At 57.3% G+C, this 115343-nt stretch carries 95 protein-coding genes (1 of these 95 running past the window's edge); 50 read left to right on the top strand and 45 right to left on the bottom strand.

The features are described from left to right. A protein-coding gene (kynB, locus tag JM93_RS09835) for an arylformamidase (RefSeq protein ID WP_280114417.1) crosses the window boundary here: on the bottom strand, positions 1-592 show its 5' portion. The gene continues 32 nt to the left of window position 1, outside the view; only the first 592 of its 624 coding nucleotides appear in the window; the start codon lies at positions 590-592; its stop codon lies beyond the left edge, outside the window. Between the two features lie 299 nt (positions 593-891). Here kynB and JM93_RS09830 point away from each other — a divergent pair, with 299 nt between their 5' ends. The 4 genes from JM93_RS09830 (at position 892) to JM93_RS09815 (ending at position 8025) form a co-directional block, all read left to right on the top strand. Further along, positions 892-3009, top strand: coding sequence for a putative bifunctional diguanylate cyclase/phosphodiesterase (locus tag JM93_RS09830; protein ID WP_145342823.1), 2118 nt, complete (start codon positions 892-894; stop codon positions 3007-3009). Positions 3010-3166: 157 nt separating this feature from the next. Next, positions 3167-4558: an L-serine ammonia-lyase gene (locus JM93_RS09825; RefSeq protein ID WP_145342821.1), complete on the top strand. Its 1392-nt coding sequence runs from the start codon at positions 3167-3169 to the stop codon at positions 4556-4558. Between the two features lie 141 nt (positions 4559-4699). Next, the gene (gene aspT / locus JM93_RS09820; RefSeq protein WP_145342819.1) at positions 4700-6418 is read left to right on the top strand and encodes an aspartate-alanine antiporter; all 1719 of its coding nucleotides are present in this window, start codon (positions 4700-4702) and stop codon (positions 6416-6418) included. A 14-nt stretch (positions 6419-6432) separates the two neighbouring features. Further along, positions 6433-8025, top strand: a complete 1593-nt coding sequence (locus JM93_RS09815) for a bifunctional aspartate transaminase/aspartate 4-decarboxylase (protein ID WP_145342817.1) — start codon at positions 6433-6435, stop codon at positions 8023-8025. 14 nt (positions 8026-8039) lie between these two features. On the opposite strand, the gene JM93_RS09810 is transcribed toward JM93_RS09815, so the two are convergent. The 5 genes from JM93_RS09810 to JM93_RS09790 form a co-directional block, all read right to left on the bottom strand. Continuing rightward, complete coding sequence (locus tag JM93_RS09810; RefSeq protein ID WP_145342815.1) at positions 8040-8657, bottom strand: GntR family transcriptional regulator; 618 nt, start codon at positions 8655-8657, stop codon at positions 8040-8042. Positions 8658-8828: 171 nt separating this feature from the next. Continuing rightward, positions 8829-10190 carry an FAD-dependent oxidoreductase gene (locus JM93_RS09805; protein ID WP_145342813.1) on the bottom strand — a complete coding sequence of 454 codons (1362 nt, stop codon included), beginning with the start codon at positions 10188-10190 and terminating at the stop codon, positions 8829-8831. 30 nt (positions 10191-10220) lie between these two features. Next, positions 10221-11318 (bottom strand): anhydro-N-acetylmuramic acid kinase, encoded by a 1098-nt coding sequence (locus JM93_RS09800; RefSeq protein WP_145342811.1) that lies wholly within the window; start codon positions 11316-11318, stop codon positions 10221-10223. Next, entirely contained in the window at positions 11315-12667 is a 1353-nt protein-coding gene (locus JM93_RS09795) for an aspartate aminotransferase family protein (protein ID WP_145342809.1), read from the bottom strand. The genes JM93_RS09800 and JM93_RS09795 overlap by 4 nt, the downstream gene beginning before the upstream one ends. A 183-nt stretch (positions 12668-12850) precedes the next feature. Then, complete coding sequence (locus JM93_RS09790) at positions 12851-13567, bottom strand: alpha/beta fold hydrolase (protein ID WP_145342807.1); 717 nt, start codon at positions 13565-13567, stop codon at positions 12851-12853. 145 nt (positions 13568-13712) lie between these two features. On the opposite strand from JM93_RS09790, the gene JM93_RS09785 reads away from it, so the two are divergent. Further along, positions 13713-14243 carry a cupin domain-containing protein gene (locus tag JM93_RS09785; protein WP_145342805.1) on the top strand — a complete coding sequence of 177 codons (531 nt, stop codon included), beginning with the start codon at positions 13713-13715 and terminating at the stop codon, positions 14241-14243. Between the two features lie 3 nt (positions 14244-14246). Here JM93_RS09785 and JM93_RS09780 read toward each other — a convergent pair whose 3' ends face one another. From JM93_RS09780 to JM93_RS09745, 8 genes are all read right to left on the bottom strand, one after another. Next, positions 14247-14747 carry a GNAT family N-acetyltransferase gene (locus tag JM93_RS09780; protein WP_145342803.1) on the bottom strand — a complete coding sequence of 167 codons (501 nt, stop codon included), beginning with the start codon at positions 14745-14747 and terminating at the stop codon, positions 14247-14249. 23 nt (positions 14748-14770) lie between these two features. Then, positions 14771-16372, bottom strand: a complete 1602-nt coding sequence (locus JM93_RS09775) for a peptide chain release factor 3 (RefSeq protein WP_145342801.1) — start codon at positions 16370-16372, stop codon at positions 14771-14773. A gap of 179 nt (positions 16373-16551) precedes the next feature. After that, positions 16552-17715, bottom strand: coding sequence for a DUF4214 domain-containing protein (locus tag JM93_RS22260; RefSeq protein ID WP_145342799.1), 1164 nt, complete (start codon positions 17713-17715; stop codon positions 16552-16554). A gap of 231 nt (positions 17716-17946) precedes the next feature. After that, positions 17947-19491: a di-heme oxidoredictase family protein gene (locus JM93_RS09765; protein WP_145342797.1), complete on the bottom strand. Its 1545-nt coding sequence runs from the start codon at positions 19489-19491 to the stop codon at positions 17947-17949. Between the two features lie 241 nt (positions 19492-19732). Then, entirely contained in the window at positions 19733-20878 is a 1146-nt protein-coding gene (locus JM93_RS09760) for an ABC transporter permease (protein WP_145342795.1), read from the bottom strand. After that, positions 20875-21816, bottom strand: a complete 942-nt coding sequence (locus JM93_RS09755; RefSeq protein ID WP_208995075.1) for an ABC transporter ATP-binding protein — start codon at positions 21814-21816, stop codon at positions 20875-20877. The genes JM93_RS09760 and JM93_RS09755 overlap by 4 nt, the downstream gene beginning before the upstream one ends. After that, on the bottom strand, positions 21813-22775 hold the full coding sequence (locus JM93_RS09750) for an HlyD family secretion protein (RefSeq protein WP_208995074.1): 963 nt from the start codon (positions 22773-22775) through the stop codon (positions 21813-21815). The genes JM93_RS09755 and JM93_RS09750 overlap by 4 nt, the downstream gene beginning before the upstream one ends. A gap of 177 nt (positions 22776-22952) precedes the next feature. Beyond that, positions 22953-23660 (bottom strand): ParA family protein, encoded by a 708-nt coding sequence (locus JM93_RS09745; protein WP_145342793.1) that lies wholly within the window; start codon positions 23658-23660, stop codon positions 22953-22955. Between the two features lie 410 nt (positions 23661-24070). Between JM93_RS09745 and JM93_RS09740 the strand changes: the two genes are divergently transcribed. Beyond that, positions 24071-24970, top strand: coding sequence for an alpha/beta hydrolase (locus JM93_RS09740; RefSeq protein WP_145342791.1), 900 nt, complete (start codon positions 24071-24073; stop codon positions 24968-24970). After that, positions 24963-25613 (top strand): glutaredoxin 2, encoded by a 651-nt coding sequence (gene grxB, locus JM93_RS09735; protein ID WP_145342789.1) that lies wholly within the window; start codon positions 24963-24965, stop codon positions 25611-25613. The genes JM93_RS09740 and grxB overlap by 8 nt, the downstream gene beginning before the upstream one ends. On the opposite strand, the gene JM93_RS09730 is transcribed toward grxB, so the two are convergent. Beyond that, positions 25591-26499 (bottom strand): LysR family transcriptional regulator, encoded by a 909-nt coding sequence (locus tag JM93_RS09730; protein WP_145342787.1) that lies wholly within the window; start codon positions 26497-26499, stop codon positions 25591-25593. The two genes, grxB and JM93_RS09730, sit on opposite strands and share 23 nt — an antisense overlap. A gap of 215 nt (positions 26500-26714) precedes the next feature. Here JM93_RS09730 and JM93_RS09725 point away from each other — a divergent pair, with 215 nt between their 5' ends. The 12 genes from JM93_RS09725 (at position 26715) to JM93_RS09670 (ending at position 38868) form a co-directional block, all read left to right on the top strand. Then, on the top strand, positions 26715-27485 hold the full coding sequence (locus JM93_RS09725) for a class I SAM-dependent methyltransferase (protein ID WP_145342785.1): 771 nt from the start codon (positions 26715-26717) through the stop codon (positions 27483-27485). Next, the gene (locus JM93_RS09720; protein WP_208995073.1) at positions 27485-28183 is read left to right on the top strand and encodes a class I SAM-dependent methyltransferase; all 699 of its coding nucleotides are present in this window, start codon (positions 27485-27487) and stop codon (positions 28181-28183) included. Before JM93_RS09725 ends, JM93_RS09720 begins: the two co-directional genes overlap by 1 nt. A 103-nt stretch (positions 28184-28286) precedes the next feature. Continuing rightward, positions 28287-29060 carry an alpha/beta hydrolase family protein gene (locus JM93_RS09715; RefSeq protein ID WP_145342783.1) on the top strand — a complete coding sequence of 258 codons (774 nt, stop codon included), beginning with the start codon at positions 28287-28289 and terminating at the stop codon, positions 29058-29060. A 171-nt stretch (positions 29061-29231) separates the two neighbouring features. After that, positions 29232-29996 carry an enoyl-ACP reductase FabI gene (fabI, locus tag JM93_RS09710; RefSeq protein ID WP_145342781.1) on the top strand — a complete coding sequence of 255 codons (765 nt, stop codon included), beginning with the start codon at positions 29232-29234 and terminating at the stop codon, positions 29994-29996. Positions 29997-30007: 11 nt separating this feature from the next. Beyond that, positions 30008-32587: a DUF3141 domain-containing protein gene (locus JM93_RS09705; protein ID WP_145342779.1), complete on the top strand. Its 2580-nt coding sequence runs from the start codon at positions 30008-30010 to the stop codon at positions 32585-32587. Between the two features lie 156 nt (positions 32588-32743). Beyond that, positions 32744-34078: a DUF2157 domain-containing protein gene (locus JM93_RS09700; protein ID WP_145343272.1), complete on the top strand. Its 1335-nt coding sequence runs from the start codon at positions 32744-32746 to the stop codon at positions 34076-34078. After that, a complete protein-coding gene (locus tag JM93_RS09695) occupies positions 34075-34626 on the top strand; it encodes a GDYXXLXY domain-containing protein (RefSeq protein WP_145342777.1) in 552 nt (183 codons plus the stop codon). Before JM93_RS09700 ends, JM93_RS09695 begins: the two co-directional genes overlap by 4 nt. Before the next feature lie 73 nt (positions 34627-34699). Beyond that, positions 34700-35740, top strand: a complete 1041-nt coding sequence (locus JM93_RS09690) for a class I SAM-dependent methyltransferase (protein ID WP_145342774.1) — start codon at positions 34700-34702, stop codon at positions 35738-35740. Positions 35741-35742: 2 nt separating this feature from the next. Next, positions 35743-36456: a pseudouridine synthase gene (locus JM93_RS09685; RefSeq protein ID WP_145342771.1), complete on the top strand. Its 714-nt coding sequence runs from the start codon at positions 35743-35745 to the stop codon at positions 36454-36456. Between the two features lie 132 nt (positions 36457-36588). Further along, positions 36589-37377 (top strand): DUF4394 domain-containing protein, encoded by a 789-nt coding sequence (locus JM93_RS09680; RefSeq protein ID WP_145342769.1) that lies wholly within the window; start codon positions 36589-36591, stop codon positions 37375-37377. Positions 37378-37579: 202 nt separating this feature from the next. Beyond that, on the top strand, positions 37580-38137 hold the full coding sequence (locus JM93_RS09675; RefSeq protein WP_244300799.1) for a sigma-70 family RNA polymerase sigma factor: 558 nt from the start codon (positions 37580-37582) through the stop codon (positions 38135-38137). Then, a complete protein-coding gene (locus JM93_RS09670; RefSeq protein ID WP_145342767.1) occupies positions 38134-38868 on the top strand; it encodes an anti-sigma factor in 735 nt (244 codons plus the stop codon). Before JM93_RS09675 ends, JM93_RS09670 begins: the two co-directional genes overlap by 4 nt. Before the next feature lie 52 nt (positions 38869-38920). On the opposite strand, the gene minE is transcribed toward JM93_RS09670, so the two are convergent. From minE to minC, 3 genes are all read right to left on the bottom strand, one after another. Beyond that, the gene (minE, locus tag JM93_RS09665) at positions 38921-39181 is read right to left on the bottom strand and encodes a cell division topological specificity factor MinE (RefSeq protein WP_145342766.1); all 261 of its coding nucleotides are present in this window, start codon (positions 39179-39181) and stop codon (positions 38921-38923) included. Then, positions 39178-39999 (bottom strand): septum site-determining protein MinD, encoded by an 822-nt coding sequence (minD, locus tag JM93_RS09660; RefSeq protein ID WP_145342764.1) that lies wholly within the window; start codon positions 39997-39999, stop codon positions 39178-39180. The genes minE and minD overlap by 4 nt, the downstream gene beginning before the upstream one ends. A 65-nt stretch (positions 40000-40064) precedes the next feature. Further along, entirely contained in the window at positions 40065-40874 is an 810-nt protein-coding gene (gene minC, locus JM93_RS09655) for a septum site-determining protein MinC (protein ID WP_145342762.1), read from the bottom strand. A 296-nt stretch (positions 40875-41170) separates the two neighbouring features. Between minC and JM93_RS09650 the strand changes: the two genes are divergently transcribed. From JM93_RS09650 to JM93_RS09635, 4 genes are all read left to right on the top strand, one after another. Next, complete coding sequence (locus JM93_RS09650; RefSeq protein ID WP_145342760.1) at positions 41171-41500, top strand: hypothetical protein; 330 nt, start codon at positions 41171-41173, stop codon at positions 41498-41500. 87 nt (positions 41501-41587) lie between these two features. Then, a complete protein-coding gene (locus tag JM93_RS09645; protein ID WP_208995072.1) occupies positions 41588-43957 on the top strand; it encodes a fatty acid cis/trans isomerase in 2370 nt (789 codons plus the stop codon). A 132-nt stretch (positions 43958-44089) separates the two neighbouring features. Next, a complete protein-coding gene (gene gmd, locus JM93_RS09640) occupies positions 44090-45067 on the top strand; it encodes a GDP-mannose 4,6-dehydratase (protein WP_145342758.1) in 978 nt (325 codons plus the stop codon). 495 nt (positions 45068-45562) lie between these two features. Then, positions 45563-46174, top strand: coding sequence for a hypothetical protein (locus JM93_RS09635; RefSeq protein WP_145342756.1), 612 nt, complete (start codon positions 45563-45565; stop codon positions 46172-46174). 85 nt (positions 46175-46259) lie between these two features. On the opposite strand, the gene JM93_RS09630 is transcribed toward JM93_RS09635, so the two are convergent. The 4 genes from JM93_RS09630 to JM93_RS09615 form a co-directional block, all read right to left on the bottom strand. Beyond that, complete coding sequence (locus JM93_RS09630; protein WP_170230620.1) at positions 46260-47567, bottom strand: HlyD family type I secretion periplasmic adaptor subunit; 1308 nt, start codon at positions 47565-47567, stop codon at positions 46260-46262. 13 nt (positions 47568-47580) lie between these two features. Continuing rightward, positions 47581-49335: a type I secretion system permease/ATPase gene (locus JM93_RS09625; protein ID WP_145342752.1), complete on the bottom strand. Its 1755-nt coding sequence runs from the start codon at positions 49333-49335 to the stop codon at positions 47581-47583. 245 nt (positions 49336-49580) lie between these two features. Beyond that, the gene (locus JM93_RS09620; RefSeq protein WP_145342750.1) at positions 49581-51014 is read right to left on the bottom strand and encodes a hypothetical protein; all 1434 of its coding nucleotides are present in this window, start codon (positions 51012-51014) and stop codon (positions 49581-49583) included. Positions 51015-51043: 29 nt separating this feature from the next. Next, positions 51044-51352, bottom strand: coding sequence for a helix-turn-helix domain-containing protein (locus JM93_RS09615; protein ID WP_145342748.1), 309 nt, complete (start codon positions 51350-51352; stop codon positions 51044-51046). Between the two features lie 300 nt (positions 51353-51652). On the opposite strand from JM93_RS09615, the gene JM93_RS09610 reads away from it, so the two are divergent. Further along, positions 51653-52654, top strand: coding sequence for a GDP-mannose 4,6-dehydratase (locus JM93_RS09610; protein ID WP_145342746.1), 1002 nt, complete (start codon positions 51653-51655; stop codon positions 52652-52654). Between the two features lie 13 nt (positions 52655-52667). Next, complete coding sequence (locus tag JM93_RS09605) at positions 52668-53954, top strand: glycosyltransferase family 4 protein (protein WP_145342744.1); 1287 nt, start codon at positions 52668-52670, stop codon at positions 53952-53954. Between the two features lie 49 nt (positions 53955-54003). Here the strand turns inward: JM93_RS09605 and JM93_RS09600 are convergent, their stop codons facing one another. From JM93_RS09600 to JM93_RS21715, 4 genes are all read right to left on the bottom strand, one after another. Beyond that, on the bottom strand, positions 54004-54537 hold the full coding sequence (locus JM93_RS09600) for a hypothetical protein (RefSeq protein ID WP_145342742.1): 534 nt from the start codon (positions 54535-54537) through the stop codon (positions 54004-54006). A 4-nt stretch (positions 54538-54541) separates the two neighbouring features. After that, on the bottom strand, positions 54542-55345 hold the full coding sequence (locus JM93_RS09595; RefSeq protein ID WP_145342740.1) for a SapC family protein: 804 nt from the start codon (positions 55343-55345) through the stop codon (positions 54542-54544). Between the two features lie 91 nt (positions 55346-55436). Then, the gene (locus JM93_RS09590; RefSeq protein ID WP_145342738.1) at positions 55437-57107 is read right to left on the bottom strand and encodes a glycosyltransferase family 4 protein; all 1671 of its coding nucleotides are present in this window, start codon (positions 57105-57107) and stop codon (positions 55437-55439) included. A gap of 316 nt (positions 57108-57423) precedes the next feature. Continuing rightward, positions 57424-60588: a beta strand repeat-containing protein gene (locus tag JM93_RS21715; RefSeq protein ID WP_155197613.1), complete on the bottom strand. Its 3165-nt coding sequence runs from the start codon at positions 60586-60588 to the stop codon at positions 57424-57426. A 664-nt stretch (positions 60589-61252) separates the two neighbouring features. On the opposite strand from JM93_RS21715, the gene JM93_RS09580 reads away from it, so the two are divergent. After that, entirely contained in the window at positions 61253-63475 is a 2223-nt protein-coding gene (locus JM93_RS09580; protein WP_145342736.1) for a glycosyltransferase family 4 protein, read from the top strand. A 72-nt stretch (positions 63476-63547) separates the two neighbouring features. Here JM93_RS09580 and JM93_RS09575 read toward each other — a convergent pair whose 3' ends face one another. From JM93_RS09575 to JM93_RS09550, 6 genes are all read right to left on the bottom strand, one after another. After that, positions 63548-63775 carry a DUF6447 family protein gene (locus JM93_RS09575; RefSeq protein WP_145342734.1) on the bottom strand — a complete coding sequence of 76 codons (228 nt, stop codon included), beginning with the start codon at positions 63773-63775 and terminating at the stop codon, positions 63548-63550. A gap of 47 nt (positions 63776-63822) precedes the next feature. Further along, positions 63823-64857: a glycosyltransferase family 4 protein gene (locus JM93_RS09570; RefSeq protein ID WP_170230618.1), complete on the bottom strand. Its 1035-nt coding sequence runs from the start codon at positions 64855-64857 to the stop codon at positions 63823-63825. A 328-nt stretch (positions 64858-65185) separates the two neighbouring features. Next, entirely contained in the window at positions 65186-65833 is a 648-nt protein-coding gene (locus tag JM93_RS09565; RefSeq protein ID WP_145342730.1) for an ABC transporter ATP-binding protein, read from the bottom strand. Then, positions 65830-66657, bottom strand: coding sequence for an ABC transporter permease (locus JM93_RS09560; RefSeq protein WP_145342728.1), 828 nt, complete (start codon positions 66655-66657; stop codon positions 65830-65832). The genes JM93_RS09565 and JM93_RS09560 overlap by 4 nt, the downstream gene beginning before the upstream one ends. Continuing rightward, positions 66654-67907 (bottom strand): KpsE/RkpR family capsule polysaccharide export protein, encoded by a 1254-nt coding sequence (locus JM93_RS09555; RefSeq protein ID WP_145342726.1) that lies wholly within the window; start codon positions 67905-67907, stop codon positions 66654-66656. Before JM93_RS09555 ends, JM93_RS09560 begins: the two co-directional genes overlap by 4 nt. A gap of 266 nt (positions 67908-68173) precedes the next feature. Further along, positions 68174-69103: a hydrogen peroxide-inducible genes activator gene (locus JM93_RS09550; RefSeq protein ID WP_145342724.1), complete on the bottom strand. Its 930-nt coding sequence runs from the start codon at positions 69101-69103 to the stop codon at positions 68174-68176. A 115-nt stretch (positions 69104-69218) separates the two neighbouring features. On the opposite strand from JM93_RS09550, the gene katG reads away from it, so the two are divergent. After that, complete coding sequence (katG, locus tag JM93_RS09545) at positions 69219-71393, top strand: catalase/peroxidase HPI (RefSeq protein WP_145342722.1); 2175 nt, start codon at positions 69219-69221, stop codon at positions 71391-71393. Positions 71394-71456: 63 nt separating this feature from the next. On the opposite strand, the gene JM93_RS09540 is transcribed toward katG, so the two are convergent. Both JM93_RS09540 and JM93_RS09535 read right to left on the bottom strand, forming a co-directional pair. After that, positions 71457-72377, bottom strand: a complete 921-nt coding sequence (locus JM93_RS09540) for a response regulator transcription factor (protein WP_145342720.1) — start codon at positions 72375-72377, stop codon at positions 71457-71459. Beyond that, on the bottom strand, positions 72370-75777 hold the full coding sequence (locus tag JM93_RS09535; protein WP_145342718.1) for an ATP-binding protein: 3408 nt from the start codon (positions 75775-75777) through the stop codon (positions 72370-72372). Before JM93_RS09535 ends, JM93_RS09540 begins: the two co-directional genes overlap by 8 nt. 286 nt (positions 75778-76063) lie before the next feature. On the opposite strand from JM93_RS09535, the gene urtA reads away from it, so the two are divergent. The 10 genes from urtA (at position 76064) to JM93_RS09485 (ending at position 88059) form a co-directional block, all read left to right on the top strand. Next, entirely contained in the window at positions 76064-77350 is a 1287-nt protein-coding gene (gene urtA, locus JM93_RS09530) for an urea ABC transporter substrate-binding protein (RefSeq protein WP_145342716.1), read from the top strand. Positions 77351-77554: 204 nt separating this feature from the next. Beyond that, positions 77555-79174 carry an urea ABC transporter permease subunit UrtB gene (gene urtB, locus JM93_RS09525; protein WP_145342714.1) on the top strand — a complete coding sequence of 540 codons (1620 nt, stop codon included), beginning with the start codon at positions 77555-77557 and terminating at the stop codon, positions 79172-79174. Beyond that, on the top strand, positions 79171-80337 hold the full coding sequence (urtC, locus tag JM93_RS09520) for an urea ABC transporter permease subunit UrtC (protein ID WP_145342712.1): 1167 nt from the start codon (positions 79171-79173) through the stop codon (positions 80335-80337). The genes urtB and urtC overlap by 4 nt, the downstream gene beginning before the upstream one ends. Positions 80338-80340: 3 nt before the next feature. After that, positions 80341-81087 carry an urea ABC transporter ATP-binding protein UrtD gene (gene urtD, locus JM93_RS09515; RefSeq protein ID WP_145342710.1) on the top strand — a complete coding sequence of 249 codons (747 nt, stop codon included), beginning with the start codon at positions 80341-80343 and terminating at the stop codon, positions 81085-81087. A gap of 3 nt (positions 81088-81090) precedes the next feature. Beyond that, positions 81091-81786, top strand: a complete 696-nt coding sequence (gene urtE, locus JM93_RS09510) for an urea ABC transporter ATP-binding subunit UrtE (protein WP_145342708.1) — start codon at positions 81091-81093, stop codon at positions 81784-81786. Positions 81787-82078: 292 nt separating this feature from the next. Next, complete coding sequence (locus JM93_RS09505) at positions 82079-83626, top strand: trimethylamine methyltransferase family protein (protein ID WP_145342706.1); 1548 nt, start codon at positions 82079-82081, stop codon at positions 83624-83626. A 65-nt stretch (positions 83627-83691) separates the two neighbouring features. Then, complete coding sequence (locus JM93_RS09500) at positions 83692-84795, top strand: mandelate racemase/muconate lactonizing enzyme family protein (protein WP_145342704.1); 1104 nt, start codon at positions 83692-83694, stop codon at positions 84793-84795. Between the two features lie 25 nt (positions 84796-84820). Continuing rightward, a complete protein-coding gene (locus JM93_RS09495; protein WP_145342702.1) occupies positions 84821-85552 on the top strand; it encodes an SDR family NAD(P)-dependent oxidoreductase in 732 nt (243 codons plus the stop codon). Then, the gene (locus tag JM93_RS09490; RefSeq protein ID WP_145342700.1) at positions 85549-86283 is read left to right on the top strand and encodes an SDR family NAD(P)-dependent oxidoreductase; all 735 of its coding nucleotides are present in this window, start codon (positions 85549-85551) and stop codon (positions 86281-86283) included. Before JM93_RS09495 ends, JM93_RS09490 begins: the two co-directional genes overlap by 4 nt. A 207-nt stretch (positions 86284-86490) precedes the next feature. Continuing rightward, on the top strand, positions 86491-88059 hold the full coding sequence (locus tag JM93_RS09485) for an ABC transporter substrate-binding protein (protein ID WP_145342696.1): 1569 nt from the start codon (positions 86491-86493) through the stop codon (positions 88057-88059). A 22-nt stretch (positions 88060-88081) separates the two neighbouring features. Here the strand turns inward: JM93_RS09485 and JM93_RS09480 are convergent, their stop codons facing one another. Continuing rightward, entirely contained in the window at positions 88082-88951 is an 870-nt protein-coding gene (locus JM93_RS09480) for a LysR family transcriptional regulator (RefSeq protein ID WP_145342694.1), read from the bottom strand. 100 nt (positions 88952-89051) lie between these two features. On the opposite strand from JM93_RS09480, the gene JM93_RS09475 reads away from it, so the two are divergent. Beyond that, positions 89052-90077, top strand: a complete 1026-nt coding sequence (locus JM93_RS09475; protein WP_145342692.1) for a permease — start codon at positions 89052-89054, stop codon at positions 90075-90077. A gap of 15 nt (positions 90078-90092) precedes the next feature. Here the strand turns inward: JM93_RS09475 and JM93_RS09470 are convergent, their stop codons facing one another. Genes JM93_RS09470 through JM93_RS09455 form a run of 4 tightly spaced genes read right to left on the bottom strand, consistent with a single transcriptional unit; the run spans position 90093 to position 94569 of the window. Continuing rightward, complete coding sequence (locus tag JM93_RS09470) at positions 90093-91433, bottom strand: NAD(P)/FAD-dependent oxidoreductase (RefSeq protein ID WP_145342690.1); 1341 nt, start codon at positions 91431-91433, stop codon at positions 90093-90095. Next, positions 91433-92932: an aldehyde dehydrogenase gene (locus tag JM93_RS09465; protein WP_145342688.1), complete on the bottom strand. Its 1500-nt coding sequence runs from the start codon at positions 92930-92932 to the stop codon at positions 91433-91435. The genes JM93_RS09470 and JM93_RS09465 overlap by 1 nt, the downstream gene beginning before the upstream one ends. After that, positions 92929-93852, bottom strand: a complete 924-nt coding sequence (locus JM93_RS09460; protein ID WP_425280818.1) for a dihydrodipicolinate synthase family protein — start codon at positions 93850-93852, stop codon at positions 92929-92931. Before JM93_RS09460 ends, JM93_RS09465 begins: the two co-directional genes overlap by 4 nt. Before the next feature lie 6 nt (positions 93853-93858). Further along, a complete protein-coding gene (locus JM93_RS09455) occupies positions 93859-94569 on the bottom strand; it encodes a GntR family transcriptional regulator (RefSeq protein ID WP_145342686.1) in 711 nt (236 codons plus the stop codon). A gap of 126 nt (positions 94570-94695) precedes the next feature. On the opposite strand from JM93_RS09455, the gene JM93_RS09450 reads away from it, so the two are divergent. Further along, positions 94696-95640 (top strand): GlxA family transcriptional regulator, encoded by a 945-nt coding sequence (locus JM93_RS09450; RefSeq protein WP_145342684.1) that lies wholly within the window; start codon positions 94696-94698, stop codon positions 95638-95640. A 99-nt stretch (positions 95641-95739) separates the two neighbouring features. On the opposite strand, the gene JM93_RS09445 is transcribed toward JM93_RS09450, so the two are convergent. Further along, positions 95740-96405 carry a ferredoxin reductase domain-containing protein gene (locus tag JM93_RS09445; protein ID WP_145342682.1) on the bottom strand — a complete coding sequence of 222 codons (666 nt, stop codon included), beginning with the start codon at positions 96403-96405 and terminating at the stop codon, positions 95740-95742. A gap of 268 nt (positions 96406-96673) precedes the next feature. Here JM93_RS09445 and JM93_RS09440 point away from each other — a divergent pair. After that, positions 96674-98025, top strand: a protein-coding gene (locus tag JM93_RS09440) for an IS3 family transposase (RefSeq protein ID WP_145342680.1) whose coding sequence is annotated in 2 segments (ribosomal slippage) — positions 96674-97010 and positions 97010-98025 — 1353 coding nt in all. Because the reading frame shifts where the segments join, the coding sequence is not laid out codon by codon here. A 142-nt stretch (positions 98026-98167) separates the two neighbouring features. On the opposite strand, the gene JM93_RS09435 is transcribed toward JM93_RS09440, so the two are convergent. The 5 genes from JM93_RS09435 to JM93_RS09415 form a co-directional block, all read right to left on the bottom strand. Continuing rightward, a complete protein-coding gene (locus JM93_RS09435; protein ID WP_145342678.1) occupies positions 98168-99679 on the bottom strand; it encodes a sugar ABC transporter ATP-binding protein in 1512 nt (503 codons plus the stop codon). Further along, entirely contained in the window at positions 99676-100677 is a 1002-nt protein-coding gene (locus JM93_RS09430; RefSeq protein ID WP_145342676.1) for an ABC transporter permease, read from the bottom strand. The genes JM93_RS09435 and JM93_RS09430 overlap by 4 nt, the downstream gene beginning before the upstream one ends. A gap of 11 nt (positions 100678-100688) precedes the next feature. Continuing rightward, a complete protein-coding gene (locus tag JM93_RS09425; RefSeq protein ID WP_145342674.1) occupies positions 100689-101663 on the bottom strand; it encodes an ABC transporter permease in 975 nt (324 codons plus the stop codon). Between the two features lie 85 nt (positions 101664-101748). Beyond that, on the bottom strand, positions 101749-102546 hold the full coding sequence (locus JM93_RS09420; RefSeq protein WP_145342672.1) for an SDR family NAD(P)-dependent oxidoreductase: 798 nt from the start codon (positions 102544-102546) through the stop codon (positions 101749-101751). 86 nt (positions 102547-102632) lie between these two features. Continuing rightward, complete coding sequence (locus JM93_RS09415) at positions 102633-103595, bottom strand: sugar ABC transporter substrate-binding protein (RefSeq protein ID WP_145342670.1); 963 nt, start codon at positions 103593-103595, stop codon at positions 102633-102635. 217 nt (positions 103596-103812) lie between these two features. Here JM93_RS09415 and JM93_RS09410 point away from each other — a divergent pair, with 217 nt between their 5' ends. The 10 genes from JM93_RS09410 to JM93_RS09365 form a co-directional block, all read left to right on the top strand. Continuing rightward, a complete protein-coding gene (locus JM93_RS09410) occupies positions 103813-105642 on the top strand; it encodes an extracellular solute-binding protein (RefSeq protein ID WP_208995070.1) in 1830 nt (609 codons plus the stop codon). A 12-nt stretch (positions 105643-105654) separates the two neighbouring features. Further along, complete coding sequence (locus tag JM93_RS09405; RefSeq protein ID WP_145342668.1) at positions 105655-106464, top strand: SDR family NAD(P)-dependent oxidoreductase; 810 nt, start codon at positions 105655-105657, stop codon at positions 106462-106464. A 66-nt stretch (positions 106465-106530) separates the two neighbouring features. Then, complete coding sequence (locus JM93_RS09400; RefSeq protein ID WP_145342666.1) at positions 106531-107829, top strand: M24 family metallopeptidase; 1299 nt, start codon at positions 106531-106533, stop codon at positions 107827-107829. Between the two features lie 65 nt (positions 107830-107894). Then, entirely contained in the window at positions 107895-108914 is a 1020-nt protein-coding gene (locus JM93_RS09395) for a thiamine pyrophosphate-dependent dehydrogenase E1 component subunit alpha (RefSeq protein WP_244300798.1), read from the top strand. Then, positions 108911-109909, top strand: coding sequence for an alpha-ketoacid dehydrogenase subunit beta (locus JM93_RS09390; protein ID WP_145342664.1), 999 nt, complete (start codon positions 108911-108913; stop codon positions 109907-109909). Before JM93_RS09395 ends, JM93_RS09390 begins: the two co-directional genes overlap by 4 nt. After that, positions 109899-111272 (top strand): biotin/lipoyl-containing protein, encoded by a 1374-nt coding sequence (locus JM93_RS09385; protein ID WP_145342662.1) that lies wholly within the window; start codon positions 109899-109901, stop codon positions 111270-111272. The genes JM93_RS09390 and JM93_RS09385 overlap by 11 nt, the downstream gene beginning before the upstream one ends. Positions 111273-111291: 19 nt before the next feature. Next, the gene (locus JM93_RS09380) at positions 111292-112737 is read left to right on the top strand and encodes an NAD-dependent succinate-semialdehyde dehydrogenase (protein WP_145342660.1); all 1446 of its coding nucleotides are present in this window, start codon (positions 111292-111294) and stop codon (positions 112735-112737) included. Between the two features lie 10 nt (positions 112738-112747). Next, entirely contained in the window at positions 112748-113644 is an 897-nt protein-coding gene (locus JM93_RS09375; RefSeq protein ID WP_208995068.1) for a 2-oxo acid dehydrogenase subunit E2, read from the top strand. Between the two features lie 18 nt (positions 113645-113662). After that, on the top strand, positions 113663-114427 hold the full coding sequence (locus JM93_RS09370; RefSeq protein WP_145342656.1) for an SDR family oxidoreductase: 765 nt from the start codon (positions 113663-113665) through the stop codon (positions 114425-114427). 681 nt (positions 114428-115108) lie between these two features. Further along, the coding region (locus JM93_RS09365) for a winged helix-turn-helix transcriptional regulator (protein WP_145342654.1) at positions 115109-115343 on the top strand (235 nt) is incomplete at its 3' end.

Below are 115343 nucleotides of genomic sequence, written 5' to 3'. Positions count from 1 at the left end.
CTGCGTCGAGCCCTTCTAACTTCATCGGCAGAGCAATCAACTCATAATCGTCAGATTTGACCTCACTTAACGACAGATTCTCCAGAATCCGCAGATCACGCGCCCGCGCAACCATATGGCTGGGGAGATCTTTCGACGTTTCCGGGTCAACTGATGGGACATCGACCCCTAAAAGTTTCACACCGCGATCTGCAAGAAGCGTCAAAGTTTCGGGGTGCAAGGCGCGAAATCCCTCGGGCCAAACCATCGGGTCAAGACCATCCACAAGCCGCAGAAGAACCCGAGCCGGTACGTCTGTCAAAAACGTCTCTATATCGTCCGGCAGGCACAACGGTCCGGAACCCCGCGCGTCAATTACCCGGGCGGGACCGATGAAGTCCTCAAGTGGCAACTCGTCGATCGCCGCGCCAGTCTCATCGTAGTGCAGCGGGGCGTCAGCATGTGCGCCGCAGTGGCAGGACATGGAAAACTCCGCCACATTTACGGGGCACTCCGGACTGATTTTAAATGTGTTTGCAACTTTGTATTGCGCATCACCAGGGAAGACAGCCATTCCCTGACGCACCGCCGGAGTTATATCGATAATTTGCACGGATGTACCTATCTGGTAGTTTTGCAAGAATATAGTCTACTAATTTTTAACCGGATGAAATATCGCGCTTTTCTTCGGAAAAACCGCTATTTCGCCGACCACTCCAGTTCAGTTTCAATCAAGTATAGTAAGGTATTTTTAAGCCCACCACGTTACTTAAATGCAGACAAAGCTGACACAGCTTGGGAGGTATGCCGGGCACTAGAGCCGCGGCTATATCCGATGGAAATCAGCAGCGATTTCCAAGTTGTATGTGCTTTTGACATTATGCAGCCGATATCGCTTGGGATACGATCAACTTGACCTCTGCTTTACCCTCTCCCGGCGTCGCAAGTGCCGTATCCGCACCAGCTCTCCAAACGCACGACTTGGGGTCGGTGCTGGTCGATATGGCGATCCTTCAGAGCGGTCTGGACGAGGCGGAAACGGCTTTTTGGATTTATGACGTTGATCGAAAACGCCAGGTATGGGCTAACAAGAGCGCGCTCAGACTATGGGACGCAGAGACTTTGGCTGAGCTGCAACAGCGTGACTTCAGCGTAGACATGTCTAGTGCCGTCGAGCAGCGGCTCAATCAATATAAAACCGATTTCGAGCGCGGGAATACCCGTTTTTCCGAAATCTGGACCCTCTACCCAAAGGGACTGCCTCGCACGTTGCGCGTTGTTTATAGCGGCGTCCGGCTCAAGGACGGCCGAATGGCCATCCTTTGCGAAGGCGCAGTTGATCATGATATTCAACCGGAAAACCTGCGCAGCGCTGAAGCTCTCCTGCACACGCAGGTCATGATTTCGATGTTCGATCATGACGGGATACCCCTGTACCGCAATCCAGCGGCCCGTGCCGCCTGCACTGACCTGTCCACAACGCTGTTCGGTCAGTTTGAGGATCAGGAAGACGCCCGCTGCCTCTTGTCGCTGCTGAAAACAGCGCATGACGCTCGGCTTGTTGCGCGCATGGTAACCTCTTTAGGTATCCGCTGGCATGAGGTAACAGTCCGTGAATGTCTCGATGCGGCAACTGGTGTGCCCGCCTATCTTGTCAGCGAAATCGACGTTACCGAGCTACACGAGACAAAAGAGCGGGCGGAATACCTGGCGACCCACGACACCCTGACTAGTCTTCCCAACCGCGCATACTTGCACACACACCTGCCGGCCATGATCAGTGAGGCGGAGCGGCAGGGATATAAGGCACATGTGTTTCTCGTGGATCTGGACGGGTTCAAACACATCAACGACACTATGGGTCACGCGGCAGGCGACCGGCTTTTGCAGGTGGTATCCGCTCAATTCCGCGACCTCCTCAATAAGGACGACATTGTTGCACGGCTTGGCGGTGATGAGTTTCTGGTCTGCCGTCTCGATAAGGAACGGAAAGAAAATCCGGTCGATTTTGGCAAATACCTGCTGAGCAAATTCAAAAGCCCGCGGGATGTGGACGGACAGAAGCGCAAGATCAATTTCAGCATCGGCGTCGCGTCCTTTCCAGACCACGGCAAGGACATGGACACGTTGCTCCGGCACGCCGATCTTGCGCTCTATGAGGCAAAAGCGGGTGAAAAGAATATCTGTGTTCCGTTCGTCGTGCGCATGCGCCACAAGCTGGACCAGGCAAAAGCCCTGAAGTACGAGCTGGAACAGGCTTTGGAGCGCAAGGACTTCACAATCTATTTCCAGCCAAGGGTCTGTGCGCGAAGCGGTGAAGTCGTTTCGGCCGAAGCCTTGATGCGTTGGCATCACCCCGAGCGCGGTGAGATCGAGCCGAAGCATTTCATTCCGGTTGCAGAGAATTCTGGCTTGATAAACAGGCTCGGCGAATGGGTTTATCGTGAGGTGGCAAGCCACCAGATAGAGTTCGCGCAGCAAGGGCTGGATCTGTCATTGTCGATCAATGTGTCGCCTTTGCAGTTCCGCGACCCGACCATCTTGGGCAAAATCCTCGAACTGCCTGAAAAAACCGGCTGCGATCCAACGAAAATCGCGTTTGAAATCACGGAATCTGTCTTGCTCGGTGAAAAAAGCGACGTCCGCCAAGCTGTCGAGGGGCTGAAGTCCGCCGGCTACAAGATAATGGTAGACGACTTCGGTACTGGATATTCCAACCTCCAGTATCTTCAAGACTATCCAATAGACGCGATTAAGATCGATCGGAAGCTGTTGCGGAATATCGACGCTACGGGCTCGATTGTGCGGCTCATCCTGACGCTGGCTTCGGTGTTGAAAATTCGCAGCGTTGCGGAGGGTGTCGAAAAAACCGAACAGCTCGAATGGCTTTTGCAGAACAAATGCAATGAGTTTCAGGGTTTTTTGTTTTCCGAGCCGCTTCCAAAAACAAAATTTTTTGCAGCTGCTCAAGCCGGACATCAGAAACTTCTGGTTAATTTACCTCCGGAATTGCGGGCCGCAATGGGGTGAGCTTAAAGCCACGGCAGCCAGAAACGACACGCTCATTGCGCAGATACGTCTTTTTGCGGATTTTGCATCCGGAAATGGTGACGGTGGCAGCGAAACACGGCATTATCGGCAGCAAGCTAAGCACGATATTCGAACATCCGAAAAGCAGCCGGGTCACATGTTCATCAGCGTTTTCGATATCTTTAAAATTGGGATTGGCCCGTCCAGTTCACATACCATCGGCCCAATGGTCGCCGTAAACCGGTATTTCGACCGACTTCGCGGCCTGCCCGAGATTGAGCACCGCGGTTCAAAAATCACGGTCACGCTGCACGGCTCACTGGCCTTCACCGGTAAAGGCCACGCGACCGATCGCGCCGTGTGCCTTGGTATGCTCGGAGCATTGCCGCAAGACCTTGACCCGGATCGCGTCGACCCCATGCTCACCGCGCTTTCAGAGCGCAAGAAGCTTGATATCGATGGGCTGCCGAACCTGGCCTTCGATCCGGACACGGATGTCATTTTCGACTACGGCCCGCCCCTTCCCCTGCATGCCAACGGCATGACTTTTAAGGTGCTGGACGGGACCGGTCAGATGGTCGACGAATTCGTGTTCTATTCAATTGGCGGCGGGTTCGTTGTCACCGAATCCGAGTTACGCAACACCAAAAATACCCCTATCGGCGACGGCGCGCCCGAGGTCCCGTTTCCTTTCAAAAGCGCGAAAGAAATGCTCGATATGGGCCAAAAAGCGAACTGCACTATTGCCCACATGAAGATGGAAAACGAGTGCGCTGCGCAGGCAAAGGCTGAGGTTGAGAAGGGGCTCGACCTCCTGTGGTCGGCCATGGACAGCTGCATAAATCGCGGCATCAGCCAGCAAGGTATTCTGCCTGGCGGATTGAAGGTCAAACGGCGGGCGAGCGACATCTACCAAAAACTCATCCGTGAAGGGCGCACCAACCGGCCATTTGAACACACGGTCGTCGATTGGCTTGGCGTTTACGCTATGGCGGTTAACGAAGAAAACGCAGCAGGCGGTAAAGTCGTTACAGCTCCAACAAATGGGGCAGCCGGTGTTATTCCCGCAGTCATGCGCTACTATCTGGACCATTGTCCGGATGCAGATCAGGCCGGGATCCGAACCTTCTTGCTAACCGCTGCCGCGATCGGCGGTATCATCAAGACAAACGCATCGATCTCAGGCGCAGAGGTCGGATGCCAGGGCGAGGTTGGCTCGGCATCGGCAATGGCCGCTGCGGGCCTGTGCGCGGCTCTCGGCGGCACAAACGAACAGATCGAAAACGCAGCTGAAATTGCGTTGGAGCACCACCTCGGCATGACATGTGATCCCATCGCGGGACTGGTGCAAGTCCCTTGCATCGAGCGCAATGCTCTGGGTGCGGTCAAAGCCGTTACCGCAGCGTCGCTTGCTCTACGTGGCGACGGCAGCCATTTCGTTCCGCTGGACGGCTGCATTGAAACCATGCGCCAAACAGGCATGGATATGATGGAGCAATATAAGGAGACGTCACAGGGCGGCCTGGCAGTTAATATCGTTGAATGCTGACCGACCCTAAGCGGCTGTTCAGCAAAACATCAGCGCTTACAAGCGACCTTTTTGTAAGTATTCGACACATTCGTGACAAACCCGTCCGAAGCAGACTATCAATATTAATTGGTAGTTTTGCAGAGTGAGTTGGACGGCGCGATGGACATTTTCACCTGGCTGGCAGCGCAGTCTCCGCTAATCATTTTGTTTTCGACAATTGCGGTCGGCTATTTGGTAGGCAAATTTAAAGTCGGCACCTTTGTGCTTGGCGGCATTGCAGGCACCTTGCTGGTCGGTGTGGTTTTCGGGCAGTTCGGAGTCTCCATCGACAGCGGTATCAAGAGCATATTTTTTGCTCTTTTCATCTACGCGGTCGGATATCAGGGCGGGCCACAGTTTTTCCGGGCCCTTTCGCTTAAATCGCTCAACCAACTGATTTCAGCGTCGTTGATGTGCGTTGTCGGCTTGGCCACGGTGCTGGCCTTCGCCTGGCTGTTTAATCTTGATCGCGGCACGGCTGCAGGTCTTGCGGCTGGAGGTCTTACCCAGTCTGCGATTATCGGAACAGCCGGAGAAACGATCCAGAAACTCAACATCTCTTCCGATTTGAAGCAGATTATGGAGACCAATATCGCAGTCGGATATGCCGTCTGCTACATATTCGGTTCTCTTGGCCCGATCATTATGATCACATGGTTTTTTCCGACCATCATGAAGTGGGACATTCGGGCCGAAGCGCTCAAGCTTGCAGAGGAAATGTCGGGCGGCAGCGGAGCCTTGGAACCCGGGCAATTCAACGCCGCAAGCCGAATAGATACCCGTTTTTTTAAACTGCTCCCTCAAAGCCAGTGGATCGGAAAGAGCGCAAAAGCTCTCGATGATTCCTTAGATACGCTTGCCCTAGAAGCTGTCTTGCGCAATGGCAAGGAAGTTGATCATGCAGGGGCCGTTCCCTTGCAGGCGAGCGACATAGTTGCGGTCACCGGTCTTGTCAGCGCGCTCGAAACATACGAGGAGGCTCTTGGTCAGGAAACCACCCCACCGCAAAACTACCGGCTCGTACTTGAAAACCGGCACCTGGTTATTACCAGTAACCGGTTCCATGAAAGCAAACTGAGTTCGATTCATGACCATACGAACAAAAACGCGCTTAAAGATGTGTTCGTGACCGGCGTGAGGCGGATGGGGCGTAGCCTTCCGCTACTGGGCAGCCTTCAACTGCACAAGGGCGACGAGATCCAGCTGACCGGCAGCCCTGCGGATCTCAATAAGGTGCAGGGTTCAATCGGCTACCCGATTACTGCAGCTGCGGTGACGGACTTCATTTTCTTTGGACTCGGCATGACGCTTGGTCTTCTCATTGGACTGATCGAATTCAGAATCGCCGGCGTCCCGGTCACTATCGGCAGCGGAGGCGGCTGCCTCTTGTCAGGACTTCTCTTCGGGTGGCTGCGCAGCACGCATCCCCGTTACGCAGCATTGCCGACCGGTGCAACCAATTTCCTGAGAGACTTCGGACTGGCTGTGTTTGTTGGCGTTGTCGGGATCACGGCCGGCCCACAGGTCCTGACGACGTTGAAGGAACAGGGATTAAACCTTTTTCTTTTCGGTGTCGGTGTAACGCTGATCCCGCAGGTGATCGTGTTCTTCTTTTCCTACTACGTTCTGAAGATCCGAAATCCGATTGAAGCACTTGCCTGTGTAGCCGGGGGACGAAGTGCGAATCCTGGCTTTGCCGCCTTGTTGGCTAAGGCCGGAAACGCGACGCCGGTTGTAACCTTCACAGTGACCTATGCAGTGGCAAACGTGCTGTTGACCCTTTGGGGCCCACTGATCGTTGGCCTGGTGACCACAAATCCACTCCCCCTGAACCCGTGAGCCGAGGACTTGCCATGCCGGAACAGGACTATTCAAAATTTGCCGAACTCAGCCCTTTTGAACTGAAAGACAAGCTGATCGAAATTGCCAGCACTGATGCAGCGCGGATGATGCTGAATGCCGGAAGGGGCAACCCGAATTTTCTGGCCAGTCAGCCAAGACACGCCTTCTTCCGCCTGGGTGAGTTTTCACTGGAAGAAACCGAACGCTCCTATTCCTACCTCGATAGTGGTTTCGGCGGACTACCGGATCGGAATGGTATTTTGCAGCGCTTTGAAGACTACGTGCACCGGAATTCCGCAAGTGAGGGCATTCGGTTTCTGAACGCAGCCATTTCCTACGCCAACGATCAACTTGGCATTGACCGCACTGAGCTGGTCTTTGAGCTGTTTCAAGGAATCTTGGGCTGCAACTACCCGTTTCCACCGCGAATGCTCCCCCAAGCGGAAAGAGTGGTGAGCGCTTACTTGAGCGAAGAAATGTTCGGCGACCGGCCCCGGTCCGGTCCTTTTTCGGTGTTCGCAACTGAAGGCGGTACAGCCGCCATGACCTATATCTTCCAGACAATGAAGGCGAATGGGCTGATCAAGGAAGGCGACAAGGTTGCGCTTGGAACACCGATTTTCTCACCCTACCTCGAGATTCCACCACTGCCCGAATATGACCTCGGCATCGTCGACATCCGAATGGCGGAAGGCGACGACTGGCAGTTCAGCGATGCGGAACTGGCCAAGCTCGAAGATCCGGCGATCAAGCTGTTCTGTCTTGTGAACCCCAGCAATCCACCATCGGTCAAACTCGCACCCAACGACCTCGACCGCATCGCAGCCCTCGTTGAACACAAAAGACCTGACCTCTACATCGTAACCGATGATGTGTACGGCACATTCGCCGACGATTTCGAGTCCCTGTTTGCCGTATGCCCGCGCAATACGCTGTGCGTCTATTCGTTTTCGAAATATTTCGGAGCGACCGGCTGGCGGCTCGGCACCATCGCGCTCCATGAGGAAAGTGTATTCGATGACGCGCTGGACAGTCTTTCGGAAGACACCAAACAAATCCTCGACAAGCGCTACAGCTCCTTGACCACAAATCCGCGTGGTATCCGCTTCATTGACCGTCTGGTAGCCGACAGCCGAGCCGTCGCCCTTAACCATACAGCGGGACTCTCAACGCCCCAGCAAGTGCAGATGACGCTGTTTGCCTTCGCTGGCCTGCTTGACCGTCGTGACGCCTACAAGGATGCCGCCAAGACGCTTATCCGCAAGCGTTTCAAAACTCTTTACATGAATATGGGCATTGTTCCGCATCGGGAGCTGAATGATGTTAATTACTATACACTTATCAATCTGCAGCACCTCAGTGGGCAGCTTTATGGCGATGCGTTTTCCGAATGGTTTGTCGCGCAAAAAAAGGGCTATGACTTCTTGTTCAGGTTGGCCAAGGAAACCGGAACGGTACTGCTCCCGGGCAAAGGATTCGAAGTTGTCGATGCGTCCGCTCGTGTCTCGCTCGCCAATCTGACAGAAGCCGAATATGCCGAAATCGGCAGTTTCACCCGTCAGGTGCTGTCTGAGTATTTTTCCGAATTCCAGGGCATCCGCTGAACTCGAAGGTCCGATCAGATTTGCCTAAGACGCGTCTTGTGCGCATGCGATATGTGTAGGCGAGCAGCCTTGTCCGCTGCCTCGCCATCGCCCGCTGCGATGGCCGAGACGATCGCGGCATGTTCTTCGACCGCGGTTTCCCTGCGCTCCGGCGTATCAAGCGTCGTCCCAGCCATCAGAATGAGCGACAGCCGCAAATGATCGATCTGGTCGACAAGATACCGGTTATGCGCCGCAAGGCAGAGGCGCCGGTGAAACTCACGGTTCGACCGCACGAGACTGTCCTTGTCAGCGATCCGTTTCCGGTCAGCATCGACAAGGTCCTGCAAGATTTCGATTTCAGGTTTTGAAGCATGCTTGGCAGCAAGGCCGGCCGCGGTACCTTCGAGGACCTCACGCATGAAATAGACCTCATTGATTTGGCTGTGGTCCAGCGTGGGGATTACCATTCCGCGGTTCGGCTCATGCACCGCGAGGCCCTGTGCCTCAAGACGCTTCAGGCCCTCACGGATTGGCGTGCGGCTGACACCAAAGCGTTCGGCAAGATCGGCCTCGCGCAACCGGTCACCAGGTTTGAGTACCCGCTCTTCTATTAGGCTGATCAGACGGTGGTAGATTTCAGATCCGTTCATGACAAAGCTGATAGCCGGTACGCGCCTTCATGCCAAGAAAGTTTCTCCAGTCAAAGCCGTCGCCTATGGGCGAACCGCCACTGGTGCGTCCGGCCCAGAACGAAGGGCTTGAAGCAGCAATCCCGGCTCAAAGGCCGGGACTGCGCGTTCCTTTCCGCCAACTGGCCAGTCTTAGTGAAGCCGAACGCCTTGCCGCTTGAGTTCAGCCTGCAGCATCGGAATGTCCATCGCCTCAAGGTCGATGCCGTGCTTGACTGAAATCGCGGCGGCTACACCGGCGCCCTGCCCGGTTACGGTGCAACACATCATGTTGCGGGTCGCTGCGTGACTGACCTTGTCGCCGCCCGTCGCCCGGCCCGCCACAAGAAGGTTTTTCACGCCTTTGGGCAGCATCGTCCGGTAGGGAAGCTGGAAGTAGCGGCCCGTCGTCGGCAGGATCAGGATTCCGTAGCCGTCGATAAACTCCGGAAAGATCCCGACACTGTCGTCGAACCTGCCCTGCTCGCGCACATCATGTCCTGTCATGTCATAGGCGGCAAAAATCTTGCGCGTGTCGCGGATACCAATTGTCATGCCGAAATTCCGCAGTTTTGCCGTATCGCAGCCCGGCTGATACCGCTTCAGCGCCTCGACAGCCATCATCGCCTGTCGGCGCCCCTCAATCTCGTTCCTTGTCATGGAATCGGGGTCTGTTCCATCACATTCTGGGAGATGCACGAGATTCAGATAGGTGAGGTCACCGCTATCGTAGACCGCACCCCAGGTTCCGGAAATGGTCTGCAAATGCGCTGGAATGATCCCCGCCTGAAGCGCCTGTTTGAAAGGCTTTTTCAGGAAGGGAGAAAACATCTTGTCCTCTTTGCCCGTGGTCTCGACTGTCCACTCTCCGCTTTCCCAATCCTTGTAGGTGTGCGGGTCTGCTTTGACCGCCTCCATGAACTTTTTCTTGTCGACACCATTCATTGAAAACATGACCGATGCAGCCTGCATTTCTTCAACGGGTGTCTTGTGGGTCTCCGCACCTGCGCGGTAGGCGATGTCCGCATCCCCCGTTGCATCTATCACACGTTTGGCCAGAATTGCCTCGCGCCCTGCCTTGCTCTCAGTGATGATGCCGACAATTTGGTTGTCCTCCATGATCGGAGCAGCAAACGCCCGATGCATCATCGGACGAATACCGGCTTCTTCGACCATATTGTCGGCGACCAGTTTGAAGCCTTCCGCGTCGATCGCATAACTGTCGGATTGCGGCTCAGGAGTTGCTGCCCCGGCTTCATAGGCACGGTCCTCGAACTCGCGGCCGACACCTTCAGTATCGACAGTCTTCTCATGCCGGTACCAAGCAAATCCCTCAACACCGACAGCCGTCAGGTTGCCCCCCAGGCAACCGAACCGTTCCACAAGTGTGACATCAACGCCTGCACGCGCTGCACCGAGCGCTGCCGACAATCCACCGGGGCCCGAACCGACAACAAGAACGTCGGTCTCGTGGATAACGTCGATCTGACGTGCGGGTTCTTTTATCTGCTTCATGGGTATCGCCATTTATAGGATGTGTTTTTGTCAAAGGCCCGGAAGGTAGATCTCGCCACCAACGACGGGCCCGTGTGCACCGGTTGTTTCGGGATATGTGGTTGGAAGTCCTGCGCGGTTTCGAGCCCCCAGAAAGGCCATGGCTTGTGCTTCGATCGCGTCACCGTCGATCTTGCAGTCATCAGCGTCAATTACATCGACGCCCAGTGCCTTGCGCAGACCGGCCATGATGGTCTTGTTTTTCCGTCCACCGCCACAAACCACCCACAATACCGGGGGTTCCGGCAAAAGCGCGACAGATGCGGCAATGCTGGCTGTGGTGATCGCAGCTAGGGTTGAAGCACCGTCCTCTACTGACAGGCCACGAACGAGCTCAAGCGAAAACGCATTCCGGTCCAGCGATTTCGGTCCGGGCAGTTCGAAAAAGGGATGGCCAAGGGCAGCGCGAACCCGATCGTCATGAACGTCGCCCCGTGCCGACCATTGCCCATCTTCGTCGAAGCTGGCCACGCCTTTTTGCCGCAACCAATCGTCCAGCAGGGCATTGCCGGGGCCGATATCGAACGACAGGATCTTGTCGCCCGACAGGAAAGTCAGATTTGACACGCCGCCAATGTTCAAAAAGCACATCGGCCGATCTGCGGTATATCCGCCGGGCAGATCCACGCTCTTCAAAAGGGCCCGGTGGTAGACAGGCACGACTGGCGCGCCTTGACCTCCTGCGCGCAGATCAGCCTGGCGTACGTCGGAAATCACCGGTAAAGAGAGCATGCTGGCGAGCTTTTTAGGATCACCCAGTTGCACAGTTTGGCCCTTGTCCGGATCATGCCAGACGGTCTGTCCATGGAAGACGATAAAATGAGGCGCGAGTTTATGCTGGCGCAGGAAGACGCCAATTGCATGCGCATGGTCCTCAGTGACAGCCTGAGAAATCAGCGGCCAATCCGACCGATCCGACGGTCCGCGCGCGATAGCTTGCAGAACGGCATCCCTTGTTTTGGTCGCATAGGGCGAGGTGCCCGCCGGTCCAAACCGTTTTACAGTCTCCGCGTCGGTACCGATTTCGGCAATATCTATACCATCAGCGGACGTGCCGCTGATGGTTCCAATTGCTGACCAGACTGTCAATGAGACGTCTCCACGGTATCGAGCGCTTTTTCGGCGATATCGAACATCTCATGGACCTGCGGCTCTGTGATGATCAAGGGCGGGCAAAAGGCCATGGCATCCAACATATTACGGGAAATCAATCCTTGTTTGTGGAACTCTGCATTCGCTTTTCCACCAAGGGAGCCAGGCGCATCCGCGTAGGCCGGATGATGTAGCTCGGCGGCGCCGATGAGGCCAATGCCCCTTGTCTCAACAACAAGATCGCGCTCACCCAAAGCCTGCAGCCTATTCTGGAACACCGGGGACACGGCACGGACGTTGCCGACAAGATCGCGCTCTTCAATGATTTTAAGGTTTTCCAACGCAACTGCAGCCGCCACCGGATGGCCGCTCCCTGTATAGCCGTGACCCAAGACACCAATCCGGTGCGATTCATCGGCAATCGGCTGATAGACCTTGTCATTGATGAGCAAGGCCGAGATCGGCATGTATGATGAGGAGAGCGCTTTGGACAGGGTCATGATATCCGGTTGGAGGCCGTAGGTCATGGTGCCGAACATTTCACCGGTTCGTCCAAACCCGCAAATCACCTCGTCCGCAACGAACAGGATACCGTATTTTTTCAAAACCGGCTGAATCGCGTCCCAATAACCATCCGGTGGCACAATCACACCGCCGGCGCCCATCACCGGTTCAGCAAAAAACGCGGCAACGGTCTCCGGCCCCTCGGCAAGGATCATGCTTTCCAAGTCTTCCGCGCACCGTTTTGCAAAGGCAGCCTCGCTTTCGCCATCCTTTTTGTTTGTGCGGTAGTGCGGGCATGTGGTGTGCAGTACCTGCGGAATGGGCAAGTCAAACGACCGGTGGTTGTTCGGCAACCCGGTCAGGCTTGCAGATGCCAGCGTCACCCCATGATAGCCGCGGACCCGCGAAATGATTTTTTTCCGTTCCGGCTGGCCAAGCGCGTTCGACCTGTACCAGATAAGCTTGATCGCCGTGTCGTTGGCTTCAGAGCCCGAATTAGTGAAATACACTTTCGACATGGGAACCGGCGCCATCTCTAGAAGCTTTTCGGCAAGCTCGATGGACGGCCCGTGGGTCTTGTAGGTGAAAGTGTGATAATAGGGCAGCTTTTCCATCTGCTGCTGTGCCGCGCTGACAAGACGTTTTTCGCCGAACCCAACGGCAACGCTCCATAGACCGGCCATGCCTTCGATATAGCGCTTGCCGTGAATATCCTCGACATAAATGCCGTCGCCGCGCTCAATCACGATGCCCCCGGTTTCCTCCTGTTTCCGCGCATCCGCGTAGGAGTGGAGCTGAGAGGCAATATCCCTTGCTTCCAGGGAATTCGGCAGGCTCGTCATAGCGGCACATTCCTTTTGTCCGTGAATTCGCAACCGGCCTGATCGGTGCGGATCGTGGCGTTGTCGCGTCTTTGCAGACTGTATTTCAAGAAGAACCTTTCACCAACGGAATTGAAGCACCTTTTCCGCTGTGTGAAGAGTTCTTGGCATTGCCATATGCCGAAACGTCAAATTTGCTCGATATTATCCAGCAATTTGCTCCAACAACTTTGCAAGTGCTTCAGGTGCAGTGACCATTGCATCATGGCCTGTCAGCAATTCCGCAACAGGCCAGCCGAGCTCAAGTGCTCGTTGGTATGCGACGACGGCTGGAGGATACACCGGGTCAGTGCACCGGATGTAGACCGCAGGCAATCCGTTGCCAACCGGTGCTGCGAGGGACACCGATGTGGTGATGGTTTTGAAAGGGTGCGGGGTTAATCGGCTCTCCAGAAAAGCAATGTGCTCAGGGTCCGTCATTCCAAAGCTCCCGGGCGCGGCAACCGGCAGGCTCAGACCGCCACTTGTTCGTTTGGCAAGCGCAGTCCGTTCGGCAGCTGTCCCCTCAGGCAGTAGGCTCAGCCAGGTTTCTCCCGAACGAAGCATGATTGCATCCAGGAAAATTAGCCTGGCGATCCGGTCGCGGGCACGGTCGGCCACGCCGGTTACTGATGCCCCGCCGAAACTGTGCCCAACCAGAATAACGTCTTTCAAGTCCTCAAAAATCAGATGATTGACGATGTCGTCGACAAAGGTTTGAAGCGTGATGTTGTCGCAGAGCAAATGCGCCCGTTCGCCGAGCCCGGTTTGTGTCGGTGCAGAAACGGAATGCCCACGATCACGCAGGATCTCGGCAACCCGCGACCAGCACCAGCCGCCATGCCAAATTCCGTGCACTAAGACAAAGGTTTTCGCGGACATGGGTTTATCCCTTTAAAAGAGCCAAAATTGGCTTCACTTTAACCCTGCTTTTGCAGCGATCCACCCGGCCGCTCGAACGCAATCCTGTCAAACATCTGTTCACGTTCTTCGCTAGTCTGCCAGACAAACCTACGGAGGGCTCTTTATGACCAAATCACCGATCTTGAACATCGAAGAGGTTCTGGCTCAGCCGGACATGTGCGATGAAAACCCAGAGCGCGGGAAGTTTCAGGCCCGTTTCGGTTTTATCGGACGCGCGCTCGGGACCCAGCAAATCGGTGTTAACGTGACGATCGTGCCACCGGGTAAGGCAGCCTGGCCACGGCATTTTCACTACATCAACGATGAGATGTTCATCATCTTGAGCGGCTCAGGTACTCTGCACTATGGCGAGGAAGATTATCCGTTCAAACCCATGGATGTCATCCACATTGAGGCGGGTACAGGTATTCCGTTTCAAATCCATAACACCAGCGAGACCGAGCTGCGCTACCTGGCATTGTCCACCCTCGATCCTGCGGATGTTTTTGTTTATCCCGACAGCAACAAAATCGGCATCATGGCAAAAGCTGCCCCGTTCCGTGACCTTGCGGGCGACGATGGCTTGCCCGCCTTTAGAAAATGGGTCACGACAGACATGTCTATTGGATACTGGGAAGGAGAGCCGGACGTCTAGCGATCAGCTTGTTTTGATGGACAAAGAGCGTAATTTTTGAAAATCAGCTGATTTTTTGGTCATCTGAGCCGTCTGCCGCCACCCGTCCCGCTCGTAAAGCGGCCGGGCCTGAGCGGTTGCAGTCAAGACTGCATGCTTGACGCCACGCTCTTTGAAAGCCGCATCTGATGCAGCCATCAGGCGTTTGGCAATGCCCTTGCCCCGATGGTCCGGTTCGACAAACACGTTCAGCACATAACCGCGTTGCCGCACCTCCGGGTGGAGCTGATGGGGTGGCCAGTCGATGACCATCAGTCCAACTCCGCCGACAGCATCGCGTCCCACCTCGGCAATGAAGCCGAAATAGACCCCGGACTGCAGCGCTTGTTGCTGCCAATTTCGATAGGCCGGACTTAAGGCTGCTTTGGTTGCCTCTTCATCTCCAGTGGCCAGAAACAAGTCATGGCGGTGCCGGCAGATTAGGTCGCAATCAGATGGCGCAACAGGGCGGAGGGTGACGATCATGTCAGAAAAGCATCGGTTTTTACTTAACCTTCGTAAACGATCTCACGCGTCTCGCGGAAGGTCACATCCGGGTATTTATCCGTAATGTAGCCAACCTCCCAGGCATTTTTGAATAGGAAAACCGGCCGGTCATCACGATCATTCGCGATCGACATACGATGGTTTTCAATCATCTTCTGCAGGGTCTGATTGTCCGTCTCGATCCAGCGGGCGGTGGACAGGTTTACAGCTTCAAAGCCAATCTCGGTGCCGTATTCCGCCTTCAGACGGTCCACCACAACATCGAGCTGAAGCACGCCGACGACGCCGACAATCCAGTTTGAGCCGATATCCGGCTTGAAAATCTGGACAAGTCCCTCTTCCGCGAGATCTTGCAGCCCCTGCCGCATCTGCTTGACGCGCATGGTGTCGGACAGGCGCACCCGGCGTAGGATTTCCGGCGCGAAGGCCGGCAAGCCGGTCACATGGATGTTTTCGCCCTCGGTCAAAGTATCACCGACCCGAAGTTGCCCATGGTTGGGAACGCCAATCACGTCGCCCGGAAACGCAGTTTCGGCAATTTCGCGCTCTTCTGCAAAGAAAAAGATAGGCGCAGACACCGCAATCGATTTGCCCGCCCGCACATGCTTTAGCTTCATGCCGCGCTTAAAGGTGCCGGAGCACAGGCGCACGAATGCAATCCGGTCGCGGTGCTTCGGGTCCATGTTTGCCTGCACCTTGAACACAAAGCCCGTCACCTTGTCTTCGCCGGGCGCGATCGTGCGTCCGCCAGTCGCCGGCTGTGAGTGGGGCGGCGGCGCATATTGCGCAATGAAGTCGAGCACTTCCTCTATACCGTAGTCGCGCAGCGCCGAGCCGAAAAACACAGGCGTCAGATGCCCCTCCAAAAAGCTCTCCTTGTCGAAAGCCGCATAGCCTTCCGCGCCAAGTTCCACGTTTTCCGTTAGTTCTTCCATAATGCGGTCAAACACACCATCGGTTAGAGCAGGATCTTCCAGACCCTCGACGGTTCTCGTCACCGCAAATGGACCGCCGCGCTCGCCTCCGGAGGTGTGGAACTTCTTGTTTTTTGGATCATAGACCCCGAAGAAATCCGAGCCCATACCGACCGGCCAGGTCATCGGAGACACATCCAGTGCCAGAGCTTCCTGGACCTCGTCCAAAATTTCGAGCGCGTGACGGCCCTCACGGTCGATCTTGTTGACGAAGGTGATGATCGGAATATCGCGCAACCTGCAGACTTCGAACAACTTGCGGGTTTGGGTCTCAATACCTTTGGCCGCATCGATGACCATGATCGCAGCGTCAACAGCGGTCAGTGTGCGGTAGGTGTCCTCGGAAAAGTCTTCGTGGCCCGGTGTATCCAGCAGATTGTAAATGATGCCGTTGCGCTCAAATGTCATAACGGAGGATGAAACTGAAATTCCGCGTTCCTGCTCGATTTTCATCCAGTCGGAGCGGGCACGCCGGCGTTCACCACGCGCTCGTACTTGTCCTGCGGCCCGGATCGCGCCGCCGGACAGAAGCAGCTTTTCCGTCAAGGTCGTTTTACCAGCATCCGGGTGCGAGATGATCGCAAAAGTGCGCCGTGTCTGGTATGGCGCAGCGCCATTGGCGTTCAACATGAAGGTCTCCTAGGTCCTACCGCCCGCAGGTCTGCGCACCGCACCGGTGTTTTTCCGGGGTCGCGCACCGCTTTTAAAGGGCCGGGTGGATTGGTGTTTCGTTGTTGCCCGGTTTAATCGGGTTTAACGGAAAATGCCAGAGTGATTTGGTCGCGTTAGGTGACGCCGTGAATGTGGCTTCAGACCCAAAACCCATCGCTTATGGCATCGCTTGTGAGAGCGCGGTTCTCCGGGCTCTCAGAAAATCCGATCAAAACGTCGGAACGAGTGTATTCCCCATTCAAGTGTTCCAGCCAGCCATTGAGCCCAGAGACATCCGGCTCCCTGCCCAATACGTTTGCGTAGAGTAGGGTCAAATAAGTCTCGTCATTCACATTGGGGCCATATGTTTTTTGAAATTCTTCAGACACCAGAAATGCACTGGCCAAATCCGTAAGGCTGAGACCACCTGCTTCCATCAAATTGTAATTATGCACGAGCCCGGCTGTGTCGGGCGTCCGGTCAAAGGCAGCCTGATAAAGCCGGTAAACTTGGGATGACGGCGCATCAGTGTTGGTGACAAGATTCAAATTACCATCGTCGAATACCAACTGCTCCACCGATTGAACCGTCGCCGTTTCCCCGTTTTTGATGACCGTTGTAACGCCCGCGGTTTCGGTTACTTCGTAGCCGGATAGAGCTCCGTGAAAAACCGCCTGATCGTGGCCTTCGCCGCCAATAAGTGTGTCGTCACCACCGATACCAATCAGAACGTCATTTCCGTCGCCGCCGCTCAAGGTGTCCGCGCCAGGGCCACCTTCTATTTCATTGTCTTTGTCAACGTTGGTTACCAACACGCCGAGCCCGGACATGTCATATCCGGCAAGCAATTCAATATAGTCGACCACCGAGGTTGAATAGCCATCCCGCGCTGCACTAGTTCCGCCGGACGAGATGAAAGTCCTGAGACCCCCTGCTCCGACCAGCCAGGCGCCGGCAATCATCCCGGATACGGTCAATTCAACTCCGTTCAGCGTTTGACCTGCATAAAACTCGAGATCAAGCGCCCGGATATAGGACCAAAGTTTGGCGGCATAGATTTCAGCTGCATCGTTTTGTGCTGCCTCACTGGCCAAAAAATCGGACTTGCTGGTCACGCCGTAGCGCCCGGTCCACGCACCTATGAAATCATTGCTGCTGGTTCCGTCTCGCCCGGCATAGTACCCGGCATCAATCAAAGCCAGTTCGCCGAACTGAAAACGACCTAGATAACCGAAAGAATTAACGACAGAATAGTCGTTGCCGGACTCGCGCGCGCCCAGCGCCTGAAAAAATTCAGCTGTGTTGCCGGTAATTTCAACCAAGACGACCTTCCTACAGAGTATTTGGGCGCCCCGACCTTAGCGCTTTGATTGTAAAAAATTTATATGCGTCATCGCACTTTGGAAAACTGGCCCGAACAAACCATGGCGGGACAAGACTTGTGCGAAGCCTGACCAACGACCAGCCGCGGGGTAGCGGTTTCTATGCAGTCAATCGATGCAAGTGGCCGGGAGGTTTCCCGGCCAAGTGCGACGGCTCGTGCAACGCTAGGATTAAAAGCCCTCGTCTTCGTCCTCTTCTGGGTCGAGATCAACGATGATCAGATTTTCAAGAAAAGCGATCAGTGCCTCGCGGTCTGTTTCGGGCAGTGCTTCATAGGCTAGCCGACTTTTTTCGGCCCCGCCGCCATGCGCCACGATTGCATCTTCAAGAGTCGTGGCATTGCCGTCATGCAGCCAGGGTCCGGTGGAGCCCACACCTGCAAGCGAAGCGGTTGGCCACACCGACGCCCCAAACCCGTGCACATCGACCGGATCCGCGAGCTTGTGACCCATATCATGACGTTTGAAATCCGAATACCATGAGACCAGAGCACCGCCGTCTTCTGTTTTTCGAAATGCGCCCAAGTTCTTTTTTGTACCATCCGGCAATTCAACATGATTGTTCGGACTGTCTGTTGTCATATCGAACCAAACCGCTGTGTTTGCGCTGAGACCGGCTTCTGCCGCGTCTTGTCCGGACGGGAACACTTCTTCATAAAAGCCCTCCTGGAGGCTTGGTTCGGAAAAGATCGGCGCGTTGATTTTGAGCGTCGGTACATGACAACTTGCGCATTGTGCCTCGCCAAAAGCCTGCTCGCCGCGTTCGATCTGAGCTTTTTCCTGTGGCGGCAGGTCCAGCAATCCGAGACCGGCAAGCTCAAGCTTTGAAGTCGGCCGCTCAAGCGCTGCCATGTAAATCGAAAGAGCGGTCAAATCTCCAACGGTGAGTTCGCCAGTCACGCCGTCATGGTCTCCATCATGGGATCCGACCAATTCATCCGCCTGCATTCCAAGCTCGTTGTGGGCGGCATGGCGCGTAAAGGCCCGAATGGTTGCGTGACTGCCCTTCCAGCCAAACATCCTCACCACCAGGTCTTCATCCACACCCTCAATTCCACTGCGATCAAAGTCGGCCATGCAACCGGTGCCGTCTTTTGCGGAGTTAGGGTTGGCTTCCAACTTGCCGAATCCGATGCCCTTGGTTTTCAGTTTCCGGGTGACCGGCGCGTTAGTGGCGCAAGCTGTTTCGCCCAGCTTAGCCTCCTGCGCTTTCAAATCCGCTGTCATTTCCTCTGCGATGCGCTGCACTGCGGCCAATGCAAACAAATGCGGTGTGTTGCGATGCAGATATCGCGACGGATCGCCGGTATGGAGTGGATCAACCACACCGTTGAGCGGGTTGGGACCAGCCCCGTTTGCATAAGGGGCCGAATGACAGGAAATGCAGGATTGAGCCACCGGTCCGGTTTCGCGGGCCGGCAGGTGGGTCGACCATTCACCGAACTTGCCAAGGTCTGCACGCGGCAGTCGAGAGAACCGTTGACCGTCCTGGCTGACCTTTGCGCCGACACCGCGTTCCGCAGAAAACTCCGCTTCGGTCAGCTCGTCTCCGGCTTCAAACGCTTTGATGAATGCCCCATACGGATCGGCCTCTACAGCCTTGTTGAGCTGCTTCTGGTCCAACGGTTCCGGCGCTTCGGCAAGAAGCTGGCCCGACCATAAAATTCCGGCCAGTCCACCAGCCGCCAAAAACGAAAAAACTCGTGATGTCACCATGTCGCGTCCTCCTGTTACATCACAAAGTGTTGATGAGAGGGCGCGGCCAAGATTTGTCCGAAATTCGGCAATTACATTACAAATTTGACCCGATTTCTGAAGGTTTGTGTCGCACGTTCCAGCTGCGATCGTCGAACCAGAGACCTGCAAAAGACTGAAACCGCATAAATTTCCACGGTTGCACTCTCTGCGGCTCAAGGTTCAGCTCTTTGCATGCCCCCAATCATGATACAAAAACGCCCTAATCCAGACGTTTTTTGAAACGAAACGCCGCCACAATCATCCCGAGAAAGAAGAAACCCGCCAGCCAAACAACATCGCGATAAAGGTCCAAGAATGTGGCGTCGCGCAGCACAAAGCCCCGGATCATGCGCATGAAATGTGTCGCAGGCAGTGCTTCTGCGATGTACTGGGCGATAATCGGCATCCCCTCATATGGAAACATGAAGCCGGACAGCAGGATCGACGGCAACAAAACAAACACGGTCATCTGCATCGCTTGCAGTTGGCTTGTAGCGATCGTTGAAAGGACCAGACCGAGAGACAGGCTGGCACCGATAAACAAAAGCGTCCCGCCTAGAAGATCCAGCATGTTTCCACTCAGTGGAACACCGAACAGGATGTGCCCGAGGCCGAGTATGATACCCAGTTGAACAAGTCCTATGAACACGTAGGGAATGATTTTGCCGATCATCAGTTCAAGGGATCGTATCGGCGTGTTGATCAGCATTTCCATATTGCCACGTTCACGCTCGCGCACGATCGCAGCCGATGTGAACATGATCATAGTCATGGTCAAAATGACACCCACGAGCCCGGGCACGATGTTTACTGCAGTGCGTTGCTCCGGATTGTAAAACAGCGCCACTTCAAAGGTTGCCGTGTTGCGGTTTGGTGGCTCGCGGAACAATTCGCTAAGCGGCATCGACCGGAGGCTCTTGATCGCTGATGCGATCAGCGTATCCGATCCATCGACAATCCATTGCGCGACCGGACGGCTGGTCTCTTCATCAGTTGAGGGCGGCGTACCGAAACCGGCGCTTGGACTGCGCACGATGCGATTATCGAGATCATCCGGTAAGATAAAGGCGGCACGAACACGCGCGGAACGAATTGCCTCCTCGGCATCCTGCACATTGGTGTGGTGCTCAACCACTTTGACCACACGGGTCGCTTCAACCATTTGGATCAGAACACGGCTGAGCCCTGTTTGGCTCTGGTCAACCACCGCAACCGGAATGTCGCGGACATTGGTGTTGATGGCATAGCCAAATAGGATCAGCTGGATCAGTGGAATCATGATGACCATGCCGAATGTCATCCGGTCCCGCCGCAACTGGGTCAGTTCCTTGAAAAGCACGGCAAGTATCCGGCGGAGTGATCTCATTGACGCCCCTCCCCGGTGCTGGTCACAAACACATCCTCCAGATTTGGCCGCACTTTTGAGATCCGGGTCGCCTGCCTCACCTCGGGGCGCTGGGTCAGCCAGTCTTCGGGATTGTGAACACGGCGCGACACCAGAACCCGCAGCCGGGCCCCCAGCTGGGCGGCCGAGACCACATCCTCCAGTGCAAGAAGTTTAAGCCGCATGTCCCGCAGATCGGGTCCCTCGACCTCATAGACATTCGCACCCATCGCATGCATGAGATCTTCGGGCGTTCCGTCCGCCCGTTTTCTCCCGGCCTCCAGAATCGCGATCTTGTGGCAGCGTTCGGCCTCATCCATGAAATGCGTGGAAACCACGATGCTTGTCCCGGCGTCGGAGAGGTCGAACAACTGTTCCCAAAAATTGCGGCGCGATTCCGGATCGACCGCGGATGTAGGCTCATCGAGAAACAAAAGAAGCGGTTTGTGAATGACGGCCGCAGCAAGCGCGAGACGCTGGCGCTGACCGCCGCTCATCTTGCCGGCAAACCTGTCTTTCAGCTCGGATAGCTCGTAGCGCTCCAACAATTCGGGAATTCGTTTTTTTTGGATACTGCCGCGCAAGCCGTAGATCTTCGCGACGAATTTCAGGTTTTCAAAAACCGTCAGGTCGCCATAAAGCGAGAAAGTCTGGGTCATGTAGCCGATCTTGTATTTCAGTGCCTCGGCATCCTTGGGAACTTTCAAGCCCAGCACTTCAACGCTGCCTTCCGAAGGCGTCAAAAGACCGGTTAACATGCGCATGGCAGTTGTCTTGCCGCTGCCATTCGGCCCGAGGAAGCCGTAGATCATCCCCCGCTCAATCGACAAATCGAGGTTGTCAACCGCTTTAAAATCCTTGAATTTCTTGGTCAGCCCACGCGCTTTGACGACCGTTTGTTCGCGAAAGTCGCGGCTCACGGCAGTTCCACCTGGGCCGGAACACCATTCGGCAAGTCTGCCGCAAAGTCGGGCAGCTGCACCTCGGCCACAAACATCAGCCGGGCCCGGTCTTCCTGGTTGAGCGCATAATACGGTGTGAAAGACGGCTCTGAGCTGATCCAGCGGACGGTGCCCTCAATCGGTGCTTCAAGACCGTCTATGCGCACCATCAGCGCGTCTCCCTCGTTCACTTTTACCCGGTAGGGTTCCGGGACATAAACCCGCGCATATGGCGCCTGGCCCGCCAGCATGACCGCGACCGGACTGCCAACTGTCACCCGCTCGCCGAGGTTCCACGGCAAATTGTCTAAAATGCCATCCCGTGATGCGGTTACGGTCAACTCTGACAAGACGATTTTGGCGCTTTCCAACGCCGCCTGCGCAGCGGCCAACTCCGCTTCGGCTATCTTGAGGTCTTCGGGACGGGTGCCATTGACCAATTCGCGCAGCTGCTCGCCAGCACTCTTTAAAGATGCCTCAGCCGCGTCGCGTGAGGCAATTGCGCTGTCGAGGCTTGCTTGGCTTGTAGTGCCGCGCTCGGTCAGGTCCTGGATCCGCCGGTAGGTGTTTTCGGCCTCAACGAGCGCGGCTTTCGCCCCAGCGACGGCCGCTTCGGCCTTGGCAATTTCTTCGGCTCGCGCGCCATTCCTGAGTTTTTCCAGATTCGCGGCGGCCTGAAGTACTTGCGCTTCAGCCTGATTCACCGCCGCGCGCTGCGCGCTGTCGTCCAGACGAACGAGAACGGTTCCAGCCGAAACTTCGGACCCTTGAGCCACGGGCAATTCGACAACCACTTCTGCAGCCGTCGCACTCAGGGCCACCCGGTCCCGTTCCAGGCTTCCAAGCGCAAGCCTCACATCAGCTTCGTTGCAAGCAGATAACAGGGTGGTGCAGGCAATGAAACAAACAAGGGGACCGGACAGACGTTGGCGATTCACGGAAAAGTCCCCTTTTCAGATGGTTGTAGTTGCTTCGAGCAGCCACGCAGAGAGCATATACCGGTGCGCCTCCCGCTGTCAGCCGCCTCACGAGCCGCTTCCAAAGATAAAAACAGCCGGGCAGGAGAACCTGCCCGGCCGCAAGATCGATGGGGCGATCTTGACGCGCTCTTTTGTTTATGAGGCGCGTTTGTAAAACTCATACCAACGCTTGCGCGGTAAGGCTTCTTTCGCACGCTCAAGCACTTCGGCCGCATAAAGCGCTGCATTTTCACGGGCTTTTTTCAAGTTTGTGACCTTCTTGGGATCCTGGTCGGCGAGGCCGCCGCCAAACTCGAACAGATCCCGGTACGCGGCCCGCTCCACAATCGGCGTGTAAAGGACATCAATCCCGTTCACACATAGAAAGTCCTGCACCGCCTTCATCGCGCGAGTGGTGACAGCCGCATTGGTCCTCGTCAGAACCACGCAGTGCTTGATGTCATGCCGGACGATTTTTTCCAATTTTGAAATCAAGGTCAAAATGCGCGCACCGCCGCGGGCGTCCATGGACGAACCCTGAATCGGTACCACGACAAGATCGGAAACCGACAAAGCATTGGCGACAATCAGGTTTTCTGTCCCTTCCAGATCAACAATCACATAGTCGGCCTGATCGCGTGCATCAGTGATCTGTTCCGCGATTGATGATGGGGACACAACACTGACCACGGAAATACCGTCAGACCGGTTGCCGAGATCAGCCCATTTCGAGATCCATTTTTGCGGGTCTGCATCAAAGACAATCACCGACTGGCCGCGCTGGGCAATTTCAGTGGCCAACAGCAGAGCGGCTGTGGTTTTTCCGGCGCCACCTTTGGCGTTTGCATAGGAAATTACGGGCATACCTGTTCTCCTGAACCAGCCGCCGGCATCCTGCCGCCGTTTTCCGATGCCTTATCTTCAGAAATTTATGGTTACCAATTCATTAATAAAAAGTACTCATCGAAAAAACCTGAATATTTTCTCATTTATTACGCGCTTCTACACAATATGACATCGTAAATTATCCGATTATTAATCCGCATAATTGTCAGTGAACTGTCATATACTCAAATATGCCAGCCTTTGAGAAAGCAGGATCACAAGTACCGCTCAGCTAGCCCGGGTTTCAAACCCGAGATGTGATTCGTTTCCCAATGACTGTGAATGCAGCCAATTTACAGTGAGCTTTGAATTGCCACTGACACCCAGCCGATTTAGGGTCGGCAGCGCTATTAAAGCTGCGTGAAATTCAGTTGGGAGGACATGGTTGCATGCCCGGTTACCGGATCTCCAGATCACCGTTCCGGCTGGTTCTGGCCGCGCTCAGTCTCGTGCTCGCGACCAATTTGGTTCACGCACAGTCGCTTGCGCCCTACAAGGACCGATTGTTCCGCTACAAAAACGTCACCGCGACGCACTTCAACGGTGACTTTCTGGTGGTTCAATACTCCAAGCAGCGCGACCTTTATGACCGGGACAAAATCGACCAGCGCGAGGTATATGGTAATTATGTTTCCTACCGCCCAAGACGCAGCCGTGACACTTATGAGCTGACCGCAAACGGTCGGACCTTCAAATACATCGGCACTGGTAAGGTGACCGGCGGCGCCAACGCCATCGTGATCTATATTCATGGCCAGGGAGGAAACCGCTTTCAGGGCGCAAATGACGTCTCATTTGGCGGCAACTTCAACCGTGTACAGAACCTCCTTGTGCGCAATGGCGGCGGCTATATCTCAACCGATTTCACGGACTTTGGGGCCCGAGGCACCGCAGACGTTGCGGCCCTGATCGCCTACCAAAAACAGCTGTCCCCGCGCGCAAAAGTGGTGGTTGCCTGCGGATCGATGGGTGGGATCATCTGCTGGAATCTTCTAAAGAATGCCAACTATGCCAGCAACTTGAGCGGAATTCTATTTCTAGGGTCGCCGCGTGACCCCGCATTCCTGCACTCCGGCGCCCTCTCCCGCCGGGTGCCAATCTACATGGGCTACGGCAGCGACGACACGGTTTACAATTGGGAAGATCAGGCAAAATTCTTCAAGCAGATCCGGGAAGCCGCTCCCGGTTATCCAATCAAGTTCACTCTGTTTGACACCGGCGTCCACGGTACACCCATCCGGATGACAGACTGGCGGCTGGTGCTCAATTGGATGTTTACGCATGGGTGACCCATTGAAACTGTTGATGTTCGAACACTGTTCCTTGTGTTTCCGGGTGCGCATGATTGCCGCCCTCAAAGGGATTGCCCTGGAAGAGCAGGTCGTTTTGGACGATGACAGCAACGCCATGATCTCGCTCGTCGGCAAACGGGTGATCCCGATCCTGATCAAGGAGGACGGAAAGCCCATGCTGGAGAGCATGGATATGGTCGAGTATATCGAAGCCATGGGCGCCCCGCTCCTTACCGGCCCGGAACGTCCTGAGATTGCCACGATGTGCGATGAGATCTTGAGTATCACACCCTATCTGACAATGCCGCGTTATCCCCTGCTCGGCCTTCCGGAAATGGCAACCATCGCAGCACACGACCATTATCTGGTTCGCAAGCTCAAGATCTATGAGGATTTCGTTCCGTTGCGCGCGCGGACCAGGGAGTTCCTGAAGCAGCTCGAACTGGTGCTCGACCGTCTCGCAGCGGAAATCAAGTCGCCAGACGCCGTTAATGGGACCCTTTCAAAAGATGATATTCGATTGCTGCCGCTGCTGCGGTCGGCGGCCGTTGTCAAAGGTCTGCAATATCCCCAAAAGGTCGCAGACTATTTCGAGACTATGATGGCACGAACCGGCTTCAAACCTTTGCCGGTGATCTAGCAACGCTGAACTTTTCGGCCAGAAAATCAAACACGATCCGGAATTTGCGGCTTGTATGCAGCTCCCTGTGGGTCACAAGCCACAATGGAAACGGAATGGGGTCCATATCCGGAAAAACAGGCACGACATCGGAATAGCGCGCGGCAACATCATCGGCCATGATGCCGATGCAAAGTCCGTCTCTGACGAGCTGCCAGGCCACCAGACCGCTTTCGGTGTTGTAACACAAACTCGCGCGGCTCAGGACAATGCCCTGACTGCCCAATTCCCGCATCAGCCGATCCCGATCGCCGAAGCTGACAAAGGTCGCCGATGCCAAATCCTGGAGCGAGGCAGGGTGCCCGTGGCGGGACAGGTAGGATGGCGCAGCGTAAAGCCGGGCTGTCATGTTTCGCACAAGCCGGGCAATCAGATCGGGCTGCTCCGGTCTGACGTGGCGCAGGGCGATATCCGCTTCCCGCTGGCGCAAATCACTGACCGAGTTGGTGGCGACAATGTCGATTTCGATCCCCGGTGCAATGTCGCGCAGCTCTGCCAAAACTTCTGGAAGCATGTATGCGGCAGCAACGTCAGATGCCGAGATGCACACTTTGCCCTCAATGGTCTTCGACTGCCCCGAAGCGGCAAGTGACAGACCGTTGGCAGCAGTTGCCATGGCTTTAACATGCTCCAATAGCCCCTGGCCTGTCGGTGTCACAGCCAACCCGCGACCGCTGCGCTCAAACAAAACAACGCCGAGCTGCTGTTCCAGGGCACTAATCTGCCGGCCAAGCGTTGGTTGCGTCAGGCCCAGGGCTCGGGCCGCTGCCGACAACGAGCCTTCTTCGGCGGTCGCGAGAAACGCGCGTGCCTGGTTCCAGTCAAATGAGATCGCACCCCAATTCATGCATTAATGTATATCAAAACTACATATTTGCGCAATTTATATTCGCAAATGTTCAGGATAGAGCTTCTGTTCAAGGAGTTTCAGATGAGCCTGTCAAACCGTATCCTGCACATACCGCTGCCCGTATGCCCGTTTTGCCGCGTGCTCAGCAACGGTTACCCGTTTAATGGATCCATCACGCGGCAGGCAGGGCTTGCCGAATGGGGTAGCAAACCATGACGCAACCATCCCATGATGAGACGATCCCGGTTTTCAGCAGGTGGCTCGGGTCTTGGCAGATCAGTTTGCATCGCAGGCCGCTCGCGCCGAGTGCCCTGCGTGCGTGCTACGACAACGCGGCACCGAGCTGGCACACCACTTTACAGCAGCTCGGCGTTCCCTACGCCTATCAAAAGGTCATGACCGGCCTCGAAGATGACGGCGTTCTGCCTAGCCACAGCGGACCCCAGCTGCATGTCTTAGATTGCGGTATCGGCACTGGCGCTTTGTCCAGTGCCCTGATCGATAAACTGGGACCAAGTCTTACATTGTCCGGAATTGACGTTTCACCGAGCATGCTCAGTGAAGCGGAGCGGAAACTACGCTCAAAGGGGGTCGTCCTTGCACCTTACCTTTCCGACATTCGCGACTTGCCATTCGAAGACAACAGTTTTGACATTGTGATGTGCGCCCATGTTCTCGAGCACTTGCCGGATCCCCGCATGGCCCTGACGGAGATGATCCGCGTTCTACGCCCCGGCGGCACCATTCTGGCGCTCATCACCCGGCGGTCGCTGCTGGGAGCATTTGTGCAAATCAAGTGGAGAACACATCAGGCCAATGACGAGACAGCAACGCGCTGGCTGACAGAAAGCGGGGCTGAGAACGTCCGCCTCATGCCGATCGCAAACGCCGTCCCATTTGGGGCAGCCAGCCTTGCCGCGCAGGGCCGAAAACCAAACGCGACCGCTAAGACTTGTATGCCAACGCCCTTTGAGGCGGCATAGTGAAGAAAGACCAAGAGATGTCCCTGTCCTCGAACACAGCAAACACCATGACCCAAACAACCCCGCCCCGCTTTTGGGACAAGGCCGCCCGCAAATACGCCGCGATGCCTTTGCGCAATCAGGCAGACTACGAAAGCTGGCTCGCCCGCGTTGTGGAACATCTGGGTCCGGATGACAAAGTTCTGGAAGTTGGCTGCGGTACCGGATCGACCGCGCTTCGTCTGGCGCCGCATGTAGGCGCGATAACCGCGACCGACTACGCACCGACCATGATTGAAATCGCCAACGAAAAACGCGCCCAGACCAAGCTGTCTAACCTGACATTCCGGACGGCCGATCCATTTGATCCGTCAAACGAGGCTGCGAAGGCCGTGGGAGGCGAGAACTTCGACGCCGTGCTTGCCTTCAACCTCCTGCACCTGCTCGCAGATCCGGAAAACGCGCTGGAATGCCTGCGAACCCTCGTCAAACCGGGTGGACTGTTCATCTCCAAAACGGTTTGCCTGAAAGACAGCGCATGGCTTTTTGCCCCGATTATCGGCGCCTTGCGGCTAGTCGGCAAGGCGCCGCGCGTTCGCATGATGTCACCGGCCGGGGTGGAAAACATCATCACAGGCGCTGGTTTCGAAATCCTCGAACGGCAAACCTTCGGCGCAAGGGCGAAGGGCCATTTCTTGGTCGCGCGTGCCGTTGAGTAGGGAACCGCACCCACCCGAGTTCAAATGCGGCTGTTGCCAGCCCAAAGAATCATCTAAAAGTTGCACTCTACTGTAACACTCTCTATTTTTGTGACACCAACCGATGCAGCCAGTTATTGTCCGAAGGCTTTTGCCAGACTTTGGAACAACATACGGACCAGCCGGCGAAGGCCCATTTCCCGGTATCGTTGTTCTCCACGGATCCGAAGGCGGCTGGTCGGGCTGGTCACATCGTATTGCCGTAATCCTTGCGGCACATGGCTTCATTGCATATCCCCACCCCTATTCGCGATCGGCGAATTTTTGGAACGCAGGAGCAATAAAGGATGTGCCGTTGGAGACAACTGTTGCTGCGCTTCGAGCTTTCAGGTCTTTTAGCCCTTGCTCTGGCAAAGCGGGGATTTACGGTGTCTCCCGAGGCGCCGAGCATGCTCTGCTCGTTGCAACTCTTATGGCGAAATACGACCTCGAAGGATCGGCCGATGCAATAGCAGCGCATGCAGCCCCAGACGTTGTCTGCGGAGCATTCGATGCAAAAAATCGCAGAGAGCAAGGCGATCCGGGTTGGCGCGCCTGGGATCCCTCGGAGCGCGCCTGGAGCTGGAACGGCCAATCGGACGATTTGCTTCCAACAACACCAATCGAGATCGAACGCTATGACGGGCCGATATTCCTAAGCCACGGTTTAGCGGACGCCGTGTGGTCGCCGGATATGACCAGACGTTTGGAGGCTCGTTTGCGTAGGGCCGGACGGCAACCTGTTGTGTGTCTATACGACGACGAGCCCCATGTCCCAACCTCGGCGGGTGAAAACCGCCATAATGAGGACATTCTCAGTTTCTTTTCAGCTCATCTTTCGCTGCGGGTCTCAAATTAAAGCCTCAGAAAGCCCATTTTGGGCTGACGTCGCACTCCGTACGAACCCTTAAACTGCACAAAATCATCGTTACGTCACAATTTTCATGGTGCAGTGCGGTATATTCTCCCAATCGTCGACGGGCTGCCATGATCGGCCGACCGTAAAATTATCGTGGGAACCGTTAGTTTCATGTTCGACCTCACTGGACACAAGGCGCTGGTTGTCGGCGTCGCGAACGATCAGTCTATTGCCTATGGCTGCGCAAAAGGATTCAAAACCCAGGGTGCGGACCTTGCCGTCACATATCTAAACGAAAAAGCTGAGCCTTACGTCCGGCCTTTGGCAGAAGAACTCGGAGCCAGCATCATTGCCCCGCTTGACGTTCGCGATGAAGCGCAGCTGGATGCGCTGTTCAGCGAAATCAAGGACACATGGGGCCAGCTAGACACGCTGTTGCATTCGATCGCCTTTTCTAAAAAGGAAGATTTGCATGGCCGGGTGATCGATTGCTCGGCCGATGGTTTTGCGCTTGCCATGGACATCTCAGTCCATTCGTTCTTGCGGCTAATCAGGCGCGCGGAGCCTTTGATGCCCCACGGTGGGACCTGCATGACCGTTTCGTTCATGGGGTCTCAATTCGTGGTCGACAACTACGGCGTGATGGGCCCTGTCAAAGCGGCGCTTGAGGCGGCAACCAGATACGCCGCGGCAGAACTGGGCCCCAAGGGCATCTCCGTCCATGCACTCTCACCCGGACCGCTCAAGACCCGCGCCGCATCGGGCATTGCCGAATTCGATGCGCTTTTGAATGACGCTTCAGAGCGCGCACCCACTCACCACCTTGCCACGATCGAAGATGTTGGCGCTTACGCTGCGTTTCTCGCCAGCCGGGAGGCGTTCAACGTCACCGGCGGCGTACATCCGATTGATGGCGGCTATAGCATAGTTGGATAGGAGCAAGACCCATGAAGGATGTCTTCGATGCCCTTTCGGCGAGCCAGAACGAGCTCCTGAATTCCATGACAGACGCAACCGCCTGGGCGCCGAGTTCGCGCATGACAGCCCTGCAGGCGCAGTTCACTGAGATATCGAATATGAGCGACCTGATGATGCGCGGATTATCCAAGCATCTGGAGTCGATCTCCACAACGCACAAGGCCCGGTTCCAAAAGAGTATTGCCGACTTGAGTGAGGTCACGCAGGACACGCAGGCGGCCCAGGAAGCCGGCGGAATGTTCGATGCTTGGCAGGACTATTGGACCGATGCTGCACAGCGCATGGTGCTGACCATGGATACCCTGCGCCAGCGCGGCGACATTTTTCTGGATCACGAGGAAAAGGGTTGCCCGCCGGTTCTAGTCTACGATTACGAAATCGTGGTCGACGGTGCGGATCTTCCGCGCCCCTGCAACTACATTCTGCTCAAAATCGTTCCGCCTGCGGGGGTTGAGACCAAAGACTGGAAGCGTCCCTACATCATCATCGACCCTCGCGCAGGCCATGGCGCTGGCATCGGCGGCTTCAAGCCTGACAGCCAGGTCGGCGTTGCCTTGCATGACGGCCATCCGGTCTATTTTGTCGGCTTCAAACGGATGCCGGAACCCGGCCAGACACTCGCTGACGTGACTCACGCCGAGGCCCATTTCGTAAGAAAGGTGATGGAATGGCACCCGGAAGCGCCGAAACCCGTCGTGACCGGCAATTGCCAGGGCGGCTGGGCGACATTGCTTCTGGCTGCGATGAACCCGGACCTAACCGGCCCGATTGTTCTGAACGGGGCCCCGGTCTCAACATGGGCCGGACGTGTTGGTGAAAACCCAATGCGCTACAACGGCGGTATTTTGGGCGGCACCTACAATGCCATGTTCTATTCCGACCTCGGGCACGGTGTTTTCGACGGCGCTGACATCGTACAGAACTTCGAGATGCTCAACCCCGCCCGGAACTATTTCGGCAAGTATTATGATCTTTATGCAAAAGTCGATACCGAGCCACACCGATTCCTCGAGTTTGAACGCTGGTGGGGCGGCTACTTCCTTCTAAACGAAGCCGAAATGCGCTGGATCGTCGAGCAGCTGTTCGTTGGCAACCGCCTGTCTAAAAACGAAGCGCGGCTGGAGCCGGGACGCAACATTGATCTGAAACAGATCCGTTCACCGATCATTGTGTTCGCAAGCTACGGCGACAACATCACCCCGCCGCAACAAGCCCTGAACTGGATCATCGACACCTATGCCGATGAGCGGGAAATCGCCATACGCGGCCAGCGCATCATCTACATGATCCATGATCAGGTCGGCCATCTGGGCATCTTCGTCTCGTCAAAGATCGCCAAAAAAGAGCACACCGAAGTCACATCGACACTGAAAACCATCGAGGCCCTTGCACCCGGGCTTTATGAAATGAAAATCGATGACTACGAGGGCAACCTGCTCGACCGGACATTCACCGTCAGCTTTCATGAACGCAAAATGGAGGACCTAACGAAGCTGGATGACGGCCGTGACGATGAGGTGGCATTTGCAGCCGTGGCGCGGGCATCAGAACAGCAGGCAGAGTTTTATGACGTCGCTGTCCGGCCATTCGTGCAGGCGGGTGTTACGGAACAATCGGCTGACCTGCGGCGAAAGACACATCCTTTGCGCATGCAGCGTGCTTTATTTTCTAGTCAAAACCCATTTGTCGCCCCGCTTGCCGAAATGGCAGACAGGGTCAGAACGGAACGCCAACCGGCGGCAAAAAACAATCCGTTTGTAGTCGCAGAGCACCTTGGCGCCGCCATGGTTGAGCAGTCGCTCGACCTGTTCCGCGATGTACGCGACACCATGTACGAGACCATGTTCTACACCATGTGGGGGACGCCATACGCCCGCTGGTTTGGCCGCACCCATCAACCGGGCCGGACGCTGAAACGCAAGGAAGACCTGCGCGGTCTACCTGCGGTTCAATCAGCCCTCATGCGAATTGAAGAAGGCGGTTTCTGCGAAGCTGTCATCCGGATGCTGATCCTGCTGGCCGAAAGCAGAGGAAGCGTGCGTCGTGACCGGCTGGAGCGGTCCGCTCGCGTCTTGACCAAAGACGAGCCGTTCAAGTCGCTCACAGCGGACGAGCGCGCCATGATGCTTCACGAGCAGAACATCATCGTTGAGTTTGCCCGCGATGAGGCCATTGCCGCGCTGCCCAAAATGCTGCCATCAAAAAATGACCGCGAATTGGCGGCGCAGGTGGTCCAGTACATTCCCGGTGCAATTGACGAAATGGCGCCCCATACGCTGGACCTCCTGCAGCAAATCCACACTGTTTTGGAATTGCCGCCGGTATCCGAAGACGTCGTTGACGATCCTCTCGCTGAGTCAGCGCCCGCAGCGATCGAATCGGCTCCCAAAACGTCCGCGCAAAAACCCGTTGCCGCTGCCACCGCCGCAGCAACTTCGGAAAAGAAAACCGCACCGCGCAAACGAACACCGCGGAAACCCGCAGGCACACAGAATGCGCGCAAGCCACGGGCAACTCCATCCAAGAAATCCGAGGAACCTGCGGAATAAAGGGTTTTCATGCTCTACATAGGGCGCCGACATGCTGTCGGCGCCCTTTTTTGTTTTCCGCCAGTCTTCTTGAAAACGGGAGACGACTCGTGAATGGGATTGTCTCTGTAACACCATCCCGGCTATGTCTGGTTCACAACCACTAGCGCGCCGATGATGTTCGACACACTGTACAAACGACGTCTGAAACAAGACCTCAACGACTGGGTCGAAAAGGGCCTGGTGAGTTCCCAAAATGCCGGGCAAATCCTGACTGAGCTGGAAGCCAGCGACGGGCGCTCCCGTTTACCCATGGTTCTGGCCGGTATCGGAATTGTCTGTGTTGCGCTTGCCCTGGCCGCTTTCATCGCAGCCAACTGGGACGGAATTCCGCGTATGGCAAAGCTGACCGGCATTGCGGTTCTGGTTGTCGGCACGCATATGCTGGCCGCCTGGGCAGCAAAATCGGGCCGGAAAGGCGTCTGTGACCTTGCCACCGCGTTTGCAACGCTGGTGTTCGTCGGTGGCATGGCGCTGGTTGGCCAAATTTTTCACCTGCCTTCGGATTGGGCCGGAGGGTCTTTTCTTGTCTGCCTTGGAGCGCTGGCGGCCTCGTGGATGACCGGTTCACGGGCTTCGTTGCTCGTTGCAGCAACAGCCGCGATTCTGTGGCAGGTTGGTCGGTCTGAAATTGGCGAGGCTGCCGTCAGCGAAAGCCTGATTGGCCTTGCACTGCTTGTGGCCATCGTGCTGCACCCGGTCGCATTTCCGTTGCGCGTGAGCCGCTGGGCGGCCACCCTTTTAGCACTGACCACCTATGGCCGATGGCTCGCCGATACGGCGGAAACTCTCGGCGCAAACGATGACTTGTCACTTGCCATGGCTGCGCTCGGTTTTGCAGGGCTGGCGGGCCTGCTCATTCAAACGGCTGCCATCAGCGATCTGTTCGTCAAATGGTCAAGCGACTACCCCGACCGCGGGCATGGGCGATGGCTGATGCTGCATTCACTGCAGGACACCGGTTTCGCCATTCTTGCCGCATTGCTGGTCTTAACGCTTGTCGGGTCCAGTGAACTCGAAGACAGCCGGCTTGCCGAAGCGGTCATGCTGGCTCCGGTCGGCGCTATCATTTTGCTTTCGCTTGTCATGACTGCGGCCGGGTTCCTGCTGTCGTTTAAAACCGCAAAGCCCCGCTGGCTGTTCGGGACAGCCCTTGCCGGACTTGTCACTGTTGCGACTCCGATGCTTCTGCCGAACATCATTGTCATATCCGGTCTTAGCTTGGGAACCTTGATCCTGATGTGCATGACCGGCACGATCTACAACAACGCCTTCTGGACCCTGTGCGGCTATGGCGGGTTAACTGCTGCCTTCCTTTGGCTTCTCCAGGTGACCATTGGATCACTTCTTGGACAGTCCCTGTTCTTCCTTGTCGCAGGCATTGTCCTGCTTGGCATGGCATTCGCGGCAACGCGCTTCCTTCGCCGCCAGCAAGGAGGGGCCAAGGCATGACACGCCAACCGGTCATCCGCTCAGCTTTTCTGCGATGGGGTTTGCTGGCCGTAATCCAGCTGGCTCTGATTGGTGTCCCCTTGGCCGACAGGCTAGAAGTCCAGTTCTCCGGACAGGAAGTTACGTTGGATCTCGTGCCAATAGACCCGCGAGATCTCCTGCGCGGTGACTATGTCATCATAAATCTTTCAATTACGACATTGCCGAAAGACCTTGCGAATACCGAGACATTATCGCCCGGAGATGCCGTGTTCGTTCAATTGAAAGCCGATGATGACGGCGTCTATTCGGCACAGTCGATGTCGCGCAGCCCGGCCGGCGAAGGCACGCCGGAAATCGAAGGTAAGGTGACCGGGACCAGCGGCGATGCGTACAGGATTGACTATGGCATCGACGCTTTCTTTCTGCCTGAAGGCACCGGAAAACAAATCGAAACACTTGATACGGAGCGCGTTAAGCTTGTGATCGCTCTGGCCCCCGATGGCCGCTCGCTTCCGTTGAGGCTTTTGGTCGACGGGCAGCCCTTCCACTCGGACGCTGCTTTTTGATTTCCGCCTAAGATGCTGTATGAGGCGGCCACCGTGCCAACGGCACACAGACATCTCGACAGAAAGCCGCATCATGACCGACCCGGCGCTAGCCACGCTTTTCTTGCCTCTTGAAACCGGCGAGATCGAATTGAGCGATCCGTCCCAGGTTCTATTCATGCGCGCAAGGTCCGGCACCCAACTTTCCGCATTGAGAGGCAAAAGCGCCGTTTTTGAGCAAAGCTTTGCACCGGATAGGGACAGCCTTGAAAGTGCAGGCTTTGTTGTCACGCCGGAGACCGACGCGGCCGATTTCGATCTCGTTATGGTTTTGCCCGGCCGCCAGCGTCAGGAGTCCCGCGCGCAATTGGCCAAAGCTGCGACGCGCACAAAGCCCGGCGGCACCGTGATTGCCTGTGCCACCAATACGGAAGGTGCGAAATCACTTGAGGCGGATATTTCGGCGCTTTTGGGCACACCGGAGAAATTGACCAAGCACAAGTGCCGTTGCCTGTGGGCCGCGGTCGATCCTGAATTGGCCGATCAGCGTCTGATGCAGGAATGGGCGGATCTGGATGGCATCCGCCCGATCATGGACGGAGCTTACTTGAGCCGTCCTGGCGTTTTTGCATGGGACAGGATCGATCCGGCTTCGCAGCTCCTTGCCGATCATCTGCCCGACACCCTGTCCGGCCGTGGAGCAGACCTTGGAGCCGGACTTGGATTTTTGGCGCGTCATGTTCTGGAAAACGCTCCGAAGGTGACAGGCATCGATCTTTATGAAGCTGAAAAGCGGGCGCTCGATCTTGCCGAACAAAACCTATCAACCTTCAAGGGAAAGCGTGCCATGAACGGCATTTGGTCGGATGTCACCAAAGGACTGGACGGGCCTTATGATTTTCTGGTCTCCAACCCGCCGTTTCACCAGACTGGAAAGGCCGATCGGTCGGACATCGGCCAAGCTTTCATCCGTGCAGCCTCCGAGGGTCTGAGAGGCGGAGGAACATTCTGGATGGTGGCAAACCGGCACCTTCCTTACGAACATGCTCTAAGCGAGGCGTTTGCCAGTTTTAATATCGTGGCGGACCAGGGCGGCTACAAAGTGATCAAGGCAGTCAAGGCAAAGGGGCGCTGATCATGCGGCTGGTCAAACTGATCGCAAATCTTGGATATGGCAGCCGGAAGGACATTCAAAAAGCCATCAAGAACGGCTGGGTGACGGACCGCGACGGCACAGCGCTCAAGGCCGACAGTCCAACAGCGCACGAAGATATCCTGTTTGATGATGAGCCATTAGACCCGGCACCGGGCATGGTTCTGCTGCTCAACAAGCCGCTCGGTTACACCTGTTCGACCAAGGATCAGGGACGTCTGGTGTACGACCTATTGCCCGACCGGTTCCGCATGCGAAAGCCCGTCTTGTCGACGATTGGCCGGCTCGACAAGGAAACGTCCGGGGCTCTTCTGTTCACCGATGACGGAACGTTTCTTCACAAGGTGATTTCACCGAAGTCGGAGGTGCCGAAAGTCTACGAAGTGACGCTGGACCGCCCCATGACGGGGACCGAGGCCGAAATTTTTTCGTCTGGGGAGATGATGCTTGAGGGGGAAACCAAGCCGCTCAAGCCCGCCCAGCTGGACGTAATCGGCAAGAGCCGTGCGCGTGTCATATTGAATGAAGGACGTTACCATCAGGTCCGCCGCATGTTTGCGGCGGTCGGCAATCACGTGACTGAACTCGCACGCATCCAAATCGGCGGACTGACGCTGGGCGGCCTTGCCGAAGGCGATTGGCGGCTTCTTGATGAAAGCGGCAAGGCCTCAATATTCGATGTGCAAACCTCTGAATAGGAGATCGACAGCATCGGTCCTGCTTTGAAGCAGAATTTTTTTAATTCATCTGCATCCAAAACCCTGCCCACACCGTCTCCAGAATGCGGGCCGACAAGGCCTGCACGAAGTTTGGATGATTGGAGACGATAGATGACATTTCTGACCAAGGCGCTTACCGCCGCCTCCCTTCTCGTGTTGTCCGCAGGTGCAGCAGCCGCAACCCCGGCAATTGGGCTATCCGGCGACAAGACACTGGTAATGATCGACAGTGCGACCGGCAAAGTCGGTGGCAGCATGGACGTGTCCGGCGTCGACAAATTGCTCGGAATCGACCAGCGTCCGGCAACCGGCCAACTCATCGGCGTCACAGCCGATCACAGAATTGTCGAGATCAATCCGAAAACCGGCGAAGCGACGGCCATTTCCACCATGGACAAGATGCTGCCGATTGAAGACGGCAATCCGGTGATAGTAGATTTCAATCCGAAAGCAAATAAGCTCCGCTTCATGACCGGCACCACAAATCACCGCGTCGACATTGAGAGTGGCAAGGTCACCGTGGACGGAAGCCTGTCATTTGAGGCGAAGGACATGCATGCCGGAGAAGCTCCAAACATCGTTGCGGCCGCATATATCAACTCGTTCGGCAAGCCCGCTTCAACGGCGATGTACGACATTGATGCCACGATCAATGCCGTGATCCAGCAAACGTCTCCGAATGACGGAACGCTCGCGGCAATCGGCAAGCTCGGCATCGCCAAGCCGCAGACCTACGCGTTTGATATTGCGACGAATGCAGATGGCGAAAACCAAGCATGGCTGGCAGCCGGCACTGAGCTCTACACCGTCTCGCTGGAGAACGGTGGCGTCACCGGTAAATGGACACTTGAAGGCCTGGAAACCCCGCTGCGCGACATCACGTTCATGACCGCAAATTGACGAGGCCCGCCTTGCGGTAGTCCCACACATACCGCAAGGCAACTGGTTCGGAGCCTCTGTGTCTACCACCTGCCCCCAGACACGGCGCGCTCCGAACCGATTTCAAAGAAACAACATCCGCCAGGCTATAAACTGCAGCCGACACGCCCTATTCTATCTGTCAGCGATATCAGGCCTGCCAAACAAAATTGGGGCACACAGATTGGCAACCACATTACAGACACCCGCAGGATCGCAGCTTGCACAGCAGCTGGAACTGTGCGCGCAGGGCGACAAGGCCGCGCTCCGTGAAATCCTGGAGACGGAAGGCCCCAAAATGCTCGGCGTTGCCCGCAGGCTCTTGCAACAGAAAGAGCTGGCAGAAGACGCGCTACAGGACACGCTGATCCTGATCTGGCGCAAGGCACATCAATTTGATGCCCGCCGCGGCGCAGCAAAACCTTGGATTTATGCGGTTTTGCGGAACCGGTGTCTGAGCATCTTACGATCCGATGCGCGCGAAATCGCAACTGAAGATGACCGCCTTGAGTTGCGCGTCGAAACAGACCGTGTCGATGATGCCTGGAAAAACCTCGGGCATGACAGCGAACTGAAAAAATGCCTTGAAGGGCTGCAAGAAGAAAAGCGAACTGCCGTTCTGATGTCTTACGTTTTGGGCTGCACACATGGCGAAATCGCAGGCCGCCTCCAGGCACCGCTCGGAACCACAAAAACGTGGTTGCGGCGCGGGTTGGCTGCTCTGCGGGAGTGCATGTCATGAGTCAAACAAAGCGCCCTCACTCCGAGCTTGCTGACGAATTCGTCATTGGCCTGCTTGACTCTGTTGAACAAGCCGAGGCCGAAAAGCTGCTTGAAACCAACGCGGGCTTTGCCGCACTGGTCGAAGGGTCTCGCCGCCGTTTTTCAGAACTTGATGACACGGTCGAACCGCAAGAGTTGCCGGCAGACATGTGGTCGCGGATATCCGGCGGACTGGACGATACCGCGGGGGACGCGGCACCGCAGACCGACACAGCCCCGGAAACCGTTGTGCCATTTGCGCGGCCTGAAAAAAGCGCGCGCCCGCGTGCGCTCATTGTCACCACGGCAGCAAGTCTGGCAGCGAGCCTTATCCTTGCAATTGCGCTGACTTGGAATGTCATGACAACCGTCGAGCCAAAGGTGGTGGCCGTGCTTCTCAATGACGACGGTCAGCCGGTCGCAATGATTGAAGGCACCGAAGACAACCGGACCCTCGTGACAATGCTTGGCGACACAGAAGTGCCTGCCGGTCAAGTTCTTCAACTATGGACCAAACCGGATCCGGATGGTCCGCCAGTCTCGGTTGGCGTTTTCGACACTCCGCAAAAAACGACGCTTTCCGCGCCGGCGTTGCCCAGCCCCGAAACCGATCAGCTCTACGAAATCACGTTTGAGCAACCGGGCGGCTCCCCGACTGGCCTGCCGACCGGCCCGATCCTTGGCAAAGGCTTTACACGCCAGCCCAACTGACGAGGACACTCGAAAGCCGGCCAATTGCTGGCTTTTCGGTCGAGGGCTGTTCTCAGTCTCGGGTTGATCCTGGAAGTTCTATGTCTATTCCAAGGGTCGTCACATCGCCATCCCGGTCCATTTCCAGACGCACGGCATCCGGGTCGATCGATATGTGTTTTTTGACCACGGCAAGAATATCCTCTCGCAGTGAGGAAATGAGCGCTGCATCCGTGCCGTTGTCGGATCTTTCATGGGCCAGCAGGATTTGAAGTCGATTCTTGGCAACAGAGGCGGATTCCCCCCGTTTGCCAAAGAAGCTCATGAAATTCATGCAGCCCTCCCCTTGAAGAGCTTGCCGAGGAAGCCCTTTTTCTCGGAAGGAATGGTCACGGGCACATCGGAGCCAAGCAGACGTTGTGTTGCCTCCGTGTAGGCCTTGGAAGCAGGCGAATTCTCGTCGGACAGTGTGACCGGCAAGCCCACATTCGATGCCTTTAGCACGTCCCGGCTTTCTGGAATGACGCCGATCAGCGGAACCGACAGAATGTCGACAACGTCATTGACGTCCAGCATGTCGCCGGTTTTTGCGCGCTCTATATCATAACGCGTTATCAAGAGATGCTTTGGCATGCGTTTGCCTTCTTCGGCAACGATCGTCTTTGCGTCGAGCAGACCGATAATCCTGTCACAGTCCCGCACTGAGGACACTTCCGGATTTGAGACGATGATTGCCTCATCGGCATGCCGCATGGCAAGAGTTGCGCCGCGTTCGATACCAGCCGGGCTGTCGCAGACAATCCAGTCGAAATACATGCGCAGCTCATTGATAACGCTGGCAACCCCCTCTTCGGTCAGCGCATCCTTGTCCCGCGTTTGTGAGGCCGGCAGCAGGTAGAGATTTTCCAGCTTTTTGTCGCGCACGAGCGCCTGTTTGATCGAGGCTTCGCCGCGCACCACATTGACAAGATCGAAAACGACCCGGCGCTCGGCGCCCATGATCAGGTCAAGGTTGCGCAAGCCAACGTCAAAGTCGATCGCGCAAACCTGGTATCCTTCCTTGGCCAATGCGGAGGCAATTGCTGCAGAAGACGTCGTCTTTCCGACGCCGCCTTTTCCCGAAGTGACCACGATGACTGTGGCGTTGCTCATAGCCAATTCCTTATCGTGTTGTGCGGCATGCGTTCTGCCCGCTTTCTGGGGCGAAAAGATGCCGGCTAGTCGAGCTTCTCAAAGACCAGGTTCTCATCCTCGAACCGGATCTGAGCCGCCGTGTTCAAGAGCTCGGCGTCAAAATCATCGGCCACCTTGTAAAGGCCATTGATCGACACCAGCTCGGCGTCCAATTTGGAACAAAAGATACGGGCTGTTTCATTGCCCGATACTCCGGCGAGTGCTCTACCACGCAAAGTGCCGTAGACGTGGATCGACCCGCCCGCGATGATCTCCGCGCCGGAACTGACCGAGCCGACAACCGTCACATCGCCGGATGGGTGCATAATGCTCTGCCCGGACCGGACCGGCTCGCTAATGAGAATGGATTGCGGATCTGAAGAGGACGGTATGGTGACAGGTGCACGATCGCCGGACTTGCGAGCGCTCGTCTTTTCGGAAGCCGAACCATTCTTGGCGGTTTTGGAGGTGCTCTTTGACGTTTTCTTTTCACTCTGCGAGCGTGCCGCGGCTGTTTCGTCGTGCGGCGCGGCCACAGCACCCGGCGTATCCGGCACCTCGACATCAGATGCCAGCCGTCCTCCTGCAAAACTAGGCGGCATACCTGGCTTCAGTCGGGTTCCAGCAATCCCGTCGATACCCATCACTCTGATGGAACGGCTCGCCATACCGTCCAGCAGGGTCTCCAGATCCTCAATTGGCATTTTTTTACCACGGACATCCAGAATGATCGGCCTGTCGATGAAAAACCCCGGCGACCGCGCAATAATGCGATCAATTTCGGCAAACCATTCATCATAAGGCTGGTCTGGCGTCAGGACGATTGCAATGAAGGACTTTCCCTTGAATTTCATTCAGGAGCTCGCGGAAGACTGCGTTATGTCGAAGAATCAATGGCAAAACTAACATCCTCTGCGCCTCACAATGGGGCAGGACTTCGTTTTCCACCGATATAAAAGCCTCCGGCTGCCTCCAAACGGCAGACAAGCACTTGATCGCCATTGCCGATTTCCGTGGCTCGCAGATAGCGCCCTGCAAGTTTGCCGGAAAAATAATTTACCCATGGCAGGGCAATCACTCGACATTCTGCCATATTGCAGTGCAATATATTTCATATGTGAACTCAACCGCCGGAATGCGGAAATGACAAATGACGAACTTTAAAGCAATTATTGACTTTTTCGGCCTCAGCACTGAAGAAGCCTCCGCCTATCTGGGCGTTGACCAAGACGCCGTTATTCGCTGGTGCAACATGCCTGAAAGCCCACCTAAGGAAGTCTGGCGATCGCTTGTGATTTTGTTCGACACAGTCCGCTTTGCAGCGGAAGACGCCGCAAAAGCGGCCGATCTAGACAACATTAATACGGCTGATCTGAATACGCTGCCTATCGCGCAGCATACGGCCGGAGGGCCAGCAAACGGCCCCAACAAAGCCATTGCCGCAATGGCGATCACTTCGCTTGCACGTGCGATGGTTTGAGCTGCAAGAGGCCCCTAAGGCACCCTTGACGCCGGCTGCTGCAATGAGGCTAAACTCTTGGAACCCTACTGGCTCAGGCGGTTTTGAATGCGATTTTCCGGCGGCACCTCTTTGCGCGCTCTTGCATGTGCGGCCCTGATTTTTGTGATCGCGGGGTGTCAGAAGAGCGGGGATGATGAGCCCACACAGTACCCGGTCCGGGCGGAACTCAACCAAACCGATCGGTCAGCGCTCGAAAAAAACTGGTCCGATATTCCAGCGCTCGTGGAAAAACGCTGTGTGGTTTGTCATGGATGTTATGATGCGCCGTGTCAGCTCAAACTCTCCTCTTCTGAGGGACTCATTCGCGGCGCAAGCAAGGAACGTGTCTATGATTCCGGGCGTATGCAGGATGCCCCGCTGACCCGGCTTGGCATTGATGCCCATGGTGAAGCGGCTTGGCGCACAAAGGGCTTCTTTCCGGTTCTCAAAGACCCGTCGCAACGTGATGCTTTTCCGTCTGCGCTCATATCACTGCTTGAACTTGGACGGGCCAATCCAGTTCCACCCAACAAACGGCTGCCCGAAGCCATAAAGCTCAAAACCGTCCGGCAACTTTCCTGTCCTGCTCCGAACGAGTTGGAGGCCTACACGGAAGAACATCCGATGGGGGGCATGCCCTACGGCATGGCCGCTCTTGAAGATACTGAGTTTCAACGGCTGATCAGCTGGGCAAAAAGCGGCGACACGCTGCCAGAGGCGCCCATACGCATTCCCGAACCGGTTGCTGCCATCGTTGGCGAAATAGAGACCTTTTTAAACCGGCCGGACGACCGTCACAAACTGACGGCCCGGTATATTTACGAGCATCTGTTTCTCGCGCACCTTCACATCGAAGGGGATGGTCCAGACCGCTTTTTCCGTATGATACGGTCTACCTCCGAGGAAGGCCCTGCCCCTGTCGAAATCGCGACCCGTCGGCCATTCGACGATCCAGGAAGCCCGTTTTTCTATCGGCTTGTCCCGGTCGAAGGCACGATCTTGCACAAGGAACATATTGTCTACGACATCGGCCCAAAACGGCTGGAGCGTTACCGGCAGCTGTTTTTTTCCGAAGACTGGAGAATTGACGGAAAGCCGCCCTACTCCGCCAATGCCGGCGGCAATCCCTTTTCAACCTTCAGGCCAATTCCTGCCCGCGCACGCTATCAATTCCTACTGGACGACGCCCTTTTCTTCGTGCGCAGTTTCATTCGCGGCCCGGTTTGCTACGGCCAGGTCGCGGTCAATGTCATCGAGGACCGGTTTTGGGTCTCATTCCTGGATCCGGACGCCGATTTATCGGTCACCAATCAGACCTATCTCGACGCGGTGACGCCTCTGCTTGAGTTGCCGGTTTCCTTATCCGACAAGGATATTGAAGATCGCCTTGAGAGTTTCGTCACCGGCGGCCCATTGGAATACGCACGCCACAGGTACAGGCAGTACGCGGCCAGTCCGCAGTACCAAAACGGCCCGGACTACGATGACATTTGGGACGGTGACGGCACCAACCCGCAAGCACATTTGACTGTGTACCGTAACTTCGACAATGCCTCGGTTGTCACCGGTTTTGCGGGCGACTATCCGGAAACCGCTTGGGTGATCGACTATCCCCTGTTTGAACGCATCTACTATGATCTCGTGGCCGGTTTCGACGTTTTCGGGAATATCGAACATCAGCTCACCACACGGCTCTACATGGACAGCCTGCGGCGCGAAGGCGAACGCAATTTTTTGACCTTCATGCCGGCCAACAAACGCGAAGCCTTCGTCGCGCAGTGGTATGAAGGAGACTTGGTCGCAGTGGTGGACTGGCTTCGCGATCAACCGCTCGACACGCGGACGCCAACCGGTATTTCATTTCAAAGCGATGCACCGAAGCCGGAGTTTTTGCAGGAACTTTTAACGCGTGGCGGCGGCTTGTGGCCGCTTTCTGATCCGATCAACCGGTGTGCGGGCAGCGCTTGCGCAGGCCCGGGTAGCTTGGCGGGTACGCTTAGCGAGGCAGCCAGCCAAACAGCGCCTTTCGTCCGGTTTCTGCCCAACCTCAGCGTGCTCCTCGTCACCGGCACAAAGCAGGAAGACCCGGTCGTATTCACGCTGGCACACAACAAGGCGCACACCAATGTCGCCTTTCTGTTCCGCGAAAAAGAACGGCGACAGCCGGACAAAGATACACTGACGATCGTGCCGGGTCAGTTCGGCAGCTACCCCAATTTCTTCTTCACGGTTTCTTCCGAACGGCTTGCCGACTTTGTTGCCGCCCTCAAGACAATAAAAAATCAAGACCAATATCTTGAGTTCGTCGCCCGATATGGCGTGCGCCGGTCAAGCCCGGCCTTCTGGGAGACTGCCGACATCGTCCAGACCGCACTCCACCGGCAAAGCGCCCGGCAATCTGGGCTTCTTGATCTCAACCGTTATAAAGATCCGTAGATCCAAACAATGCCCGTTTGGTTGACGCCACAGGCAGAACAGTTTACCTGCAGCGGCAACAGTCTCTGAGCCGGGAACCCTCGGCAATCGGCACACATTTAGCGTTTAACGCATATTAGAGGTTCATCAGTCATGGCCAAGACCGCGCTCATCACAGGCGTTACTGGGCAGGATGGAGCGTACCTGTCGCAACTGCTCCTGCAAAAAGGTTACAAGGTGTATGGCATGGTGCGCCGGTCGAGCCACCTGGGCGTCAATTCGCACCGGCTTGAATGGCTTGGCATAGCGAACGACATAGAATATGCGGACGGAAACGTTACAGATCTTTCTGGTCTATGCCGCCTTGTTCGGGCAATCCAGCCCGGCGAAATCTACAATTTAGCGGCCCAATCCTTCGTGAAGACTTCTTGGGACCAACCCATATTGACCGGTCAGGTAACAGGGATCGGAGCGGTCAACATTCTCGAAGCAGCCCGTTTAGAAGCTCCAGAGGCGCGCGTTTATCAGGCTTCGTCGTCAGAAATGTTCGGCCTCATTCAGGAAGCTGAGCAGAAAGAAACCACACCGTTTTATCCACGTTCGCCTTATGCGGCCGCCAAACTCTATGCCCACTGGATGACCGTGAATTATCGGGAAAGTTTCGGGATGTATTCCTGCTCCGGGCTGCTTTTTAATCATGAGTCTCCCCTCCGCGGTTTGGAATTTGTCACTCGCAAGGTGACCGATGCAGTGGCACGGATAAAGCTCGGCAAACTTGATAGACTTGAAATGGGCAACATGGACGCCAAACGGGACTGGGGGCATGCGCGCGACTATGTCCGCGCCATGTGGCTCATGCTGCAACAGGACAAACCTGACGATTTTGTCATTGCAACAGGGACAACAACCTCAGTTCGCGACATGGTAGACATCGCCTTCAAACATGCCGGGCTCAATATGGAAGACTACGTCCGCATTAATCCGGCGTTTTATCGTCCAGCTGAAGTCGATGTGTTGCTGGGAGACGCAAGCAAAGCACGTGATCAGCTTGGCTGGGAGCCGGAAGTAGCAATCGTCGAACTCATTCAGGAGATGGTTGACGCAGACCTTGCACGCTACTCATCAAAGTAGGTTCACGGTTGCAATTTAAGCATCGGAAAAGATGATATGCTCTACGGTATAATAGGATTACCCGGTCCTTTGACGTCGTGGTGCCGGGAGGTTGTAGCAAGCATCCTAAAAACGTCAGGCATCAGCGCTCACAAAGCCCATATTCCAAGTGGCCTAGGCGACCTTTCAAAAGAGCTGCTTCTCCGTGATGCATCTCATCTTGTATTTTCCGTTTCTCGGCCTGATACGCGTTTCGCAGACGTTCTGCTCCAAACAAAAAAGCCGCTGATTTATGCCCAGACTGATCCAAAACGGTCGTTTTTGCACCTCACAAATTCCGGCAAAATGGACCCAAGAACCGCAGTGCGGAGTTTGAGTGGGGACTGTTCCTGCATTTCCAAATTCATCGGGGCTGAAAACGTTGTTCAGGTAACCGAAAGCGCAGTTCGACAGCACCCCGACTCTGTTGTTAAGGCTATAGCTAAAGCACACGGCGTCGCCCTTTCCGAACCAGCCGTGCAACAGATCATCCAAGCCCTCGCGGCACTTGCTGGCCAAGTATCGCTTCCAGAAAATGGTGGGAACGATCCCACGGCAGCGATTCAATCAAAATTTCCTGAAGGCATTGCCAGGTGTGCAACGTTTTTGCTGGGAGGCTTTGAGGGGCACCTCGACGCTAAGCCGGATACTCCGCTGATTGCGACCAAAGAACTTTTTTTGGTCGGCGACAAACCCGAAGACCATGTCGATGCCCCACTTGATATGACTGGCCGGCCCCGGTTTATCGTCTTCGGCCCCTACATTCACATACCTGTTGGAACTTGGTTGGTTCGGCTCGTTGTCAGCTTCTCAGAGGAAGCGCTGGGCATTCCGGCGGTGGTCGATATTGGCGCATCGGATGAACGCGGCTTCAGAGAATTGAGCCGTACCCACATCATCGCATCGACTGCAGGACGGACGGACATTTCCCTCTCCTTCCAAAACGACAATCCGCTAGCGTCCCTTCAGGTCCGGCTTGCAACAGAAAAATCGGTCTTCGATGGGCTGATCGCAATCGGCTTTGCCGAATTTCGGCGCAAGGTTGCTGAAACCGACGAAGAATTGGAAGTCCTGCTTCCCGAGACTTGATACAGTCCAAAACACACCCGCACGCATAAAAAATAAGCCCTCCCGACCGACCAGTCAGGAGGGCGTTTTTCAGCTCCGAATGTTGTTATTCTTCACGCATGCTATTTCTTACAGCATCCTCAAGCGGTTGAACCAAGTACTCCACGACGGTCCGTTCGCCAGTTGGAATGATAATCTCAGCGGGCATACCCGGCGTCAATTTTCCCAAGACCTCTTCCGGTATTTCGCTGTCCGGTACGACGATTCGAGCTAGGTAATAAGGCTGCTCATTTTGATTGGTCGGTTGAATTGTGTCCGGCGAAACATACGCTATTTTCCCAAAAATGCTGGGCAGGTACCGGCTTGTAAACGCCGACAACCGAACCTCTGCTTCAAGCCCAGGGTAGATATTGTCGATATCTAAGGTCCGAATATTGGCATTGATCACGATTTCATCGTCGGTTGGCACGATTTCCATGATCGGAGCACCGGGTTTGATTACGCCGCCGATTGTGTGGACCTGCATGTTCTGGACAATGCCATCAACTTGAGCCCGGATTTCAGTCCGATCCAAGACGTCGGCTGCAACGACCTGCTGTTCTTCCAGTTCGGCAAGTTCTTGACGTACCTCACCGAGCTCTGTTGCCGCGCGCTCACTGAAACTTTGACGGATGCGGACGATTTCGAGTTCGGTTTCGCCAATGCTCTCGTTCACCCTGGCAATGTCCGAAACCAGACGCCCGAACGCACCGGTCAACTGGGCTTGCTCGCGCCTCAAAGAAGACAGCCGGTTGGTTGATACAACACCTTTGTTCGTACCATCCTGCAGCCGCTCAACTTCTTCCGCGATCAAATCGATTTCCTGTTTCGCCGCATCTCTTTGCAACTCAAGGCCTGAGATTTGGTTCTTCAGCTGGGCAACTTTAGAATCCAGAATACTGATCTGGCTGTTGCGCACGGAGACGCGATCACGGAATAGGTCTTGCTGGGTTTTCATCGCATATTTGATGCGGACATCGTCTGATGCCATCAAGTCCTCGGGAAAAACCAGTTCCGCCTCATTGGCGCGTTCGGTTTCCAAGCGAGCAAGTTCAGCGCGAGCGATCATGTAGCGCGTATCGACCATCGAAGCGTTCGCTTGGGACTTGATTTCACTCAGCCGGACCAAAACATCACCAGCTTTCACGGTATCTGAATCGTCGACGAGGATTTCCTTAACAATACCGCCTTCGAGGTGATCGACAATTTTCTTCGAGCTTTCGACGCTTAAGACGCCAGGTGCAATGACCGCGCTGTCCAAAGGCGCAGTCGCCGCCCATCCGCCAAGGACGCCGAAAGTTATGAAAATGGTGAGATATCCGCCAATAATGAAAGGCTTTGGAGAAAAGTCTTTCGTCTTATCTTGCGAACTCATGCTGTCCTGTTGCTTACCCATTTGACCCCTGAAGTGCACCCGTAGTGTTGGACGCTAACGCTGTCTGCTTCTGACTGTGCGTGTTACCATCAATTTGCGCCGATTTTGCGGAAGGCTGCATGATCTGTTGCGTCGGTCCGAAAGCTTGGACCCGACCTTTGTTCAACACCAACACCTTCTCCGAAAGCGCAAGCAGGTTTGCCTTATGGCTGACGAAAATGACCGTGGACCCGGATTCTTTCATTGATTGGATCGCTCCCATGAGCGCCTCTTCACCGGACGAATCCAGATTGGAGTTTGGCTCATCAAGCACAATCATTTTCGGGTCGCCAAACATGGCCCGCGCCAATCCCACCCGTTGCCTTTGGCCACCTGATAGCTGGCGCCCGCCTTCCCCAATCTGGGTATCATAACCATCCGAAAGCTCGAGGATCATCTCGTGTACTCCGGCTTTTTTTGCGGCAGCAACGACATCTTCGTCACGATCGAGCTGAAAGCGCGCAATATTCTCCGATATTGTTCCGGAGAAAAGCTCCACATCCTGTGGCAGATAACCAATATACTGTGCCAAACGCTCCGGATCCCAGTGGACGAGTTCCGCACCATCGAGTCGCACAGTGCCGTTTATGGCGCTCCACACGCCCACGAGGTGACGAACGAGGCTGGATTTACCGGCACCACTTGGCCCGATAACGGCCAACACTTCCCCCGGAGCAAGAGCGAACGTCACACCGTTTAGTACCGTATTGCGAGTGCCCGGGATAACCGAGACAAGCCCCTCAACATTCACGTCTCCCGTGGGAGCGGGCAGATCAGTTCGTTCTGGATCAGCTTTTACCTTATCGAAAAGACTGTCCAATCGGCTATATGCTGAACGTGCTGCAACAACCTGCTTCCAATGAGCAACGGCTTGTTCCACAGGCGCAAGAGCCCGGCCCATCATGATAGAAGCAGCGATCATAATACCTGGCGACACTTCATTTTGAAGCACGAGATACGCACCGGCACCCAAGATAAACACCTGCAGAGCCATGCGTACAAATTTTGACATCGACATGACAACGCCCGCGCGATCACTGGCTTTCGCCTGCAGCGAGAGGACGTCACGATGCTTGTCTTGCCATTTTTCGCGAAGGGCGCTCTCCATACCAAGCGCTTTGATCACTTCGGCGTTTTGCAAGGTTGTTGAAGCAAAGTGGCTGGCAGTCTGCGATGCCATTCCTGCCTCACGCAAAGTCTTGCTGGTCGAAAATTCATTCGCTAAGGCCAGAATGAAAATCAGAACGGCGCCGGTTGTCGCGACGAACCCCAAGAGTGGGTGGAATACGAAACAAACCGCCAGAAAAATTGGTACCCAAGGCGCATCGAGGATGGCGAGAAGGCCGTTACCGGTCAAAAATTCTCTTAGCTTGTCAATGTCGCCAAGCGCGAACGCAGTGTTGCTGCCAGGAGTCTGCAAAGTGCCTTTGAGAACCCGATGAAACAAAGGCTGTGCAAGCACTTCGTCGAACTGGATTCCGGCCCGTACCAGCAGGCGTGAACGGACGAACTCCAAAATGCCGTAAATGGCCAACAGCGCACATGCAATGACCGTCAGCATAAGAAGGGTGGTTTCGTTCCGGCTCGCCAACACGCGGTCATAAACCTGCAACATGTAAAGCGGACCGATAAACATCAAAAGGTTGATGAAGAAACTGAATACGACTGTTGTTCCAAGAATTGAGCGGAACTTTTTCAGCGCAATACGAAGTGGCGTTTGAGGACCCATTTCTCTTTCGTGTCTTTCATTTTTTCCAGGGCAGACGCAACGCGCACCGACTTGACTTTGATAGCGGCTCTAGGCCGAATTTCAGTACAGCGCACTTTTAAGGCGGCTAGCCGCGACACCAATGGTTGTCTAATGGAAGAAAGGACGTGATGCAATCGACATCACGTCCTTTCTTGTTTCCAAAAACTAGCGTTTATAATTGCCGTAAATGAGGCAAACCCGCCATTGCTACAAAGTGCGCAGCATTACGCCGCATAGTGAGCATTGATAACGTCTCTTCCACCTATAAGTGCAATAGAACCGCCGTCGCTCACATCAGCGGATACAAACGCCAAGTCTGCACCACTCATGTATTTCACATCAGCATCCACGATCAACAGCTTGCCTTGGCCGTAGGTGAAAACATCCACGTCGCCAAACGCCTTAACAGTCGCAACTGCCCAATCTGCCAGCCCACCCCAAGGATCGCTCGGCATGACTGGGGCACTTGATATCTCTCCCGTGCGTTGCGCAATTTCCGGCGAGGTCTCCACCTCATTTGCAAATCCAGCATCGTCCGAGGTGGAAGCCAACAAGATCGGCGCCAACTCGTCGGCGTCGGCCGACATAGCCAATGCCGTAAATTCAGACAGATCCGTTACATCAGTGTCCAAGACCACATAACTGTCGGTTTGGAACGCTTTTACGATGAATTCCTGAAAGCTCGGCTGCTCACTGGGCGAATAGGCGCCCGAACCGTTAAGCTCAAGTGCCTCGTCCGCAAGACTTTGGTCCTCAATTGCCAGCGTTGCCGTGTTTGACTCCCCTGCTGGGTCTTTTTCCAGCCCGGCGATCTCGACCTCACCGCTCATACCGTAGTCTGCAATAACGCCAATCTCGTGCGCATTGATGTTAATGTGAAGACCGGTTTCATCCTCTGCGACCTGTTCCGCTTCATCTTCCGCGAGTTTGCGGACGTCAGGCAGCGCCTCAGAAGCAGCCAGCGTAACGTGATCATGCTCATTGCTGTCGATTGACTGCGTGGCATCGCCCGAATGTTCAGAACCATCTGTCAATGTTCCAGACAGCAGCTGTTCATCGATATCCGGCACTTCAAGCGTCCCAACCGAAGACGTCGATAACACGATCGCGCTAATCATTGCCGCGACCAAGAGAGGGTTATCCGAAGCCTCTTGCAAGCGATTAAGGATTGCCCGCACTTTTACAAAATCGGCCGCATCTCTTTGTATTTCATCAGCACCAGTTGCGGCTGCGTCAGCAGATTTCGTTTTTACAATGAGGAAAATGGCTGCCAGTGAATACATTAGCTGCGACGCTGGATGAGCGATGACGTTGCCGCCTCTACGCTCATTGTTCCGCAGTTCATTGTTGATGGCTGACTCGAATTTCGCAGACGCCGCACGGAACGTAGCAGCCGCTACTTTGAGGCCGAGCTGATCGCTCACGAAAAGATATTCGCCCGACAGCCGAGCTATGTGAAGGAACACATCGTCGACATCGGGATCAAAATACACACACCACGGCTCATTGAGATCGGTTACACCGCGGTCAATTTCAATGGAAAGCCCTGATTGCTGCAAGAGGCGTAGGACGCGATAGATCTCCCCAAGCTCTTGCTGTGACCAGTCTCCAGCTTCGGCACGTTGCGATTTAGCAAATGCGAAGGAAATTAAAGACATTCAATCAAAATCCAATATCAATAGAGTGATCAGGCAGCGTCAAACAGCAACTCATGAACACAGGGATCGTAGTAACGCAAGATTTCTTTCGTGAACACCCGGCGGTCAACACCAAGTGCGTCGGCCCATTTTGCGAAACGCCCTGACGGAATACGGCCCCGGCCGTTTTCGATCTGTGAGATGAATGAGTAGTAGTCGACACCTACCCGTTCCGCCAGTTCGGTTTGAGAAAGTCCACTTTCTTCCCGCAAACCTTTTAGCCATTCACCCGCGGATTTTCTAAGAGCTGCCATATCGTGATCAGACTCACGTGCCTGGGCGCCAGCAATCTTTGCCATTGTGCGATCTCACTGCTTCGTTGCCGGCTTCTGCGGCGTCTAAATTGTCATATAACTTCTATAAAGCACACCGGTATGAAAGTAAATGCTATACGGCTGCCACTTAAAGAGACATCAAGCAAATCCGCCGATATGGCACATGTTTTACACATTCGTTATCGCGGAGTTGATTTGACCGGCAATCATTCACGCCAAGCATCGGCATACAACTGAGAAGAAACGATTTTCCTACGCATGGACAAGTTGGCGATAATTTACTAAGCAGCCGAGCATCAGCTCTCCTCCTTCAGGATCCAATTGATGACCCAATCGCCTTCTGCGGCTAGGCGCATACTCATAACGGGCGCGAGTGGCTTTGTCGGACAGCGTCTGCTGCAGACCATGGCAGCAGGAAAAGCCGCCTCAGATGTGATCCTTGGCCTGTCGTTGTTACCACCATTGCGGTCAAATGATGACGCGGCCAACGGCGTTCGTATGGCGAGTTGCAACCTTCTGGATCCTCCTGCTGTTCACCAATTGGTCAAAGACTTCCAGCCAACAAATGTAGTTCATCTCGCTGCACAGTCCTCCGTGAAACGCTCCTTTGGGTCGGGCACTACGGACACTTGGAACGTAAACTTTAACTCAACACTGAACCTCGTGGAGGCAATTCGACAGCTTACTCCGGAGGCGCTCCTGGTGTTTTCCAGTACGGTGGAGGTATACGGCAAAGCGTTTCAGGCGGGCGAGGTCGACGAAAGCACCGTACCGAACCCGCAAAACGCCTATGCGAGGTCGAAGTTGGCTTGTGAGCATCTCATCGAGGACGTTTTTTCAGACCGTGGGAAAGCCATCATCGTCCGGCCAACCAATCACAGCGGCCCAGGGCAACCGGCAACATTCGTGCTGCCGGACTTTGCGTCACAAATCGCGGAGCTTGAGGTTGCGCAATCTTATCCGAAGCGCATTTTGGTCGGTAATTTGGATGTCGAACGCGACTTCCTGCATGTGGACGATGTTGTACGGGCGTATTGCCTGCTCTTGGGAACGCAAGACACCATTTCAGGCGTGACCCGCTACAATATTAGCTCCGGCCAACCCATTCGGCTGAAAAATATGCTCGAGCAGCTGATATCCATCAGTGGGCAGGACATCGCAATCGAGGTCGATCCGGACAAACTGCGAAAGGTGGATGTGCCCCGAACCCAAATATCTATGCGAGCATTGGAAAAAGCCACCGGCTGGAAACCCCAAATCCCGCTAAACGCGTTGCTGACGGACATTTTGGACGCACAACGAGCCGAAATCCGACAGAAAAAGTGATCAGACCGCGCCTATGACACGCATTCTCTACGACACGTACAACATCGTGCTGCCGACCGGCACCGGGGTTGCCACCTATGCAAGAGCGCTCATTAAAACCGTTTCGGAAATGGGCTACACACCCGAACTGATCTATGACTTTCACGGACCGGTTCCCAAGGATCTGCGTCTTGCGAAATCTATTCTTTTCGAAGACATGGAAAAACTCGTTCCTGCCAACACGGATATCAGGCAGGCGATCGAGTCCGCCACACGCCTCCACAATAGCGGGCGCACAATCAAGCTTCCCGAGGAAAGTTATCTTTTCGAAGAACCAATCCGGAACCGGATGACCAGTGTGGATACAAGATACATTGCGAAGTATCTCTATGCCCGCGCCGGCCATCATTTCAGAACCCGGAAGCGCTTCTATCCGCTGCGCTTCGATACGCCGCCGGATATTGCGCATTTTACATTTCAACTTCCGGTGACGGTCAAGAAATCGGCGAACATCTATACCATTCACGATCTGGTTCCGCTCATCCTTCCCTATGCGACTCTGGAAAACCGGCGCCGTACGTTTCGCATCTTCAAGGAAATCGCCAAGAAGGCGGATCATATCGTTACCGTGTCCGAGCAGTCCCGCAACGACATCATTCGAATTCTCGGGGTTGAGGAGGACCGTGTCACCAACACATACCAGGCTGTCGCGCTGCCTCCGGCCGCAAAAAACAAAAAGCCGGACGAAGTCGCCGACGAAGTCAGCGGCATTTTCGGCGTTCAACCCAATGACTACTACCTGTTCTACGGCGCCATCGAACCGAAGAAAAACCTGCGCCGGTTGATCGAGGCCTATCTGAGTTCGCGCGTGAAGCGGCCTCTTGTGATCGTGTCCTCCGGCGGCTGGCAGAACAAGGCCGAAAAGCAGATGATCAAGGACAACCCGTTGCGGCCGGACGGCAGCGGGATCATTCCGCTCGGCTATTTGCCCTATGAGTTCCTGATCAGCCTGATCAAGGGCGCGCGGGCGGTTTTGTTTCCCTCGCTTTATGAGGGGTTTGGACTGCCCGCCCTTGAAGCCATGGCGCTCGGGACGACGGTGCTCACGTCCAAAGGCTCGTCCCTGACCGAGGTCGCGGGCGATGCGGCGGTGATGGTCAACCCGGTGGACATCAAGAGCATCCGCGATGGCATCTTGCAGATCGACAAGGATGACAGGCTCGTGGACGAGCTCCGCCAAAGGGGGATCGGCCAGGCGGACAAATTTTCGCAGGAGCGCTACAAAGAGCGGCTCAAGGACCTTTACGCCAAGCTGGCCTAGCAGCGCCCCCTGTGCGGCCGGGCGAAAGGGCACGGCCGCGGAAGAGGACCTAATGCAGGATGGCCGGCGTCACCGTGGCGTCCTGCTTGCCGCTGGTGCGGCTCCACTCCGGCCATTCGTCCAAGGTCCATTCGGCTTTTTGAAAAGTGTTCCGGACAATTCCAAGCCATTGGCGCAGCTGCAGCCGGTCGAGGCCGAGCACAAGCGACCGCCCGGCCCGGTCCTTGAAACAGATCCGGGCGCCCTCTTCACCAAAACCGAGATCTATCTCGTAAACCAGCATTGCCTCGGCGGCGTTTTCGGCGCCGGTCATGACCGGCTCCTGCGGTGTCATCCGGCTTTCTGCCGCCTGCTGGGCCATTTCCTGCTGCAGCTCGGGCATCGGCGCGTCTGACGTCTGCTTTTCCAGCCAGTTGAGCAAGGCCGGCATCGCCCGCCGGGCAAGCCGCTGGGTCAGCCAGAGCACGACCGGCCCGGTCGATGTCTCGCCCGACAGCCTGATGCGGTCCTCGATGCTGTCGAATTGTGTCGTCAAACGGGTGAGAACCCGTGTCGTGCTCAGATCCATTCCGGTCGCACCCATGCTGTCAGCCCTCGATCCCGAATTTCGACCAGTCGATGGTGTCGCTGTTGGTCAGGGATTTGGTCAGGTCTGGCACCTGCGGCGTTTCGCGGGACATCAGCGCAGCGCGCTGTGCATGCGCCTCTGCGAGCCGGCCAAGCAGCGCCATGTGCTGCATTGACAGAAGCTGGGCATAGATCAGCGGCAAGGCGCCGGCCTGGCGGACCTCTTCGAATGCATCGGCCGGCAGCGCGTTCAAAGCCGCTTCGTCGACCCGGTACAGCCCGTCCAGCGTCTGGTCGCCATCGGCGGTGCGCACGGTGATCGGCCATTCGGTGATCAGCTTTTTCTGCGCCAGCAGGGCACAGACTTTCAGGGTCGCCTGGCGGTTCTGGTGGGTCTGGCCCAGAAAGTCGAGGATCTTGGAAATTTCCGGCGACAGGCTGCCATCTTCGGCAAAAAACGGCTCGCCCTCGGGGCCGTCGGTGACAAGGCCGCTGTCTTCATCAATGCACAGGAGCTGGTTGCCGTCTTCGGTCTGGCCGATGCGGAACGGATAGCCGCGCAGGATCGCGGGCGTATAGCCGCCGATCCACTTGCCGTCCGGACCGACATAAAGGTTCTTGCCCCGCTCGATGCCAAGCACGGCAACGGGATAGAACGCATCGCCGTCTTTCAGGAAGCCGACCGGAAAGGCATGCACGGCCTTGGGAAACTCGGCCGCCACAATCGGCGCGATCGCCTCTTCCCTGGCAAAATTGTAATTTTGAAACCGGGCCCAGCGTTTCGGTGCGTGGCGTTCGCGCGAGATCGGCTGAATGGCGACCATGAAACTGTCCTTCGAAAATGGCAGGAGGTAAGGCGCCGGTGTAACCGGTTCCCGCCGCCGTTTCCAGTGTTGTATCGGGTGAGATGGGAACTCATCCCGCCACTTTGAACGCGGACACCTTCAAAATCCCGATCTTGACCAGCCAGGCAAGACCCCGGAAGGCGAACGCCTTGCGGTCATCGGGCAGATCCTGAACCAGTGCCAGGGCAGGCTTTGGCCCGGCTGCTGCCTGCTGCAGAATATGGTCCAGCTCGGCTTCAGAGGGGATTACAAGCGGGGTGTAGTTGACCATCAGCAGGCCCATCAACTCGCCGATGCGATCCATCGCGATACCCGGCGACGCAAACGCCAATTCCAGGACCGTGTTGTCACCAAGAACGGTGGTCGGATAAGCGGCAAAGGCATGAAACGGATCTGGCCGCGCGGGCCACGGAATGGGCGACGGTTTGAGTTTTGGACCTTCGCTTTTCCGGATCGCGTCGAGTTCGTTCCAGAGCTGCTCGTAGACCGGAATAATGTGCTTCCAGTCATAAACGTCCCGCGCGCGCTGACGGCCCGCCGCCCCCATCTGGCGCCGGAGGTCTTCAGAAGCAAACAACCGGGAAAATGCATCAGCGGTTCTGTCTATATCAACCGCGATCAGGGCCGATGTCTGGCCGCAATACATGTCATAGGTGTCGAGTTCCAGCCCGTGCCGCATGGCGAGATCGCCGGCAAGGCCCGGAGCCGGCATGAGGGTTGGAATGCGGAAGCCGTCGACGCCGTCCCGGACCGTTTCCTTGTAGCCATCCCAGTCCGACACGACGACGGGTAGACCTGCCGCCATGGCCTCGATCGGGGTGATCCCAAAAGTTTCCTGGATGTTGTCGGAGAGCGAACAAAAGACATCGGCGGCCGCCCAGGCGCGGTTGCGCTCGTCTTCGACGCGGCCGTCCAGCGTCACAACACGAACAGAGGGACAGGCCAGCTTGGCTGCGGCTTCAAAGGCTGCTTTCTGCCCGTCATTGGCGTGCCAGCCGCATTCGACAAGCACAACGTCTTCGCCGTCCCGAAGGGTTTTTGCAGCGCGCTCGAGCGCCTGATACATGGCCAGTGGATTGGCCTTGGCGTGGAAGGACAAACGCCCAACAAACACCACGACACGGGTGTTTTCGCCCGCGCCAAGCGCGAGACGCGCAGCCGCGCGGTCTTCATCCGGAAATTGAAAATCATCCGGGTGGATGCCCAAGGGGATCACCGGCAACCGGGGCAGAACCAGTTTTTGGATGCCGAGCCGGTCTTTCAGCCGGTCGACCTCGGCCTGCATCAGCCGCTCCACGTTGCTTTTGACGGCTTGGGATGTGCAGATCAGGGCATCCCACGGCTGCACCGGGGCTGTGATCATACCGGTCAACTCATCTATGACGCGCGCGGATGCGGTTGTGTGGGTGACGCCAGAAATTGGCCAAGCAGCGGCTTGCATATTGGCACGGTTGCGGCTCAGCTCAGTCAAATTGGGGCCAGGGAAAAAGAGACCGCCTGCATTGGCCAAGTGGCTTTTGTCTTTTGCCGTGAGAAAAACCACCTCTGTGGTCGTGCCGATCGAGTCGAGAAGCCAATCCCGCTCGCGAATGGAAAGCGCACGCGGTAAGTAAAAGTGCAAACGCGACTCTGAGGAATAAGACCTCAACGCTCTCAAGAACCCCTCGCCGGCAACCCTTCGCCCGAGGACCGCTTCGGAACTCCTTTTGTACCCCTCAGGGTCAAAGAAAATTGCTGGCAATTACAATTCCTCTCCGAGTATATAGAAGCAAGATATTTGTATAATCCGGATACGTTGAGGATCTGCGGCCCGAAAGCCGTGAATCATGCCCGTAATTTGCCCGGGTTTAAGGTTTGCTGCGCCGGATCGGCACGTCCCACACCAGCCGCCGCCCGGGCCGGCCCAGATCCAATTTGGTGGTTTCCCAATTGATGCGCTCTGGCAAGTTTGTGTTTAGATAAGGGCTTTTGAAATTGCATGCATCAATGTGAACGTTGAAAGTAAGAAAGCCCCCGTATTGGGGGCTTTCTCTATGTTTTATCACGCTGTGATGCAATCAGGCGAACGTAAAGTCAGCCGCAGTCAACGCTACGTTAAACGTACCGAGAACCTGAAGCTCAGCCGCCTCAATTGCTGCGTCATTACCATCGTCTGTGTACTTGTACACCACGGTATTACCATCCACAGATGTGAATGCCAGGATACGCTCGTCACCTGCTGTGCCATTCGAGATGGTACCAATCGCAGCATTCAAATCCGCCAGATCGAACAAATCCGCCTTGGCTGCTGTATTAGCCGCGTCGCCTGCAATGAGCTGGACTGTGTCATTACCTGTACCACCGTCATCAAGATCGACACCACCGGCATTAGCAATCAAGTTAACAGCATCCGCGGCAGTACCGGTGAGTTCGCCTGTGAGGAAATCGCCGATAAGGGAAATTTCATCGTCAGCAACTACGAATGTCACGGTATCGCCCTGGGCTTCCGCAAGCGTTCCCGCCGTGCCAGCATCAGAATCTGCACTGTAAACGATATCATCGCTACCAGTACCACCGTCGATGGTATCCGCACCAGCACCGCCTGTGATGGTGTCATCCCCAGTACCGCCCGTGATGGTATCTGCAGCCACTGTTCCGGTCACGGTTTCCGTGCCGTTCGCAGTGGTTGTGAGCGTCACGCCGGTGGTGACAAAGTCATCTGCGGACAGGGTACCCGTGTAGCCCGTGATGTTCACGATGGTATCGGTCGCAGCGATCGTGCCTGCCGTGCCGTCGTTGATCAACAGGTAGGAACTGCCGTCGTATGTGAAGATACCTGCCGTGTTTGCACCAATCGTGGTACCCGCATTTGCGGCAGCTGCTGCAAGGCTTGCACCTGTTGCCGCAGTCACAGTGCCTGTCACCGAACCCGGTGCAGCATTCACAACGAAGTTGTCCGTACCCAGCACCATGTCGGTGATCACATCAACCGTCGTGAGGCCGTTGACGTCTACAACGAAGTTGTCTGTGCCATCACCGCCGGTCATGGTGTCGTTGCCAGCGCCGCCATCGATGACGTCGTTGCCAGCACCCCCGCTAAGGATGTCCTCGCTTGCGCCAGCCTGAAGGGTATCATTGCCAGCATTGCCAGTGATGTTGTCCACTTGCGCAGAACCGATCAGCTGATCGTTACCAGCACCGCCGGTCAAGGCCATACCGTTGCCGGTTGCCTCTGCAGCGGACAACTTCACCGTACCGGTTGAGCTGCTCGCATCCATGGATGCGTTCAACACAACACCGGTACCATCCGTGTAGATGCCGGCATCGCCGGCTCCGGAGATGGTGAGTGATGTGAACTCATTCATGTTCGCAACTGTAGCGAGTTCAAGATCATCAACCAGAGTGAAGTTAATGGTCTCAACATCAGCAACCGTCAGGTCACCCTGCGTTGTGACTGCTGCTTCGCTGGTCGTCGTATCACCATCTGTCACAGTGACGGACAAGGTATCCAGCTGACCAACATTGCCTGCGTTCTTGATGCCGAAAGTTGCGGCACCGGTCAGCGCCGACAGGGTGACTGCCGCTGCTTGCGTCGCGGACATGTCGGTCAATTGGGTGGTGCCGGCGCCATCCGCCATCTCAACGGCTGTAATGCCTGAGATGTTGTCGAGATCAACTGCAACGCCGTCTGTCACACCAAGGGTTTCAAAATTGGTATAACGGCCACCAAGCGTAGTTGAGTTCAGGTGGGTGGTGTCTGTAACGGTCAGAGTGTCCGTTCCATCGCCCCCGTTCGCAGAACCGTTTGTGCCAAGGACTGCGCCCGTGAATACACTGTCATTGCCTGCACCGCCGGTAAAGGTAGTATCGGTTTCAGCGTCGAGGCCAACGGTGACACCGCCGGTGTTGCCGGACGCGTCAACACTGTCAAAATTGGCTGCAAGTGTCTCAAGATCAACTGCGCCCGCGCCAGTGACGGTCAGCGAAGCACCCGCTTCGATCGCACCATTAGCGATTGCGACCTGGTCGCCAGCAACACCGGCACCAAGGCTCAAGTTTGTCGTCGCAGCAATAGTCAGGGACTCGATCGTTGCACCGCCGGCCAAGGTGACGACGTCAACTTCGTTTGCACCACCAGTCGATGTGATCGTGGCAGATTCAGCCGTGCCAGCTGTTGCCGTGACATCGGTATCAGCGTCTGCTTGCACACCGCCATCAAGGGCGATCGTTACGGCATCACCCGCGGTGGCATAGTCGAACTCAGTCAGGCCAAGCTCGGTTGAGCCATCGCCTTTCAGGCCAATAGCAGCGCCGGTGCCAACATTTTGGAAATCCACGTTTTGGGTAGAGCGGTCATTCCAGACTTGAGTTTCACCAGCAATCGTGCCGAAGTCGTAATCCGACGCGCCGGATGTGTTGATGTCACGAATAAAGAATTGCTCAACATTCGTAATGGTCGCGCCCGGAAGCGCACCAGCAGCATTGGCACCCGAAACTGTGAGATTGAAGCTGTCCGTACCGCCAGCACCATCAATTGTGTCAGCACCGCTGAAAGTCGTGTCGGTCGAACCTGTTGTTGTGTTGATGAAACCATTGATCACGTCGCCGGCAGACGTGCCCACGATATTGTCAACGCCTGTGGTCAGTGCAAAAGTTTCCCCGGTGACACCCGTTCCAAGCGACGTTGTGCCGTCATATACGGTTGCGATGTCGGCGGTGGCGGTGTTGCCAGCCGTCGTCAGCAGCGTGTTGACGGTGGTGGAAATGTTGTTCTGGAATTCTGCGGAGTTGGCAAAGCCGAGCAGGATCTGGTCGATGGTCTGGCCAGTTGCGATCCAGGCGTCGACTTCTGCGCCGGACGGGGAACGGCCGAGGACGTTCTGGTACAGCGCGGTCAGGGTCGCGGTGTTGACTTCGGTGCCGCCATAACGCGCAGACCATTCCGCGGAGAGGGTGAAGCCGGATGCCAGGTCTGTCGTCGTGACGGATCCATCAGCAAGGCCGTCAACCCAGCCGTTGATGCCTGTGGTGTCCGGCACGCGGCCGAAAGCGGCCTGGTAGATGCGGACGACCTGCGCAGCAAACGTCTGTGCTTCTGTGGAGGTAACAACGGCGTCGAGCGCCTGGGCAGCAGTGACTGCGCCAGAATCGATCAGGGCAACCCAGCTGGACAGCTCAGAGGAGCTCGGGTCGCGCTGAAGCACGTTGTTGTAATATTGGGTAACTGTTGCGGACGTAGTCATATCTCATAAGTCCTTCGAAATGTGCATATTGCAAACGAGCGCCGTAGACCTTACGAGCCCCCGCTGGTCGGAGTTCTTATTTGCCCGATACAAGAGTTTCAACCCCTACGTGCTGGCGGAACCTTGTGGTCCGTCAACGGTTTCGGTGACCCCAGCATCGACCAAGCGTCGATTCATCCGATGCGGCGAAGGTGTATAGTAAATTACACACAGTTTCAAGAGGCCGATTGACCCGCACTGCGCAGCACGCGGTGATTGCGGATATTCATAAGTCTCTTCAATGACTTGATCAGCTTCGGTTTGTGTGAAAAGTCCGCCGGCTTGCGGTGATTTCGCAGCTGCGAAACGGTAAAATCTGTCAGGCGGCCCGGGGGAAACATCCGTACTTGTGTCAATAATTTGAGCAGGTTGCACGGTTTTGAGCCCGCAGGCCAGTGCGGGCCCGCCCGCGGTCTTTGCGCGGCTGATGTTGCAGATGCGCCACAGGTTTTGCCGGCGGAGGCGCCTGTGGGGGCTCCTGTGGGGGCTGGCGGACCGGGTCACGGCAAACTTGGCAATTGCGTTCTGTCCGTGCCGGTCGTATGGACCTGACAGCCCCGCCTATCCCACAAGGCCGGCAGCCGCCCCGCGCGGTTTCTTGTGACCACCTTGATCAAGGAAGCTGATGTTGCGCTCGTTCGGTCCGTTCCGCTTTAAAAAGAAGCTCAGCCCGGAACAAAGGCGGCTGCAATCGATCCTGCGCGAGGCAGACGCTGCGCGCGATCTGGGAGACTGGGCGCTGGCCGCCCGGGGGTATTCCGACTATGTGGAGGCCCGGCCGGATGCCGCAGGCATCTGGGTGCAGCTTGGCAACATGCTGAAGGAAAGCGCGCTTTATGACGCCGCGCGCGAGGCCTATGAAAAAGCCTTCGCGCTGGAACCCGACAATGCCGATACGGCCCTGATGGCCGGGCATCTGATGAAAAAAATGCGCGACTACGATGCCGCCGAGACGTTTTACCGGCGCGCGCTGGAGCTTGCGCCCGATTCGCGCGATGCGTTCCGGGAGCTCGGCGCACTCGGCGTGTTTCCCGCCCCCACCGGCAGCGCACGCATGCCGGATGCCGCCGCGTCCCTGCTGATCGACCTGTCGGACGTCTTCAAGTTCCTGAAGGACCATGCGACCGTTTCCGGGATTCAGCGGGTGCAGCTGGCCATGACCGAAAACCTGCTCCGGACGGGCCATGCGGGCCTGAAAGTGTCCTATCTCGACGAGGGCAGCCGGGCCTATTACCTCGTCGACACCAGCCTCATCCTGGAGCTTTGCGATGTGTTGCGCGGACACGGCGCCGACCATGGCCGATTGAAAGCGCTGCTGCAGACTGCAGAGACAAGCGCCGAACCCTACCGCCCCGTTGCCGGTGATACGGTGTTCGTTGCCGGTGCGTTCTGGATGCTGCCCGACGCCCATGGCATTTATGCCGGGCTCAAGCAGCGCGGCGTCCATATCGGTGTCTATATCTATGACATCATACCGATCACGCACCCCGAGTTCTGCGCACCCGCGCTTGTGGCGAATTTCACCAGATGCCTGTTCCATTTTCTGACGCTGGCCGACTTCATTTTCACCATCTCGGATTATTCCGGTGAAGAGCTTGTGCGGGTGTTCCAAGACCGGGTCCCGCAGCTTGCGCCCGTTTCCACCGCCCGGCTGGCGCATGAAATGCCGGCAGCGCCGGACCGGAAACACGCCAGCGACGCCGTGAATGCCCTGCTGGACACACCGTATGTCTTGTTCGTCTCGACGCTGGAGGCGCGCAAGAACCACATGTATCTGTTCCGCGCCTGGCAACGGCTGATGAAAAAACATCCGGCGGAAGATCTGCCCGACCTCGTGTTTGTCGGCCGGCCGGGATGGCGGATCGACGACACGCTGGAAGCATTCGAGGATACCGGTTTTTTATCGGGCAAATTGCGGATCATGAATGGCATTAGCGATTCCGATCTCGCTCTTCTTTACAGCCACGCCCGGTTCACGGTCTTTCCCAGCCATGCGGAAGGATGGGGCCTGCCCATCGGCGAGAGCCTTGCCTTCGGGACACCGTGCGTTGCCTCCAACAGCACATCCATGCCGGAAGTTGCCGGGGACTTTGTCGACTATATCGACCCCGACAACATTGCTGCCGGTACCGACCTGTTTGAAACACTGATTTTCGAAGAAGGCGCACTCGCCGAACGGCGCGATCGCATCGCCAAGGAATTCAAAGCCGTTTTGTGGCGGGATGTCGCGCAAGACTTGCTGAACAACATGACGGCGCACATCGCGCGACTGAACGAAACTGGACCGCTGCCGGGCCCGGGAGCAGCGGCCGTCCTGCCGGCCGGCTTAGGCTACGGCTTTGAAAACTCTCTGGCGATTACGGACCTGGACGCCATTCAAGCGCTCGCCGCAGCCGATTTCGCTTTCGACGAGACATGGTACTGGGATGACCATCAGATAAAATGGCTCGTCGGACGCTCGGCACGTTTCAACGTGCGCTGTCGGGAGGCCGGCGCCGACGAAGAGCCCGCTGAATCCGCCCGGTATATCCCGTTTCAATTGGATATCGTCCGCACGAAAGACGCCTCAGCATCGTTCGAGATCGAATTTCACAACGGCAGCGTGTTTTTGGGACGGTTCAGGCTGACCAGTGGCCAGAGCTCGGTCTATCTTACAGTCCCACTCGATCCCGAGACCGGCGTTGCAAGCTTTGAAATGCGTTTAACCGGTGAAGTCCCTAGAGACAGCAGATTGCGCCCTGTCGGCATTGGGGTGAGCTCATTGAGCACGGGAAGCCCAGTTCGAGAGGCTTCTTTCTCGCACTTTAACAGGATCAAAGCGGATGCCGGCGCGCTGAAAAAATCCTAGTTGCTCAGACCGGCCGGCAACGGACGTGCGAGCAGCAGGCATTGCTTGCCACTCGCTTCGACCAAGTCCGGGTCACTCCATCTTTTTCAGTTCTTCATTCAAAGAGTGACTGTGAACCGTCCGCCACGTCTGAAGCGCCTTGATCTCGTTTTGAGCTGCGACGGTTTTGCGGTCAACTTCCTGGATGTTGCGGATCTGGTTCTGCGCTTCAGCGGACAGGTCGGCAATCTTGTAGGTCTTGCCATCTATGGTAATATCAAGCGGCTGTTCGGTTTTTTCAGGAGGCATCGGGCTCGACATTTTGTTTCCCTTTCTACAGATCGGAAGTTGATGTGTCTGGCTGCGGATTATTTGAGCGCTTCCTGATTGTCAAATGTGACGAAAAGGTGGGCGGAGAATCCAGCTTTTACAGCACTGAAATGATTGCTCCACGAAGCAGCTTTGAAGGATGAGAGCCGTTTCAATTGCCTGGCACGATCATGAGAAGCCGGCAAAGAATACTCGGCGATGCGGTCAGCCCAACCAGGTCCGTCGAGGCAATCGACATATTCGGGAGTGTCGCCCGCAATCTCGCGAAAGACGTCAATGTCAGAAACGATCGCGGGAATTCCGGATTGGAGTGCCTCGACCAGCGGCAACCCATATCCTTCAACAAAGGATGGGAACAAAAGCGCACGCGCTCCAGCAATCAGCGAAGAGAGCTTTGCGTCTGACAAACTTGAATGCTCGTGGACCTTGCCGCGCAGCGCTTCACTTCGGTCGAGCATGTCGAAAACGCTTTCCGCCTCCCAACCGCGCCGTCCAACCACATGAAGATGAGGCGCTTTATCGCCGAGTTGGTTGGTGAGATTGCGCCAGACGTTCAAAATCATCAGATGGTTTTTGCGCCCCTCTATCGTTCCAAGAACTACAAAATAGGGTTTCTCGGACTTGGTGGATGCGGCATCGTCTCGCCAGTGGCATTCTACTCCGAGATGAGCAACCAATGATGGTGGAATGCGCAGGTCCTCTGCCCCAAGATATTCGTGAAGCATGCGGTCCGTATACCGCGAATTACAAATAACCAAGTCTGCACATTCTGAAATTGTCTTGAGCCGCTGCCGATGCGCTGGCGCTGTTGCGGGCACCACGTATTCGGGGTGTGTCAGTGGTATAAGATCATGAATAAATATAACAATTTTCCAATCTCCGGTTCGATACAACTGACGAACCGCTCCTGCGCGTTCCAGGCCATTGTGATCGAGCGACAGGAATACCCGAGTGGCACTGGGCGAACCGTTTTTTCGAGGAATACAGCTAGCTACAAGTTCAACGAGGCCAGTCAGGTGCCTACTTGTAGATTGCGTTTGATTTGTGCCAGTGTCCCAGTTCCCACCGGTCATTTTCAGGATCTGCTCAGCACGGTGCCGCTGATACTCGATCAGCCTGCCTCCCAACCGCCTCACAAACACAACACGATCTGGACAGGTTTCCAAGAACCAGCGCGCGTAGGCAAAAATAACGCGGTCGACACCGGTAGGCGATGAGCGGCCGAGCCGCCGCTCCAGCCTGCTGATATCCAAATAGAACGTTGGGATTGAGGAGCTGACAGCCGACATAAAAACGCCCTACAGAATGAGGCACACATAAAAGTCCAGCAGACTGAGATGGTCGTTTGACCGGCGTCCCGAAAAGCCAATCGCGAACCAAAATTTGAAAGCACGCATGCGCTCAAAGTGAGTTGTAGATATCGAGTGCCAACGGGACATCTTCGAACACTTTGGAACGACCATTATGCAGGATTAGCGCACCGTTGCAGTATTCGTTCAAGATGTTGGCATCGTGCGAAACGAGTAACAAAGAACGATCGGCGCGTTTTTCAAAAATCTCTTCGCGGCACTTCCTGTGGAACCTCTGATCTCCAACGAAAATCACTTCGTCGATGAGGTAACAGTCAAAATCAATCGCAAGTGACAAACCAAACGCCAGACGTGCGCGCATACCCGAAGAGTAGGTTTTAACAGGTTCGGCCAGATAGGATCCGAGTTCTGAAAAATACTCTACAAAATCAAATACATCACGGTAAGGCTTGTCGTAAATTCGAGCAACGAACTTCATGTTGTCTATGCCCGTGAGGCTGCCCTGGAACCCGCCGTTTAGACCAAGCGGCCAGGACAATGACATGCCGCGGCTTATCTCTCCGGAGGTGGGATGCTCCAAGCCGCCGAGGAGGCGAACCAGCGTGGATTTGCCTGCCCCGTTGCGCCCGAGGACCGCAAACCGCTCACCTCTTGCCACTTCGAAATTCACGCCGTTCAACACACGTTTGCGCGAATGGCCCACGTGGTATTCCTTCACCAAATCAATCACTTTGATCATGTGACTTCGACGTAAGAACGCGCATCTTTGAGGAAATACAATCCTAGGACGGTTAGAACCGCTGTTACATATATCGCCACTGGAAGATTATGGTAGACCGGCACGCTTGGCCCGAAATAGCCGCCCCGAAGGTATTCGACCGCGCTAACTTGAGGAAACAAGACTATAAGGTGATGCACGGATTTAGGAAGCCAGTCCACCATGTAGAACGCGCCGGAAAGAGGGATCATGATGTAAGAGATCGGATGCCATATTTTCTCAACGACTTCAGAGCGCTCGCTGAGTGCTCCTATAAGGATAGCGACCGCAACCGAGTACCAAGCATATAGTAGCCATCCAATAATAATTGGGCCCATGTCGTAGGGCTTTTCCACGAAACCCCACATGAAGAAAATGAACCCAGTGATGAAAAACGCCGCAAGGGTTCCGACAATTTCCACCGCCATTCGCGCCATGTACATCGCAAAAATGGTGACCTGTCGATGGTACATCAGCTCCAGATTGGCTTGCATACATCTCAATGCACGCATCACACAGTGGCGATATAGCAAAAGAGGCATATAGCCGGATAATAGAAACGGTACGATAGGGGTCTCGATGTGAGATTCTGACTTGAGAACCGACCACATTGCAATAACGCCAAGGCAGAACATTATCGGTTCCATGATAATCCAAGCGAACCCGATGTTGTCCCTGCCGAACCGGGTGTGGATTTCGCGCATAACCAGCGCACCGACGACTCTGCTCTGCTCTTTGCAACCAGCCACAAACCGTTCTTTGCGGCTCATACGGCTGTCCAGATTGTCGGAGACGCTCAATGTCATTGCTTATGCTCTCGGGCATTGACGTAAAGCAGCCAGATCATCGCATATATCAAGAAACACGTCATCAGCACGGTGAGAACTGACAAGAAACGCTTCGGGTACCTCGAATAATCGGGTTCATTCGGCTCGACGATCCGCTCGAGATAGAGCTGCTTTCTACCGGCTTCAACACGGGCCGAGGCGAGGTTTGCCTGAGCTGTTAAAAGTGCCTTCGATGCAAACTCGGCTTCGAGAGCCATTTTTTCATAGTCGGCGTAGGTTCCGACGAGTGAACCACTCTCGCTAATCAGTTTTTGCTGTTCTGATCCGAGCTGTTTGTTTATCGCAGACAATTGCTCCTGAAGCATCCGGTTTTTAACGCTATCGGGTGCAACTTGGCTGGTGAGGCTCAACTCGGTTTCAATTTTCGCACGTTCGCCTTTGAGCTCGGTTATAAGCTCGAGCGCCTGTTCGGATTCGGCTAGCGGGTCAACAATACCTTCGCGAACACGAAACGCTTTCATTTCAAGCTGGTTTTCAAGCACCCGTTGTTCAGCGAGTGCCACTTCCTGGCGGGCGAGTTCTAGTGAGTCGTCCCGGGCACGCTGGTTCATGCGGTTGACCAGTTTTTCGCCCTCATCGAGAAGTGTTGAGGCGATTTTTTGTGCGTCTGAAGGAGTAAACCCCTTTACTTCCAACTCCGAAATCCCGCTTGAAGCGCTATGCAATGCGGTTACGTGACGCTGATAATGGTCGTACATCCCTTCGAAAGTGTCGCCATTCAGGGGGTTTGGAAAGCGCCCAAGGAAGTCAATGCCATCAGCTCCCATCATCGACCGGTAATCAAGCGCCTCATCCACCGCCTTCAAGCCATCTCGGGATCCCATAAAGTCGATCACAGAAAATGTTTCTTCCGGCGCTGTTCCCAAACCCGTGGTCTGCAACAGCGCTCCAAGTCCGCCAACCTGTTGCTTATCGGAAGACCGGACCAGGAACTTTGCTTCCGAGATATACTGATCCGAAGCAATGAAGAAAAAATACAGAGCTGCAAAGATGGTTGGCAAAAAAACAATGATGAAAAGAGACCCAAACCCGCCAATTCGAAATTTGGCTTTCCAATCATCCACATCCATGTCCGACCACTGGGATGGCGGAAATGCAAGTTTCTGTAGTTTCGCAGGCTTCTTGCCCTCAACCGGCTTCAGTTTGTTAAACTGAGAGGGATCTTCTAATTTTACCATTGAAGGGTCACGCTCTTCAGTAACTGCCATACGAAGGCCTATAAATCTGTTTAGCGGCTAATCTAGCCAGCATGGCTCTCGTTTAACCATTCAAATGTGGCACCGCAAGTGTCAGAGCACATGTTGGGCACCGGTTCCTCAGCGCCCGATCATGGCAAGAAAGCTTTGCATCATGCAGCGTCACACGCAGCCGTGCTTTTATCTACATCTTCAGTTTAAGGCAATTACGCACTAGCCGTAATGCCAAAACTGCCAAACAGCACAGCCGGCGGGCGACTATTGCAATCTGAACACAGTCACGATTGCTTTACCGAGCGACCGATCCCGTTCCTTTGTTTTGTGCCCGGCCCAGAACGTAGCTCGCCGGCCAGTTCGATGAGCTGTGCAGACAGCGGGCTCGTCTTGCGCCAGACCATTCCAATTGTTCTGGATGGCTGCGGATCGCTGAACCGGGCAATTGAGACCGAAGCCGAACGTGTTTCGACAGGCACGGCCATTTCAGGGATAAGCGTCACTCCAATTCCTGCGCTAACCATTTGAACCAATGTCGAAAGCGAACTGGCGTCCAACACCTCGCGCGGCGGAGCCGACTGAAGATTGCAAAAAGACAGGGCCTGATCACGGAAGCAGTGGCCTTCCTCGAGCAACAACAACCGCATTTCGGTTAGTACTTCCGGGCTTGGCACAGGCTGGCCGGCATCCGCGCCTGGCCGAACAAGAACGAAGTGCTCGTCAAAGAGCTTTTCCTCCGCCAGGGCCGGCTCTGAAACCGGCAGAGCAACAATCGCTGTATCAAGCCTGCCATCATTTAGGTCTTCAATCAGACGGGTTGTGACGGTTTCACGCACACTGATCTCAAGCTCAGGGTGATGGAGCGACAGCCGTCCAATCACGTCGGGCAAGAAATATGGCGCGACTGTAGGAATCACTCCGATCCGCAAACGCCCGACCAGCCGGTCCTGCGAGGCCCGCGCCAAGTCCGTCAGTTCATCTACGGACCTTAGAATGGCGCGCGCACGCTCCACGACTTCTGTCCCGAATTGAGTGAGACGGATCTGGCGCGCCGTTCGCTCCACGAGTGGTGCACCAAGCATGCCCTCCAGCTCTTTTATCTGCAGCGACAAGGCCGGCTGGGAGATCGAGCAAGCCTGCGCCGCCCGCCCGAAATGCCCATGGCGGGCCAGTGAGTCAAAATATCTTAGGTGTTTAAGAGTCAGACCAATCATTTGTAAAACTTATCATTGCGGTTAGAAGATTCAATTGGGATTTATCGAACTCGCAGGTTAGAACAGTTCCAGGCTGCGCCACGAGCGTGTGCCCCCGCATCTAACGGAGACCCTCATGAACGTTCAAAATGTACACAAACTCGGCGGTTGCCCCGTCAATCACGGTGGCAACACAGCGTTGAACAATCATCCAACGAAATGGTGGCCAAACTCCCTGAACCTCGACATCCTGCACCAGCATGATGCGCGTTCAAATCCGATGGACCCTGGCTACAATCACCGCGATGCAGTCAAGGGTCTGGACTTTCAGGGGGTCTGGAACGACGTTGACGCGCTGTTGACCGACAGCCAAGCGTGGTGGCCGGCCGATTGGGGGCACTATGGCGGCCTGTTCATCCGTTTATCGTGGCATGCCGCGGGCTCTTATCGTCTAGGCGACGGCCGCGGCGGCGCCGGCACAGGCAACATCCGGTTCGAGCCGCTCAATTCGTGGCCGGACAATGCCAGCCTGGACAAGGCGCGCCGCCTGTTGTGGCCGGTTAAGAAAAAATATGGCAATGCGCTTTCCTGGGCCGACCTGCTGGTGCTGGCCGGGACCGTCGCCTACCAGAACATGGGTCTGAAGACCTTCGGCTTCGCCTTCGGCCGTCAGGACATCTGGGGCCCGGAAATCGACATCAACTGGGGCAGCGACACCGAAATTCTCGCGCCTACCGACGAGCGTGTTGATGACTTGGCGGACGCGAACTCAATGTACAACCCGCTGGCCGCGTCTCACATGGGTCTGATCTACGTTAACCCGGAAGGTGTTAACGGCACGCCGAACCCAGCGGAAACGGCAAAATATGTCCGCATGACCTTCGCCCGGATGGCAATGAATGATGAAGAAACCGCAGCGCTGACCGTTGGCGGCCACACTGTCGGCAAGGCGCATGGGGGTGTTGCTGCCGACAAGGTTGGGCCGGAGCCGGCAGCCGCTGGTGTCGAGGCGGCCGGTTTTGGCTGGGCCGACCCGGGCTTTGACGGCAATGCAAACACTGAGCACACCTCTGGCCTGGAAGGCGCATGGACGTCCAACCCAACCAAATGGGATAACGGATATCTGGACCTCTTGTTCAAATACGAGTGGCAAACCGTCAAATCCCGCGCAGGGGCATGGCAGTGGGAGCCGATCGACATCGCCGAGGAAGATAAAGTGCCGGATGCGACCGACCCGTCGATCAAGCACAATCCGATGATGACAGATGCCGATATGGCGATGAAGGTGGATCCGATTTACCGTGAAATCTGCGAGCGGTTCCACAAGGATCCGGATTATCTTGCCGACACTTTTGCGCGCGCCTGGTTCAAGTTGACCCACCGCGACATGGGCCCGAAGTCCAACTATTACGGCCCGTTCGTGCCATCTGAGGATCTTGTTTGGCAGGATCCGGTCCCGGCCGGCAATACCGAATATGATGTGGACGCTGTAAAGGCCAAGATCGCGGCATCCGGTCTTCCGGCCGCCGAGCTGATTGCAACGGCATGGGACAGCGCCCGCACGTTCCGCGGCTCGGACAAGCGCGGCGGCGCGAATGGCGCGCGCATCCGCCTGGCTCCGCAAAAAGACTGGGCAGGCAACGAGCCTGACCGCCTGCAAAAGGTGCTCGGCGCCCTTTCGCCCATCGCTACCGAAACGGGCGCGTCACTGGCTGACGTAATCGTGTTGGCCGGCAATGTTGGGTTGGAACAATCCATCAAGGCTGCAGGCTACAACGTAGATGTCCCGTTTGCGCCGGGACGTGGCGATGCAACGGACGAAATGACGGATGCAGATAGCTTCTCTGTTCTCGAACCGCTCGCAGACGGGTTCCGGAATTGGCAAAAAGAAGCCTATACGGTTTCTGCCGAGGAAATGCTGCTTGACCGGGCCCAGCTTCTCGGCCTCACGGCACCGGAAATGACTGTACTGGTTGGCGGGATGCGTGTTCTTGGCACCAACTACGGCGGCGAGAAACATGGCGTCTTTACTGACCGGGAGGGCCAGCTGACAAACGACTTCTTCGTTAATCTAACGGATATGGCAAACAGCTGGCATCCGGTTGGCGACGGTACTTATGAAGTGCGCGATCGCGAAACCGGCACGGTGAAGTGGACCGCCACGAGTGCCGATCTCGTGTTCGGATCGAACTCGATCCTTCGCTCATATTCGGAAGTGTACGCTCAGGACGACAATGCAGAGAAATTCGTCCGCGATTTCGTTGCAGCGTGGACCAAGGTCATGAATGCCGACCGGTTTGACCTCGCATAATAGCGTGCAATCATAGACCCCAGCGGCGCCCGGCATCCACCGTGCGCCGTTTTTGCTGAGAGTTCAGATCTCGCTTAAGAACAAAGCGGCCCGTACTGCTGCAGATGCTCGATTTTCCACACCAAGTTTCACAAAAATCTGTTCAAGGTGCTTATTCACCGTACGCGGACTAAGGCAGAGGATTTCTCCGATATCTTTGTTTGCCTTTCCATTTGCAATCCACAAGAGCACTTCTGCTTCGCGGGCTGTGAGCAAAAATCGTTCTTGGAGACGATCCGTGGCGTCCGGTCGCATATCGGTCGTCATTCGGAATAGGTGTTCGTCCGTTTCTACAGCGCCAATGTAGTAAAAATGAACACTCCGGCCGGATAGCGATGCAGTGTGGACCACCTCACCTCGACTTAAATTCCGGTGGCGCGTCATCGCTTGAACGCGACGTGACAACGCTAGGGTTACGTTGAATAAAAAGAGCTCGCCGTCATCCGCGTTTCCCAGTTCGTTTCTTATTTGCGGAGTCGTCCAAAGCAAATCTCCAGCACTGGAAACAGCAACAATGTGCCGACCCGCAGCATCCAGCGCCACCCTGGTCTTGCGGACAGTCCGCGCGTTTGTCAGATGAACCCGGATCCGGGCTTGCAACTCCTCGACATTTATCGGCTTGGAAAGAAAATCCACACCTCCTGATTCCAAGGCATGGACAATATGTTCCGTTTCACTCAACCCGGTCATGAAAATGATTGGCACATGTTCAAATGATGCTCTCGACTTAATCTTCCGGCACGTTTCAAACCCGTCGAGGCCAGGCATTACAGCATCCATCAAGATGATGTCGGGCGTTATTTTCTCGACTATGGACAAGGCGGTTTCACCGCTTGTTGCAACAAGCACGGTGATGCCGGCACGCTCGAGCGCTTCTGTTAAAAAGCCGAGTGTTTCGGGCGTATCATCAACGACCAACACTGTATCTTTCGGCTTCTCAGTCATGTCGCTCTAACTCATCAAGTGCGAACCTGAAAGCCTCGAGATCAAAACGCTCAAGATGGCGTTCTAAAAGGTCCAATCCCTGCGCTTGTCTGGCGTCGTTCCTAAGAAACTGCAGTTTCTCCCTTAGGCCTCGCACATGCCCAATATCAGCCATGGCTTTAAGCTCGTTTACATGTTCGGGCGCGATCGATGATGTTGGCTTCTCCGCACCTAGCAAATGGTTCCCTGTAGGTTGGGACACTTGCTGTTTGTTTGCAGCACGATTGCTCGAGACCCACCTTAAATGGTGATCCAACTTTTCGAGCAACTCGGCGACATTGACAGGCTTTGTCAGCACATCGTTGTGGAAGGTCGAACTGGAGGCACCCAAGGCGTTATCAGCTGTATTTGCCGACAGCATTATAATAGGGGCCGTTTCCCCCGCTAACCGGAGGTGCTCGGCAAGATCCCATCCATTCATTCCGGGAAGTAAAATATCCAGAAGATAAAGATCGGGTTCATACCGATCCCAGTTTTTAAGCGCTGTTTCTGCGTCCGGAACAATCAGGACGTCTAAACCGGCTGGTTTCAGGAGATCGGACAAAAGGGACTGGTGGTCTGGATTGTCCTCAACCAATAATACCTTGCGTTCGGAGCCGCTGCGCCGAAAACAGGTGGACAGATTGTCCACTTCAATTTCTGGATGCTCAACCACAGACAACATCACACGCACTTCAAAAACGCTGCCCGAGCCAACCTCCGAAGACAATGCAATTGCCCCGCCCAAAGCATCGGTCAAAAGCCTGCTGATAGTCAGCCCAAGCCCCAATCCCGGCTTTCTGTTGATTTTTGTTTGCTGCGTGCGGCCAAACGGCTCAAAGATCTTGGCCTGTTCATCAAGTGCGATACCGGGACCGGTGTCTGAAATCTTGAATCGCGCAACTTGCGAACGATAATCGACAGAAAGGCAAACACTGCCGGCCTCTGTGAATTTGATGGCATTAGAGAGCAAATTGACCAGGATTTGCCGAAGCCTTTTTTCGTCGGTGCGAACAAATGCTGGCAAATTCGGAGCAACCGTGTAGCGAAACTCAAGTCCTTTGCTCTCGGCTTGCATTTGCATCATCCCGACGATTTGGGACAAGAAGTCAGACAGATCAATTCGGCTCATATGAACCTGCAGCCGTCCGGCCTCGATCCGGGAGATATCGAGCAGACCATCAATCAAGCCGGACAGGTGATCGGCGCTCCTGCGGATCGTGCCGATCGCCTTTTGCCGGTCTTCAGGGATGCGGCTGTCGCGTTCCAGAAGCTGGGCGTAGCCGAGCACGGAATTTAGCGGCGTGCGCAGTTCATGGCTCAACCCGATTACGTACCGGCTCTTGGCCTGGTTGGCTGCGTCCGCGTCTTCCTTTGCCTTTTGTAGCGCTGCATCCGTGATGCTGTGCGCATCGATTTCCTGCTGCAGCAACGCGTTCTGGCGGGCGGATTCTTCTTCGGCGACAACGCGGGTGTCGTGAGCCAGAACAAGGAACCAAGCGGCCACGCTGCCGGCGATCGCAAGAACGAAAAAGATCAGCGAGATGGTCTGGTCAAGCGCTGCGGCATTGCCGGGGAACCGTGTCACGGCCTGAAGCCGGATGACCCACAGAACAGCACCAAGCACCGCGACCGAAAACAGCACCGTCAGGCTGTAGCGCCCGAGGCGCGATCCGAACCCGGCGATCAGGCTTTCCGGCATGAGCCGTTTCGCAAAGGCCTCGATCTGTGCGCCGATCCGTGCCTTTGGCTTGCACATGTCGTGGCAGCGGGCATCGAGCGAACAGCACAGCGAGCAAATCGGCGCCCGATAGGCCGGGCAATAGGCCATGTCCTCCGGTTCGAACGGATTTTCGCAGATGGAGCACGGAATGCTGTCCGCCTTGGCCCAACCGGCCCGCGGCTTGCGGGCAAGGTAAAAACGGCCCCCGGTGGCCCAGGCGATGAGGGGCGCGGTGACGAAGGCAACGCCCATGGCGATGAAGGTGGCAAGCGCCCCGGCCAAGGCGCCAAATGCGCCAAAATGGGCAGCAAGTGCTAGTCCCGTTGCCAAAAGCATGGCCCCGGTTCCAACCGGGTTGATGTCGTGGAGATGAGCCCGCTTGAACTCTATGCCCGGTGGCGCGAGCCCTAGCGGCTTGTTGATGAACAGGTCCGCGGAAATGGCGGAGAGCCAAGCCATGGAGATGATGGAAAAGACCCCGAGGGTTTCTTCCAGCAACCGGTAGATGCCCAGCTCCATCAAAAGGAGCGCGATACCGACATTGAACACCAGCCACACAACCCGGCCCGGATGGCTGTGCGTCAGACGGGAGAAGAAATTCGACCACGCCAGGGATCCGGCATAGGCGTTCATCACGTTGATCTTCAGCTGCGCCACGACGACAAACGCGGCCATCAGAAGCGTTGCGAACAGCTCGTTCGGGATCATGTACCCGAAGGCAACGGCATACATGCGCGAGGGCTCATCCGCGTGTTCGACCGGCACACCATGAGACAGCACCAGAACAGCCAAGAATGAACCCGCAATCAGCTTCGGTGCGCCGAGGACAACCCAGCCTGCTCCGGCCAGAAACAGGCCCAACCTGTGCCGGCGGCGCAGGTGGTCGCGTTCGGGCAAGAACCGCAGAAAATCGACCTGTTCCCCGATCTGGGCCATCAGGGCGAGAATGACGGACGCCCCGGCGGCAACGGCAACGACGTTCAGCGTGTCCCAGCCGCCGGCCTCGCGGGGCACGCCGGTCGAGGGATCAATCCCGCCGAAGGAGAGCCATGTCCCGACCGCTTGCCAATCCGTGAAGGCGATAAAGACGAACGGCAGAATGTTGAGCACGATCCAAAAGGGCTGTGTGACGATCTGAAACCGGCTGATCCATGTAATGCCATAGGTGACCAGCGGAATGACCGCCACCGCGCTCAGGATATAGCCGAGCCACAGGGGAATGCCGAAGGCAAATTCGAGCGCGCTCGACATGATCGAGGCTTCAATGGCGAAGAGAAGAAATGTGAAACTGGCGTAGATCAGGGACGTGATCGTCGATCCGATATAGCCAAACCCTGCGCCCCGGGTCAGAAGGTCTATATCAACCCCGTGCCGCATGGCCGTGCGGGCAATCGGGAGCCCGACAAACAACAGCACCGCGCACCCCACCAGGATCGCGACAAAGGCGTTCGCGGTGCCGTGTGACAGGGTAATTGCACCGCCAATGGCCTCTAGCGCCAAAAACGAAATGGCCCCGATGGCGGTCTGCGAGATGGCCCGTGAGGAAAAGCGGCGGGCCTTCTTGGCGGTGAAGCGCAGGGCATAGTCTTCCAAGGTCTGGTTATTGACCCACTGATTGTATTTCCGCCGCACCGGCAAAATGCGCTGCCGGGCGGTCATGCCTCTGCCTCTTTTGTCGTCACACGCCCATCCCTTGTGCAGCGCACCCTTTGGCGCGCGACGGCATAGCCGCCCGTTCCCTGCGTTTGCCGCGCGCATCGGTCAAACATTGCACGGTTCATGCCGGTTTGCCGGGCTGCGGCCACAGCAAGCGCGGGCCGCTTACGTCAATTGACGTATGTTGCGGCGCAAAAACTCTGCGCAGCATGGTTTCCCGACGGCGGTGCTTGCCACGCGCCGGGGCCGGACAGGGAACCCGGCCAGTCAAAGCACAGAGGGGAAGATCATGAAAAAGACAGCAACGGGGATGGCACTGGCCGCCCTCCTGGCGACCACCATGCTCGGCGGCGCGCAAGCTCAGGAAGACACGATCAAGGTCGGCATCCTGCACTCGCTCTCGGGCACGATGGCGATCTCGGAAACCACCTTGAAAGACGCCATGCTGATGCTCATCGAAGAGCAGAACAAGAAGGGCGGTCTTCTGGGCAAGCAGCTTGAGGCCGTCGTCGTTGATCCGGCGTCCGACTGGCCGCTCTTTGCCGAAAAGGCGCGTGAGCTGATCGAAGTGAACGACGTTGATGCGGTCTTCGGCTGCTGGACCTCCGTGTCGCGGAAGTCCGTTCTGCCTGTTTTCGAAGAGCTGAACTCGCTTCTGTTCTATCCCGTCCAGTATGAGGGCGAGGAAAGCCAGCGGAACGTGTTCTACACGGGCGCTGCCCCGAACCAGCAGGCCATCCCGGCGGTTGATTACCTGATGAACGAGGAAGGCGTGGAACGCTGGGTACTGGCCGGCACGGACTATGTTTATCCGCGCACGACCAACAAGATCCTCGAAGCCTATCTGAAGGCCAAAGGTGTCGCCGAAGAAGATATTATGATCAACTACACGCCGTTCGGACACTCCGACTGGCAGACGATCGTCTCCGACATCAAGAATTTCGGCTCGGCCGGCAAGAAGACAGCGGTGGTTTCCACCATCAACGGTGATGCCAACGTTCCGTTCTACAAGGAACTGGCCAATGCCGGCATCAAGGCCGAGGACATCCCGGTTGTCGCCTTCTCCGTCGGTGAAGAGGAACTGGCCGGTCTCGACACGGAGCCGCTCGTTGGCCACCTTGCGGCGTGGAACTACTTCCAATCCGCCGATGCCGACATCAACTACGACTTCATCGACACATGGCACGCCTTTACAGGCGACGAGGAGCGCGTCACTAACGATCCGATGGAAGCCCACTTCATCGGCTTCAACATGTGGGTCAACGCTGTCGAGAAAGCCGGCACCACTGATCCCGATGCCGTGATCGACAGCATCATCGGCGTGACGGTGCCGAACCTGACCGGCGGATATTCGGCCATGATGCCGAACCACCACATCACCAAGCCTGTTCTGATTGGCGAAATCCAGGATGACGGCCAGTTCGAGACCGTTTGGGAAACCTCCGGCCTTGTTCCGGGCGATGCCTGGTCCGACTACCTGGAAGGCTCCAAGGACCTGATCGCCGACTGGCGCAAGCCCATGTCCTGCGGCAACTTCAACGTGAAGACCGGCAAGTGCGGCGGGTCTGAAGGCTGATCCCTTCAGCACTTTGTGGGGTGGGCGCACTGGCTCACCCCACAGACACGTTTTCAAACCGGACATTGGGTCTGTGAAGCAGTGTCAGATCTGACTCGCGAGACTGATGCGGTTTGAAACGACAGGTCCGGTCCTGCAGCGGCGCGGCGTGCGCCGGTCCGCAAGACCGAAGACGAGACGTGAAACTTCCAAGCCGGTGGACCGATGCCCTATTTGAAATCCCTGCTGGTCGTCCTGTGCCTCTTGATCCTTCCTGCCGGATCGGCGCATGCGCAAGAGGATACCGAAAGCCTCAGGCCGTTGATCAACGAGCTTGCAGGCGGCGGTTTTTCCGAGACCGAACAGCAACTTGGTGTTTTGGCCGCAACGGGCAATCCCGGCGTGGTTCCCGCCCTTGAAGCCCTTGCCGACGGCGACCTTTATGCGCGCAAGAGCGACGGCGTGGTGTTCATCGGTGAGCGGGACGGCCGCGTTTACAAGCTGACCGATCCGCTGACCCTTGAACCTGCTGGCGAAGAGCGCCGCCGCGACATGAAAAAGATCAAGGTCAACAATGGCCTGCGCCGGGTCATCCGCACCGCGCTTGGAACCCTGACCCTCATGGCTCCGGACCCGGCCACCCGGCTGGCGGCTGCTGACGCCATGTTCAAGGCGCAGGACCCGGGATCGATCGAGGCGCTCGATCTCGCGCTGACGCAGGAAACCGAGCCCAGGGTCCGCCGCAAGATGGAAGCCGCACGCGCGGCCGCAGTTTTGAAGTCGGATAAGCCCGAGGCGGTCAAGCTTGGCGCCATCGCGACTCTCGAGGCGCTTGGTAACCGGGACGCGCTGTCCGTCCTCAGCGGTTTCTTGCCGGAGGCGCAGGGCGCCGAAGTGCCGGCAACTGAAACGGCCATGGCCCGCATCGACAAGACACTGGCGGCCTGGGGCGCGGCCGAGAATGTCTGGTACGGCATCTCTCTCGGCTCCGTCCTGCTCCTTGCTGCCATCGGCCTTGCCATCACCTTCGGTGTGATGGGCGTCATCAACATGGCCCATGGCGAGATGGTCATGATCGGGGCCTATGTGACCTTTGTCGTCCAGGAGATCATCCGCACCTCGGCTCCCGGTCTGTTCAATTACTCGCTGTTCATGGCCCTGCCCCTTGCCTTTCTCACGGCAGGCCTGGTCGGGATCGCGATCGAACGCGGCATCATCCGGTTCTTGTATGGCCGTCCCCTCGAAACGCTTTTGGCGACCTGGGGCGTCTCGCTCATCCTGCAGCAGGCGGTCCGATCCATTTTCGGGCCGACCAACCAGGAAGTCGGCAACCCGGACTGGATGTCCGGCGCATTTGAGCTTGGCCAGATGACGATCACCTACAACCGCATGTGGATCGTTGTTTTCTCGCTGCTGGTCTTTGCCGGACTGATGCTGGTGCTGAAGAAAACCCCTTTCGGGCTCTACACCCGGGCTGTCACACAAAACCGGCGGATGGCGGCGTCCATGGGTATCCGGACCCCCTGGATCGACGCCCTCACCTTCGGGCTCGGGTCAGGGATTGCCGGCATTGCAGGGGTGGCTTTGTCCCAGATCGACAATGTCTCGCCCAATCTCGGCCAGGGCTACATCATCGACAGTTTCATGGTGGTGGTCTTTGGCGGGGTCGGAAACCTGTGGGGCACTCTGGTCGGCGCGATGACACTCGGCGTGGTCAACAAGTTCCTTGAGCCTTATGCAGGTGCGGTTCTGGCCAAGATCCTGGTGCTGATCTTCATCATTCTCTTCATTCAGAAGCGTCCAAGGGGCCTGTTCGCCCTCAAGGGCCGGGCAGTTGACGCATGATGACGTCCTTTCTCTTCCGCGCCCTCGACAAGAACGCCGCGCTGTTTCTCGGGCTCCTGACCGCAATCATTGTCGCGGTCCCTGCACTGAACCTGCTCTTGCCGCCGGACCATCCCTTGCATGTGCCGACTTACGCGGTCACGTTGATGGGCAAATACCTGACCTACGCCCTGCTTGCCCTGTCGGTCGATCTTGTGTGGGGCTATTGCGGCATCCTCTCCCTCGGGCACGCGGCCTTCTTCGCGCTGGGCGGCTATGCGATGGGGATGTATCTCATGCGCCAGATCGGCACGCGCGGTGTCTATGGCGACCCGCTCCTGCCCGATTTCATGGTGTTTTTGAACTGGGACACCCTGCCCTGGTACTGGTACGGCTTCGACATGTTCTGGTTCGCGGCGCTGATGGTTCTGCTTGTGCCCGGACTGCTCGCCTTCATCTTCGGCTGGTTTGCATTCCGGTCACGGGTCAGCGGCGTGTATCTTTCGATTATCACGCAGGCCCTGACTTACGCGCTCCTGCTCGCCTTCTTCCGCAATGACATGGGCTTCGGCGGCAACAACGGCCTGACCGACTTCAAGGACATCCTGGGCTTCGATGTCCAGGCCGACACCACGCGCGCGGCCCTGTTCGCCGCCTCCGGAATCGCGCTCGGCCTGTGCTTCATCATCTGCCGGGCCATCACCCGCTCAAAACTCGGCAAGGTTCTGGTTGCCGTGCGCGATGCGGAAAGCCGGACGAGGTTCCTCGGCTACCGGGTTGAACACTACAAGCTGTTCGTGTGGACAATCTCGGCCATGATGGCCGGGATCGCCGGGGCGCTTTATGTCCCCCAGGTCGGGATCATCAATCCGGGGGAATTTGCACCGGCAAACTCCATCGAGGCAGTGATCTGGGTGGCTGTCGGCGGTCGGGGGACGCTGGTCGGGGCGGTCATCGGCGCGGTGCTGGTCAACTTCGCAAAGACCTGGTTTACGGCGGCCTTTCCCGAGTTCTGGCTGTTCGCGCTGGGCGGTCTGTTCGTCTTCGTCACACTGTTCCTTCCGAAGGGCATCGTGGGGACCGTCACCGACAACTGGGCGAAGGTCTCCCGCCGCAAGCACGCAGTGGATGAGCGCCCCGGGGATACCCCCTCCACCCGCCCTGCACCGAACCCCGCGGAGTAAGTCATGACCCGGCAAACAAGTCTTCTCTATCTGGACGGCGTTTCGGTCTCGTTCGACGGGTTCCAGGCACTGAACGAGCTTTCCCTCGTGATTGCACCTGGCGAAATGCGCGCCATCATCGGACCGAACGGCGCCGGTAAAACCACGATGATGGATGTTATCACCGGCAAGACACGCCCCGACACCGGGGATGTCTATTTCGACGGCGTGATCGACCTGACCGGCGAGGACGAAGCCTCGATCGCCGAACTCGGCATTGGGCGGAAATTCCAAAAACCCACGGTTTTCGAAAGCCACACAGTCCGGGATAATCTGGACCTTGCATTGAAAGCGCCGCGGGGACCGTTTCAGACCCTGTTCCACACCATCACCGGCGCGGAGACGAAACAGATTGCCTATCTGCTCGATCTGATCCGGCTGACCGACAAGCAGAGCGAGCTGGCGGCCAATCTTAGCCACGGCCAAAAACAATGGCTGGAAATTGGGATGCTCCTTGCCCAGGATCCGAAACTCTTGCTGGTCGATGAACCGGCGGCCGGGATGACCGATGCGGAAACAGAAGAAACAGCCGCTCTTTTGAAAGACATTGCCGAAGATCATTCCGTAGTTGTCGTGGAGCACGACATGACCTTTATCCGCTCGCTGGAGGTGAAGGTCACAGTGCTGCATGAAGGCTCGGTCCTTGCCGAAGGCTCGCTCGATCATGTTTCGGCAGATCCGCGCGTTGTTGAAGTCTATCTGGGGCGGTGAGCCATGCTGAATGTCGAAAACATTGATCTCCACTACGGTGCTGCGCAGGCGCTCAAGGGCGTCTCTCTCACCGCAGAAATTGGACAGGTGACCTGCCTGATGGGCCGCAATGGCGTTGGCAAGACGTCAACGCTGCGCGCCATCGTCGGCCAACATGCGATCAGCGGCGGACGCATTGAGTGGGACGGTGCGGATATCTCGCGGCTGAAACCGCATGCAAGAGCCAAGCACGGCATCGCCATCGTGCCGCAGGGCCGTGAGGTCTTCCCACTGCTAAGCGTCAAGGAAAACCTGCAAACCGGTTTTGCCCCGCTTCCCTGGCGGGAGCGAACCATTCCGGGCACCGTGTTTGAGCTGTTCCCGGTCCTGAAGGACATGCTCAACCGGCGCGGCGGCGATCTGTCCGGCGGTCAGCAGCAGCAGCTCGCCATCGCGCGCGCTCTGGTCACCCGCCCCCGGCTTCTGGTTCTCGACGAGCCCACCGAGGGCATTCAGCCGTCAATCATCAAGGATATCGGACGGGCCGTCGACTTCCTGCGCGCGCAAGGCACCATGGCGATCGTTCTGGTGGAACAGTATTTCGAGTTCGCCCGTGATCTTGCCGACCGGTTCGCGGTGATGGACAGGGGAGAGGTGGTTCTGTCCGGGGAAGCGGCCGAACTCGAAGAGCAAGAGGTCAAGGCATTCTTGACCGTATAACTGTTTGAAGCGGGCCGGCCATGCGTTTCCGAGATCGATTGCAGGCTTCGGAACACCGCTGCACTAAAAAAGACCCTATCCCGCAATAAATCATTACTGTCCGCCGAGCGACTGATCCCACCCAGAGGTCCCTCATCTATCGAGTAGGGCAAAGTTAGCACCTGACCGCGATACGTTTCGGTTCAGTGGTTTCAGGAATGTCGGAAAAAGCACGCCGGGTTCGGTTTCAGCCGCGCGGCGCAGCCGCAGCGCGCGCAAGCTCATCTCAAGCAAACAGAATGTGGAGTTTGAAATGACTGCAGCTGCGCGCGCGCGAACCGGCGGGCGGGCCGGACGGCGGGCTGTCCGCACCGCCCCCGATCACACAATGCTTCCCGGATTGTCACGCAACCTGCCGCTTTGCGAGCCGCTTGATGAAGAACAGGTCCGCAAGCTGGACGATGCGTCCATGGCGATCCTGGAAGACGTCGGGATTGTCTTCCGCGACGAGATTGCGCTGGAAGACTGGCGCAAGGCCGGCGCTAAGGTGAACGGCGAGCGGGTCTATCTGGACCGGGGCCTTGTGCGCGAGTTGATCAAGACAATCCCGTCCAGCTTCACTTATCACGCGCGCAACCCGGCAAAGAATGTCTCGCTCGGCGGAAATCACAGCATCTTCGTACCGATGACCGGAGCACCGTTCATCTGCGATCTGGACAATGTGCGGCGCAATCCAACGCTGGACGATCTGGCGACATTTCACAAACTGAGCCACATGCTGCCGGCGCTGCACTCAAGCGCGCATCATATCGTTGAACCCTACGATCACCCCATCAGCCACCGCCATCTGCGCATCACCTACTCGTCGATGAAACATTCGGACAAAACGTTCATGGGTATGACCACCAGCCCAAAGAACGCCGAAGACGTGATGGAGATGTGCGCCATACTGTTCGGCGAGGATTATCTGGAAGACCATCCGGTGACGACTGGAAACTGCAACGGCAACTCGCCGCTGGTGTGGGACGAAACCATGCTGGGCGCCATGCGCGCGTTCTCAAAACGCAATCAGCCAGTGCTGTGCTCGCCATTTGTTCTGGGCGGGGCCAACACGCCGGCCTCTGTGGTTCCGGCCGTCGCGCAGCTGAATGCCGAGGCCTTGAGCGCCCTTGCCTACACCCAGGTGATCCGCACGGGCGCGCCGGCGATTTATGGCCACTACCTGTCGACTGTCTCCATGCGCTCCGGCGCGCCTATGGCCGGTACGCCGGAAATCAGCCTAATGAACTTCATGATCGGGCAATTGGCGCGCTTTTATAACATCCCCTGGCGCACCTCCGGTTCGCTCGGCGGCGCAAAGACCTTCGACGCGCAAGCGGGCTATGAAAGCGCAGCTACGTTGAGTGCCGTCATTCACGCCGGAGCGAACTACATCTGGCACGCCGCCGGCTGGAACGAGGCGGGCATGCACTGCTCCATCGCCAAATTCATTGTCGATGCCGAGCAATGCGCCATGGTCTACCGGATGGCAGAAGGGCCTCGCTGGGACGATTTCGATGAAGGTCTTGCCGCTGTGCGCGATGTTGGGCCGGGTGGGCACTATCTTGGCCACCCGCACACTCAAGAAAACTTCCAGCGCGCTTTTTTCATGCCAGAAATGTTCGACAACAACTCTATCGAACAATGGAAGGCGGAAGGCGGCACAGAGATTACCGAACGAGCGCTCGCCCAAGCGCACAAACTGCTGTCCGAATACCAAGAACCCAAGCTGGATGAGGTAAAGAACGAAGCCTTGCTCGACTACATCGCCCGTCGAGAACGCGAGATCCCGGCGGCCGATGCCCTGAACCAGGATCACTGACTCCCCTGCCTCGGCGGCGCCAGGTATCTTTGTCCGGTGCAGCTGCTTTTTAAAGGCACTCCGCCATGCGCGTTTCTGAAATCCACGTCTATAGCCACGCCTTGCCGGTCAAGGACGGACCATACGTCATGGCCTCGACCGTTGTGCACGAGCTTCAAACCACATTGGTCAAGATCATCGACGAGACCGGCACTGCAGGCTGGGGAGAGACCTGCCCGGTAGGTCCCGTTTACGCGCCCGCGCACGCGGCCGGAGCGCTGGCGGCAATCAAGGAAATCGCACCCGGTCTGATCGGCGCAGACATAACCGGTCTGCGCGCTTTTCAACGGCTGATGGACAAGCGACTGAACGGCCATGCCTATGCAAAGGCCGCCTTCGACATTGCCGCCCATGATCTTCTTGGGAAACGCACAGGGCTCTGTGTTGCCGACCTTCTGGGCGGGGCAATGACCGGCAAAGTGCCCTCCTATTTCGCCTCGGGCGTCGGCTCTCCGGAGGACATTGCCCGCATTGCCAAGGACAAGGCAGACCAGGGCTTCAAACGCATGCAGATCAAGGTCGGCGGCCGCGCAGTCGATCTAGACATTGAGACGATCCGCAAGGTTTGGGAGACGGTCGGCACAAGGATGCGCCTGGTCGCCGACGGTAACCGGGGCTGGACATCACAGGAGGCGTTGCGTGTGAGCCGCTCCTGTCTCGACATTCCGATCGTTCTGGAACAACCCTGCAACACGATCGAAGAGATCGCCCGCATCCGCCACCAGTTGGGACACGGGGTCTATCTGGATGAATCAGCGACCGATATTTCCGCAGTGGTGCGCGCCATCGGCGACGGGATCTGCGACGGCTTCGGCATGAAACTGACACGGATTGGCGGGTTGCAACCCATGTCCGTGTTCCGCGACATTTGCGAAGCGGCAGCCCTGCCCCACACCTGCGATGACAGCTGGGGCGGTGACATTATCGCCGCGGCCTGCGTTCAGATCGCGGCAACGGTGCACCCGAAATTTCTCGAAGGTGTCTGGGTCGCCCAGCCTTTCATTGAAGGCAACTATGACAGCCGGAACCCGGTCAGTATCGTTGATGGCCATTTGAAAGTCCCGGACGGACCCGGCCTCGGTGTGGTCCCTGATGAAGACCTGTTCGGGGCGCCGGTCGCGTCCTTCTAGGCCGTTTGGACCAATCGGAGACATTATGCGATTTTCAGGTAAAAAAGCTCTTGTGACAGGCGCTGCTGGGGGGATTGGTCAGATAATTTGCGCCCTGCTGCGCGCAGAAGGCGCGAGGGTTGCTGCCGCCGACAGGGATTGCTTGGCCATCGAAGCGGAAGCGATCCTGTCAGGCGACCTGCGGGAGCAAGCCTATGCAGACGGCTTGCCGCGGGCTGCCGCTGACGCTCTGGGCGGCCTCGACATCATCATCAATAACGCCGGCGTTATCACCCGGGGCCCGATCACGGAGACAAGTGATGCTGACCTGGCACTCTCCTTGGGTGTGAACGTCGAGGCGCCGTTCCGGATCTGCCGGGCGAGTATTCCGATCCTGGCAGACGCTGGCGGCGGCGCGATTGTCAACACGGCCTCTTGCTGGGGCGTGCATCCCGGGCCCAATCATGCGGTATATTGCATGACAAAGGCCGCCGTTGCGTCCCTCACCCAGTGCATGGGACGGGACCATGCGCACCAAAACATCCGCATCAATGCGGTATGCCCAAACGAAGTCGACACGCCGATGCTGCGCACCGGATTTCAAAAGCGCGGCTTTGATCCGGAAACAGCCATTGAAGAATTGGGCAAGACCGTCCCGCTCGGACGCGTTGCCACCGCGCAGGACATTGCAGAGGTCGTGTTGTTCCTGGCGTCCGACGCTGCCCGCTACATGTGCGGCGCACTAGTCGAGGTCAATGGCGGGAAACCGGTCGGATGAGGCGCTTTGAAGACAAAGTCGTTCTGGTTACGGGCGGGCGCAGCGGAATCGGCCAGGCAATCGCGCGCCGGCTCGCCAGTGAGGGGGCGCATGTGTTTACAGCTCAGCGCGGGCCGGATGCGGAGTTTGAGGGCATTACCGCTGATTTTGCCGATCCGGAGGTTCCTGCAAAGGTGGTTGCGCACGTGGCAGCCCGCACCGGGCGCCTTGATGTTCTGATCAATAACGCCGGCCGCATGGAAGAAGCTGCGATAGAGACCATGGACCTTGCCGCCTGGCAGCGGAGCCTTGCCATCAATTTGACCGCCCCGTTTCTGATGATCAAAAACGCGCTGCCGTATTTAAAGGAGGCGCGCGGCGCAATCGTCAATACCGGCTCGATCGAAGCACTGGGCAGCAACCCGAAACATGCCGCCTATTGTGCTTCGAAAGCCGGATTGCACGGGCTGACCCGTGCTGTTGCCGTTGATCATGGCAAAGACGGAATCCGCTGCAATGCCGTTGCACCAGGCTGGATCGACACGGATCTCAACAACAATTTTATCGAGAGTATGTCTGATCCGGAGCGGTTCCGGCGGAATGTTGACAGAATCCATCCACTCGGTCGGACCGGCACACTGGACGAGGTCGCAGCACTCGTGGCCTTCCTTGCCGCCGAAGAGAGCGGGTTTGTAACGGGCCAGGTGTTCACGGTCGATGGCGGGCGTATGGCACGCCTCAGCTTGCCGTGACCTCAATCCACTTGACCTGAAACGGCACTGCCCCCGTTGAGATCGCCCTTTGACGAGCAGATAACAGGTCTGCATTCGAAATGCGCTAGGACGTGCCGAGGTACCATCCGGTTTCCAAAATTCGGGGTGCGTCATGATAAACCCGCTGCAAGGCGCGCAGGTGGTGCTATGATCAACCCCATACCAATGGGGAACAGGACGAACATCATGAAAACGACAGGGAATTTAACGCGCGGGAACGGGCTGTCGCGCCGGACGTTGCTGGCCGGCGGCGCCGCATTGACGGGCCTTGCTGCGACCGGAATTGGCTTGCGCCCAGCGCGTGCCCAACAGCGCGGCGGGACAATCAAGGTCGCAAAGGGCCACGGCCAAACAAACGACTCGCTCGATCCGGGCACATTCATCAATGGCTTTACAGTGGCGCTTTCCTACGGCATGCACGGATTTTTGACCGGTGTTGCGACGGACGGCTCGCTGGAGCCCTCGCTCGCCGAGAGTTGGGAGGCCAGTCCCGACGCCAAATCCTGGCGTTTCAAGATTCGCAACGGCGTGGTATTTCATTCCGGCAAACCGCTGACCCTCGAAGACATCGTGGTGTCGATCAACCACCACCGCGGCGACGACACCACGTCGGCGGCGGCACCGCTTGTAGCCGGCATCACAGAGATCCGAACGGAAGGCGATGACACGGTCGTTTTCGATCTAGAAAGCGGCAATGCGGACTTCCCATTCGTCTTCACCGACTACCATCTTGCCATTCTCCCAGCAAAGGACGGCAAGGTGGACTGGCAGGCAGAGGACGGCTGCGGCCCTTACAAACTGGTCGAATTCGATCCGGGTGTCGTTGCCCGCTTTGAACGCCACACCGATGACTGGAACGATCAACGCGGCTTTTTCGAGGCCGTGGAAATGCTGTCGGTGGTCGATCTGAACGCCAGGACCACGGCGCTTGTGTCCGGGCAGGTTCACTCGATCGACAAGCTCGACCTTAAAACGGTCGGTCTGCTTGGCCGCCGGCCCGGCATCAAGATCAACTCCCTGGCCGGACCGCAGTACTATACTTTTGCGGCACACACCAACACGGCGCCGTTTAACGACGTGAACGTGCGCCAGGCGCTCAAGCACGCGATCAACCGGGAAGACATTGTCGAGAAAATCCTGTTCGGCCACGGCACGGTCGGCAACGACAACCCGATCGGACCGAGCTACCGGTTCCACAATCCAGACCTGCCGCAAATTCCGTTTGATCCCGACAAAGCCAAGTTCCACCTCAAGGAAGCCGGGCTGGACGGACTTTCCGTAACGCTGTCCGCAGCGGATGCAGCCTTCCCCGGCGCTGTTGACACGGCTGTGCTTTATCAGGATTCGGCCAAGGCAGCCGGTCTCAACATCGAGGTGAACCGCGTTCCCAATGATGGCTACTGGGCGGATGTCTGGTTGAAGCACCCATTCTGTGCGGTCTATTGGGGCGGACGCCCGACAGAAGACCAGATCTTTTCAACCGCCTATGCCGAAGGGGCGGCCTGGAATGAAACGAAATGGTCGAACGCACGCTTCAACGAGCTGCTGGTGGCTGCCCGCGCAGAACTCGACGAAGAAAAGCGCCGGGCGATGTATTTCGAGATGCAGGAATTGGTTACGATGGACGGCGGAACGGTGCTGCCGATGTTCGCAAACTATGTCTTCGCCAACTCGGACAAGATCGTGCACGGTGAAATGGCCTCGAACTACGATGTGGACGGCGAGCGCTGGATGGAGCGCTGGTCTTTCGCATAAGACTCACGGACGGCCGGGGTTATCATACTCCGGCCGGATCCTCGCGCTGAAATGCGGTTCGGATGGCCTGTTTCATGGCACGGGCTGCATCAGACATTTGGCCCGCGCGTGTTCCCATGACCAAATGCGACACGGGCGTTGGACCGAGCCCGGCTTCTGGGCCAAGGACTTTCAGCGGCACGTCAATCGAGGACCGCCCCAAAAGCCCGATGGCAACGCCTGCCGCCACCGCCGCCTTGATCCCTTCAACGCTTTGACTGGAGTAAACAACCTGGAACCGTCGGCCCGCCTGGGTCAGCGACCGGACGGCAGCCTCCCGCCACCAGCAAGCCTGATCGAACAGCGCAACCGGAACAGGGTCTCGTGTCCATAAGTCTACGTGGGCGACACCGGCCCAAACGGTCGGATCCTCAAAAATCACCTCCTCGCTGCTGGACGGTTCGGCAACCTCATGGACCGCAAGATCGAGCCGGGCCTGATCCAGGAGACTGGGAAAGGCGATACTGAGGGAACAGTTTACCTCCAGCTCCACTTTCGGATGCGATTGGGCGAAGGCCGCGACAATGCCGGCCAGCCGGGCCCGGCCATGATCGTCCGGAATTCCCAGCCGCAGTTTTCCCCCAAGCGCGTCTGACGTGATGTCCCGGTAGGCCGCATCCAAACGGGCGAGAACATCCTGCGCCACCAGCACAAGCCGTGTACCGGCATCCGTTAGCCGGACACCGCGCCCGGTGCGCTCAAACACTGGCTGTCCCAAAACTTCTTCCAAGCGTTTGATTTGCATGCTCGTGGCCGACTGCGACCGCCCGATGCGGAGCGCTCCGTCGGTGACGCTGCGGGTCTCGGCGACAGCAAGAAACGTCCGCAACAGGTCACTCTCAAGGGCAGCCATTCAAAATCCAGATATCTGAAATCCAAAATATTCGATAATCCTATAACGCAACTGCGCCTATCCTGTCACCTGCCCCCACGTGCACCTTGGAGAAAGACGCATGACACAGCCCGCAGCCCCGCATGCACCGGCCCGGAACCTTAGAATCTTACTATTGGCCGGCTGCCTTGCGGTCGGCGCTGTAGTGATCGCGCTGTGGCCGACCTTCATGTTTTCCGGCCTGCTTTTCTCCGTGCAGGGCCTGATCGACGTTGCGCCACTCGTCATTCCCGGCATTCTGATTACAGCCTGGATCATGTCGAGTGGCGCCGACCGGTTGATCCGAAGCGCTTTTCAGGGCCGTGTTCTGACATCGGTGATTGCGGCTTCCGCCCTTGGCGCGGTCACGCCGGTGTGCGGCGTGACGGTGTTGCCATTGATGGCCGGCTTGCTTGCTGCGGGAGTTCCGTTCGCTCCGGTGATGGCGTTCTGGCTGTCCTCCCCGATCACCGATCCTGCAATGCTTGCGACAACCGCTGCGACATTGGGCATTGCCTTTGCCGTGGGCAAAACAGTGGCCGCCTTCGGTCTCGGGCTGTTCGGCGGCGCGTTAACGGCCGTATGGGGTCCGTCCGGCGGCGGGCAGGCCGTGCTACGGCCCAACCGGCTGACCATGGACCTGAGCGCGCCATCATGCTGTGGACCCGCCTCGTTCAATCCGCGCATATGGGAACACGCTGGTCGGCGGGCTAGCTTTATGAGGCAGGCGGCTGCAACGACGAAACTTATTCTGATCTGCTTGGGTCCGGCCTTTTTCGCCGAATATGCCCTGAACGCAGCGCTAACCCCCGGATCGCTGGCCCACTATGTCGGTCCCGACAAGTGGTGGGCGATCCCGGCGGCGGTTTTTGTCGGCGCGCCTGCCTATATCGACGGATACGCAGCCCTTCCGCTGACTCGCGGTCTTCTCGACAACGGCATGTCGCAGGGTGCGGCCATGGCTTTCCTGGTTTCGGGAGGGACCGTCAGCATCTGGGGCGCACTTGCGATCTTTCCCGTTCTAAAGCTGCGGCCGTTCGGACTGTATCTCGCGCTGGCGGTAACTGGATCGCTCCTGGCAGGTTATGCCTTCGACTGGATTGTCTAGCCCCGTCAGCGCTGCCTATTCAGCAGATGCTCGCCACTCCTTCCAGCGCAGAACAGCGTTTGCGCCAATATCCCTGAGGGGTTGCGGCGGCAGTTTTACCGGCGGCGCATCCTTTGAAAAATAACGGGTGACGTGGCTGGAAATCCCAAGCGCCTGGTCTGCTGCGCCGATGCCTGTCAGCGTGCCGCGCGTCGTACCCAGACCGTTTTGGACGCAGCCGGCATAGACCCCCTCTTCCACCTGCCGCATTACGGAAACGCTGTTCAGGGACAGGCACAAATGCCCGGCCCAGGCATATTCCATTTTCAACCCGGCGAGCTGAGGGAAACGGGCGTCGAACTTCCGTTGCATCACATTTGCAGCCCGGTAAACGGCGTGCGCCTGCACGCGCATGCCGGATTTTAAAAGCGCACAGGTCCGGGTGACGATCCGGTTGCCACCCTGCCCGCTGTCTATTCGCCGCAAGGTCGTGCCCATCGGATCGGATGGCGTGATGCCCCAGCGCGGCTGTCCGCCCAACTTTTTCAGCGCATCTGGCTCCAATTCCGGCGTCATAACCGCAAACAGGAACAGCTGCATCAGCCGTCCGCGTTCAAAGCCGAAGCTTTCCAGGTGGCCATTGACCGTGAGGATGATCTTGGCCGTTTGAACCGTAGCGCCTGGCGTTGTCACCTGCCAGCCCGTTCCGCGTTTTTCAAAACTCAGCGCCGGCGTCTCCTCGAAGATCGCAACGCCCTGCCGGGCAAGCCCAGAGGCCAATCCACGGATATAACCGGCCGGTTGCAGCATCACTGTTCCCGGCGTGTAAAGTCCGGACTGGTAGTGGCGGCTGCCGGTCATCTCCCTCATCTGCTGCTGATCTAGCCTCTCATAGGTCTCGCCAAGGCTCTCCAGATGCTGCGCATAACTGGCGTTGTGCGCGTCCGCAGCGGCGCTTGCGGCCCCGTTGACCTTGCCTGCGGGATCGAAATAGTTCTGGTTGATCTGATAGGCGTCGACGGCATCCCGGCCGAAGGCAATTGCCTGCCGATTGAGCGCAATCATCGCCCGGTCGTCACCGCTCCCCGAATAGTCTTCGGAGGTCAACTCGTGCGGCAGATCGATCATGAAGCCAGAGTTGCGGCCCGCTGACCCGTCGGCGATCCGGGCCGCCTCCAGCACAACAACGCTCAATGACGCATCAATTTGCTTCAAACGCCTGGCTGCCGACAGGCCCGCAAAGCCAGCGCCGATCACCACAATATCGGCGGTGATATTGCGGCCAAGCGGCGCTGCAGGTGCCGGCTCGGGCAAAATCCGGTTCCAGGCCGCAGGACCTTGCAGCGACGGCAGGCTCGTTGCGGCCCGGACGCTCATCAGCCGACAGCCTCGTCCTCATCATCGCTCAGATCGAGCCAGATCGTCTTCAGCTGGGTATACTGATCATGCGCATGAAGCCCGTTGTCGCGCCCGCCGAATCCCGATTGCTTGAAGCCGCCAAACGGCGTCGTGATATCACCTTCGCCAAAGCAGTTGACAGTCACCGTTCCAGCCCGGATCGCGCGTGCACCGCGCAAGGCCTTTTTGGCGTTACCGGTGAAGATCGAGGCCGCAAGGCCGTACTCTGTGCTGTTCGCAAGCGCGATCGCCTCGTCAAACCCGCGCACACTCATGACGGCAAGCACGGGGCCGAAAATCTCTTCGTGCGCCACGGGCGAGCTCCGCGCCACATCAAGCACGGTGGGTTCAACGAATGCCGCACCCTGCGTTTTGCCGCCCAACAACACCTTGGCATCGGTTTGAAGGTAGGAGCAGACCTTGCCGAAATGCTCCTCCGAGACCAACGCGCCAACCCGGTGCTCCGGGTCCAGCGGGTCGCCAACCATCCATTCGCGTGCATGGGCATAGATCCGCTCCAACAGGGCGTCCTTGATGTCTTCCTCCACGATCAGCCGCGAGCTGGCCGAGCAGTTTTCCCCCATGTTCCAGAATGCGCCGTTGACCACATGCGCAGCCACACGGTCGAGATTTTCCGCGTCTTTCAGCACCACACAAGGGTTCTTGCCGCCCATTTCCAGAACAACTTCCTTCAGGTTGCTTTCGGCTGCGTAGCTCAGAAACCGGCGCCCGGTCTCGGTCGAGCCGGTGAACGAAATCATGTCGACATGCATGTGCCGTCCGAGCGGCTCGCCGACCTCCGGGCCGGTGCCGGGTACGACGTTGAAAACGCCCGCCGGAACTCCGGCCTCACCCGCGAGTTCCGCCACCCTCAATGCCGTGAGGGAGGTTTCTTCCGCAGGTTTCACCACCACTGAGCAGCCTGCGGCCAGCGCCGGACCTATCTTCCAGGCCAGCATCAGAAGCGGAAAATTCCAGGGCAGAACGAGACCCACAACACCAACCGGTTCGCGGACAATCATCGCCAGGTGGTCATCGGACGCGGGCGACACCTGATCGTAGATCTTGTCGATGGCCTCCGCATGCCACTTGATGCAATGGATGGTCTCGGGCATATCAACCGTCTCGCAATCGAAGATCGTCTTGCCACTGTCGAGGCTTTCCATAACGGCAAGCTCACGCCGGTTGCGGGTCAAGAGTTTCGCAAACCGGATCAGGACATCCTTGCGTTGCGCGGGATGCATCTTGGACCACCGGCCGTCTTCAAACGCTTCTCGCGCTTTTGAAACGGCAAAGTCCACATCTTCGGCCCCGCAGGCCGAAACATCAGCCAGCGCGTCGCCCGTTGCCGGATTCTTTGTGGTGAAAGTTTTGCCGGAGGCGGCCGGGCGGTATCCGCCGTCAATGAACGCTGTTGCCGGAAAAGCCAGCTTGGCGGCCAGAGCCTTGTATTCATCACGTGTCAGAAGCTCGCTCATGTGTGTTCTCCCGCCGTGATCGTCTCAATTGTCGATTTCAAAACCCGGACCACCTGTTCTAGCTGCCGTTTATCGTCTTTGTTCAACGCCTTGAGGGGCGGGCGCGGCGGACCGGCCTCAAGCCCGCACATTTCCACCCCGTGTTTGACGCATTGAATGAACTTGCCGCCCTGTTCCAGCACGCGCATTAAGGGCATCATGGCGGACATGATCTGGCGGCCCTTGGTGAAATTGCCTTCGACGGCGCAGGCCCGATACAGCGCCACATGCTCACCTGGCAGAAAATTCGATCCGGCGCAGACCCAGCTGCGCGCGCCCCAGGCAAAGAACTCCAGCGCCTGATCGTCCATGCCGCAGGATATCTGGATGTGCGGGTAGTCGCGCGCCAGAAGGTGGACGCGGTTGATGTCGCCTGAACTTTCCTTGATGGCACAAACATTGCGCGATCGGCCAACTCGATCGAGGAACTCCTCGCCCATGTTGACGCCCATCCGGCCCGGATAGTTGTAGAGCATGATCGGCAGGTCGGCCGCCCGGTCAATGGTCAGGACATTGAGCGCGTTTTCGCGTTCAGTTGGCACCGCATAGGGCGGCGTTGCCACGAGAATGGCGTGGGCGCCCAGCTTGGCAGCCCCTTCAGCCAGCGCAACGGAGTCCGGGGTGCGCATCGAGCCGGTGCCGACAATCAACGGCAGGCGTCCCGCCAGCTTGTTCTTGGTGAACGCGGCGAGTTCCAGCCGCTCCTCAACCGTCTGGGTGTAGTTTTCGCCGGTGGAGCCTCCCGAAATCACGCCGTGAACGCCGCTTGCGACGAGGTGATCAATCATCGCCTCCAACGCGTCCCAGACAACGGTTCCGGTCTCGTCATAGGGTGTTACGATCGGCGTATATATGCCTTCGAATATCAGTCTCGGGGTCATGGGGCCTCAGGCGGATTTTTGAGTTGGCAATTGCCCGAGCGGCGCCTCCAGGCCCCTGGGCATGACAAAAAGCTCGATCTGGTCGCGCGACAATGCCCAATGCTCAAGCGCAAGACTTGCGGCGCGGTCTTCATCACCGGCCTCGATCGCCGCGATCATGTCGTCATGCTGCCGGCTGGCCTGTGACAAGCGTTCAGGGTCAGATTTCGTGTTGGGCCGGAAAAAGGTCATCGCGATACGCGTGTGATCGATCAAAAGCCGGTCAAGACTGACCATCAGATACGGATTGTCCGCCATTTCGCCGGTGATCCGGTGGAACCGGTCATTGGTGAGGGCGCGGTCGGTGACCGACCCGCCTTCGAGGGCTGAGCGGAACGCTTCTTGTGCCCATTTCAAATCGCTGATCTGGGCTTGGGTCGCGTTCTGCGCCGCCAGTCGCATGATTGCGCTGTAAACGAGCGGCGCTGCCAGAAAAAAATCGCGCAGGGTGTAATGCGTCATGTCGGACACGCGCGCACCACGGTTAGCCTGGAGAACAACGTACCCCTCACCGGCCAGCTGCTGCAGCACCTCGCGCAAGGGCGTGCGCGACAACCCGAATGCCGTGCAAAGCTCGCTTTCCTCCAAGGACGATCCGGGCTTGCGCTCAAGCGTCAGGATTGCCCGTTTCATGGCTTCGTAGGCGTCGTTCTTGGCAGATCCACGGGTGGGAGGCATTGGCCGATCCTGTGCGATTTATGATTGACCACCTTGTATACAATATGAATACAATATCAATACGAACATAGCGGCCGATCCGCCCCCGTGACTTTCACAGGGCGACAATGGCGGGAGAAAAGCGACATGGCCCTGACATCTGACGTGACATTTCTGCTGTTGGACGATTTCTCGCACATTGCGTTTTCCTGTGCGCTCGAACCGCTCCGGATCGCCAATCTGCTGGAAGGCAGCGATCTTTACCGCTGGCGGCTTGCTTCCCCAGGCGGGCAGCAAGCCGTGTGTTCAAACAGGTCGGTTACGCTCGTCGATCAGGGGCTGGAGCCCTTGCCGGCCCGCTCCAGCCTATTCATTGTCTCCGGCCAGAACATCGGCGAGCGCGTCACGCCGCAAATCCTGTCGTTCATCCGGCGCGAGCGCGCCCGCGGCACCCGGATCGGCGCGATCTGTTCGGGCGCTTTCGTGCTGGCAAAGGCCGGGTTGCTGGACGGCCGACGCGCGGCCATCCACTGGTCGTTCCACGACAGCTTTGGCGAAACGTTTCCCAATGTCGACCTGTGTAAGAATGTGTTCGTCGCCGACGAGCCCTTTGTCACCGCATCCGGCGGAACGGCGGCGTCAGATCTGATGCTGCATCTGATCGGCGAACGCCATGGCGCGGACTTGGCGGCCGCAGTGGCCGACATGATGGTCTATTCCGGCGTGCGCCCGCCGGAAGCGTCTCAGCAAATCTCTGTTCAGGCGCGCCATGGCATCCGAAACCCGCATATTGCCGAAGCCATTAGGCTGATGAACGAGAGTGCGCCGTTTTACCTGCCGTCTTCGGAGATCGCCCGCAAGATCGGCATTTCGACCCGGCAGCTGGAGCGGCTGTTCCAAAAGCACCTGAGGGTTTCGCCAAAAAAATTTGCAATCCATCAAAAGCTTGAGCGCGCCCGCAACCTTTTGTTGCAAACCGAGCAGTCCATATCGGAAATCTCGCTGGCCTGCGGCTACGATTCCCCGTCGCATTTCATCCGCATCTACCAAAAACGCTTCGGTGTCACGCCAAACAATCACCGGCTCTGCTGAGCCAATTCAGAGAGTTTTGCATATAACAGGCTTCACTTGCGCAAGCTCTCACCGCGATCGACTTTGAACGCTTGCCACTCAGACTTGGCGCCCTTAGGCCTACTCTTCCGTTACGATGTCGATTGGGGCGACGCCCAGGTTCTTCAGGCTCGCGACAACACCCTCGACCATTTTGTCCGGGCCGCATACGTAAAACTTGCCCTTCGTATCGTCGATGATTTCGTCCAGCGTGTCCTGGTCGAAATGACCATAATACATCCCGCTTCGTTTTTCATCGCTCAGAGCATAGATAACCTTCAGTCCATCCATCGCATCGAGCTCATCCTTCAAGATGATGTCCTCGGCTTTTTGATTGCCGAACAAAAGCTGCTGCCCGGACAGCTCGCCTTTGCGCTCAAGATCCCGCAGGATAGCCAGAAACGGCGTAATCCCGGCACCACCCGCAATGAACGTACCCGGGCCCTGGTAGGTTATCGCGCCCCACGGGTCGCCGATCAGCAGCGCTTCGCCGGGCGCAACATCGTCCAGTTTGTGGGTAACGCCGTCATGGTCGCGATACGCTTTAATCGTGAATTCCAGATGCTCATCACCGGGTAGCGACGTGAAGGTAAATGGGCGGCCTTCCTGGCGCCAGTCTGGCCGGTCGATCGACACTTCCGTAGCCTGGCCCGGTTCAAAGCTGTAGCTGTCCGGACGCGTCGTCGTGAAGGCCCAAACGTTATGGGTGACTTTCGATTTCGACTGAATGATAATCTTATGGCTCATCAAAATACTCCTTGTCCTGAGGCAGAAGGTCGGCTGTTCATGAGGAGTTCTGGCCAAGTTGAGCCAGCTGCTTGCCAGTTCCACCCAAGTAATTTGGCGCGGGATCGAGATCGGCAGCTTAGTCCAGGTTTTCAGGCGCAACAGTTGTGAACAGAACCACGGCAATTTGGTCGACAGCAACCTGTTACCCGTCAGCACCTCTGGGTCCAGATTGGCTGATTGCTTAAGGGAGTGATTTTGGCTCATCTTCACAGATCAGGAGTGAAGCATGAGACAGAAGAATCAGCGTCATCGGGATGCAGCCGATCGCACGGTGAACGACATTCGCCGCAAGACGCGTAAACGGTATTCCTCTGAAGATAAGATACGGATTGTGCTTGCCGGCCTTCGCGGCGAAGACAGCATAGCCGAGCTGTGCCGCCAGGAAGGTATTGCCCAGAGCCAGTATTACAGCTGGTCGAAGGAATTCATGGAAGCTGGCCGCAAGCGTTTGGCTGGCGATACGGCACGGGAAGCCAACACAGGTGAAGTGCAGGATCTGCGGCGTGAAGCGCGTGATTTGAAAGAGGTGGTTGCCGAACAGGCTCTGGAACTCCGTTTGCTCAAAAAAAGCATGATCGGGGATGGGGGCGACGACGAATAAGGTACCCCGCATCGGAGAAGCTTGAGATCATACGGCTGGTGGAGCAGTCTGATCTCCCGGCCAAGCAGACCCTCGATACGCTCGGTATCCCCCGCACCACATTCTACCGTTGGTACGACAAGTATCTGACAGGTGGTCCGGGAGCCTTGGAGGATCGTTCTCCAAAGCCATCAAGGGTTTGGAACCGCATACCGGATGATATTCGAGGGCTTATTGTTGACCTGGCATTAGCAGAACCCGAACTCTCATCTCGAGAGCTGGCTGTTCGGTTCACCGATACGCAGCAGTACTTCGTGTCAGAGGCCTCTGTGTATCGGCTGCTCAAGACCCATGATCTCATCACCAGCCCGGCTTTCGTGGTCATCAAGGCGGCGGATGAATTCCGGGACAAGACCACAGCCATCAACCAGATGTGGCAAACGGACTTCACCTACATCAAGATCATTGGTTGGGGCTGGTTCTACCTGAGCACCATTCTGGACGACTTCTCGCGACACGTTGTTGCCTGGAAGCTGTGCACCACAATGACGGCGGGTGATGTCACCGACACGCTGGAACTGGCCCTCCAGGCATCCGGCTGCGATCAGGTTGCCGTTCGGCACAAACCCCGTCTGCTGTCTGACAACGGCGCCAGTTACATCTCCGGCGAGCTGGCTGAATGGCTCAACGAGCAAGGCATGGATCATGTTCGTGGAGCGCCATACCATCCGCAAACACAGGGCAAGATCGAACGCTGGCATCAAACCCTGAAGAACCGGATCCTGCTAGAAAACTACTTCCTGCCCGGTGACCTCAAAGCGAGCATTGAGCGCTTCGTCACTCACTACAATCATCACCGCTACCACGAGAGCCTCGGCAATCTCACTCCTGCCGATGTCTACTTCGGACGTGGCGAAACCATTTTACGCGAACGTGAAAGGATCAAACGAAACACGATCAATCAACGGCGTTTGCAATACCGCAATCAAGCCGCTTAAAATCAACCAACACGATGAGCCAGTCCCTCAGCTAAGTCACGAAGCCATCAGTCCCAAATACCCTGACGACGGACAATTAGAAGCAGCAACAGCCAGCAACCATAGCTGTTTCAGCTAGGCCTATGCTCCCCTTTCCCCTTTATCAAGCTGCCTTGTCGGGGGTGATGCCGGAGATGGCCTGGATGAGGTTATCTTCGGTGACCTCGTCCGAGGTGAAGGTGCGGATGATCTCGCCGGAATACATGGCAACGATCCGGTCGCTAACATGCAACACCTCCGGCATCTCGGAGCTGATCACGATAACCGCGTAGCCGTGCCCGGCAAGTTCGCGGATCAGGTTGTGGATCTCGGACTTGCTGCCAACATCAATGCCGCGGGTGGGCTCGTCCACGATCAGGACGTTTGGATGCATGGACAGCCATTTGCCGATCACGATCTTCTGCTGGTTGCCGCCCGACAGGTTGCCGACCGTTTGCTTCCAGCCGGGCGTGCGGATGTCGAGCCGGTCGCGGTATTGATCGAAAATCGCCACTTCCGCGCCTTCGGCAACAAAAGGTCCAGCCTTCAGATCGTCCACCTGCGGCAAGGTCATGTTGTCCCGGCAGTTCATGCCAAGCACGAGACCCTGGCCCTTGCGGTCTTCCGGCACCAGGGAAATGCCCTTGGAGATCGCATCGGCCGGGGAATGGATCCGGGTTTCCTGGCCATCCAGAAAGATCTTTCCGGCGCTTGGTTCGCGCAAACCGAACAGGGTCTCGGCAATTTCCGTGCGTCCCGCCCCGACAAGGCCATAAAATCCGACGACCTCACCGCGTCTGACCTCAAAACTGATGTCCCGGTAGAGTTTGCCGCAGGACAGGCCTTTGACCTCAAGGGCGGTGTCGCCAAGTTCGTTGTGATTGACGTTCCGGCTCAAGTCGAGGCTGCGCCCGATCATCAGCTGCGTGATTTCATCCTCATTGGTCTCGGCCGTCACCAGGGTGCCCCGGTAGGAGCCGTCGCGCAGCACGCTGATCCGGTCGGTGATCTTGAAGATCTCTTCCATGCGGTGGGAAATGTAGATGATGCCGACGCCATGGTCCTTCAGATCCGCAATCACATCGAACAGCACGACCTTTTCGGCATCGGTCAGCGAGGCCGTCGGCTCATCGAAGATCACCGCCTTGGCGTCGACGGTCAGGGCCCGGGCAATCTCAACCATCTGCTGGTTGGCGATGGACAGGTCCCCCACACGCGTTTTGGCGTTGAAACCGACCTTCAGCTTCGCGAGGATCTCATCGGTCTGAGCGTAGAGTTTTTGCCAGTCGACCAGGCCGAAGCGTTTTTTCGGCAGTTCGCCCAGATAGATGTTCTCGGCAACGGTCAACTCGGAGGCAAGGCTCAGTTCCTGGTGAATGAACACGATGCCCTTGGACTTGGCGTCGAGCGGCGAGGCCATGCGGACCAGTTGCTCGCTGACGATGATCTTGCCCTCGTCCGGCTGGTGCAAACCGCCCAGGACCTTCATCAAGGTCGATTTTCCGGCGCCATTCTCGCCCATCAGGGCATGAACTTCGCCCGGCAGGACCTCCAATGAGACGCCGTCAAGCGCACGCACCCCCGGAAAGGTTTTAACGATGTTTTCAAGCCGCAAGGCCGGTGTCGACTGGCTCATACCCGCAGCTCCTGCTTACCTTTGAGGTTGAGTTGGCGGTCAAGGAACAGAACCGCGATCAGGATGAGGCCGATGACCAGGTTTACAGTCTCGGTATCGGCGCCGATATGGCCAAGCCCCTTGCGCAAAAGCTGGATCGCAATCACCCCGCCGAGGGTGGAGATGATCGAGCCGGATCCGCCGGTCAGCTTCGTGCCGCCGAGCACAACGGCGGTGATCGCCCACAGCTCGTAAAGCTGGCCGTCATTCGGGTTCACGGATCCCGATTCGGAGTAGAACACCACAGCCGACAGGGCCGCCAGAAAGCCGATCAGCATGAAATTGATCAGGAAGTGCGGCCCGACGCGGATCCCGGCATTCACGGCCGCCTCCCGGTTGTCACCGATGGCATAGGCGTTCCGGCCGTGCACCGTGCGGTTCATGATGAACCAAACGGCGGCCACGGTGCCGAGCAGGAACCAGGCTGCGGTTGGAAGGCCCAAAAACTGCGCTTCAGCAAAGTCGACCAGCGTCCAGTTGAGATGGGAGGTCGGCTGTTCGCCGTTGTACATGAACACAAGGCCGCGGTAGCCAAGCATGGCGCCGAGCGTGACGATGAAGGCGTCCACCCCGGTTTTCCAGACAATCAGTCCGTTGATCGCCCCCAAGACCACACCGGTCAGCAGCGCCAGCCCCCAGCCAACGGGAATGACCCAGTCGCCAAGGCCGGCAAAAACCGGCCAGGTCATGCTGTCCAGCATCACGACAGCTGCCAGAGCGAAGATCGCACCGACGCTCAGGTCGATGTTGCCGTTGATCATGATCACCGTCATGCCGACGGCAATGATCCCGATAGGCGCGGACTGCTTCAAAAGCAGCAGCATGTTGTCGAGATCCATGAAAGCCGTGTCGCTGAGTGACAGGTATTTGCCCGCGACGGAGAAAAACACCAGCTGCAGGACGATGAAGCCCCAGATCGCGCCGCGTTTCAAAAAGGTGCTGAGAGTTCCCGGTTCCATTGTTCTCTCCCTCACGCGATCGGCGACCAGAGCTTGCCGCGCTTGGCCGCAATATCCAGCCAAACCGCAAGAATGATGATGACCCAGGTGACGACGTATTGGGCGTAGAACTGCAAGCCCACCAGCAAAAGCCCGTTCTGGATAAAGCCGAGGATCAGCACGCCAATCACGGTCTTGAAGATCGTGCCCGACCCGCCCAGGAGCGAGGCACCGCCGAGGATGACCGCAGCCAGCACCTCAAGCTCGAGCCCCTGGCCGACCGTGTTCTGGCTGCCAAGCGACCGGCTGGCCTGCAACAGGCCCGCGGTGGCAACGCAAAAGGCCGACAGCAGGTAACAGGTGAAGACCACACGCGCCCGCCGGATGCCGGAAAAGGTTGCCGCCGTGCCGTTGCCGCCAACGGCGTAGACCTTGCGGCCGAAAGGCGTTTTGGCGAGCAAAATGCCGAGCACGGAGGCAACGAGGGCAAACAGCAGGATTGGCACAGGAATGCCGAGAACATCCGATTGGCCAAAGACGCTGAACCACGTGCCTTCCTTGTCGGCGATATCCATGTTCTTGCCGCCGGAGTAGGTCAGGGTCAGGCCATGGATCGCCGACAGCATCCCAAGCGTCACAATCAGCGAGTTGAGTTTGAGGTAACCGACGAGAAAACCGATAAACGCCCCGAGACACAACACCATCGCATACATGCCCGGGATCGCCAGCGCCGGCCCAATCTTGTCGTGAAGATCCAGAACCACGATGGTGGCAAACGACATCATGGAGCCAACCGAAAGGTCGAGGTTTCCGCTGATCACCACGAAGGTGACGCCAAGCGCCATGACGCCCAAAATGGCCGATGACCGGATAACGCCCATGATGTTGTCAGGGTCCAAAAACCGCTCATTGGCGAGGGTGAACCCAATCATGAAAACACCAAACGCCACGAGGATACCTTGCCGCGCCAGCAAACGCCCGGCGCCTGCAAGGTTGAAGGAATTCATTCCGCTCTCCCTGGGCCCGCTGCTGCGGACCTCTGTTTTGTCGGTTACATTCGCCAACAGATCCTCCCTAACCTGTTGTTTTATCTCAAACCAGTGTCATGCCGCCGTCGATCATGACAATCTGGCCCGTCATGTAGTCGCTGTCTTTTGAGGCAAGGAAGTTGGTTGTTCCGGTGATATCGTCCGGTTTGGCGACCCGGCCCTTGAGGATTTCGGCCGAAAACTCTTCCATCGCCTGACCCGGGCGTTCGGAGGCGCCGATCTCCATGAGGTCCTGGTCGACCTGCTCCCACATTTCGGTCGCAACAACACCGGGGGCGAAGCCAGTGACCGTGATGTTGTGAGGCGCAAGGTCCCGCGCGCCGGACTGGGTCAGGGACACAACCGCCCATTTCGAGGCGCAGTAGGGCGCCACATTGCCGAAACCCTGACGGCTGGCGATGGAGGCTGTGTTGACGATCTTGCCGCCGGTGCCCTGGGAAATCATCTGCTTGGCCGCTTCCTGCATGCCGATCATGCAGCCAAGGCCATTCACGCCCATGATGAAGTTCCAGTTGTCCTCGGTGACATCCAGGAAATTCATCGGCTTGTTGACGCCGGCATTGTTGAACTTGACGTCGAGTTTCCCGAAGACTGAAACGGCTTTGCCGATCATATCCTGGACCTGATGGCGGTCGGTGACATCCACCTTCGCCCAGGTCACCTTGGCGCCATTGGTATTGCTGATGGTGTGGCTGTCGGCGGCAACGCGCTCGACTTGTTCCCCGTTGATATCGGCAAAACAGACATCGGCGCCTTCGCTCAGCAAGGCTTCGCCGATCGCCCGGCCGATGCCGCGGGCAGCGCCGGTCACAATGCAGGAACGCCCTGACAAGCGGCCCATAATCTCCTCCCAGAGACGGAATTTTGTTGTTCTTAAAAATGCAGGGCGCGGAGAATCCGCGCCCCGAAAGGCGTGAGCTGCGCCGATTAGAAGACCGGCTTGTCGAACTCGGCCATATTGTCCTGGGTGATCTTCGGTGTGTCGAAGTAGTTCAGGAAGGGGACTTCTTCGCCATTGAGGACCGCAACGGCTGTTTTGAGCGCAGCCTTGGCGTCGTCAACCGGGGACTGATAGATCGACCCCCAATACTCGCCGCGTTCCATGGCCTCATAGCCAACCGCGAAGTTGGTTGCGCCAACGAAGATGATGCCGTCGCGGCCGGCCGCCTTGGCCGCGTTGAGAGCGCCAACGCCCATGTTGTCATCGCCGGCGTAAACGCCATCGATGTCGTCATACTTCACGAGAAAGGCTTCCATCACTTTTTGCGACTTCTCACGGTTCCAGTCGCCGGGCTGCTTGTCGATCTGAGTCACATTCGGGCAGACTTCCGGCAAGCGGTCGTCAAAGCCCTTTGCGCGCTCGATCGCCGTGGTGTAGCCGGGCTGACCCGTAATGTGCACGACCTGGGCTTCGTTCTCGATGCCCATTTCCTTGAACTTGTCACACATGATTTCCGCGGAGCGTTTGCCCTGCGTGATGTTGTCCGGACCGGAGAATGACTTCACGAAGTCAAAACCCTGCTCGGCAATGTTTGAATTGGTCACGATAACAGGGATCCCTGCATTGTGTGCCTTGCGGACTGCTGGGATCACGGCTTCGCCATTGGTCGGCCAAATGATAATGGCATCAACTTCCTGCTGGATGAGATCTTCCATCTGGGCGATCTGGCGCGCGACGTCGCCGCCGGCGTCAAGAACAACGGTTTCAACGTCCGCATTCGCATCGGCAGCCTCAATGAAGGCTTTTTCATAAGTGGTCTGGTAGCTATCGACGCCGACATTGTTCTGCGTGATGCCGATCTTCATTGTTTCGGCTGATGCGGCGCCCGCGAATGCCATACCGGCCGCGGCTGTTGATGCGATCAGAAGTGCGCGAAGAGACTGTGTCATACCCATTATTCCTCCCTTGGGTGCAGTATTTTAGTGCCGTTGCCGCTCTCCTCCAGAGCCGCGCCGCTGATGCAGCGGTGGCATTTCACTAACGGTGCCCGGCCTTCCCTTGCGTCGCGCCCCAAAAATTATCCAATATGAACACAATAATATCCATTCTGGATATTTATGCCGTTTTGCCGCGTTGGGCTCTCACTGAAGCTTGTGGGGAAGATCAATGTCGATCCAAAAAAAATCCGATCTGGAGAATTTTGGCCGTGGTTCTGGATCCGCAACATCCTGGGGCAATCCGTTGAACCACCATCATGGAGAAATGGTCACGGAGCGGCAGTCCCTTTCGCCCCAAGCAAAAACCGAAATTCTGCAAGTTCTTGGTTTCCTGCAGAATTTCGAAGATGAGCTTGACGGCTTGCTCGAGGTCACCGCGCCCAACCCATATGTAAAAATGTCCGCCTATCTCGTCAAACGCCATCTGGAAGCGAAGGCTGTGACCCCAACGTCGTTGATCGGCGCATCGGGCGTTCCCTACGCGACCGCCACACGGCGTGTGAAAGAGATGGTTGACGCCGGGCTCATCGAACAGCGCCCGCGGACGGCAAGCGGAAAGAGCTTTTCCCTGCACCCAAGTGCCGAGATGCTGGAGGCGTGGACACAGTTCAGCAACCGCGTCCGCCGCCTTGCCGCACAGAGTTTTGGCACAGCCGAACCGCGGGCGGACACGCAGGACTATTATTTCGGTGGGTCCTATCTGGCGGCTCAGACCATCCAACCCCCGCAAGTTCTGCTTGAGCCGCTCAAGGCAACTGGCGGTCTGAAGGTTCTGGTTCACGGCGACCCAACCTTCATGGTTATGCATGGGCTCAAACGCCAATTCGAGCAGGTAATCGGCTGCCCGATCCAGCAGCGCGCGTTTTCAATCGACCGGCTTTATGAGGAGGCTGTTAAAAACGCACAGCGTCCGTCAAGCCGGTATGATCTAATTGCCATTGACCTGCCATGGGTCGGAGAATTTGCCGAAAACGGTTATATCCTGCCACTTGACGATGTTCTCGACACCGAACGGCTGAATCCGAGCGATTTTCATACCGCCGGGTGGCAAAGCGCGCATTGGGGCAACCGGCCCTATGGTGTGCCCTCGCAAACGACGCCCGAACTTTTGTTTTACCGCAAGGACCTGTTTGCCGAGGCAGGTCTTGAGCCACCGCACACGACCGCCAAGCTGCTGACGGCAGCCGAAGAACTGCATCAGCCATCGCAAGGGCGCTACGGTATCGCCTGGAACGCCGCCCGGGGCACGGCCCTCGGCCACACCTTCATCATGACCTGTGCGGATTTTGGCCAGCCAGTGCTTGATCTGCCCAAACAGGCCGGCGGGTTTGATGCATCGCAGCTGGCAGAGGGCGACTACCGGCCCATGATCGATACGCCGCGCGGATTGGAAGCGGCCGAGTATCTCATGGCGCTGCTGCAATATTCGCCGCCGGATATCCTATCGATGTCCTGGTACGAGCGTGTGCGTCCGTTTGCCAACGGCAAGGTCGCCATGGCCTATGGCTACACGCTCCTGGCCCCATACTTCGAGCAAAACCCGTCCTGCGCCGCGTTTGGCAATGTCGGCTACCTGCCGCATCCCTCCGGACCACGCGCCAATCCGGTTGCACCGGTCGGCGGGTACCTGCTCGGCATTCCGGCGAACATTCCACCGGAGCGGCTGGAGGCGGCGGTCGAGGCACTGATCGTCTTCACATCGCCGGAAGCCCAAAAGCTTTATGTCGAGCACGGCAGCCGGACGAACCCGCGCTATTCGGTCGGGGCCGACCCGGAAGTCCGGCGCCTGTCACCGATTTTCGAAGCGGTCGATGGCATGTCCTGGCGGGACGAACTTCAGTTCTGGCCACGGCCGCCAGTCCCGGAGATCAACCAAATCATCCAAATCTGCGGAGAGGAATTCCACGACATGCTGCGCGGCGTTCAGTCTCCAAAAACAGCCTTAAGGGCAGCACAAGACCGCGCCGATCAAGTTTTGAGGGACGCGGGAAAACTTTAACGGGAGGAATTCATGGACCCCAATCGTCTGAAGGGAAAAAACATCCTGATCACCGGCGCCGCCCGCGGCATGGGAGAGGCCAACGCCAAGGCGTTTGCGGCCCAGGGCGCCAATGTCTGCGTCGGCGATCTCGATGGCGACACTGCCGGTGAAGTGGCAAATGCCATCAACGCGGCAGGAAACGGCAAGGCGATTGCGGTGAAAATGGACGTTACCAAACGAGAAGACAACGCCGCCGCCGTTGCCGCGACCGTCGAGGCCTTTGGATCGATCAATGTGGGGCTCTTCAACGCCGGCCTCAACAAGCCCCGGTTCTTCATGGATATCGATGAAGACAACTGGGACATGATCATGAACGTCAACACCAAGGCCATGTGGCTGGGCATGCAGGAAACGGCCCGCCAGATGATCGCCCAGGGCCCAATGCCGGATCACCCCTACAAACTGATCAATGTCGGAAGTATCGCCAGCCGCAAGCCGCTGGTGGACGTCACCGTCTACTGCACCTCCAAATACGGCTGTCTCGCCTTGACCGAATGCGGCGCACTTGGCCTCGCGGAGCACAACATCACCGTAAACGGCTACGCGCCCGGCGTGGTGGTCACTCCGCTCTGGGAACAGCTGGACAAGGACCTCGTCGACATCGGCTTCAAGGAGCGCGAAGGCCAGGCCTACGAGGACATCGTGGAAAGCAATCTGGTCATCAAGCGCGTGTCCTATCCTAACGACATCACCGGAACCGCGTCGTTCCTGGCCAGTGACGACAGCGATTACATGACCGGTCAGATGATCTCCATCGATGGCGGCTGGGTGACCAAGTAAGCCCGCGCCGATGACAGTTTTCACCTTACAACGGGTGCGCCGGTCCGCACCCGACAGGAGCTTTTTATGACCCGCGCCCTGATGCCCAATATGCTCACACCGCAAGACCTGAAACCCAACTGGGAATGGCGTGACCGCCTCCCTGCCTGGGGCCATACCTCCGTCGACTTCGAGCGCCGTGTCGACCATGACCGCCTGCGCCGCTACCGGCTGGCGCGGACAAGGCAGTCCTTGCAGAACTCCAATGCGGGCTCGCTGTTGCTGTTCGACGTCAACAACATCCGCTACGTCTCGGCAACCAAGATCGGTGAGTGGGAACGGGACAAGATGTGCCGTTTTTGCCTCTTGACCGGCGATGACAGCCCCTACGTCTGGGATTTCGGGTCGGCCGCGGTCCATCACCAGCGCTATTCCGACTGGCTGGAACCCGATCACTGCCTTGCCGGCGTCGTCGGCATGCGCGGCACCATTCCGCCCGAGTTCGGCCTGATGCGTAAATACGCCAAGATGATCGCCCAACTGATCAAGGATGCGGGCATGGCCGACATGCCGGTGGGGGTCGATTACGCCGAGACCGCCATGTTCCATGCCCTGCAAGAAGAGGGCATCAAGGTCGTGGACGGACAGCAGATCATGCTGGCAGCACGCGAGATCAAGAACTGGGACGAGATCCAGCTCCTGACCCAGGCCGCGTCCATGGTCGATGGCGTCTACCACATGATCTATGAGGAGCTGAAGCCGGGCGTGCGCGAGAACGATATCGTCGCCCTGTCCAACAAGCTGCTCTATGAAATGGGCTCGGACGACGTCGAGGCGATTAATGCCATCTCCGGGGAACGCTGCAATCCGCATCCGCACAACTTTACGGACCGTCTGATCCGGCCGGGTGATCAGTGCTTCTTCGACATCCTGCAGTCCTATCAGGGTTACCGGACCTGCTACTACCGCACATTCAACGTGGGCCGCGCGACGCCTGCGCAGAACGACGCGTACGTCAAGGCGCGGGAATGGATCGATGCGTCCATCGCGATGATCAAGCCCGGCGTGACCACCGACAAGGTGGCTGAAGTTTGGCCCACGGCCGAGAGCCTCGGCTTTCCGAACGAAGACGCAGCCTTTGGTCTGCAATTCGGTCACGGGCTCGGACTGGCCTTGCACGAACGGCCGATCATTTCCCGCGCGGTATCGCTCGAGCATCCGATGGAGATCAAGACCGGCATGGTCTTTGCGCTGGAGACCTATTGCCCGGCGGCCGACGGCTATTCCGCAGCGCGGATCGAGGAGGAGGTCGTCGTGACCGAAACCGGGTGCGAGGTGATCTCGCTCTTTCCGGCCGAGGAGCTGCCGATCGCCAACCGCTATTGACCGCAAGAAACTGCGGCACGCCGTCCGCTGTCAACGCGGGCGGCACACAGGGAGGAGACAAGCCCGTGTCCGACACGCGCACGCACAACACTGAAGACTACCTTCGCATGTACAAGCAGATGGTCAGGATCCGGGCCTTTGAAGACAATGCGAACCAGCTGTATCTGTCCGCCAAGATGCCTGGCCTGACCCACATGTATTCCGGCCAGGAGGCCGTCGCCGTCGGCATCTGCGAGGCACTGACCGACGAGGATCGCATTACCTCGACCCACCGGGGACACGGCCACTGTGTCGCCAAGGGTGCCGAGTTCAAGGCCATGTTCTGCGAGCTGTTGGGCAAGGCGGAGGGCTACTGCCGGGGTAAGGGCGGCTCGATGCATATTGCCGACCAGTCCCACGGGAACCTGGGTGCCAACGCTATCGTGGGCGGGTCAATGGGCATCGCCACCGGCGCGGCACTGTCCGCAAAACACCTTGGCCAGGATTTCGTGACCGTGTGTTTCTTCGGCGACGGCGCGACCGCGCAGGGTCTGTGGTACGAGGTCATGAACATGGCCGCGCTCTGGAAACTGCCGGTCATTTATGCCTGCGAAAACAACGGCTACAGCGAATATACCAAGACAGAGGAAATCGCTGCAGGGTCCCTGACCGCCCGCGCTGAAGCTTTCGGTATCGAAGCCTTTGAGGTCGATGGCCAGGATGTTCTGGCCGTCAACGACCTGACGACGCAGCTTGTCGAGCGCTGCCGGAAGGGGGAAGGCCCGTTCTTCATCGAGCTGAAGACCTACCGCTATCACGGCCACCATGTCGGTGACATCAATCGCGACTACTACCGCTCCAAGGACGAGGAAGCGGAGTGGAAGACTGTCCGCGATCCGATCACCAATTTCGGCAAATGGCTGGAAGACGAGAAGATCCTGTCCGCCGATGAGCTGGTCGCCATCAACAACGAAATCAAGGCTGAGGCCGAAGCGGCGGTCGAGTATGCCCTCAACGCGCCCTATCCGGACACATCCGAGGTCGACATGCACGTGTTTGCCGGTGTGGATCACGCGCTTGACTATCTGGGAGGAGCCCGAGGATGACCCGTGAAATTACCTTTTCAAAGGCGGTCAACGAGGCGATCGCAGAAGAAATGCGCCGCGACCCGACGGTGTTCCTGATCGGGGAAGACGTGGCCGAGGCCGGAACGCCGTTCAAGGTGCTCTCGGGACTGGTCGAGGAGTTCGGGACGGACCGGGTGATCGACACGCCGATCTCGGAGCCGGGCTTTATGGGCATGGCCGTCGGGGCGGCGATGACCGAATCCCGGCCCATCGTCGACCTGATGTTTGGCGACTTCATCTATCTCGTCATGGACCAGCTCTGCAATCAGGCGGCCAAGACCCACTACATGTCCGGCGGAAAGCTGAAGGTTCCGCTGGTCCTGCGCACCAACATGGGTGCGACCCGGCGATCCGCAGCCCAGCACAGCCAGTCGCTCCAGGCCATCGTTGCCCATATTCCGGGGCTGAAAGTCGCCATGCCCTCCTCGGCCTATGAGGCGAAGGGGCTTTTGAAGACGGCGATCCGGGACGACAATCCGGTCGTGATTTTCGAAGACAAGCTGATGTATCAGGACAAGGCTCTTGTTCCGGAAGAGGAGTACCTGATCCCCTTTGGCCAGGCGAATGTGAAGCGCGAAGGCCGCGACATCACGCTGGTGGCGACGTCCTCCATGGTGCAGGTGGCCGAAGAAGCCGCTGATGCGCTGGCCAAGGACGGGATCAGCGCTGAAATCATCGACCCGCGTACCATCGTTCCGCTGGATGAAGAAACGATCCTGAACTCGGTGCGCAAGACATCGCGGGCCATCGTCATCGATGAAGGCCACCAGAGCTACGGCGTGACGGCGGAAATCGCCGCGCGAATCAGCGAAAAGGCGTTCTATCACCTGGACGCGCCGGTCATCCGAATGGGGGCCATGGATGTGCCGGTGCCGTTTTCGCCGGCGCTGGAAGACCTGACCGTGCCCACTGCATCCGGCGTTGCGGACAATGCGCGCAAGATTTGCCGCGGGGAGCTGCTCCATGCCGCATGACGTGATCATGCCCGCACTTGGGATGGCACAAGATACCGGCCTTCTGCTCGCCTGGCACAAGAAGCCGGGCGACGAAGTTGCCGAGGGCGATGTGCTGTTTGAGGTGGAAACCGACAAGGCCTCGATGGAGGTCGAGGCCCAGGCGGCCGGATATCTGACCGATGTCAGCGCCGAGCCGGGCAGCGATGTGCCGGTGGGGCAAACCATTGCGCTGATTTCGGAAAACCCGAAAGGAAACGGTAGCAAATCATCCGCACCTCCGACGTCTGAACCATCCGGCAACGACGTGGACGCCGAATCTCCGGCACGAGACAGCGCCGACATTGACGGCAAGCAGGTGATCATGCCGGCGCTGGGTATGGCGCAGGACACCGGGCTCATCATCTCCTGGGCCAAGGCTGCGGGCGATGCAGTGTCTGCCGATGATGTGCTTTTGGAAGTCGAGACCGACAAAAGCGCCATGGAGGTGCCCGCCGGGTTCGACGGGTATGTCGCTGCGATCCTTGCCGAAGCGGGTGAGAACGTGCCCGTCGGGGTTGTGATTGCGGTCATCTCGGCCGAAAAACCCGATGCGCCGGTCACCCGCTCCGCCAAATCAGGCACACCAGAGCCCGCTGCGGGTTCTACATCAATGAAAAGCGCTGCTGGCGCTGAAACGGCTTCACCAGCGAAAACACAAAAGGCGTCTTCGCCCGAAAAGGCGGTGCCAGTGGCGCCCCCTGCAGCATCAGGCAGCAAGATCCTGGCTTCACCCAAGGCAAAGCGCCTTGCAAAGGAACAGGGGCTCGATCTTGAGCGGCTCGTGCGCGCGGGCACGCCGCAGCCGTTCCACGTGGCGGACCTTGAAACGCTGAAATCCCTGCCTGAAGAGACCGCACCGGCAACCGCCACGCAGGCCGCAACACGCCGCATTGTCGCCGAGGTGAGCGGGTCGGCTCTTGCAGATTTCGTCGATTGGCTGGCACGCGAACTCGGCCAGAAAGTCCGGAGGGAGGCCGTCCTCGCAGGGTTCGCCGCGTCCGCCCTGCGGGCTACGGATCAAAGCGATGCCATCGGCGTTCAAACCGAAGTGCGGGGGCTGGTCCGGGCCTATCAGGACCCGGATCTGGCAGGCCTTGGCCGTTCTGAACCGATGGAGGGCGCAGGCGCACCGTCTCTTGTCGTGCGCGATCTCAGCGGCACTCCGGTCACGTCAGTCCAGCTTGGCGCAGAAACCGCCCCGGTTCTGAGCGTATCCGGCACCGGCAGCACGCTGACCATCACCTGCGAGTGTCCCGGCGATACCGTGTCCGCCGGGACCGCGCTTGCTCTTGTCACTGGATTTGCGGAGCGGGTCGGCGATCCACTCCGCCAGCTTCTTTAAGGAACGAAAGGCGCTCCCCATGGACTATGCCGTTCAAGACTTCACCGATCTCTACATTGACGGAAAATGGCGGCCCGGCGCATCCGGCGACCGCTTCGACGTGATCAATCCGGCCACCGAGGAGGTGCTGGCAAGCGTCGCCTCCGCTGAACTGGCGGATGCCGATGCCGCGCTCAATGCCGCCGAGGACGCCTTTGCCGAGTGGGCCGCGCGCACGCCGCGCCAGCGCTCCGAGGTGCTGCGCAAGGCGTGGGAGCTGATGACGGCCCGGCTCGACGAGTTTGCCAAGCTGATCACGTTGGAAAACGGCAAGGCAGGCAACGACGCCCGCGGCGAGGCAACCTATGCGGCCGAGTTCTTCCGCTGGTTTGCCGAGGAAGCCGTGCGTGCCGATGGCCTGATCACCCACGCGCCCTCGTCCGGTGCGCGGATCTTGGTACAGCACAAACCGGCCGGCATCGCCGTGCTTGTCACGCCCTGGAATTATCCGGCGGCAATGGGCACCCGGAAAATCGCGCCCGCTCTGGCCGCAGGCTGCCCGGTGATCATCAAGCCGGCCGGCGAAACACCGCTGACCATGCTGGCCCTGATGCCGCTTCTGGAAGAAGCCGGTGTTCCCAAGGGCCTCGTGAACGTGCTGCCGACAAAGCACTCCGGTAAACTGGTCGACCATCTTCTGCATGATGCGCGCGTGCGCGTCGTCTCTTTCACCGGGTCCACTGGTGTGGGCCGGAAACTGCTGCATTCAGCCGCCGACCAGGTCCTGAAACCGGCGATGGAGCTTGGTGGCAATGCCCCGCTCATCGTGTTTGACGATGCGGATCTCGATACTGCGGTGGAAGGCGCGATGCTCGCCAAGATGCGGAACCTTGGCGAGGCCTGCACCGCCGCCAACCGGTTCTATATCCATGAAAGCGTGGCTGACGCCTTTGCAGAGAAATTCACCGCAGCGATGGCGAAACTGAAGCTCGGCAACGGTCTGGAGCCAGACGTGGATGTGGGCCCGCTGGTCAACCGGGGTACCCAGCAAAAGGTTGCCCAATTCGTTCAGGACGCGGTCGAAAAGGGGGCGAAGATCACGCTTGGCGGGAAAATCCCGGACGGCAAGGGGTTCTTCTATCCGCCAACTGTCATGACTGATGTGCCGGAAACCGCGGACTGCGTGCATGACGAGATTTTCGGCCCGGTTGCGGCACTGCAGACCTTTTCTGACACCAAAGACGTCATCCGCCGCGCCAATGACACCGAGTACGGTCTGGTCGCCTATGTCTTTACGGAAGACATGAAACGCGGCCTGCAGGTCTGCGAGAAGCTCGACTACGGCATGGTCGGACTGAATCGTGGTCTTGTTTCAGACCCGGCAGCCCCGTTCGGTGGCACCAAGCAGTCCGGTCTCGGCCGCGAAGGCGGACATGAAGGCATGCTGGAATTCATGGAAACCCAGTACATCTCGGCAAGTTGGTAAGGAGGACGGGATGACCTACATCGCCTCCCCTTCTGTGCGTTCCTATGCTGGGCGAAAGGGTGTCGATTTGGATGCGGTCGCCGCCGCGACCGGGCGCGAGACGTTGGCCAAGGAAGACGTGGATCAGCACCTGACCGGCGCTTCAAGTCCAGGTGCAATGGCCCCACCGGCCAGCACCCGGTATTGGGATGTAGACCACACGGCCCATGGCCCGGTGCAAGATGAGCCGGTCAGCCGCATGGCCCAGGTCGCGGCGGACAACCTGTCCGCGGCGAATGCCCTTATCCCGCAGGTGACGCACCATGACCGCGCCGACATCCGCAAGACGGAAGCCTTCCGGGCGAAACTAAAGGAAGAGGCGCTGGACAGGGGCATCAAGCTGACAACGCTTGCCTTTCATGTGAAGGCCCTGTCGGCCTGCCTGAAGGCGTTTCCGAGATTCAACGCCTCGCTCAGCGCCAACGGCCAGACCCTGCACATGAAGACTTACGTCCATGTCGGGATTGCCGTCGACACCCCGGCGGGCCTGATGGTGCCCGTGGTGCGCGATGCCGACCGCAAGGGTCTGTGGCAGATTGCCAGCGACATCGCAGATCTGGCGGCGCGGGCGCAGGCCCGGAAGATCCGCCCGGACGAGATGGGCGGTGCGTCCATGTCGATTTCCAATCTCGGCGGCATCGGGGGGACGGCTTTTACCCCGATCGTCAACCCGCCCGAAGTCGCGATCCTCGGTATCACCCGGACCGAGATCGTGCCGGTCTGGGAGGATGAGGCCTTTGTGCCGGTGCCGATGGTGCCGCTGGACCTGAGCTACGATCACCGGGTGATCAACGGGGCGGATGCCGCCCGCTTCTTGAAGCACTATGCCGATTTGCTGGCAGATCCGCGCCGTTTACTGATCGGGTAGCGGGACAGAGCGAACCCCATGGCCTTGACCATCGATCTTTCCGGCAAGACCGCTTTGGTGACCGGCGCCAGCCGGGGCATTGGCGCGGCGATTGCAAAAGGTCTGGCTGAAGCCGGAGCCGATGTCGTTGGGATCGGCACGTCCATCGAGACAGGTTCGGCGGACTTGAAGGCAGAGATAGAAAACGCCGGTGTCCGCTTCACGCCGATCAATTGCGACCTGGCATCACGGGAACAGATTTCCGGCTTGGTCGAACGCCTGACACGCGACCAGGTGCAGATCGACATCCTGGTCAACAATGCGGGCATCATCCGGCGGACGGAAGCGGCCTCTCACGCCGTCGAGGACTGGGACGCGGTGATGGCGGTCAATCTGGATGCCGCTTTCCTGCTTAGCCGTGACCTCGGCGGCAAGATGGTTGAACGCGGGTCCGGCAAGATCATCAACATTGCCTCGGTGCTGTCATTTCAAGGCGGCATTCTGGTGCCGGGCTATGCGGCGGCGAAGGGCGCGCTTGCGCAGCTGACGCGGTCCTTCGCTAACGAGTGGGCCTCGAAAGGTGTCAACGTAAACGCCGTGGCTCCGGGCTATATCGCCACGGACAATACGGCCGCCCTGCAGGCAGATGAAAAACGCATCGCAGATCTCATGGCCCGTGTTCCGGCAGGCCGCTGGGGCACACCGGAAGACATTGCCGGGCCCGTCACGTTCCTCGCCAGCAACCATGCGAACTTCATCCATGGCGCGGTTCTGCCCGCCGACGGCGGCTGGCTCGCGCGGTGAAGACCGGTTTCCCGCGGGTCCTTTCAGAGCATTTACTGTCCCACGGGTTCATTCCCGACCGCGGGACGTAAAGCCGCACGCTTTGGGAGCGGGTGTCAGGTTCATGTTCATCATTATGTTTGACCGAGGCATGGGGCACGGATGACGGCTGGTGACAAACATTGACGGCATCAGAGCCGCTCAGATGATATTGAATCTGCAAATCAAAGACGGCTTGTGACGGCTCTGACGGGCAATTTTTTCTGATACAGGAAAGGGAGAAATCCAAAACGGCACTCGCGAACAGGCGATTTCTGCTTACACAGCACTATTTTCACCTAAGCGAAATTATGCTAAGTTATTGGAAAATATGGCGCACCCGACAGGATGAAAATGAGAACTACTATATTGTTGAAATATCAGTATAAATTAATCCTCACACTTTTCGTCGATGAAACTGGTAGATCTCACTGTGGCCTCCCAAGCCAATCTGAGATCCGTTTAAAAATGCGGCCGTCACGACTTCCTGCAATTGGATAAATAGCGCCGGCTCAGATTTGGTGGCTCACCTTTGACGGCCATGGCAATGTGTTGATTTTCACCGAGAACTGACCCGGTGAGGCCCGATTTTTTCACTGAGAACTGACCCATGTTTAAACCCACCCCTGAGTGATTTCGGCGGGGGAATACGGAGTGATAGACATGGCGTTGTTGAGCGTTATCAGACGCTGGCATTTTCGTGATCAGCTTTCGATCCGGGAGATCTCCCGGCGCACCGGATTGTCCCGGAACACAGTGCGCAAGTATTTGCGGGATGATACGGTTGAACCCGTGTTCAAGGTTCCCGAGAGGCCCAGCAAACTTGATGCCTTTGCCGACAAGCTGTCGGCCTGGTTGCGAGCAGAGTCGACCAAATCGCGCAAGCAGAAACGGACGA

The sequence above is a fragment of the Roseibium hamelinense genome (assembly GCF_007830545.1).
GTDB classification, from domain to species: Bacteria; Pseudomonadota; Alphaproteobacteria; order Rhizobiales; family Stappiaceae; genus Roseibium; species Roseibium hamelinense.
This window is presented reverse-complemented; position numbering and strand designations above follow the sequence as displayed.

Coding starts and splice junctions, on each gene's coding strand:
- JM93_RS09825 (WP_145342821.1), top strand. CDS start 3,167: ATGTTCATCAGCGTTTTCGATATCTTTAAAATTGGGATTGGCCCGTCC.
- aspT (WP_145342819.1), top strand. CDS start 4,700: ATGGACATTTTCACCTGGCTGGCAGCGCAGTCTCCGCTAATCATTTTG.
- JM93_RS09815 (WP_145342817.1), top strand. CDS start 6,433: ATGCCGGAACAGGACTATTCAAAATTTGCCGAACTCAGCCCTTTTGAA.
- JM93_RS09810 (WP_145342815.1), bottom strand. CDS start 8,657: ATGAACGGATCTGAAATCTACCACCGTCTGATCAGCCTAATAGAAGAG.
- JM93_RS09805 (WP_145342813.1), bottom strand. CDS start 10,190: ATGAAGCAGATAAAAGAACCCGCACGTCAGATCGACGTTATCCACGAG.
- JM93_RS09795 (WP_145342809.1), bottom strand. CDS start 12,667: ATGACGAGCCTGCCGAATTCCCTGGAAGCAAGGGATATTGCCTCTCAG.
- JM93_RS09790 (WP_145342807.1), bottom strand. CDS start 13,567: ATGTCCGCGAAAACCTTTGTCTTAGTGCACGGAATTTGGCATGGCGGC.
- JM93_RS09785 (WP_145342805.1), top strand. CDS start 13,713: ATGACCAAATCACCGATCTTGAACATCGAAGAGGTTCTGGCTCAGCCG.
- JM93_RS09780 (WP_145342803.1), bottom strand. CDS start 14,747: ATGATCGTCACCCTCCGCCCTGTTGCGCCATCTGATTGCGACCTAATC.
- JM93_RS09775 (WP_145342801.1), bottom strand. CDS start 16,372: ATGTTGAACGCCAATGGCGCTGCGCCATACCAGACACGGCGCACTTTT.
- JM93_RS09765 (WP_145342797.1), bottom strand. CDS start 19,491: ATGGTGACATCACGAGTTTTTTCGTTTTTGGCGGCTGGTGGACTGGCC.
- JM93_RS09760 (WP_145342795.1), bottom strand. CDS start 20,878: ATGAGATCACTCCGCCGGATACTTGCCGTGCTTTTCAAGGAACTGACC.
- JM93_RS09745 (WP_145342793.1), bottom strand. CDS start 23,660: ATGCCCGTAATTTCCTATGCAAACGCCAAAGGTGGCGCCGGAAAAACC.
- JM93_RS09740 (WP_145342791.1), top strand. CDS start 24,071: ATGCCCGGTTACCGGATCTCCAGATCACCGTTCCGGCTGGTTCTGGCC.
- grxB (WP_145342789.1), top strand. CDS start 24,963: ATGGGTGACCCATTGAAACTGTTGATGTTCGAACACTGTTCCTTGTGT.
- JM93_RS09730 (WP_145342787.1), bottom strand. CDS start 26,499: ATGAATTGGGGTGCGATCTCATTTGACTGGAACCAGGCACGCGCGTTT.
- JM93_RS09725 (WP_145342785.1), top strand. CDS start 26,715: ATGACGCAACCATCCCATGATGAGACGATCCCGGTTTTCAGCAGGTGG.
- JM93_RS09715 (WP_145342783.1), top strand. CDS start 28,287: ATGCAGCCAGTTATTGTCCGAAGGCTTTTGCCAGACTTTGGAACAACA.
- fabI (WP_145342781.1), top strand. CDS start 29,232: ATGTTCGACCTCACTGGACACAAGGCGCTGGTTGTCGGCGTCGCGAAC.
- JM93_RS09705 (WP_145342779.1), top strand. CDS start 30,008: ATGAAGGATGTCTTCGATGCCCTTTCGGCGAGCCAGAACGAGCTCCTG.
- JM93_RS09700 (WP_145343272.1), top strand. CDS start 32,744: ATGTTCGACACACTGTACAAACGACGTCTGAAACAAGACCTCAACGAC.
- JM93_RS09695 (WP_145342777.1), top strand. CDS start 34,075: ATGACACGCCAACCGGTCATCCGCTCAGCTTTTCTGCGATGGGGTTTG.
- JM93_RS09690 (WP_145342774.1), top strand. CDS start 34,700: ATGACCGACCCGGCGCTAGCCACGCTTTTCTTGCCTCTTGAAACCGGC.
- JM93_RS09685 (WP_145342771.1), top strand. CDS start 35,743: ATGCGGCTGGTCAAACTGATCGCAAATCTTGGATATGGCAGCCGGAAG.
- JM93_RS09680 (WP_145342769.1), top strand. CDS start 36,589: ATGACATTTCTGACCAAGGCGCTTACCGCCGCCTCCCTTCTCGTGTTG.
- JM93_RS09670 (WP_145342767.1), top strand. CDS start 38,134: ATGAGTCAAACAAAGCGCCCTCACTCCGAGCTTGCTGACGAATTCGTC.
- minE (WP_145342766.1), bottom strand. CDS start 39,181: ATGAATTTCATGAGCTTCTTTGGCAAACGGGGGGAATCCGCCTCTGTT.
- minD (WP_145342764.1), bottom strand. CDS start 39,999: ATGAGCAACGCCACAGTCATCGTGGTCACTTCGGGAAAAGGCGGCGTC.
- minC (WP_145342762.1), bottom strand. CDS start 40,874: ATGAAATTCAAGGGAAAGTCCTTCATTGCAATCGTCCTGACGCCAGAC.
- JM93_RS09650 (WP_145342760.1), top strand. CDS start 41,171: ATGACGAACTTTAAAGCAATTATTGACTTTTTCGGCCTCAGCACTGAA.
- JM93_RS09645 (WP_208995072.1), top strand. CDS start 41,588: ATGCGATTTTCCGGCGGCACCTCTTTGCGCGCTCTTGCATGTGCGGCC.
- gmd (WP_145342758.1), top strand. CDS start 44,090: ATGGCCAAGACCGCGCTCATCACAGGCGTTACTGGGCAGGATGGAGCG.
- JM93_RS09630 (WP_170230620.1), bottom strand. CDS start 47,567: ATGAGTTCGCAAGATAAGACGAAAGACTTTTCTCCAAAGCCTTTCATT.
- JM93_RS09625 (WP_145342752.1), bottom strand. CDS start 49,335: ATGGGTCCTCAAACGCCACTTCGTATTGCGCTGAAAAAGTTCCGCTCA.
- JM93_RS09620 (WP_145342750.1), bottom strand. CDS start 51,014: ATGTCTTTAATTTCCTTCGCATTTGCTAAATCGCAACGTGCCGAAGCT.
- JM93_RS09615 (WP_145342748.1), bottom strand. CDS start 51,352: ATGGCAAAGATTGCTGGCGCCCAGGCACGTGAGTCTGATCACGATATG.
- JM93_RS09610 (WP_145342746.1), top strand. CDS start 51,653: ATGACCCAATCGCCTTCTGCGGCTAGGCGCATACTCATAACGGGCGCG.
- JM93_RS09605 (WP_145342744.1), top strand. CDS start 52,668: ATGACACGCATTCTCTACGACACGTACAACATCGTGCTGCCGACCGGC.
- JM93_RS09600 (WP_145342742.1), bottom strand. CDS start 54,537: ATGGGTGCGACCGGAATGGATCTGAGCACGACACGGGTTCTCACCCGT.
- JM93_RS09595 (WP_145342740.1), bottom strand. CDS start 55,345: ATGGTCGCCATTCAGCCGATCTCGCGCGAACGCCACGCACCGAAACGC.
- JM93_RS21715 (WP_155197613.1), bottom strand. CDS start 60,588: ATGACTACGTCCGCAACAGTTACCCAATATTACAACAACGTGCTTCAG.
- JM93_RS09580 (WP_145342736.1), top strand. CDS start 61,253: ATGTTGCGCTCGTTCGGTCCGTTCCGCTTTAAAAAGAAGCTCAGCCCG.
- JM93_RS09575 (WP_145342734.1), bottom strand. CDS start 63,775: ATGTCGAGCCCGATGCCTCCTGAAAAAACCGAACAGCCGCTTGATATT.
- JM93_RS09570 (WP_170230618.1), bottom strand. CDS start 64,857: ATGACCGGTGGGAACTGGGACACTGGCACAAATCAAACGCAATCTACA.
- JM93_RS09565 (WP_145342730.1), bottom strand. CDS start 65,833: ATGATCAAAGTGATTGATTTGGTGAAGGAATACCACGTGGGCCATTCG.
- JM93_RS09560 (WP_145342728.1), bottom strand. CDS start 66,657: ATGACATTGAGCGTCTCCGACAATCTGGACAGCCGTATGAGCCGCAAA.
- JM93_RS09555 (WP_145342726.1), bottom strand. CDS start 67,907: ATGGCAGTTACTGAAGAGCGTGACCCTTCAATGGTAAAATTAGAAGAT.
- JM93_RS09550 (WP_145342724.1), bottom strand. CDS start 69,103: ATGATTGGTCTGACTCTTAAACACCTAAGATATTTTGACTCACTGGCC.
- katG (WP_145342722.1), top strand. CDS start 69,219: ATGAACGTTCAAAATGTACACAAACTCGGCGGTTGCCCCGTCAATCAC.
- JM93_RS09540 (WP_145342720.1), bottom strand. CDS start 72,377: ATGACTGAGAAGCCGAAAGATACAGTGTTGGTCGTTGATGATACGCCC.
- JM93_RS09535 (WP_145342718.1), bottom strand. CDS start 75,777: ATGACCGCCCGGCAGCGCATTTTGCCGGTGCGGCGGAAATACAATCAG.
- urtA (WP_145342716.1), top strand. CDS start 76,064: ATGAAAAAGACAGCAACGGGGATGGCACTGGCCGCCCTCCTGGCGACC.
- urtB (WP_145342714.1), top strand. CDS start 77,555: ATGCCCTATTTGAAATCCCTGCTGGTCGTCCTGTGCCTCTTGATCCTT.
- urtC (WP_145342712.1), top strand. CDS start 79,171: ATGATGACGTCCTTTCTCTTCCGCGCCCTCGACAAGAACGCCGCGCTG.
- urtD (WP_145342710.1), top strand. CDS start 80,341: ATGACCCGGCAAACAAGTCTTCTCTATCTGGACGGCGTTTCGGTCTCG.
- urtE (WP_145342708.1), top strand. CDS start 81,091: ATGCTGAATGTCGAAAACATTGATCTCCACTACGGTGCTGCGCAGGCG.
- JM93_RS09505 (WP_145342706.1), top strand. CDS start 82,079: ATGACTGCAGCTGCGCGCGCGCGAACCGGCGGGCGGGCCGGACGGCGG.
- JM93_RS09500 (WP_145342704.1), top strand. CDS start 83,692: ATGCGCGTTTCTGAAATCCACGTCTATAGCCACGCCTTGCCGGTCAAG.
- JM93_RS09495 (WP_145342702.1), top strand. CDS start 84,821: ATGCGATTTTCAGGTAAAAAAGCTCTTGTGACAGGCGCTGCTGGGGGG.
- JM93_RS09490 (WP_145342700.1), top strand. CDS start 85,549: ATGAGGCGCTTTGAAGACAAAGTCGTTCTGGTTACGGGCGGGCGCAGC.
- JM93_RS09485 (WP_145342696.1), top strand. CDS start 86,491: ATGAAAACGACAGGGAATTTAACGCGCGGGAACGGGCTGTCGCGCCGG.
- JM93_RS09480 (WP_145342694.1), bottom strand. CDS start 88,951: ATGGCTGCCCTTGAGAGTGACCTGTTGCGGACGTTTCTTGCTGTCGCC.
- JM93_RS09475 (WP_145342692.1), top strand. CDS start 89,052: ATGACACAGCCCGCAGCCCCGCATGCACCGGCCCGGAACCTTAGAATC.
- JM93_RS09470 (WP_145342690.1), bottom strand. CDS start 91,433: ATGAGCGTCCGGGCCGCAACGAGCCTGCCGTCGCTGCAAGGTCCTGCG.
- JM93_RS09465 (WP_145342688.1), bottom strand. CDS start 92,932: ATGAGCGAGCTTCTGACACGTGATGAATACAAGGCTCTGGCCGCCAAG.
- JM93_RS09460 (WP_425280818.1), bottom strand. CDS start 93,852: ATGACCCCGAGACTGATATTCGAAGGCATATATACGCCGATCGTAACA.
- JM93_RS09455 (WP_145342686.1), bottom strand. CDS start 94,569: ATGCCTCCCACCCGTGGATCTGCCAAGAACGACGCCTACGAAGCCATG.
- JM93_RS09450 (WP_145342684.1), top strand. CDS start 94,696: ATGGCCCTGACATCTGACGTGACATTTCTGCTGTTGGACGATTTCTCG.
- JM93_RS09445 (WP_145342682.1), bottom strand. CDS start 96,405: ATGAGCCATAAGATTATCATTCAGTCGAAATCGAAAGTCACCCATAAC.
- JM93_RS09435 (WP_145342678.1), bottom strand. CDS start 99,679: ATGAGCCAGTCGACACCGGCCTTGCGGCTTGAAAACATCGTTAAAACC.
- JM93_RS09430 (WP_145342676.1), bottom strand. CDS start 100,677: ATGGAACCGGGAACTCTCAGCACCTTTTTGAAACGCGGCGCGATCTGG.
- JM93_RS09425 (WP_145342674.1), bottom strand. CDS start 101,663: ATGAATTCCTTCAACCTTGCAGGCGCCGGGCGTTTGCTGGCGCGGCAA.
- JM93_RS09420 (WP_145342672.1), bottom strand. CDS start 102,546: ATGGGCCGCTTGTCAGGGCGTTCCTGCATTGTGACCGGCGCTGCCCGC.
- JM93_RS09415 (WP_145342670.1), bottom strand. CDS start 103,595: ATGACACAGTCTCTTCGCGCACTTCTGATCGCATCAACAGCCGCGGCC.
- JM93_RS09410 (WP_208995070.1), top strand. CDS start 103,813: ATGTCGATCCAAAAAAAATCCGATCTGGAGAATTTTGGCCGTGGTTCT.
- JM93_RS09405 (WP_145342668.1), top strand. CDS start 105,655: ATGGACCCCAATCGTCTGAAGGGAAAAAACATCCTGATCACCGGCGCC.
- JM93_RS09400 (WP_145342666.1), top strand. CDS start 106,531: ATGACCCGCGCCCTGATGCCCAATATGCTCACACCGCAAGACCTGAAA.
- JM93_RS09390 (WP_145342664.1), top strand. CDS start 108,911: ATGACCCGTGAAATTACCTTTTCAAAGGCGGTCAACGAGGCGATCGCA.
- JM93_RS09385 (WP_145342662.1), top strand. CDS start 109,899: ATGCCGCATGACGTGATCATGCCCGCACTTGGGATGGCACAAGATACC.
- JM93_RS09380 (WP_145342660.1), top strand. CDS start 111,292: ATGGACTATGCCGTTCAAGACTTCACCGATCTCTACATTGACGGAAAA.
- JM93_RS09375 (WP_208995068.1), top strand. CDS start 112,748: ATGACCTACATCGCCTCCCCTTCTGTGCGTTCCTATGCTGGGCGAAAG.
- JM93_RS09370 (WP_145342656.1), top strand. CDS start 113,663: ATGGCCTTGACCATCGATCTTTCCGGCAAGACCGCTTTGGTGACCGGC.